101 protein-coding genes and 2 pseudogenes (1 of these 103 running past the window's edge) are annotated in these 115,343 nt (G+C 52.0%); 47 read left to right on the top strand and 56 right to left on the bottom strand.

The window, feature by feature from the left end; all coding sequences use genetic code 11:
* Positions 1-54: 54 nt before the first annotated feature.
* Positions 55-1,590, bottom strand: a complete 1,536-nt coding sequence (locus EHN07_RS03000) for a SpoVR family protein (RefSeq protein WP_124022724.1) — start codon at positions 1,588-1,590, stop codon at positions 55-57.
* Positions 1,591-1,916: 326 nt separating this feature from the next.
* Between EHN07_RS03000 and EHN07_RS03005 the strand changes: the two genes are divergently transcribed.
* Positions 1,917-3,221 (top strand): D-amino acid dehydrogenase, encoded by a 1,305-nt coding sequence (locus EHN07_RS03005; protein WP_124022883.1) that lies wholly within the window; start codon positions 1,917-1,919, stop codon positions 3,219-3,221.
* 14 nt (positions 3,222-3,235) lie between these two features.
* On the top strand, positions 3,236-4,309 hold the full coding sequence (gene dadX, locus EHN07_RS03010) for a catabolic alanine racemase DadX (RefSeq protein WP_124022725.1): 1,074 nt from the start codon (positions 3,236-3,238) through the stop codon (positions 4,307-4,309).
* 69 nt (positions 4,310-4,378) lie between these two features.
* Here dadX and EHN07_RS03015 read toward each other — a convergent pair whose 3' ends face one another.
* On the bottom strand, positions 4,379-6,112 hold the full coding sequence (locus EHN07_RS03015; protein ID WP_124022726.1) for a potassium/proton antiporter: 1,734 nt from the start codon (positions 6,110-6,112) through the stop codon (positions 4,379-4,381).
* 73 nt (positions 6,113-6,185) lie between these two features.
* Positions 6,186-7,124, bottom strand: a complete 939-nt coding sequence (gene ldcA / locus EHN07_RS03020) for a muramoyltetrapeptide carboxypeptidase (RefSeq protein ID WP_124022727.1) — start codon at positions 7,122-7,124, stop codon at positions 6,186-6,188.
* A gap of 97 nt (positions 7,125-7,221) precedes the next feature.
* Here ldcA and emtA point away from each other — a divergent pair, with 97 nt between their 5' ends.
* From emtA to EHN07_RS03050, 6 genes are all read left to right on the top strand, one after another.
* Positions 7,222-7,830, top strand: a complete 609-nt coding sequence (gene emtA / locus EHN07_RS03025) for a membrane-bound lytic murein transglycosylase EmtA (RefSeq protein WP_124022728.1) — start codon at positions 7,222-7,224, stop codon at positions 7,828-7,830.
* Between the two features lie 197 nt (positions 7,831-8,027).
* The gene (locus EHN07_RS03030) at positions 8,028-8,279 is read left to right on the top strand and encodes a GlsB/YeaQ/YmgE family stress response membrane protein (protein WP_034455252.1); all 252 of its coding nucleotides are present in this window, start codon (positions 8,028-8,030) and stop codon (positions 8,277-8,279) included.
* Between the two features lie 366 nt (positions 8,280-8,645).
* Positions 8,646-9,629, top strand: coding sequence for a transcriptional regulator EbgR (ebgR, locus tag EHN07_RS03035; RefSeq protein WP_124022729.1), 984 nt, complete (start codon positions 8,646-8,648; stop codon positions 9,627-9,629).
* A gap of 152 nt (positions 9,630-9,781) precedes the next feature.
* Positions 9,782-12,853, top strand: a complete 3,072-nt coding sequence (ebgA, locus tag EHN07_RS03040) for a beta-galactosidase subunit alpha (protein ID WP_124022730.1) — start codon at positions 9,782-9,784, stop codon at positions 12,851-12,853.
* Between the two features lie 13 nt (positions 12,854-12,866).
* Complete coding sequence (locus EHN07_RS03045) at positions 12,867-13,319, top strand: beta-galactosidase subunit beta (protein WP_124022884.1); 453 nt, start codon at positions 12,867-12,869, stop codon at positions 13,317-13,319.
* A 79-nt stretch (positions 13,320-13,398) separates the two neighbouring features.
* Positions 13,399-14,883 (top strand): amino acid permease, encoded by a 1,485-nt coding sequence (locus EHN07_RS03050; protein ID WP_124022731.1) that lies wholly within the window; start codon positions 13,399-13,401, stop codon positions 14,881-14,883.
* 42 nt (positions 14,884-14,925) lie between these two features.
* Here the strand turns inward: EHN07_RS03050 and EHN07_RS03055 are convergent, their stop codons facing one another.
* Positions 14,926-17,103 carry a TonB-dependent siderophore receptor gene (locus tag EHN07_RS03055; protein ID WP_124022732.1) on the bottom strand — a complete coding sequence of 726 codons (2,178 nt, stop codon included), beginning with the start codon at positions 17,101-17,103 and terminating at the stop codon, positions 14,926-14,928.
* Positions 17,104-17,359: 256 nt separating this feature from the next.
* Positions 17,360-19,072 (bottom strand): alpha,alpha-trehalase, encoded by a 1,713-nt coding sequence (locus EHN07_RS03060; RefSeq protein ID WP_124022733.1) that lies wholly within the window; start codon positions 19,070-19,072, stop codon positions 17,360-17,362.
* A 502-nt stretch (positions 19,073-19,574) separates the two neighbouring features.
* Between EHN07_RS03060 and EHN07_RS03065 the strand changes: the two genes are divergently transcribed.
* The 4 genes from EHN07_RS03065 (at position 19,575) to EHN07_RS03080 (ending at position 24,212) form a co-directional block, all read left to right on the top strand.
* Entirely contained in the window at positions 19,575-21,293 is a 1,719-nt protein-coding gene (locus EHN07_RS03065) for an IlvD/Edd family dehydratase (protein ID WP_124022734.1), read from the top strand.
* A 20-nt stretch (positions 21,294-21,313) separates the two neighbouring features.
* Complete coding sequence (locus EHN07_RS03070; protein WP_124022735.1) at positions 21,314-22,006, top strand: RraA family protein; 693 nt, start codon at positions 21,314-21,316, stop codon at positions 22,004-22,006.
* A 33-nt stretch (positions 22,007-22,039) separates the two neighbouring features.
* Positions 22,040-23,371, top strand: coding sequence for an MFS transporter (locus tag EHN07_RS03075; protein ID WP_124022736.1), 1,332 nt, complete (start codon positions 22,040-22,042; stop codon positions 23,369-23,371).
* A gap of 94 nt (positions 23,372-23,465) precedes the next feature.
* Positions 23,466-24,212 carry an IclR family transcriptional regulator gene (locus tag EHN07_RS03080; RefSeq protein WP_124022737.1) on the top strand — a complete coding sequence of 249 codons (747 nt, stop codon included), beginning with the start codon at positions 23,466-23,468 and terminating at the stop codon, positions 24,210-24,212.
* A 20-nt stretch (positions 24,213-24,232) separates the two neighbouring features.
* Here EHN07_RS03080 and EHN07_RS03085 read toward each other — a convergent pair whose 3' ends face one another.
* Genes EHN07_RS03085 through EHN07_RS03095 form a run of 3 tightly spaced genes read right to left on the bottom strand, consistent with a single transcriptional unit; the run spans position 24,233 to position 27,146 of the window.
* Positions 24,233-25,609 (bottom strand): serine/threonine protein kinase, encoded by a 1,377-nt coding sequence (locus EHN07_RS03085; RefSeq protein ID WP_124022738.1) that lies wholly within the window; start codon positions 25,607-25,609, stop codon positions 24,233-24,235.
* Between the two features lie 40 nt (positions 25,610-25,649).
* Positions 25,650-26,600 (bottom strand): hypothetical protein, encoded by a 951-nt coding sequence (locus EHN07_RS03090; RefSeq protein WP_124022739.1) that lies wholly within the window; start codon positions 26,598-26,600, stop codon positions 25,650-25,652.
* A 51-nt stretch (positions 26,601-26,651) separates the two neighbouring features.
* The gene (locus EHN07_RS03095; RefSeq protein ID WP_124022740.1) at positions 26,652-27,146 is read right to left on the bottom strand and encodes an SH3 domain-containing protein; all 495 of its coding nucleotides are present in this window, start codon (positions 27,144-27,146) and stop codon (positions 26,652-26,654) included.
* A gap of 293 nt (positions 27,147-27,439) precedes the next feature.
* Between EHN07_RS03095 and EHN07_RS03100 the strand changes: the two genes are divergently transcribed.
* Together EHN07_RS03100 and EHN07_RS03105 are read left to right on the top strand one after the other, a co-directional pair.
* Entirely contained in the window at positions 27,440-29,308 is a 1,869-nt protein-coding gene (locus EHN07_RS03100) for a DUF294 nucleotidyltransferase-like domain-containing protein (RefSeq protein WP_124022741.1), read from the top strand.
* Positions 29,308-30,021: an exonuclease domain-containing protein gene (locus EHN07_RS03105; RefSeq protein WP_124022742.1), complete on the top strand. Its 714-nt coding sequence runs from the start codon at positions 29,308-29,310 to the stop codon at positions 30,019-30,021. Before EHN07_RS03100 ends, EHN07_RS03105 begins: the two co-directional genes overlap by 1 nt.
* A 106-nt stretch (positions 30,022-30,127) precedes the next feature.
* Here the strand turns inward: EHN07_RS03105 and zinT are convergent, their stop codons facing one another.
* Both zinT and pdxR read right to left on the bottom strand, forming a co-directional pair.
* Positions 30,128-30,775: a metal-binding protein ZinT gene (zinT, locus tag EHN07_RS03110; protein WP_124022743.1), complete on the bottom strand. Its 648-nt coding sequence runs from the start codon at positions 30,773-30,775 to the stop codon at positions 30,128-30,130.
* A 156-nt stretch (positions 30,776-30,931) separates the two neighbouring features.
* Positions 30,932-32,401, bottom strand: a complete 1,470-nt coding sequence (gene pdxR / locus EHN07_RS03115) for a MocR-like pyridoxine biosynthesis transcription factor PdxR (protein ID WP_124022744.1) — start codon at positions 32,399-32,401, stop codon at positions 30,932-30,934.
* A 110-nt stretch (positions 32,402-32,511) separates the two neighbouring features.
* Here pdxR and puuE point away from each other — a divergent pair, with 110 nt between their 5' ends.
* From puuE to EHN07_RS03130, 3 genes are all read left to right on the top strand, one after another.
* Positions 32,512-33,777: a 4-aminobutyrate transaminase gene (gene puuE / locus EHN07_RS03120; protein ID WP_124022745.1), complete on the top strand. Its 1,266-nt coding sequence runs from the start codon at positions 32,512-32,514 to the stop codon at positions 33,775-33,777.
* A gap of 11 nt (positions 33,778-33,788) precedes the next feature.
* A complete protein-coding gene (locus EHN07_RS03125; protein ID WP_279630478.1) occupies positions 33,789-35,237 on the top strand; it encodes an NAD-dependent succinate-semialdehyde dehydrogenase in 1,449 nt (482 codons plus the stop codon).
* A gap of 242 nt (positions 35,238-35,479) precedes the next feature.
* Positions 35,480-36,961 carry an APC family permease gene (locus tag EHN07_RS03130; protein ID WP_124022747.1) on the top strand — a complete coding sequence of 494 codons (1,482 nt, stop codon included), beginning with the start codon at positions 35,480-35,482 and terminating at the stop codon, positions 36,959-36,961.
* Between the two features lie 152 nt (positions 36,962-37,113).
* Here the strand turns inward: EHN07_RS03130 and EHN07_RS03135 are convergent, their stop codons facing one another.
* Positions 37,114-37,812 (bottom strand): cache domain-containing protein, encoded by a 699-nt coding sequence (locus EHN07_RS03135; protein WP_124022748.1) that lies wholly within the window; start codon positions 37,810-37,812, stop codon positions 37,114-37,116.
* 14 nt (positions 37,813-37,826) lie between these two features.
* Complete coding sequence (locus EHN07_RS03140) at positions 37,827-38,552, bottom strand: FadR/GntR family transcriptional regulator (protein WP_124022749.1); 726 nt, start codon at positions 38,550-38,552, stop codon at positions 37,827-37,829.
* A gap of 260 nt (positions 38,553-38,812) precedes the next feature.
* On the opposite strand from EHN07_RS03140, the gene EHN07_RS03145 reads away from it, so the two are divergent.
* The 5 genes from EHN07_RS03145 (at position 38,813) to EHN07_RS03165 (ending at position 45,043) form a co-directional block, all read left to right on the top strand.
* A complete protein-coding gene (locus EHN07_RS03145) occupies positions 38,813-40,243 on the top strand; it encodes a gamma-aminobutyraldehyde dehydrogenase (protein WP_124022750.1) in 1,431 nt (476 codons plus the stop codon).
* Between the two features lie 15 nt (positions 40,244-40,258).
* Positions 40,259-40,735 (top strand): ester cyclase, encoded by a 477-nt coding sequence (locus tag EHN07_RS03150; protein WP_124022751.1) that lies wholly within the window; start codon positions 40,259-40,261, stop codon positions 40,733-40,735.
* Between the two features lie 29 nt (positions 40,736-40,764).
* The gene (locus tag EHN07_RS03155; RefSeq protein ID WP_124022752.1) at positions 40,765-42,657 is read left to right on the top strand and encodes an NAD(P)/FAD-dependent oxidoreductase; all 1,893 of its coding nucleotides are present in this window, start codon (positions 40,765-40,767) and stop codon (positions 42,655-42,657) included.
* 6 nt (positions 42,658-42,663) lie between these two features.
* The gene (locus EHN07_RS03160; RefSeq protein WP_124022753.1) at positions 42,664-43,824 is read left to right on the top strand and encodes a cytochrome c; all 1,161 of its coding nucleotides are present in this window, start codon (positions 42,664-42,666) and stop codon (positions 43,822-43,824) included.
* A gap of 205 nt (positions 43,825-44,029) precedes the next feature.
* The gene (locus EHN07_RS03165; protein WP_124022754.1) at positions 44,030-45,043 is read left to right on the top strand and encodes a transporter substrate-binding domain-containing protein; all 1,014 of its coding nucleotides are present in this window, start codon (positions 44,030-44,032) and stop codon (positions 45,041-45,043) included.
* On the opposite strand, the gene EHN07_RS03170 is transcribed toward EHN07_RS03165, so the two are convergent.
* The 15 genes from EHN07_RS03170 to EHN07_RS03240 are packed head-to-tail and all read right to left on the bottom strand — an operon-like array spanning position 45,040 to position 61,043.
* Positions 45,040-45,870, bottom strand: a complete 831-nt coding sequence (locus tag EHN07_RS03170) for a prepilin peptidase (RefSeq protein WP_124022755.1) — start codon at positions 45,868-45,870, stop codon at positions 45,040-45,042. The two genes, EHN07_RS03165 and EHN07_RS03170, sit on opposite strands and share 4 nt — an antisense overlap.
* 5 nt (positions 45,871-45,875) lie before the next feature.
* Positions 45,876-46,451 (bottom strand): general secretion pathway protein GspB, encoded by a 576-nt coding sequence (locus EHN07_RS03175; RefSeq protein WP_124022756.1) that lies wholly within the window; start codon positions 46,449-46,451, stop codon positions 45,876-45,878.
* On the bottom strand, positions 46,448-48,025 hold the full coding sequence (locus EHN07_RS03180) for an ExeA family protein (protein WP_124022757.1): 1,578 nt from the start codon (positions 48,023-48,025) through the stop codon (positions 46,448-46,450). The genes EHN07_RS03175 and EHN07_RS03180 overlap by 4 nt, the downstream gene beginning before the upstream one ends.
* Positions 48,026-48,049: 24 nt before the next feature.
* Positions 48,050-48,790, bottom strand: a complete 741-nt coding sequence (locus EHN07_RS03185; RefSeq protein WP_124022758.1) for a type II secretion system protein N — start codon at positions 48,788-48,790, stop codon at positions 48,050-48,052.
* On the bottom strand, positions 48,787-50,232 hold the full coding sequence (gene gspL, locus EHN07_RS03190; RefSeq protein ID WP_124022759.1) for a type II secretion system protein GspL: 1,446 nt from the start codon (positions 50,230-50,232) through the stop codon (positions 48,787-48,789). The genes EHN07_RS03185 and gspL overlap by 4 nt, the downstream gene beginning before the upstream one ends.
* Positions 50,229-51,212, bottom strand: coding sequence for a type II secretion system minor pseudopilin GspK (gene gspK, locus EHN07_RS03195; protein WP_124022760.1), 984 nt, complete (start codon positions 51,210-51,212; stop codon positions 50,229-50,231). The genes gspL and gspK overlap by 4 nt, the downstream gene beginning before the upstream one ends.
* On the bottom strand, positions 51,209-51,820 hold the full coding sequence (gene gspJ, locus EHN07_RS03200; RefSeq protein ID WP_124022761.1) for a type II secretion system minor pseudopilin GspJ: 612 nt from the start codon (positions 51,818-51,820) through the stop codon (positions 51,209-51,211). The genes gspK and gspJ overlap by 4 nt, the downstream gene beginning before the upstream one ends.
* Positions 51,817-52,179 (bottom strand): type II secretion system minor pseudopilin GspI, encoded by a 363-nt coding sequence (gene gspI / locus EHN07_RS03205; protein ID WP_124022762.1) that lies wholly within the window; start codon positions 52,177-52,179, stop codon positions 51,817-51,819. Before gspI ends, gspJ begins: the two co-directional genes overlap by 4 nt.
* Entirely contained in the window at positions 52,176-52,682 is a 507-nt protein-coding gene (gene gspH / locus EHN07_RS03210; RefSeq protein ID WP_124022763.1) for a type II secretion system minor pseudopilin GspH, read from the bottom strand. Before gspH ends, gspI begins: the two co-directional genes overlap by 4 nt.
* On the bottom strand, positions 52,682-53,116 hold the full coding sequence (gene gspG / locus EHN07_RS03215) for a type II secretion system major pseudopilin GspG (protein WP_124022764.1): 435 nt from the start codon (positions 53,114-53,116) through the stop codon (positions 52,682-52,684). The genes gspH and gspG overlap by 1 nt, the downstream gene beginning before the upstream one ends.
* A 12-nt stretch (positions 53,117-53,128) precedes the next feature.
* The gene (gene gspF, locus EHN07_RS03220) at positions 53,129-54,349 is read right to left on the bottom strand and encodes a type II secretion system inner membrane protein GspF (RefSeq protein WP_124022885.1); all 1,221 of its coding nucleotides are present in this window, start codon (positions 54,347-54,349) and stop codon (positions 53,129-53,131) included.
* 2 nt (positions 54,350-54,351) lie between these two features.
* Positions 54,352-55,830 carry a type II secretion system ATPase GspE gene (gene gspE / locus EHN07_RS03225; protein ID WP_124022765.1) on the bottom strand — a complete coding sequence of 493 codons (1,479 nt, stop codon included), beginning with the start codon at positions 55,828-55,830 and terminating at the stop codon, positions 54,352-54,354.
* Positions 55,823-57,787, bottom strand: coding sequence for a type II secretion system secretin GspD (gene gspD / locus EHN07_RS03230; protein ID WP_124022766.1), 1,965 nt, complete (start codon positions 57,785-57,787; stop codon positions 55,823-55,825). Before gspD ends, gspE begins: the two co-directional genes overlap by 8 nt.
* An 8-nt stretch (positions 57,788-57,795) precedes the next feature.
* Positions 57,796-58,581 (bottom strand): type II secretion system protein GspC, encoded by a 786-nt coding sequence (gspC, locus tag EHN07_RS03235; RefSeq protein WP_124022767.1) that lies wholly within the window; start codon positions 58,579-58,581, stop codon positions 57,796-57,798.
* Between the two features lie 53 nt (positions 58,582-58,634).
* Positions 58,635-61,043 carry a beta-glucosidase gene (locus tag EHN07_RS03240; protein WP_124022768.1) on the bottom strand — a complete coding sequence of 803 codons (2,409 nt, stop codon included), beginning with the start codon at positions 61,041-61,043 and terminating at the stop codon, positions 58,635-58,637.
* Positions 61,044-61,447: 404 nt separating this feature from the next.
* On the opposite strand from EHN07_RS03240, the gene EHN07_RS03245 reads away from it, so the two are divergent.
* Both EHN07_RS03245 and EHN07_RS03250 read left to right on the top strand, forming a co-directional pair.
* Positions 61,448-62,323 (top strand): helix-turn-helix transcriptional regulator, encoded by an 876-nt coding sequence (locus EHN07_RS03245; protein ID WP_167467267.1) that lies wholly within the window; start codon positions 61,448-61,450, stop codon positions 62,321-62,323.
* Positions 62,324-62,380: 57 nt separating this feature from the next.
* Entirely contained in the window at positions 62,381-62,620 is a 240-nt protein-coding gene (locus EHN07_RS03250; RefSeq protein ID WP_124022770.1) for a DUF2164 domain-containing protein, read from the top strand.
* 109 nt (positions 62,621-62,729) lie between these two features.
* Here EHN07_RS03250 and EHN07_RS03255 read toward each other — a convergent pair whose 3' ends face one another.
* Positions 62,730-62,978, bottom strand: coding sequence for a DUF883 family protein (locus EHN07_RS03255; protein ID WP_124022771.1), 249 nt, complete (start codon positions 62,976-62,978; stop codon positions 62,730-62,732).
* A 371-nt stretch (positions 62,979-63,349) separates the two neighbouring features.
* Between EHN07_RS03255 and EHN07_RS03260 the strand changes: the two genes are divergently transcribed.
* Positions 63,350-64,774 (top strand): EAL domain-containing protein, encoded by a 1,425-nt coding sequence (locus EHN07_RS03260; RefSeq protein WP_167467268.1) that lies wholly within the window; start codon positions 63,350-63,352, stop codon positions 64,772-64,774.
* A gap of 47 nt (positions 64,775-64,821) precedes the next feature.
* Here EHN07_RS03260 and EHN07_RS03265 read toward each other — a convergent pair whose 3' ends face one another.
* Positions 64,822-66,861: an EAL domain-containing protein gene (locus EHN07_RS03265; protein ID WP_124022773.1), complete on the bottom strand. Its 2,040-nt coding sequence runs from the start codon at positions 66,859-66,861 to the stop codon at positions 64,822-64,824.
* Between the two features lie 683 nt (positions 66,862-67,544).
* Between EHN07_RS03265 and EHN07_RS20590 the strand changes: the two genes are divergently transcribed.
* Positions 67,545-67,625 carry a hypothetical protein gene (locus tag EHN07_RS20590; RefSeq protein ID WP_244202345.1) on the top strand — a complete coding sequence of 27 codons (81 nt, stop codon included), beginning with the start codon at positions 67,545-67,547 and terminating at the stop codon, positions 67,623-67,625.
* Positions 67,626-67,655: 30 nt separating this feature from the next.
* On the opposite strand, the gene EHN07_RS03270 is transcribed toward EHN07_RS20590, so the two are convergent.
* Complete coding sequence (locus EHN07_RS03270) at positions 67,656-68,153, bottom strand: 2-oxo-tetronate isomerase (RefSeq protein WP_124022774.1); 498 nt, start codon at positions 68,151-68,153, stop codon at positions 67,656-67,658.
* Between the two features lie 280 nt (positions 68,154-68,433).
* Here EHN07_RS03270 and EHN07_RS03275 point away from each other — a divergent pair, with 280 nt between their 5' ends.
* The gene (locus EHN07_RS03275; RefSeq protein ID WP_124022886.1) at positions 68,434-70,398 is read left to right on the top strand and encodes a PhoX family protein; all 1,965 of its coding nucleotides are present in this window, start codon (positions 68,434-68,436) and stop codon (positions 70,396-70,398) included.
* Between the two features lie 96 nt (positions 70,399-70,494).
* Here the strand turns inward: EHN07_RS03275 and EHN07_RS03280 are convergent, their stop codons facing one another.
* The 10 genes from EHN07_RS03280 to EHN07_RS03325 all read right to left on the bottom strand — a co-directional run bounded on the left by EHN07_RS03280 (position 70,495) and on the right by EHN07_RS03325 (position 82,163).
* Complete coding sequence (locus EHN07_RS03280; protein ID WP_124022775.1) at positions 70,495-71,460, bottom strand: Csu type fimbrial protein; 966 nt, start codon at positions 71,458-71,460, stop codon at positions 70,495-70,497.
* Positions 71,461-71,492: 32 nt separating this feature from the next.
* Positions 71,493-73,763 carry a fimbria/pilus outer membrane usher protein gene (locus EHN07_RS03285; protein WP_244202346.1) on the bottom strand — a complete coding sequence of 757 codons (2,271 nt, stop codon included), beginning with the start codon at positions 73,761-73,763 and terminating at the stop codon, positions 71,493-71,495.
* A 79-nt stretch (positions 73,764-73,842) separates the two neighbouring features.
* Positions 73,843-74,562, bottom strand: a complete 720-nt coding sequence (locus EHN07_RS03290) for a fimbrial biogenesis chaperone (protein WP_124022777.1) — start codon at positions 74,560-74,562, stop codon at positions 73,843-73,845.
* A gap of 20 nt (positions 74,563-74,582) precedes the next feature.
* Entirely contained in the window at positions 74,583-75,095 is a 513-nt protein-coding gene (locus EHN07_RS03295) for a Csu type fimbrial protein (RefSeq protein WP_425267166.1), read from the bottom strand.
* A 393-nt stretch (positions 75,096-75,488) separates the two neighbouring features.
* Entirely contained in the window at positions 75,489-76,451 is a 963-nt protein-coding gene (locus tag EHN07_RS03300) for a sugar-binding transcriptional regulator (RefSeq protein ID WP_124022779.1), read from the bottom strand.
* Positions 76,452-76,574: 123 nt separating this feature from the next.
* Complete coding sequence (locus EHN07_RS03305; protein ID WP_124022780.1) at positions 76,575-77,432, bottom strand: phosphogluconate dehydrogenase C-terminal domain-containing protein; 858 nt, start codon at positions 77,430-77,432, stop codon at positions 76,575-76,577.
* On the bottom strand, positions 77,422-78,264 hold the full coding sequence (locus tag EHN07_RS03310) for a sugar phosphate isomerase/epimerase family protein (RefSeq protein ID WP_124022781.1): 843 nt from the start codon (positions 78,262-78,264) through the stop codon (positions 77,422-77,424). The genes EHN07_RS03305 and EHN07_RS03310 overlap by 11 nt, the downstream gene beginning before the upstream one ends.
* Positions 78,261-79,052 (bottom strand): triose-phosphate isomerase family protein, encoded by a 792-nt coding sequence (locus tag EHN07_RS03315; protein ID WP_124022782.1) that lies wholly within the window; start codon positions 79,050-79,052, stop codon positions 78,261-78,263. The genes EHN07_RS03310 and EHN07_RS03315 overlap by 4 nt, the downstream gene beginning before the upstream one ends.
* Positions 79,043-80,794: a dihydroxyacetone kinase family protein gene (locus EHN07_RS03320; protein ID WP_124022783.1), complete on the bottom strand. Its 1,752-nt coding sequence runs from the start codon at positions 80,792-80,794 to the stop codon at positions 79,043-79,045. The genes EHN07_RS03315 and EHN07_RS03320 overlap by 10 nt, the downstream gene beginning before the upstream one ends.
* Position 80,795: 1 nt before the next feature.
* Positions 80,796-82,163, bottom strand: coding sequence for an MFS transporter (locus EHN07_RS03325; RefSeq protein WP_124022784.1), 1,368 nt, complete (start codon positions 82,161-82,163; stop codon positions 80,796-80,798).
* A gap of 384 nt (positions 82,164-82,547) precedes the next feature.
* On the opposite strand from EHN07_RS03325, the gene rpiB reads away from it, so the two are divergent.
* From rpiB to EHN07_RS03355, 7 genes and pseudogenes are all read left to right on the top strand, one after another.
* Entirely contained in the window at positions 82,548-83,006 is a 459-nt protein-coding gene (gene rpiB / locus EHN07_RS03330; RefSeq protein WP_124022785.1) for a ribose 5-phosphate isomerase B, read from the top strand.
* Positions 83,007-83,056: 50 nt separating this feature from the next.
* A complete protein-coding gene (gene tal / locus EHN07_RS03335; RefSeq protein ID WP_124022786.1) occupies positions 83,057-84,037 on the top strand; it encodes a transaldolase in 981 nt (326 codons plus the stop codon).
* A pseudogene (locus EHN07_RS03340) lies at positions 84,024-84,224 on the top strand (transketolase); the annotation flags it as partial. The gene tal and the pseudogene EHN07_RS03340, both read left to right, overlap by 14 nt.
* Positions 84,225-84,253: 29 nt before the next feature.
* Entirely contained in the window at positions 84,254-84,433 is a 180-nt protein-coding gene (locus tag EHN07_RS20450; protein ID WP_167467266.1) for a hypothetical protein, read from the top strand.
* A gap of 159 nt (positions 84,434-84,592) precedes the next feature.
* Positions 84,593-85,903 (top strand): MFS transporter, encoded by a 1,311-nt coding sequence (locus tag EHN07_RS03345; protein WP_124022787.1) that lies wholly within the window; start codon positions 84,593-84,595, stop codon positions 85,901-85,903.
* Positions 85,904-85,912: 9 nt separating this feature from the next.
* Complete coding sequence (locus tag EHN07_RS03350) at positions 85,913-86,950, top strand: 4-hydroxythreonine-4-phosphate dehydrogenase PdxA (protein ID WP_124022788.1); 1,038 nt, start codon at positions 85,913-85,915, stop codon at positions 86,948-86,950.
* A 206-nt stretch (positions 86,951-87,156) separates the two neighbouring features.
* A complete protein-coding gene (locus EHN07_RS03355; RefSeq protein WP_124022789.1) occupies positions 87,157-87,990 on the top strand; it encodes a sugar phosphate isomerase/epimerase family protein in 834 nt (277 codons plus the stop codon).
* Between the two features lie 209 nt (positions 87,991-88,199).
* Here EHN07_RS03355 and uxuA read toward each other — a convergent pair whose 3' ends face one another.
* The 3 genes from uxuA to EHN07_RS03370 are packed head-to-tail and all read right to left on the bottom strand — an operon-like array spanning position 88,200 to position 91,548.
* Entirely contained in the window at positions 88,200-89,363 is a 1,164-nt protein-coding gene (uxuA, locus tag EHN07_RS03360) for a mannonate dehydratase (protein WP_124022790.1), read from the bottom strand.
* Positions 89,364-89,375: 12 nt separating this feature from the next.
* The gene (locus EHN07_RS03365; protein WP_124022791.1) at positions 89,376-90,692 is read right to left on the bottom strand and encodes an MFS transporter; all 1,317 of its coding nucleotides are present in this window, start codon (positions 90,690-90,692) and stop codon (positions 89,376-89,378) included.
* A 37-nt stretch (positions 90,693-90,729) separates the two neighbouring features.
* Positions 90,730-91,548, bottom strand: a complete 819-nt coding sequence (locus EHN07_RS03370; protein WP_167467269.1) for an HpcH/HpaI aldolase family protein — start codon at positions 91,546-91,548, stop codon at positions 90,730-90,732.
* Between the two features lie 62 nt (positions 91,549-91,610).
* Between EHN07_RS03370 and EHN07_RS03375 the strand changes: the two genes are divergently transcribed.
* From EHN07_RS03375 to EHN07_RS20595, 3 genes and pseudogenes are all read left to right on the top strand, one after another.
* On the top strand, positions 91,611-92,438 hold the full coding sequence (locus EHN07_RS03375; RefSeq protein ID WP_124022793.1) for an IclR family transcriptional regulator: 828 nt from the start codon (positions 91,611-91,613) through the stop codon (positions 92,436-92,438).
* Positions 92,439-92,761: 323 nt separating this feature from the next.
* Positions 92,762-93,442 carry a type A chloramphenicol O-acetyltransferase gene (gene catA, locus EHN07_RS03380; protein ID WP_124022794.1) on the top strand — a complete coding sequence of 227 codons (681 nt, stop codon included), beginning with the start codon at positions 92,762-92,764 and terminating at the stop codon, positions 93,440-93,442.
* A 12-nt stretch (positions 93,443-93,454) separates the two neighbouring features.
* A pseudogene (locus EHN07_RS20595) lies at positions 93,455-93,553 on the top strand (amino acid ABC transporter ATP-binding protein); the annotation flags it as partial.
* A gap of 152 nt (positions 93,554-93,705) precedes the next feature.
* Here EHN07_RS20595 and EHN07_RS03390 read toward each other — a convergent pair.
* From EHN07_RS03390 to ycgZ, 8 genes are all read right to left on the bottom strand, one after another.
* Positions 93,706-95,073, bottom strand: coding sequence for a dicarboxylate/amino acid:cation symporter (locus EHN07_RS03390; RefSeq protein ID WP_124022795.1), 1,368 nt, complete (start codon positions 95,071-95,073; stop codon positions 93,706-93,708).
* A gap of 76 nt (positions 95,074-95,149) precedes the next feature.
* On the bottom strand, positions 95,150-96,091 hold the full coding sequence (locus EHN07_RS03395; RefSeq protein WP_124022796.1) for a D-2-hydroxyacid dehydrogenase: 942 nt from the start codon (positions 96,089-96,091) through the stop codon (positions 95,150-95,152).
* A gap of 69 nt (positions 96,092-96,160) precedes the next feature.
* Positions 96,161-97,135: a hydroxymethylglutaryl-CoA lyase gene (locus EHN07_RS03400; protein ID WP_124022797.1), complete on the bottom strand. Its 975-nt coding sequence runs from the start codon at positions 97,133-97,135 to the stop codon at positions 96,161-96,163.
* A 10-nt stretch (positions 97,136-97,145) separates the two neighbouring features.
* Positions 97,146-98,333 carry a CaiB/BaiF CoA transferase family protein gene (locus tag EHN07_RS03405; protein ID WP_124022798.1) on the bottom strand — a complete coding sequence of 396 codons (1,188 nt, stop codon included), beginning with the start codon at positions 98,331-98,333 and terminating at the stop codon, positions 97,146-97,148.
* A gap of 221 nt (positions 98,334-98,554) precedes the next feature.
* The gene (locus tag EHN07_RS03410; RefSeq protein ID WP_124022799.1) at positions 98,555-99,454 is read right to left on the bottom strand and encodes a LysR family transcriptional regulator; all 900 of its coding nucleotides are present in this window, start codon (positions 99,452-99,454) and stop codon (positions 98,555-98,557) included.
* Positions 99,455-99,785: 331 nt separating this feature from the next.
* Positions 99,786-100,064 carry a biofilm development regulator YmgB/AriR family protein gene (locus EHN07_RS03415; RefSeq protein WP_124022800.1) on the bottom strand — a complete coding sequence of 93 codons (279 nt, stop codon included), beginning with the start codon at positions 100,062-100,064 and terminating at the stop codon, positions 99,786-99,788.
* Positions 100,065-100,104: 40 nt separating this feature from the next.
* Positions 100,105-100,428 carry a hypothetical protein gene (locus tag EHN07_RS03420; RefSeq protein ID WP_124022801.1) on the bottom strand — a complete coding sequence of 108 codons (324 nt, stop codon included), beginning with the start codon at positions 100,426-100,428 and terminating at the stop codon, positions 100,105-100,107.
* A gap of 169 nt (positions 100,429-100,597) precedes the next feature.
* On the bottom strand, positions 100,598-100,837 hold the full coding sequence (gene ycgZ / locus EHN07_RS03425; protein WP_124022802.1) for a regulatory protein YcgZ: 240 nt from the start codon (positions 100,835-100,837) through the stop codon (positions 100,598-100,600).
* Between the two features lie 344 nt (positions 100,838-101,181).
* Here ycgZ and EHN07_RS03430 point away from each other — a divergent pair, with 344 nt between their 5' ends.
* Together EHN07_RS03430 and EHN07_RS03435 are read left to right on the top strand one after the other, a co-directional pair.
* The gene (locus tag EHN07_RS03430) at positions 101,182-102,402 is read left to right on the top strand and encodes a diguanylate phosphodiesterase (protein ID WP_124022803.1); all 1,221 of its coding nucleotides are present in this window, start codon (positions 101,182-101,184) and stop codon (positions 102,400-102,402) included.
* 92 nt (positions 102,403-102,494) lie between these two features.
* Positions 102,495-103,244 carry a MerR family transcriptional regulator gene (locus tag EHN07_RS03435; protein WP_124022804.1) on the top strand — a complete coding sequence of 250 codons (750 nt, stop codon included), beginning with the start codon at positions 102,495-102,497 and terminating at the stop codon, positions 103,242-103,244.
* 45 nt (positions 103,245-103,289) lie between these two features.
* Here the strand turns inward: EHN07_RS03435 and EHN07_RS03440 are convergent, their stop codons facing one another.
* From EHN07_RS03440 to EHN07_RS03455, 4 genes are read right to left on the bottom strand one after another with little or no spacing between them, the layout of a single operon-like run.
* A complete protein-coding gene (locus tag EHN07_RS03440; protein ID WP_124022805.1) occupies positions 103,290-104,615 on the bottom strand; it encodes an MFS transporter in 1,326 nt (441 codons plus the stop codon).
* Between the two features lie 47 nt (positions 104,616-104,662).
* A complete protein-coding gene (locus tag EHN07_RS03445; protein WP_208646969.1) occupies positions 104,663-105,511 on the bottom strand; it encodes an NAD(P)-dependent oxidoreductase in 849 nt (282 codons plus the stop codon).
* A 13-nt stretch (positions 105,512-105,524) separates the two neighbouring features.
* On the bottom strand, positions 105,525-106,526 hold the full coding sequence (locus EHN07_RS03450) for a transketolase family protein (protein ID WP_124022807.1): 1,002 nt from the start codon (positions 106,524-106,526) through the stop codon (positions 105,525-105,527).
* Positions 106,523-107,392 carry a transketolase gene (locus tag EHN07_RS03455; RefSeq protein ID WP_124022808.1) on the bottom strand — a complete coding sequence of 290 codons (870 nt, stop codon included), beginning with the start codon at positions 107,390-107,392 and terminating at the stop codon, positions 106,523-106,525. Before EHN07_RS03455 ends, EHN07_RS03450 begins: the two co-directional genes overlap by 4 nt.
* A gap of 237 nt (positions 107,393-107,629) precedes the next feature.
* Here EHN07_RS03455 and EHN07_RS03460 point away from each other — a divergent pair, with 237 nt between their 5' ends.
* Positions 107,630-108,523: a LysR substrate-binding domain-containing protein gene (locus EHN07_RS03460; protein WP_124022809.1), complete on the top strand. Its 894-nt coding sequence runs from the start codon at positions 107,630-107,632 to the stop codon at positions 108,521-108,523.
* A 187-nt stretch (positions 108,524-108,710) separates the two neighbouring features.
* On the opposite strand, the gene EHN07_RS03465 is transcribed toward EHN07_RS03460, so the two are convergent.
* Positions 108,711-109,832 (bottom strand): FAD-dependent oxidoreductase, encoded by a 1,122-nt coding sequence (locus tag EHN07_RS03465; protein ID WP_124022810.1) that lies wholly within the window; start codon positions 109,830-109,832, stop codon positions 108,711-108,713.
* A gap of 189 nt (positions 109,833-110,021) precedes the next feature.
* On the opposite strand from EHN07_RS03465, the gene EHN07_RS03470 reads away from it, so the two are divergent.
* The 7 genes from EHN07_RS03470 to EHN07_RS03500 form a co-directional block, all read left to right on the top strand.
* Positions 110,022-110,921, top strand: coding sequence for a LysR family transcriptional regulator (locus EHN07_RS03470; protein WP_124022811.1), 900 nt, complete (start codon positions 110,022-110,024; stop codon positions 110,919-110,921).
* A 170-nt stretch (positions 110,922-111,091) separates the two neighbouring features.
* Entirely contained in the window at positions 111,092-112,273 is a 1,182-nt protein-coding gene (locus tag EHN07_RS03475; RefSeq protein ID WP_124022812.1) for an alpha/beta hydrolase family protein, read from the top strand.
* The gene (locus tag EHN07_RS03480) at positions 112,273-113,196 is read left to right on the top strand and encodes a VOC family protein (protein WP_124022813.1); all 924 of its coding nucleotides are present in this window, start codon (positions 112,273-112,275) and stop codon (positions 113,194-113,196) included. The genes EHN07_RS03475 and EHN07_RS03480 overlap by 1 nt, the downstream gene beginning before the upstream one ends.
* Positions 113,197-113,565, top strand: a complete 369-nt coding sequence (locus EHN07_RS03485; protein ID WP_124022814.1) for a Rieske (2Fe-2S) protein — start codon at positions 113,197-113,199, stop codon at positions 113,563-113,565.
* Positions 113,543-114,535: a fumarylacetoacetate hydrolase family protein gene (locus tag EHN07_RS03490; RefSeq protein WP_124022815.1), complete on the top strand. Its 993-nt coding sequence runs from the start codon at positions 113,543-113,545 to the stop codon at positions 114,533-114,535. The genes EHN07_RS03485 and EHN07_RS03490 overlap by 23 nt, the downstream gene beginning before the upstream one ends.
* Before the next feature lie 3 nt (positions 114,536-114,538).
* Positions 114,539-115,330 (top strand): cyclase family protein, encoded by a 792-nt coding sequence (locus EHN07_RS03495; RefSeq protein WP_244202340.1) that lies wholly within the window; start codon positions 114,539-114,541, stop codon positions 115,328-115,330.
* Positions 115,331-115,332: 2 nt separating this feature from the next.
* Positions 115,333-115,343, top strand: partial view of a CoA transferase subunit A gene (locus tag EHN07_RS03500; protein WP_124022817.1) — the beginning only. The gene runs 709 nt beyond the window's last position; the window shows 11 of its 720 coding nt (coding positions 1-11); the start codon lies at positions 115,333-115,335; its stop codon lies beyond the right edge, outside the window.

Consider the following 115,343-nt stretch of genomic DNA (forward strand, 5'->3'; position numbering starts at 1 on the left):
TTTTCCTTCTTTGTCAGCAACCTCAACGCTTCCCGAAAGAAGCGTTTTTTATAGCTACAGGCTATTGAGTCCTGGCGGGCAACGTTCAAGCAGCTCGATGCTACCATCTTCGTTTTGCTGCTCAAGGGTGACGTCAAAGCCCCACAAACGGTGCACATGCTTCAGGACTTCACGACGCCCTTTATCCAGCGGGGCGCGGTTATGCGGGATATAACGCAGCGTCAGCGAACGGTCACCGCGTAAATCGACATTCCAGACCTGAATATTCGGTTCAAGATTGCTCAGGTTATACTGCGCAGAAAGCTCCGCACGAATTTTGCGGTATCCCTCTTCGTTGTGGATCGCGGCAATTTCCAGATAGTTATTGCGATCGTCATCCAGCACCGTAAACAGGCGGAAGTCGCGCATCAGTTTTGGTGACAGAAACTGGCTAATAAAACTCTCATCTTTGAAGTCACGCATCGCAAAATGCAGCGTCTCCAGCCAGTCTTTACCGGCGATATCCGGGAACCAGTAGCGATCTTCTTCGGTGGGCGACTGGCAGATACGCTTGATGTCCTGGAACATGGCAAAACCCAGGGCATAGGGATTAATACCGCTGTACCACGGGCTGTTATACGGCGGCTGGAATACCACATTGGTGTGGCTGTGTAAGAACTCCAGCATAAAGCGGTCGGTCACTTTCCCTTCATCGTACAGGTGGTTAAGGATAGTGTAGTGCCAGAACGTTGCCCACCCCTCATTCATCACCTGGGTCTGTTTTTGCGGGTAAAAATACTGGCTGACCTTACGCACAATGCGCAAAATCTCACGCTGCCATGGCTCCAGCAATGGCGCATTCTTCTCCATAAAATAGAGCAGATTCTCTTGTGGTTCAGAAGGATAACGACGCGCTTCGGCAACCGTTTTTTCCTCTTCGCGGCGCGGCAGGGTGCGCCATAGCGTGTTCACCTGGCTTTGCAGATACTCCTCACGGCTTTTCTGCCGCGCCGTCTCCTCCTGTAAGGAGATTTTTTGCGGACGTTTATAGCGGTCAACCCCGTAGTTCATCAGCGCGTGGCAGGAATCAAGCAGACGCTCCACTTCGTCCACCCCGTAACGCTCCTCGCACTCGGTAATGTATTTACGGGCAAAGATCAGATAGTCGATAATTGAGCTGGCATCGGTCCAGCTACGGAACAGATAGTTATTCCGGAAGAAGGAGTTATGCCCATAACAGGCATGGGCAATCACCAGCGCCTGCATGGTAATGGTATTTTCTTCCATCAGATAGGCGATACACGGGTTGGAGTTGATCACTATCTCGTAGGCCAGCCCCTGTTGCCCATGTTTGTACAGACGCTCCGTTTCAATGAATTTCTTACCAAATGACCAGTGCGGGTAGTTAATCGGCATCCCGATGCTTGAATAGGCGTCCATCATCTGTTCGGAGGTAATCACTTCAATCTGATGAGGATAGGTCTCCAGCCGATAGAGTTTAGCCACGCGATCTATCTCGGCGAGATAGACCTCAAGCAGCTCGAACGTCCAGTCTGGTCCATCACTCAGACGTTGGGGATCCTTTGTGGCGGAATCGGTAACAATAGCCATCAGCGCGCCCTCATTGTTGGCGGCTCTCTCTGAATGGAAAGCCTTACTTTCAAGAATAGACAACTCCCTGAAACTTAGTTGCCGTCAGCAGAATTTTTCCACCCTATTTAGTCACTCCAGTCACCCAATTTATTCATCTTTAGCAGCATATTATGTTGTGGATAATATCTTGGTTCGCAGGAGATCCCAATTATCCTTGTGCGGCTGTATCAGGCTGGGATGTGAGAAGAGTCACTATAATAAAGTCATATGTTGAATAACATTTTCATCTGGGTTATCAATTTGTAACCAGAAGATTATTCTTTTAGCTAAAGGGTGGAATGGATATGCGAGTTGTGGTGCTGGGAAGTGGCGTGGTGGGTGTCAGCAGCGCCTGGTATTTGCGCCAGGCTGGGCATGATGTCACGGTGCTTGATCGGGAGCCGGGCCCCGCTCAGGAAACCAGCGCGGCGAATGCCGGGCAAATCTCGCCGGGTTATGCCGCCCCCTGGGCCGCCCCTGGCGTACCGCTGAAAGCGATGAAATGGATGTTCCAGCGCCATGCGCCGCTGGCAATCAGCCTTGATGGCACGCAGTTTCAGCTAAAGTGGATGCTGCAAATGTTGCGTAACTGCGATATGCGCCACTACATGGAAAACAAAGGCCGTATGGTGCGCCTTGCGGAATACAGCCGCGACTGTCTTAAAGAGCTGCGCCACGCAACCCGTATTCAGTACGAAGGGCGCCAGGGCGGCACGCTGCAACTGTTCCGCACCGCGCAGCAGTATGAGAACGCCGCAAAAGATATCGCGGTGCTTGAAGAGGCCGGGGTGCCTTATCAACTGCTGGAAGCCAGCCGTTTAGCTGAAGTTGAACCGGCTCTGGCGGACGTGGCCCATAAGCTGACGGGCGGTTTGCGTTTGCCCAATGATGAAACCGGCGACTGTCAGCTGTTTACCCAAAACCTGGCGCAGCTGGCCGCGCAGGCGGGCGTTGAGTTTCGTTTCAATACGCCGGTCGACCGTTTGCTGTATGAGGGGCAGAGTATTTATGGCGTGCTGTGTGGCAAAGAGGTGGTAAAGGCCGATGCTTACGTAGTCGCTTTTGGCTCATACTCCACCGGGCTGCTGAAAAATATCGTTGATATTCCCGTCTATCCGCTGAAAGGTTATTCCCTGACTATCCCGATTGCCGACGAGCAGGGCGCGCCGGTCTCGACGGTACTCGATGAGACATACAAAATCGCTATTACGCGCTTTGACCGGCGTATTCGCGTCGGTGGAATGGCGGAAATTGTTGGCTTTAACACCGAATTACTGCAGCCGCGCCGTGAAACTCTGGAAATGGTAGTGCGTGACCTTTATCCGCGTGGCGGGCACGTTGAGCAAGCGACGTTCTGGACCGGCCTACGTCCAATGACGCCAGACGGCACGCCCATTGTGGGGCGTACCCCGTTTAAAAATCTATGGCTGAATACCGGACACGGTACGCTCGGCTGGACGATGGCCTGTGGTTCAGGCCAGATGCTCAGCGATCTAATCTCCGGAACAACGCCTGCCATTCCTTTTGATGACCTTGCGGTTGCGCGCTACTCCCCAGGTTTCAGGCCGGCAGGTTCACAGCGTCTGCATAACGCTCATGACTCATTTTAAATAAGGAGAGGACAATGTCCCGTCCTGTGGTTGCGACGCTGAATCTCAGCGCGCTGCGTAACAATTTAAACATTGTCCGCAAGGCAGCCCCTAATTCACGCGTCTGGTCGGTAGTTAAAGCTAATGCTTACGGGCACGGGCTGGAGCGCATCTGGTCGTCACTGAGTGAGACCGACGGTTTTGCACTGCTCAATATTGAGCAGGCGATCCTGCTGCGTGAACGCGGCTGGAAGGGGCCGATTCTGATGCTGGAAGGTTTCTTCCACGCCGATGAGCTAGCGCTTTTTGACCAGTACCGCCTGACGACCAGCCTGCACAGCAACTGGCAGGTAAAAGCGCTGGCCAATGCCAGACTCAAGGCGCCGCTGGATGTCTACCTGAAAATGAACAGCGGCATGAACCGCCTGGGCTTTAGCCCCGATCGTATACATACCATCTGGCAGCAACTGAAGGGGATCGCCAACGTCGGCCAGCTCACGCTGATGGCGCACTTTGCTGATGCAGAACGCAGTGAAGGTATTGTAGAACCGATGAAACGTGTGGAACAGGCGGCGGAAGGACTGGGCTGCCCACGCTCGCTCGCTAACTCGGCCGCCACCTTATGGCACCCCGAAGCGCATTTTGACTGGGTGCGCCCGGGAATTATGCTGTACGGCGCTTCCCCTGGCGGGCAGTGGTGCGATATTGCCACCAGCGGCCTGCAGCCGGTGATGACGCTGCAAAGCGAAATTATTGGCGTACAGAATCTGAAGTCGGGTGATGTGGTGGGTTATGGCAGCCGCTATCGGGCAAATGCCGAGCATCGCATTGGGATCGTCGCCTGCGGTTATGCCGATGGTTACCCGCGTATTGCGCCGACAGGTACGCCGGTGCGCGTTGACGGTGTGTTAACCCATACCGTTGGCGCGATCTCTATGGATATGCTGGCTGTCGATCTCACGCCATGCCCCCATACGGGAATCGGCAGTCCGGTCGAATTGTGGGGCAATGAGGTAAAAGTTGATGATGTGGCGCAGTCTGCGGGAACGGTAGGATATGAATTACTGTGCGCACTGGCACCGCGCGTGCCTGTAGTGACAACATCCTGAAGTTATAACGCAACAGACATTCATTCAGCGACAGGGCGGGAGTAACGACGTTACGCCCGCCCAACCCGATTATGACTCCGTTTCTTCGCTTTCTACGCGTACGCCAATTTTGCGCACCTGATTATCTTCTTTCTCGGCTACCGTCCAGATCATGCCGGCAAATTCTACCTGGTCGCCGACCACCGGCGCACCGCCTAACATGCCGACCACAAATTCGCCCAGCGTTTGCTGGGTGCTGACGCTGTCATCGAGTTCCAGACCGTAAATGGTGGCAACATCTCCAAGCTGCGCACTGGCTTCGAGAATAAAGTCACCAAAGAAGCGCTGGTCGAGCGCGACTGGCGGCGTCTGGCTAAACATTTTACCCAGCGCGGGTAAATCACGCTCGCGGCCAATCACACACAGCACATCGCCGACTTGCAGGTGGGTGCGGTCATTCGGGTGAAGCAGCGTATTGTCACGGAACAGCGCGGCAATACGGGTATCTTTCGGCATCTTCAGGTCGCGCAACGCGGCACCAATACACCATTTATCTTCGCTAAGCTGATAAACAAACTGCTCCCACGGATTTTCCGGGTGGATATCCAGGCCGACGCGGGAAACCGGCCAGCCGACGGGCGGCACCACTACTTTGGCTTTTTTAGCCGCCCAACTGAGCGACGTGCCTTGTAATAGCAGCGACACCAGCACCACGAAGAAGGCCACATTAAAGAACAGGCGCGCGTTTTCAAGCCCCGCCATCATCGGGAATACCGCAAGAATAATCGGCACCGCGCCACGTAGCCCGACCCAGCTGATAAACACGCGCTCGCGCAGATTAAAGCTGCGGAACGGCAGCAGGCCGAGGAACACCGAAAGAGGACGCGCAAAGAAAATCATCCAGATGGATAACAGCAGCGCCGGAATGGCGATCGGCAGCAGGTCGGTGGGGTTGACCAACAGCCCCAGCACCAGGAACATGCCTATTTGTGCAAACCATGCCAGGCCATCAAAGTTTTGCAGAATGCCGAAGCGGCTGCGAATAGGGCGGTTGCCGAGCAGGAACCCGCACAGATAGACCGCGAGGATCCCGCTGCCGTTTAAGGCGGTGGTAATGCCAAAGACCATAATCCCACCGCTTAATGCCAGCAGCGGATACAAACCCTGCGGCAGCGTGATGCGGTTGATCATTTGCAGCAGCAGATAACCGCCGCCAAGGCCAAGCACGATCCCCAGACCAAACTGCTGGATGATATCCACCAGGAACATCCAGCTCAGGCCGCTTTGCCCCTGCTGAATCATCTCAATGAGCGTGATGGTGAGAAACACCGCCATGGGATCGTTGCTGCCGGATTCTATCTCAAGCGTTGAGCCGACACGCTCGTTCAGCCCTTTACCGCCCAGTAAGGAGAAAACGGCTGCCGCATCGGTGGAGCCGACGATGGCACCAATCAGCAACCCTTCGATTAAGTTGAGGTTAAACAGCCAGGCCGCGGCCATGCCGGTCAAACCCGAGGTGATAAGCACGCCGACGGTGGCCAGAGAAAGTGCCGGGCCCAGCGCGACGCGAAAAGAGCTCGCCTGGGTGCGCATTCCGCCGTCCAGCAGAATGACCGCCAGCGCCAGGTTACTGATTAAATAAGCGAAAGGATAATTATCAAACGGAATGCCGCCGATGCCGTCAACCCCTGCCAACATGCCGATGGCGAGGAAGATAACCAGAATGGGGATACCAAGACGCGAGGAAAAAGAACTCAATAAGATGCTACAAGTTACCAGTACGGAACCTAAAATAAACAGACTGACTATCGCCCCTGCGTCCAAAATTATCGTTCTCCTTTGCGCCTGTATCTATTCGTGCGGAAAATTTTAACACGGAACGCATTGATTCATCGTGCTATCTGAGGGGCTGGGCCGCTTTTTTTTGCCGGATGACCGGATGACCACTGACGGTCAGGCTGGCGGTTTGCCCGTTATGATGCAGTTCACCGAAAGCCCCTAACGGCAGGGTGACGGTCTCGGGCTGATGGCCAAACGGTAAACCGCGCAGCACCGGAATCGATAACCGTTGCTGTAGCATGCGACACATTTCATTGAAGTCATAATCACCGTCGTAGTCGCTTAACGTTGCCCCGTTGAAGCTGCCCAGAATCAGCGCTTTCTGGCGCGCTAAAATTCCGGCGTGATGCAGCTGCAATAACAGTCGCTCGACGCGAAACGGATGCTCATTAATATCTTCCACCACTAAAATACCGCCATCAATCACGTTGAGCCATGGTGAACCGATCAGCGACACCAGCATGGCGAGATTGCCTCCCCAGAGCGTTCCGGTTGCCGAACAGGCAGGCGTAGGGCTCTGCCAGTTCAGAGTAAAGCGTGGTTCGCTTATCGCCTGCCAGAAATGCTGCCAGGTAAAGTCGTTAAACTCTTGCGCGCCAAAGTTCCCGGCAAGCATCGGGCCACTGAAGGTGATGGTGCCGGTCTGGGAAAGCAGCGCAAGCTGAATGGCGGTGAAATCGCTGTGCCCGCAGATAATCGGAGGGCGTGCGCGAAACGCCCGCCCCAGGCTGGCATAGTCAATATTTTCCAGCAAACGCGAGGCGCCATAGCCGCCACGCACTGCCAGCACGATATCGCACTCATCAGCGAGTGCGGATAAATCCTGAATATCGGCCAGCCTTTGTGCGTCCGTTCCGGCAAAGCGTTGAAAGCGCCGTGGCACGACCGACTGGTTCTCTACCCGGTGGCCTAATGCTTCCAGGCGCTCGATACCGCGCGCGGCGGCGGCCTGATTAACACAGAAACCAGAAGGGGCAATCAAACGAATCGTGGACATGGCATTTCCTTGCTGAAAGTGAATTGGTTATCATGCCGTTAGAAATGGTGGTTGTCACCCGCCTGACGGCGATGAATCTGAGTTAAGGATAATACGTGTGAAGATAAGATGGCTGATGGTACTGGTTCTGATTTTGGCTGGCTGTTCCAGCCGCACCACCAAACAACCCGAGTGGGACCCGACTGCACCGGTGCAACGCGCCTTAACATGGATGCCAATAACCGATAAGGCAGCAAAAGAGTGGGGGGTGAGTCCGCGAGTGATTACCGCGATTATTGCGGTAGAGTCAGGCGGCAACCCAACGGTTGTCAGTAAATCGAATGCGGTGGGGCTGATGCAAATTAAAGCCTCAACGGCGGGCAAAGATGTCTATCGCCATCTGGGATGGGGTGGGGAACCTTCGACGAGCGAGCTGAAAGACCCGGCGCGGAATATCTCGATTGGCACTGCCTATTTAAGCATCCTGGAACGGGGCATTCTGGCCGGAATTGAAGATCCCCAGACCATGCAGTATGCGCTACTGGCCTCCTATGCTAACGGTGCCGGAGCGCTGCTCAGAACCTTTTCATCCGATCGGAAAAAAGCCATTGCGGAAATCAATGACCTGAGCCCGGATGAGTTTTACGAATATATTGCGAAAAAACACCCGGCGCCGCAGGCACCGCGCTACTTGTATAAAGTGTCTAAAGCATTAAACGCTATGTAATCATGTAACCCGGCCCGTTTTTGCACGGGCCGAATATCGCAGCGCTGAACTGAATATTCGCCGCCTTAGTTAGTGAGGTCAGTCACGTTTTTCTAACCTTTGATTATACTTAGCGTGCTGACAGACAGAACCCGCCGCCAAATCAGGGGGGATTCTGTTTTGTTATCACACACACAATAACGAAGAGGACGTTGAATATGGGTATTCTGGCCTGGATTATTTTCGGTTTGATTGCTGGTGTCATCGCAAAATTGATTATGCCTGGTAAAGACGGCGGCGGTTTTATTGTGACCTGTATTTTAGGGATCATCGGTGCGGTTGTGGGGGGATGGATTGCCACCTTTCTTCATATCGGCGGCAGCGTTACGGGCTTTAACCTGCCAAGTTTCCTGGTCGCGGTGGCCGGTGCGATTATCGTGTTGGTTATTTACCGCATGGTGCGCAGGTAATCGAACGGCGAATAATAGAGGAAAGCTGAGGAAAGCTATTGCGTTCAAACGGCCCCATTGCGGGGCCGTTTTAACGCCGGCAACAACCAGCAAAGCGGCAATCGGGGCAAGTCGCAGTAATACTTTCATATTCCCTCCTTAGCGATTAAAAGAATGCGAACGGTCATATCGCTTGCCCGTGAAGTTATGCTGGCAGCGCGCAAAAAATCATCTTAGATAATTTTTTACTAAAAAATACACTTCAGGCGCTAAAGCGATAAGTGAGTCACAACTCCAGACTGTGGCTATGCCGGTTAAACGCAGGGGTATACAGCGACTCGTGATGCCATTAATCTATCGTTTTCATCTCATGATTATTAGGATGTTATGGCTACTTTGAAGGAGATCGCGCAAGCGGCTCAGGTGTCTGTCGCTACGGTTTCACGCGTGCTTAATGACGATCCCACTCTGAGCGTGAAAAGCCAAACTCGTCAGAAAATCCTCGAAGCTGCAGAACGGCTGGAATATAAAGTCCCCAGCGCGAAGCGCCACGCCAGCCAGCGTTTGACCTTTGCCGCTCTTTACACCCACGGGCAAGAGTTGGAAATTAACGATCCTTATTACCTGGCGATGCGTTATGGGATTGAAACACAATGTGAAAAATTGGGTATCAAGCTGGTTTCCTGCTATGACTTCAAAGGTGAGCGTGCGCTGGTGGCCGCCGATGGTTTACTGATTATTGGTAAACCTCAGCCGACGACTCAGGCTCTGCTTGAACAGCAGGAGCTTCCACTGGTCTATCTCGACGGCGTTACCAGCGACCCGCGCTTTGACTGTGTCAGCGTAGATTTAGCCAAAATCAGCCAGAAAGTGATCGACTACTTTATTTCCCGTGGCTATCAGCGCATCGGTTTTATTGGCGGGCGCGATGACCTTGATTATGCCGACCAGCGTGAACAGGCATTTGTAGAGTATGGCCGCCGCAAGAAAGTGGTGCGGGCAGAAGATGTTTACTACGGTGATTTTAGCAGCCAGGCGGGTTATCAGTGCGCGATAAAAATGCTATCTCATTCAGCGGAGTACCCGCCAGCTCTATTTGTGGCGACCGACTCTATCGCCATTGGTGTGCTGCGTGCGTTACATGAACACGGCGTTAAAGTGCCGGAGCAAATGGCGCTGATAAGCGTCAATGATATTCCCACCGCGCGCTTCGTTTACCCGGCGCTGTCTACCGTGCGTATTCATTCTGAAACCATCGGTGCGCAGGGGGTTAACCTGCTGATGGAAAGGATCCGCGATGAGCGCACCATCCCGCTGACGGTATTTGTCCCAAGTTCGCTGCAGCTGCGCGATACCACTATCACCTCTTAATAAAATCAACAATTAACAGTAAATCGCCCGCTCGCTGGTGAACACCGGGCGGCGATTTATTGTGATCGCACCGCCATTTAGTAAACTTTAATTTTATATTTTAGTAAATATTTACTATTGTTTTCCCGGACACCCGTACTGAGGATGTAAGCGTGAAGAACTGGGAAAATATACAAAAACAATCTGAGAACCGGCTGCCCGCTCGCGCCTGGTTCCATAGCTATCAAAGCGTTGAACAGGCCAGAGAACTTAACCGCTGCGCAAGTCAGGGTTTTATGCTGTTAAGCGGGACCTGGACATTTCATTACTTCGACAATCCTGAAAAAGTCCCCGCCGAATTTTACCGTGAGTTAATGAACGGCTGGGGGGGAATCACCGTACCGGGAATGTGGCAGCTGGAAGGCCATGGTAAACTACAGTACACCGATGAAGGGTATCCGTTCCCCATTGATGTTCCGCACGTGCCGACCAATAACCCTACCGGGGCATATCAGCGCGAGTTCACGCTGCCAGCCGATTGGTTGCAACGCCAAATCATCATCAAATTCGACGGTGTAGAAACCTATTTTGAAGTTTATCTGAATGGCCACTATGTCGGGTTCAGCAAAGGCAGCCGTCTTAGCGCCGAGTTTGATCTCAGCCCTTATGCTCACGCAGGCATTAATTTACTGAGCGTGCGGGTCATGCAATGGGCTGACTCCACCTATATTGAAGACCAGGACATGTGGTGGATGGCGGGTATTTTCCGCGACGTTTATCTTATCGGCCAGCCGCAGGTGCATCTGCAGGACTTCACCGTGGTAACGGAATTTGATGAAAACTACGGCGATGCCGGGCTGCAGATCTCCTGCGAATTGCACAATCATACCGGAACATCGGTCGCGAATTATCAGCTTCACGCGCAGCTTTTTGATGGCGAACAGTGCATAGCAGAACAAAGCCACCCTGCGCTGACCATACCGCATGCCTCAACCTGCCAGTTTGTGATGCCGGTAAAACAACCAAAGCAGTGGAACGCGGAGCAACCGAACCTCTATTTGCTGCTGTTAACGCTGCGCGATAATTCTGGTGAGATCGTCGAAGTGGTGCCGCAGCAAGTGGGGTTCCGCGATATCAAAGTGCGCGATGGTCTGTTTTATGTCAATGGCCGCTACCTGAAACTTCACGGGGTAAACCGCCACGACCACGATCATCAGAAAGGTCGCGCCGTGGATATGGCGCGAGTTGAGCGCGACATTATTCTGATGAAGCAGCACAACATCAACGCCGTTCGCACCGCCCATTATCCAAACGACCCGCGTTTTTACGCCCTGTGTGACCAGTACGGCCTGTTTGTGATGGCTGAAACCGATCTTGAAAGCCACGGTTTTGCGAACGTCGGTAATATCAGCCGCATCACGGACGATCCTGAGTGGGAACATGCTTACGTCGAGCGTATTGAACGCCACGTTCAGGCGCAGAAAAATCATCCTTCTGTCATCATCTGGTCGTTAGGCAACGAGTCGGGCTACGGCTGTAATATTCGCGCCATGGCTGCGCGCTGCAGGCAGCTCGACCCAACGCGTCTGGTGCATTATGAAGAAGACCGGGATGCCGAAGTGGTGGATATCATCAGCACCATGTATTCACGCGTTTCCATGATGAACGCCTTTGGCGAATATCCTCATCCCAAGCCCCGTATCATCTGCGAATACGCGCATGCGATGGGTAACGGGCCGGGTGGGCTGGCCCAATATCAGGCGGTATTTAACCAACATAAATCTCTGCAGGGGCATTACATCTGGGAGTGGTGCGACCATGGCCTGCTGGTGTATGACGAACAAGGGCGCGAGCGTTACCAGTACGGTGGCGATTATGGCGATTACCCGAACAATTACAATTTCTGCATGGATGGCCTGATTTATCCCGATCAGCGGCCAGGCCCTGGTTTGCGTGAATACAAACAGGTGCTTTGTCCGGTGAACGTCCGCGAGACCGCGCAGGCTGACGTTTTACTGGTGGAAAATCGCTACTGGTACAGCTCGCTGGGCGATATTGAATTCCGCGTGGCTTATCAGGTTGATGGCAAAACCCTCGCACCACAAACGCTGGCGCTGCCACATCTGCTGCCGGGTGAGTCCGAAGCGTTAACCGTGGTTTCGCCTGAGCTGCCTGCGGGTGAAGTGTTTATTAACGTTGAAATCGTGAAGCGCAGCGCCACACCTTACAGCGCAGCGATGCATACGCTCGGCCATTTCCAGATATTGCGCCAGACTGCCGTAGAACGCGAACCGCTGCCGGTTGTAAAAGCCGCCGCACTCCATAGTGAAACCCAACAGCATCAGCAGATTATCCGTGGGCAGGATTTTTCACTCACCTTCTGCCGCCTGAGCGGTGAGCTGGTTTCATGGCTGGTCGACGGTGAGGAGATCGTTGGACGCGCACCGCATCTGACCTTCTTTAAACCGACAATTGATAACCACAAGCAGGAATTTGAAGGATTGTGGCAGCCGTATCACCTTCACCTGATGCAGCATAACTTCCGCGCAATGCGTCATTTCTCGCAGGGGGATGATGTGGTGATTGAAATCGACAGCACCATTGCGCCGCCGGTCTTTGATTTCGGTATGCGCTGTACTTATCAGTGGCGGATCGCGCCAGCAGGCCAGGTTACGCTGAATTTGTCCGGCCAACCCTATGGTAACTATCAGGCGATTATTCCAAAAATCGGTCTCGATTTTGGCCTCAGCAAACGTTTTAAGCAGGTGGAATATTATGGGCGCGGACCGGGCGAAAACTACAGCGATAGTTGCCAGAGCAACCTGATTGGCCACTATCGCCAGCCGGTGGAAAGCCTGTTTGAAAATTATCCGTTCCCGCAAGACAACGGTAATCGCCAGGATGTGCGCTGGCTGAGCGTTGAGGATGAAAAGGGCAACGGAATTTTCATTCAGCCACCCAGGCCGATTAACTTCAGCCTCTGGCCTTATAGCGCTGAAATGCTGCAACAGGCGCAGCACATCAACGAACTGGAAGCCTGTGATTACCTGACGCTCAATCTTGACCATCAAATCCTCGGCCTGGGCTCCAACTCCTGGGGTTCCGAAGTCCTGGACTCGTTCCGGGTGTATCTCAAAGCATTTGAATATGGTTTCACGATGGTGCCTTTTCGTCACCCGCAAATAGCGAAAAGTGAGCTGGCGCAATACGATCTCCAGCCGCAAACCGCATGCGCAAAATCTTGATGAGGCAAGCGCCATGATTATTTTAAATACCTTAGAAGATTTTCAGAACATTTATCGGATGGGGAAAAAATGGCAACGCTGTATCGAAGCCATTAATAACCTTGGCAATATTAAGCCCACTGTTTTTCATTCCATTGGGGATTCACTGGTTTATCGTCTTGCTGAAGGCGAAACATCCCACCCGGAATTATTTGAAGGCAACCGCCGTTATTTCGACGTGTATTATTATCTGCACGGTGAGGAAGTTATTGAAATTGCTGAGAAAAAGAAATTAACACCCGAAATTGCCTATCGCGATGAGAGCGACCGTGAATTTTTTAGCGGGCAGGGTGTGGTTTACCCTCTCAAGGCAGGCAACGTTGTCATCTGTGAAAACCATGAGGCGCACCGCTTTTCACAAAGTAAAGACGTCAGAAAAGTGATTTTAAAAGTGACGGTAGAAGAAACCTATTTCCTGAATAAATAACCTTCCCGCACCCTGAATGATGAACATCGCCGGGGTGCGATAAATAAAATAATAAAACCCTACACAATATGGAGTTCATATGGCTTCAACCAACAGAAACACCATAGGCAAGTTTGGATTATTAGCCATGACGTTTGCGGCGGTATTTAGCTTCAATAACGTGATTAACAATAATATCCAGCTTGGCATCGCCTCGGCCCCGGTTTTCCTGATAGCAACGCTGATTTACTTTATTCCATTCTGTTTAATCATTGCGGAATTTGTCTCGCTAAACCGCAATTCAGAAGCCGGCGTTTACGCATGGGTAAAAAGCGCGCTCGGAGGCCGTTGGGCGTTTATTACCGCCTACACCTACTGGTTTGTGAACCTGTTTTTCTTCACCGCGTTACTGCCAAGGGTCATTGCTTACGCATCCTATGCATTTCTCGGTTATGACTATATTTTCACGCCGTTAACCACGGCAATCATCAGTATTTGCCTGTTTGCGTTTTCGACCTGGGTTTCTAACCATGGTGCGAAACTTTTGGGCCCCATGACATCGGTAACTTCAACTTTGATGCTATTGCTGACTTTCTCCTACATTATTCTGGCAGGGGCGGCGGTCATTGGCGGGGTGGAACCGGCAGACCCGATTAACGTAGAGGCGATTACGCCGCAGTTTAGCTGGGCATTCTTAGGGATTATCGCGTGGATTTTTCAGGCTGCGGGGGGCGCGGAGTCGGTGGCGGTGTATGTCAACGACGTCAAGGGGGGCAGCAAGGCGTTTGTTAAAGTCATCATTCTTTCGGGGCTGTTTATCGGCGGCCTGTATACCGTTTCATCGTTATTGATTAACGTCTTTGTCCACAAAGCTGACCTGCACTACACCGGGGGGACGGTTCAGGTGTTTGAAGGGCTGGCGCACCATTTTGGCCTGCCTGCGGTGCTGATGAATCGCTTTGTGGGGATTGTTTCCTTTACCGCGATGTTTGGCTCGCTGCTGATGTGGACGGCAGCGCCGGTGAAAATCTTCTTTACTGAAATCCCGAAAGGTATTTTTGGCGAAAAAACCGTGCGCCTGAACCAGCATGGCGTTCCGACTCGTGCCGCCTGGATTCAGTTTCTGATCGTCATTCCTTTAATGCTTATCCCAACCGTCGGCTCCGGCAGCGTGCAGGAATTAATGAATACGCTGATTAATATGACGGCCGCGGCATCCATGTTGCCGCCGCTGTTTATCATGCTGGCTTATCTGAACCTGCGTCTGAAATATGATGAAGTCAATCGCGATTTCCGCATGGGGTCACGGATGCAGGGGATCGCTATTGTCAGCGTGCTGATTATGATTTTCACCGTTGGTTTTATTGCCTCGACCTTCCCGACAGGGGCAAGCATCATGACCATCGTCTTTTATAACGTTGGCGGCCTGGTGATTTTCCTCGGCTACGCCTGGTGGAAATACAATAAATATGAGAAGACGCTGGATAAAGCCGGGCATTATGAAGCCGATACGCCACTGGCAAAAATTGCGCTGGAACAGCAGGGGAGTCGGCACATTGCTGAGATAAGGCAGCCAGGCGTTTAAGGTTATCCAAAGAAACGGCCCCGCAATGGGGCCGATTACCGCTTAAAAATCATATCCCACGGTTGCCACCACGGAACGTTCTGCGCCCCAGTAGCAGTAACCCGTACCGTAGCAGCCTGCAACATAATCACGGCCAGTCAGGTTGGTGGCGTTAACCTGCACGAAAGCGCCTTTCAGAGCTGGCGTCCATGCGCCCATATCGGCGCGTACCATTGCATCAAGCAGCGTCACAGAGGGAACGCGCAGGGTGTTTTCGTTATCTGCCCATTGTTTGCCAATATAGCGCACGCCCGCGCCCAGGCTGATACCGAAGTCGGCTTTAAACATGCCCCACAGGCTGGCCATTTGCTCCGGTGTGACGTACGGCGTGTTGCCGTTGTTACCATCAATGGCATCCCTGAAACGCACTTTGTTATAAGTATATCCGGCAAGAGTCGAGAAGCGTGGGTTCCACTGCGAGCGGGCTTCCAGCTCAACGCCCTGTGAGTGAACTTTACCCGCAGGCTCATAGTAGCTGCCCTGAACCACACGGTTACCCACATCTTTTTGCGTCAGGTCATACAGCGCCACGGTGTACATATCCGCGGTACCGGCCGGTTGATATTTCACGCCGGCTTCATACTGCTCTGAGGTCGTCGGTTTCAGCAGTTTGCCTTCGGCGTCCGGCAGCACCTGCGGAGTAATAGCCTGGCTGTAACTGATGTATGGAGAGATGCCGTTATTGAACGCGTAGAGCAGCGATGCGCGCCCGCTGAAGTGATCATCTGTACGGTTGTCAGTCACTTCCGTGCCAATAGTCTGGGTTACGATATGGCTTTTGGTCACAATGCGATCGTAACGGCCAGACAGCGTCATATGCCACTGGTCCCACTTCATATCATCCTGTAAGTAGATCCCGCTCTGCTGATACTGGCGTTTGCCCGCTTTGGTGAGCAAGCCCTGGTTAATAGTGGAGTAGGTGGTATCGCGCGGATCGTAATAGTAAAAACCGCCAGCGCCGCCGGATTCACCGGTCCATGGGTTCAGATTGGTGGTGTAAGCGGAGTCATCCGACAGGCGATTGGTGAACTTATGGAATTCACCGCCCAGCACGACTTTGTGTTCAAGAGCGCCGGTCGCGAAATCGGCTTCCAGTTGGTTATCAATGGCATATGCGTCAAGGGATGATGTTTCACCGCTGTAATAACGAGTGAGCTCCTCGTGTGCCGCGTCGGCCCAGCCAATCTGGTAAGCCTGTTTCAGGTTAACGTTGGAGTGAGTGTAGCTGGCGTTAGAACGCAAGGCCCAGACATCATTAAAGCGGTGTGCGAACTCGTAGCTGTAGATCTGCTGGTGGCGCTTGAACTCATCGTTACCGGGTTCGACATCAGAGAAGCCGGTGCTGATTTTTCGCCCGGTGCTGGAATAGAGGCTGCCATCTGCCGGAACGGAGCCGTGGAAGCCGCCAGAGGGATCTTTTTCCAGATACGCACGCAGCAGCAGCGAGGTGTTTTCGTCAGGCTGCCACAGCAGGGACGGCGAGATGGCATAGCGTTCTTCGCGCGTTTTTTCATATTGGGTGTCGGTATTTTTGGTCATACCGATGATGCGATACGCCCATTCGTCGTTAATCGCATTGGTATAGTCAAACGTCGTGCCGTTGGTGTTGTGATTTCCGTAGATTGCGCGTACGTGGCCCTCCGCGATGAACTGCGGGCGTTTCGAGGTTTCCATTACCAGACCGCCAGGAATCGTTTGCCCGTAAAGCGCCGAAGACGGCCCTTTGATCACGTCAATACGCTCGAGGAACCACGGGTCAACCTGCACCACGTTGTAGCTGCCGCCGTCGCTCATCAGGCGCAGGCCATCAAGGAAGATGTTATTCACATCCCCGCCGTGGAAACCGCGCAGCGCCACGGTGTCGTAGCGGGTTGCGCCGCCAGCAAAGCCGGTGAATACGCCTGGCGTATAGTTAAGGGCGCTGTTAACGGATAATGCACCCTGGTCATCAATTTGTTGACGCGTCACTACGGAAACAGACTGGCCGGTGGTGATTAACGGCTCATCGGTTTTGGTTGCGCCGCGGCTAATGGTTGTTGCGTATCCCTGAGTCGGGCTGGTGGCGGTTTCAGCCGGAGCGGCGGTCACGACGACGGTATCTTCCGCCATCACGTAAGTTGGCGCGGTTAGAGCAAGCGCGCAGAGTAAAGCGGAGCGCTTTACGGTAAAGGCCAGTTTCATTGAGTTATTTTCCCGAGAAGGTCTTTTGTCATCACCCGAAGCGCCGATCTATGCCAGCAAACCAGATATCCATTCAGGTGATACCACTGCATATAGAAATACGAATTATTATCGTTATTGTTTACTTATTCAATTAAAAAAATTGACTAATCTGGGATTAAAGGCCATGAAAAGATTAATGTTTTTGATGAAGGGGACGGCTGGAAAGGGCTCTCTCCCTCCTCATAAAGCAAGGGAGAGAGCAAGGCTGGGGGGATTATTGCGCCGTTGCCGCGGCCGGTTTTGTGGATTCCGTCACCGGGCCTGGCGTTGCCGAAGGTAATTTATCCGGCGTTGAGTCGCAGGGTTTCTCTTTGCCACATAATAAGTCGAGCATCTTCAGGGTGACGCCGTTGGTCCAGCCAAAGCCGTCCTGCAGAGGATATTCACCGCCGCCACCGCCGGTACCGGTGCTGGATACGTCATACTTCTCAACCAGTTTCTGCTCGCGGTCGTAGGTATGCTGTACGTTGGTCAGGAAGCGCCAGGTGACCTCCATTGCTAAATCTTTATGCCCGTAATTTTGCAGACCTTCGGTTGCCACCCATTGCAACGGAGCCCAGCCGTTAGGCGCATCCCACTGCTGGCCCGTTTTCAGGTTCGTTGTGGCAAGCCCCCCGGCTTTCAGCAGCTGCGCACGGGTAACGGTTGCCATCTTATCCGCGCGCTCCTTTGCCGCGGCATTAACATACAGCGGGAACAGGGCTGCCGCGGTCAATTGCGAACGCACGGCGTGAGTCTTCAGATCGTAATCGGCATACCAGCCCTGTTTTGCATTCCACAAATGGCTTTCCATTGCTTTCTGACGAGCATCCGCCAGCTGCTGGTATTGCGTGGCGGCAGCGTTATCTTTTGCGACGTTGCTGGCGTGGGCCAGCGTTTTCTCCAGCTGGAATAACAGCGCGTTTAAATCCACCGGCACAATAGAGGTGGTACGAATCGAACCAAGCTGTTCCGGGTTATCCATCCAGCGCGAGCTGAAATCCCAGCCGGACGCCGCGGCGGCGCGTAGATCGCGGTAGATCTCCGTCGCCGGGCGATTCGGGTTATTCTTCGCGGTGGTGACATCGTCAAGATATGATTCGGTGCGCGGCGTATCGCGTTCGTCCCAATAGCGGTTCAGGACGGAACCATCTTTGAGTTTCACCACGCGCAAGCTCCCAGCGCCCGGCTGCAGCGTATCGCTACCCTGCATCCAGTAAGCGTACTCTTTTTTCAGCTGTGGTAAATAGGTGGCGTAAGTTGCATCGCCATTGTGGCTGGCAAGCAGCCTGACCATAAAGGCAAAGAACGGCGGCTGCGAGCGGCTCAGATAGTAGCTGCGGTTGCCGTTGGGAATATGCCCCCAGGCATCGATTTCATGGGCGAAGTTATCGACCATATCCTGTATTTTTTCCCAGTGGCCGCTTTGCGCCAGCCCAAGCATGGTGAAATAGCTATCCCAGTAATAAACCTCGCGGAAACGCCCGCCCGGAACAACGTACGGCTTAGGTAGCGGCAGCAAAGAATCCCATTTGCTTACGCTGTCCGTGGTGCGTGTGAGCACCGGCCACAGGCCGTCAATATGTTCGCGCAGCGTTTGTCCTTCAGGAGGCACATACTTTTCACTCTCTTTGGGCAGGATGAAATTCACCTTCACAAAATGGCGTAAGTCGAAGCCGGACTGAGTGCGCTGCATGCGGTAATCCGCAAGGATCATCAGCGGATCGTTTTTCGGCACCGCGTCAGCAAAGGTCTTCTGGTCGGGGAACAATTTTGCCGTCTGGACATCAGTAAACAGCGGCCCAAGCAGCACGTCCGGCGGCTGAGGCTGCGGTTGTAACCCGTCCGCTGCCGAAGCGGGCAGAGTAAAAGTGACGAACGCGCAGCCGAGAGCTATTTGAATCGCAAATAATAAAGTACGAGAACGGCGCAAAACAGGAATGGTCATTTATTTTTCTCCTTGTCAGGTTCGCGTGAAAATTTTCGCGATCAACCCAATGAAAACCTTAGACGATTTTCCGGGCAGTGAAAGGAGAGATGTCGCATCTTGCTATAAAGCAGATGATTTACCGAGATCAAAGCTACGATTTGTAAGGAAAAGCAGTCGCTGAATCTTTATCCTGACTATGTCTGTACTGATGAAATGATAACTACGTCCCAAATATCAATCATTTTAACGGAATCACAGTTTTTATATATGAAAGTTAACATAGAGTAAACCCCAGCATTACGCTGAATAATAAAACTTAATTGTAAGTTACAACAACATGTATAATGCAAGTGGTTTCACATATAAAAGTAAATTCCATAAGGTGATAAAATATCCTCGTTATGATCACGGTTTAACATTAAATACCCGGCGTTTAGATAAATTGACTCGTCATTTCTGATGAATAATATACCAATATTCAAAGCTATTTTGTGTTTAATTAAACTATTCGGTAAAGAAAATGAAAAATCGCAGAAGTCATGAATGGTTTGGTCGAAAAGATAAATCCGGTTTTATTGCCCGTAGCTGGTTAAAGAATCAGGGATTACCGAATGATGTATTTGATGGTCGGCCAGTTATTGGTATATGTAATAGCTGGTCAGAATTAACACCCTGTAATGCTCATTTAAGGGATCTTGCAGAGCATGTAAAAAAAGGGGTGTTAGAAGCAGGGGGGATTGCATTTGAATTTCCGGTGATGTCACTTGGTGAGGCATTAATGAAACCAACGACCATGCTATTCCGTAATTTAGCCAGCATGGATGTTGAAGAATCACTACGTGGAAATCCATTAGATGGCGTGGTTATTCTAGCCAACTGTGACAAAACCACTCCCGCTTGTTTGATGGGGGCTGCAAGTGTTGATATTCCTACGATTGTGGTGAGTGGTGGCCCAATGCTCAACGGTAAACATCAGGGGCAGGATATTGGGTCAGGAACAGATCTCTGGAAGTTTAGCGAAGACCTCCGCGCACAAGTGATTTCTCAGGCCGAGTTTGATGAAACTGAAAATAGTATGTCTCGCAGTCCTGGGGCTTGTAATACGATGGGAACCGCATCAACAATAGCTTGTATGGTGGAAGCACTAGGGTTGTCATTACCTGGTTCAGCTGCCATTCCTGCAGTAGATGCAAATCGCCGTCGCGTTGCCCGTTTATCCGGCAGGCGTATTGTTGAACTGGTAGAACAAGATATAAAACTGTCAGATATTCTTACGCGGCAGGCATTTGAAAATGCAATCATTGTGAATGCAGCAATCGGTGGTTCAACTAATTTTATTCTTCATCTATTAGCGATTGCAGGAAGAATTGGTGTATCGCTAACGTTGGAAGAATTTGATAATCTTAGTCAACATATTCCGTTGTTGGCAAATTTAAAACCATCAGGTAATTATTTAATGGAGGATTTTTATTATGCAGGAGGAGTGCCTGCCGTAGTTAAACAACTCATACATAAATTACATTCTGGTGTAATTCAGATTAATGGCCATACACTTGAGAATAATTATCGAGGAAGTAAGATATACAATAAATATGTCATTAGGCCGTTTAATGATCCACTTCAGGGAAATGCGGGTACTGTAGTTCTTAAGGGTAATTTATGTCCAGATGGAGCAGTGATCAAACCCTCAGCGGCAACACCTGAATTACTTAATCATAAAGCTAAAGCATATGTATTCGAAAATATTGAACAGTATAATTTAGAAATCAATGACCCCGAACTTCCTGTTGATAAAAATACAATTTTAGTTCTTAAGGGGGCAGGCCCTAAAGGTTACCCGGGAATGCCTGAGGTCGGGAACTTCGGGTTGCCAAAAGTCATATTGGATCAAGGTATTAGAGACATGATTCGTATTTCTGATGGCCGCATGTCAGGTACGGCTTTTGGCACGATTGTATTGCATGTTTGTCCTGAATCATCAGTCGGAGGCCCATTGGCCTTCGTACAAACCGGCGATGTTATCGAATTAAGCATCGAAACACGTTGCTTGACTCTCCATATTTCAGATGAGGAGCTATATCACAGAAAGAAAAACTGGACTGCTGTATTACCTTATTTTCCACGTGGCTACGTCAATATGTATATGAATACCGTTCAGCAGGCGAACCTTGGTGCCGATTTGGATTTTCTGGTCGGAAAATCAGGCTACCATATTGATCGTGAACCTCACCCTGAGTAATAAATTTTCTGGAGAAAAGTATGAGTCATTATTGGTCTGGGGATAAAGCTCTGTTTGAACTGGCGAAAGAGAAATTATTTGTTGCATTGGTTGGTGATATATTAGATACGATGGGATTACAAAAACAGTTCCTTAGCCCGAATTTAAAACCTATAGAAAGTAATATGGTTATTATTGGTAGAGCTATGCCCGTTTTAGAAGCTGATTATTTTCAAAGTGAATATTCAGGAAATCACATATTAAGCGCTAAACCTTTTGGTTTGATGTTTCATGCACTGGATGATCTTAAAGCAAATGAAGTTTACATTTGTGTAGGTGGTTCATTACGATATGCTCAATGGGGTGGGTTAATGTCAATGCGTGCTATGCAATGTGGTGCCGCAGGAGCCGTTATCCATGGTTATCATCGTGATACTAACGAAATTTTAAGGCTTGGTTTGCCGGTTGCGTCATTTGGCAGCTATGCACAAGATCAAGGCCCAAGAGGAAAGGTGGTGGATTGGCGTGTCCCTGTTGAACTTGATGGTGTAAAAGTGAAACCTGGCGATGTTATTTATGGTGACCGTGATGGTGTATTAGTTATCCCAGAACAGGCAGTAGATGATGCATTTCATGGTGCGTTTGAAAAAGCAAAAAGCGAAAGCAAAGTATTTTCCGCACTTAAAAATGGTATGAGTACAGTCGAAGCGTTTGATAAGTTCGGTATTATGTGATTCTGATATTTAAAATCATACAGGAATACTATTATGTCCATTTCTAATCATGATATTGAATTGAATATTATAAAAAAGATAAATTTTAGAATAGTGCCGATTATGGTAATGCTTTATATTATCGCCTATATCGATCGGCAAAATATAAGCTTTGCGAAACTTCACATGATAGATAGCTTAGGTTTAAGCGAAACAGCATTTGGATTGGGAGCCTCTTTGTTTTTTATTGGTTATCTGTTCTTTGAAGTTCCAAGTAATATTCTGTTACACAGGCTAGGCGCCAGAGTTTGGTTCGCCAGAATTATGGCAACTTGGGGCGTAATTACCATCATCATGGCATTCACCACCAATATTACAATGTTTTATGTCTTAAGATTTTTAATCGGTGTAGCAGAAGCCGGGTTATATCCAGGGCTGCTTTATTATATAACCAAGTGGTTCCCTTTGAGCTACCGTCCTAAAGTTGTAGGCTATCTTATTATTGCAAGTTTAGGCGCCAATTTACTTGGTGCACCACTTAACGGCATGCTGCTTAGTATCCACGGCACATTAAATTTAGAGGGTTGGCAGTGGATATTTATCGGCACTGGAATTCCTGCTGTTGTTTTTATTCTTCCTGTCTTGTTGTGGTTGCCTGAATCACCTGAAAAAGCGAAATTTTTAGCTGAAGATGAAAAATCGTGGCTGAATCATAAACTTCATTCTGAAGAGATTAAGCATCAGGACAGAAATGTAAATAGTGTACTCAAAACACTGAAAGATAGTCGGGTACTTTTGTTAGCACTGGTATTGGGTTTCATCTCTTTCGGTGCTTATGGGTTAAGTTATTGGATGCCGACAATTGTCAAAGGATTTGGTGCTACGGATATGCAGAACGGGCTGATTAATATGATTCCGTGGTCGATGGCAATTCTATTGCTCATTTGGATGACTCGTAAACCGTCACGTACTGTTGATCCGGTAAAAAACATTGCTATTCCTATGTTTACTTCCGCTATTTTTCTGGCTGGAAGTGCTGCGTTTATTACACTACCTTGGCTGAGTTTTCTGTGTATCACGGTAGTTATAATGGCTATTTTTTCGATACAACCGTGCTTCTGGACACTCACTCGTTTCCTTGGGCATTCAGCAGCAGCTGCAGGTTTGGCGGCAATAAATTCATTGGCAAACTTGGGTGGCTTCTTTGCACAAAATAGTGTGCCAGCGATCAAAGATCTCACCGGAAATAGCAGCTACCCTATGTACTATCTTGGTTTCTGTATGTGCATTGGTGGTATTGTAACATTGTTGGTTATTCGCTACTTACGCAAGCGAGAAACATTAGAGATAAATTTAAACTACTCGGATGCTACCCACCAACATTAGCTTTTAAAACCTATCGTCATTTTTTATGGTGATAGGTTTTACGATAAAAAAGATGTAATTTAATACGCAGATTGTCCAGGGGAATGGCTTTGATATGACGAATAATAAAATTGTATATAAAGCCCCTGCATTGAGTCGAGGCTTACAAGTCATTGATTTTTTGGCACAGAACGGAAAGCCAAAAAGTATGAGTGAGCTGGTATCTGAGTTACACCTTTCATTTAACCAGCTTTATAGAATCATTGCCTGTTTAAAAAATGAAGGTTATTTATATCAGGATGAAAACCGCCATTATTTTTTGACTGATAAAATTGTATTCAAACATCGTTCATTATTTATTGAAAAATTTTCTGCTTCGGAAATTTGTAAAAAGCTAATGAAGGAATTTACCTGGCAGACTAACCAATCTTGCCATTTAGCTGGCTTGCGCGACGATAATTTTTGGGTTTTCTGTCATGCTCACCCAGATTTCTCCCTTTCTATAAGCGCACGTGAAGGGTCAATTCTGAACACTGTTAAATCCAGTTCTGCGCTGCTTTTTTTAGCCTTAGCAAACGACTATGATGCATGGAAACTGATGCGTAGTTATCGTTTAACGCCAGAGCTACGGCTGTTACTCATCGAGCAAATAAATACTATTAGAGAAAAAGGTTACTCGGAGATACAACACGATCGCATTATTGGATTAACATCACTTTCTTTTCCTGTCACGGCAGTCACAGGTTATGCGTTAGCCACTATTACCTGTCCTTATTTTGATCATATCCCTGGTGATTACAGCGAGCTTAAAGAACGTTTACGCCGACTTGGACAAGATTTGAGTCAGCGCCTTAATTCCTGACTACCGCTACTGTTTCCACCTCAGCCCGGCGGGTTAATCAGCCAGGTGCCCGCTTTTTCAACCGTTAACGTCATGCTGCGTGTCTGATTGCTATTGTTCAGAGTAATCTCGTATTTCCCGACCGTTAATTGCAGGAAGCCATAGCCGTTGATGCCGGGCGTGACTTTTACCGTTTTGCCGTTGACCGCCAGGGTTTCGTCGTCGTTCATGCGCACATAAATACGCGCCATAGCTTCGTCGCTGGCAGGAACAACACTTTTCGCGGTGGAAGGCTCGGCTTTCTCTCCCGTGGTGCCTTGTTGTGCTTTCGTGGTTTCTGAAGGCGGACTTGCTGAAAAACGCCCGCCAAAAATCACGGCGCCAATCGCCATGCCGACCAGCAAACTGATGCCGGTCAGCAGCGGTAATTTATAGCGCTTTCTGAACGCAGAACGCGGCGTGACTTCCGCGTCTTCCAGCGCCACCAGCATGGTTCCGGGCTGCCTGAGCGGCGTGCTGCCACTCAGGGAAATATCAGCCAGTGCAGCAAATTCTGCGACAGATTGCGGGCGTTCTTCGGGCTTTAACGCCAGCGCCTGGTCAACCGCCTGCAGCAGGCTGTGGGAATATCCTTCCGGGCGGTTTTTTGCCAGCTTAACGCAAGGGTCCTGAAGGGTGCGGGTAACGCTTGCCGGAGGGCAGGTGCCGGTAATCAGGGTGTAGAGCATCGCGCCGAGCGCGTAGATATCCGTCCATGGGCCGAGCTGGTTTTCCAGATCGTCAGCGTACTGTTCCAGCGCGGCAAAGCCTGGATTAAGCGCCGTTTTGATCTCGTCAGCTTTTTCGCTGTCTGTTCGGCGCGGCGCACCGGCACTGAGCAATAGCGGTGCGCCATTATCCTGAATCTGAACCGTGCGCAGCGACAGGTCGCGATGAATAAATCCTTCGTCATGTAACGTCGCCAGCGCGCTGCACAGCATCGGTAGCATACGGCGTATCCAGGCTTCAGTGACGATTTCGGGCTGCTGCTGTAATTCTGCAAGCGTCATACCGCTGGCATAACGCGTCGCGACATAGGCGGTTTCGTTTTGCGTCCAGAAGCTTAAAACCTGTAACAGATTAGGGTGATTGAACTGAGCCAGCTGGCGCGCCGAGCGTAGAAAACGGTTGATACCGGTGCGGAATGCCTGGCTGTCCTGTTTGCTGCGTAACACCAGCTGCATGTTATCGCTGCGTACCGCCAGCGCTCGCGGCATAAACTCATGAATCGTCACCGGGCGTTCAAGCTGATGATCCCAGGCTTGATAAACCACGCTGGTATGGTTGGACTCAGCCACCTGCTGAATTTCAAATTCGTCAAAGCGGAAACCCGGTGGCAGAGCGTCGGGAAATTCTTGAGGGTAATCTTTATCAGTCATGATGGCCTTTCTCTGCACGAATTCGACGAATGTTCACTTGCTACTTCTGGGCGCGCCAGGCGCCTACCGCTGGATCTCGCAGTTGCGGACGCAGGGAGTCAATTAACAGCAGAGTGATCGAGGTATCCGGGGCAAGCCAGGCTCCCCAGACTTTACGCACCTGATTTAAACGTGCCTGAATGGCTGCCTCATCAACCGTCATTTCACGCGGCATTTCAACCGCCACGGTGCCGCTGGCTTGCCAGCTATTCAGCCTGGCGTTATAGGGCAAAATCATCCAGCTTTGCGGCGCGTGCGCGTTGCTGACCACCATGCGTTCGTTATTGAGGCTGGTGATAAGCAGGCTGTCGGAACTGGCGTCCACGCTTAATCCGCTCACCGGAAAACCATGGACAAAGGTCATCATGGCGCGCTTTTCACCCTCAATTCCGCTCAGAATGATTTCACTGCGGCCGTTGAGCCAGCCGCCTTTTTCACATTTGCCGTTGGGGATAAACATTGCGGAAGCGTTAGCATCGCCCTGCCAGAAGGTGCGCAGGTGGCAGCCATCCTGTAGCGTAAACTCCTGCCACGGCGTGCGGTCAGCCAGCGGCGAGCCTTCATCCGTTCGGGGGATTGCGCTGGGTTCCCCCGATACCACCGGTGCGATAATCACCGCCCAGTCGCTGTTTTTGGTGGCTGTACCGATGGCAAGTGTCCCCCCCTGTGGGTCTTCAAGCCGCCAGCTTACCAGCTGCACCGTGCTGCACTGGCTTTCCAGCAGGGCGCCAAGACGCGGCATAAAGATGTTGAGTACGGAGGGATTTTTGTCGCCGTTGGCGACGATGCGCACGGGGAGTTCGGCTGCACACCAGCTTTGCGGCGTGTTGTTCGGGACATCATCAATCCAGACATCCAGCTTTTGCGAAGGAGACTGAACGATACGGTAGTTCCCAGCCCATACGGTGGTAGAAGCCAGCAGCAGCGCCAGACCCGAAAGCCAGAGTTTCATAGAAGTCCTTGTTAAGCGAACAGTTTAATATAACAACGCGTAACGCTGAAATTAATCAATAATCCACGTGCCGCTATTGGCGTTCTGACAGGCTTTGCTGGCGTTATCTACCGCCACACAGGTGGTTTTCTTCGCCGCTTTGCGTGGACGCGGGCGATCTTTTTTCAGCGTCTGGGCGTACAGCTCGCTTTTAACCAGCGCCCGCATTGGCACATAGCCCAGCATTTCCTGTTTATCCTGCCCGGCAATCGCCAGCCAGTTATCTTCGACCTGGCCCAGCACGGTATAGCTTTGCCCATTCTCAAGGGTATTGATGACTTTGCCGCCAAAGTTCGGCCTGCTCATAATCGACCCTGGGTACAGGGCGCGATAGCTGGCGTTAACAGGGGTGAATTCAGAAGGGGCGGCTACCGCGTAACGGTGTGTCAGCGTGACGCCATTGACTTCGCTGGTCACGATAGTATCGTCCGTCATTGCAGGAGGGGGCGCTTTGCAGCCCACCACGGTAGCAACAACGGCAAGGATCAACAGGTTTCGCAATTTCATCGTAACTTTCCCTGAAAAAATGGTTCAAACCTGGTCGCTGGAAGGGGTGAAAATGGCAAAAAAGAGAGCCAGGAATCTGAAAAATTATTCACATCAATTATACATAGGCACTTCAATTTTACATCGCCTGATTCACAATTCAATGGCGATGTAACTGATTGACATCATTAAATGTTAAGCCGGTCAAGAACAGCGCATGGCATCATGGGGCCACGGCGAAATAGCCTATCTTTCCGGGTTAGCGGTAGCATATATTATAAAACGCAATTTCAACTTTAGGACTAAGCAGGACGATGGAACCGTTATTGCCCAATATCTGCGATTTTATCGCGCATGTTTCACCGCTCAATTCGCTGCCTCTGGAGGCGCAGAATGAGATCGCGCGCTCCATTCGCATCAGCTATCTGGCGGTGGGCGAGACGCTGCCTTTCGATATTGCTGCCGCGGAACGCTATCTCTATATAGTGCGTACCGGGTCGCTAGAACAGCGCTGGAGCGATGGGGTATTGCGGGCGCGTTTGGGGCCGGAAGATCTTTTTGGCTTCACTTTCCTGGAGGGCATTCCGGGCAATCCGCAAGATTGTTACAACGTCACTGCTATCGAAAATACGCTGTTGTACCAGATCCCGCACAGCGTTTTACAATCGATGCTGCAAAAGCACCCACAGTACGCGACGCACTTTTCCATTAATGCCCACGAACGCCTCAATGGTGCGATGGACATCGTCTGGAGCGACGAAGACAAAGGCATGTTTGTGCGTAAAGTTGCCGATCTGGCGGGGGGGACTATCTCGGTGGTGGATGCCGCAACCTCGGTGCAGGAAACGGCGAAACAGATGCGCTGGGTCGATCGCTGCTCAACGGCGGTGGTGATGGAAGATGACAAGATTATTGGCATCATCAGCGACCGGGATATGACGCGCCGGGTGGTCGCCGAAGGTTTTGATATCTCCCGCCCGGTCAGAGATGTGATGACGGTTGACCCGGTTACCGTTTCTTCCACCGACCTGGTGATGCATGCGGTGGCGCTAATGATGCGCCACGGCGTCAGCAGTTTGCCGGTGGTGGACTGCCAGAGGCCCGTTGGCCTGTTAACTGCCTCACATCTGGTGCAGCATCATCGCGTGCAGGCCATTTTCCTGATTGAGCGTATTAACCATTGCCAGTCGGTTGCGGAATTAGCGCTGCTGCAGGTGGAACGCCAGGCGATATTTGAGGCGCTGGTAGAGGGAAATCTGCGCAGCGGCGTGGTGGAGATGGTGATGTCGATGCTGATGGATGCCTTCACCCGTCGCTTAATTGAACTGGCGCTTGTGGAGTTTGGCGAGCCGCCGTGTGAATTCTCATGGATAGTCGCAGGCTCGCATGCGCGCAATGAAGTGCATATTCATTCCGATCAGGATAGCGCGATTATTTTACCCGATAGCGCAGGCCCGGAAGAGCAGCAATGGTTTTTGCGTTTCGCCAGTTTTGTTTGCCAGGGGCTTGATCAATGCGGTTATCCTTTATGCAGCGGTAATTTTATGGCATCCGAGAGCCGCTGGTGCCAGCCGCTATCCATCTGGCAGGCCTGTATCCGCAAATGGGTGACCAACCCGGAATATACGCAGCTGCTGAACGCGACGGTGTTCCTCGAAACGCGCGCCTTTTATGGCAACACCTGGCTGCACGATGCCTTCCAGCAGTCGCTACTCAATGATATTGCCGCACATCCTGGCTTCCTACGTTCGCTGACTCGCGATGCCGCCGGTACCTCGCCACCGCTTGGCATCTTTAACAATCTGGTGCTTGAGAAGAGCGGCAACGACAGTAAGACGCTTAATATCAAACGCTTCGCCCTGACGCTGATTATTGATTTGTCGCGTATTTACGCCCTGGCGGCCGGGTGTAGCGAAACCAGCACCGAAGCCCGTTTCCGCGCGGCTCGTGACAAAGGGTTGATGTCCGCCGGTGGCTGTACCGACATCATTGATGCTTTTCACTTTTTGACCCGCCTGCGTTTTAATCACCAGTTATCGCAGCTGCGCAAAGGGATCGCCCCCGATAACCAGATCGATCCGCGCGAGTTTGGCAGCTTTGAGCGTAAGCACCTGAAGGATGCTTTTCGCATTATCGCCCGCCAGCAGGAGCTGGCGCGCATGCTGTTTGTGAAGGGGCAATAATGGGATTTTTAGCGCGTTTTTTTCCGCCATCGCTGGAAACCCGGTTACAGAACCAGCGCGAGCAGTGGCTCCGGGTGCCGAATCTTAGCCCGGCATTGCAACAGATGCTGGCCGCTCCGTTACCGGATTTCAACGCCGCTATCACCGAGGTTCCGTGGCTGATCTTTGACTTTGAAACCAGCGGGCTGGATGCCGACAGGGATCGGATTTTGTCCATTGGCAGCATCGTGGCGCAACAGGGGCAAATAGGGCTGGCGAGCGCCCGGCACCACTATATTGCGGGTGAACACCCGGTTAATGCCCACAGTGCCGTGGTTAATCACATTACCCCGGAAATGTTACGCAATGGCATTGCCCTGGATGAGGCAATGGAGGCGTTGTTTACGGATCTTCACGCGAAAGTCGCAGTGGTGCACGGCCGAATGGTGGAGCGGGCATTTATCAATGCCTGGCTCTCTTCGCGTTACGGGCGGGAAGATCTACCGCTGCTGTGGGTTGATACGCTTGAGCTGGAGCGGCGTTACCAGCAGGCAGCGCGGCAGATGCAGAATGATTTGCGCCTCTCAAGTATTCGCCGTGATTATCAGCTTCCCGATTATCCGGCGCATCATGCGCTATGCGACGCGGTGGCGACGGCGGAGCTGCTGCTGGCGCAGCTCTATGCGCGCTCTCACGAGCAGGGGCTGCCATTGAAGGCTTTTCTTTGTGAGTGACAGGGCGTATTTCAGCGCCCTGGAAGATTTTGTTTCCGCGGGGATCAAAAATGCCGCAGGTGAACTGCGGCATCAAAGTTGCGCCTGACAGGAATAATATTCTCAATCAGTGAGCAAGCATCTCGTGAACCACCTGCTCTTTACTCAGGGAATACTGATAAAACGTCGGCCAGTTATCCATCTCTTTAAGTAACGAGGCCTGTGAGTCATTGCCCATAAAGATATGGAAATGATCGGACTTGCGTGGGGAGATAATATGGTCGCTGAACTGCACGTATTTTGGGGCCTTTGACTGGCTGTCCCGGCATTCAAACAGGTAGCGCACGCCTTTTTTCCCCGAGGTGTAAGTGAGAATTTTATAACCGGCGTAATCGTAACGGCAGGTATTCACCGTTTTGCCGCTATGGAATTCGATAACGTTATTCTCAATACCAATCATATCAATATCGGTGGCGTAGCCTTTTTTATAATACTCTTTATACTGTGCCGCGGTTTTGCTGCCGTCTTTCTGCGCTTTCTTCTCCATTACCGGATCTAAATCGCCGTTTAGCAGATAAGGATTAACCGACTGCCAGACGCCGTCCCAATCGCTTAACGCACGGTCTTTTACATTTTTATTATCAAATACCCCTTCGCTGGCTTTGCGTTCGATTTCTGTTAAGGGGGCGCCGTGGGAATGGCTGTGCGCCAGTACATTCGCGCTGCTCAGCAGAATGCTCATGCCGAGAACCATGGTGGTAACAGGTGATGTCATGCGTTTCTCCGTGTTCGTTTTTAGTTAACGGAAATGATGTTATAACATAACAATGTTGCGGTTCAAGCCTTTACTTACAGCGGCGGCAGGGAAGTCCGGGTGCTATGAGTTTTTGCGTGCGCAATCAGACCGAGAAGAAATTAGTCTCTTCGATCGCTATTGTTGCTTAATAATATTCGCCAGCCGAATAAACGAAGGCAGCATGTCGCTGTCCTTAATGCTGGCAAAGCCAACTAATAGCCCTTTCGATTTCAGCTGATTAAAGTAATAACGCGATAATGGCCTGACCAGAATGCCTGCGGCATTTGCCTGCCTGGCCATGCTGATGTCATCACTCGCCGCTGGCAATTGAATAATCAGATGCAGCCCGGCGTTGCTATTATAATATCCCAGATATTCCTCCCCCAGATGCAGCTTAATCAGCTCAACGAGCTGGTTACGACGTTTGCTATATAGCTGGCGCATTTTACGAATATGCGCCGCGTAATACCCTGCGGTGATAAATTCGGCCAGCGCCGCCTGAATCAGCTGGTGGCCGCTGCGGTAAAGTTCGTTGTGTACCTTTTTTAGCGGCGCGGCTAAAGGGGGAGGTAACACCACATAACCCAGCCGCAGGGCAGGATAGAGCGTTTTGCTGAAGGTGCCGATGTAAATAACCGGGCTCTCTTCTTCCAGGCCCTGTAAAGCAGGAATCGGCTGGCCGGAGAAGCGAAATTCGCTGTCATAATCGTCTTCGACAATCCAGCTGTGACATTTCCGCGCCTGCGCAAGCAGCTGCTGGCGGCGCGGCAGGCTCATAACGGAACCTAACGGGTATTGGTGTGAAGGGGTGACGAAGATCAGTTTCGGCCTCTCGTGAGATACGGCCTGCGGCACCAGGCCCTGATCGTCCACCGCAAGCGCAGAAATATTTACCGCGTTCATGCGCAGGATATTTTTAATTCCCCAGTAGCCCGGCTCTTCAATCCATGCGCTATCGCCCGGGTTACATAACGTGCGGGTGACTAAATCCAGCGCCTGGTGAATACCTTCGGTAATTAAAATCTGGTCGGTTGAACATTTCACCCCGCGCGCGGTGCGTAAATAATCTGACAGGGCCGACTTTAGCTCCTCCAGCCCTCCTGCGGCATCGTAGGTCAGACAGCGCGGATCCAGACGTCTTGCGATGCGGTCATAAATTTTTTTAAAAGTCCGGTGCGGAAAGCTGTTTACGTCGGGCACGCCGGGGATGAAATCCCCCCATTGCGCAGGGCTTGCGCTGGCGTTCTCCAGCAGTTCAAGAGCGCGTTCAGACAGGCTTGAGCGGTCTTCAGGCGTGGATTTTTGTGCCGCTCTTGCCGCCTGGGTATTGAGATTGTCGAGTACGCTTTCGGTGACAAAGGTGCCGCTGCTGGTGCGCGTTGAGATGTACCCTTCTGCCTGCAGCTGCTCATACACCCGCAGTACGGTATTGCGCGACAGCGTCAGTTCCGTAGCCAAATCGCGCGAAGGAGGCATGCGCGTGGCGGGCCGCAGGCTACCCTCAAGAATGCAGTTGCAGATCGCAACATAGAGTTTCTTATGCAGTTTTTCGCCAGGCGTGAGGCTAAATGCCTGCTTGATCACATCGACGGCAAGTGAACGCATTTGGATCCTAATAATAAAACGATTTGGCACTCGATTCAGGTACCAGATAGTGTCTAAATGGATTTCGTAATTCAACCTGTAAATCAGCTTTGTGTGCGAGGGATAGGAAAATGAGTAATAACGAACTCCATCAACGTCGTCTGGCCGCTACTCCGCGTGGCGTGGGGGTGATGTGCAATTTCTTTGCCCGGACGGCAGAAAACAGCACTATTACGGATGTTGAAGGTAACCAGTATATCGACTTCGCCGCAGGCATTGCGGTGCTGAATACCGGCCACCGCCATCCGCGCCTGGTGCAGGCTATTGAGCAGCAGCTGCACGCCTTTACACACACCGCTTATCAGATAGTCCCTTACGAAAGTTACCTGTCGCTGGCGGAAAAAATTAATGCGGCCGCGCCGATTTTTGGGCCGAAGAAAACGGCATTCTTCACTACCGGTGCCGAAGCGGTTGAGAATGCGGTAAAAATCGCGCGTGCGCATACCGGGCGCCCTGGGGTCATTGCCTTTAGCGGCGGTTTCCACGGCCGCACCTATATGACCATGGCGTTAACCGGCAAAGTATCCCCCTATAAAATTGGTTTTGGCCCCTTCCCGGGTTCGGTCTACCATGCGCCTTATCCTTCAGCGCTGAACGGCATCTCAACTGACGATGCGGTGCAAGCCATTGAGCGCCTGTTTAAATCCGATATTGAAGCCACGCAGGTGGCGGCGATAATCTTCGAGCCGGTACAGGGCGAGGGGGGATTTAATGTCGCGCCTCCTGAGTTTGTGGCGGCTATTCGCCAGATCTGTAATACCCACGGCATCGTGATGATTGCCGATGAAGTGCAAAGTGGTTTTGCCCGTACGGGTAAAATGTTTGCCATGAATCATTACGCCCATCAGCCGGATCTGATGACGATGGCAAAAAGCCTGGCTGGCGGTATGCCGCTGTCAGGCGTGGTAGGCAAAGCAGAGATCATGGATGCGCCAGCACCAGGCGGGCTGGGCGGGACTTACGCCGGTAACCCATTAGCGATTGCGTCAGCTCATGCGGTGCTGGAGGTGATTGCGCAGGAGAAGCTGTGCCAGCGAGCCGCAGCGCTGGGTGAACGTCTGACTCAGAGCTTGCTTGATATCAAAGAAAACTGCCGGTCTTTGGTCGAGATTCGTGGCCTGGGTTCAATGGTGGCGGCTGAGTTTTACGATGCGGCAACGGGCGAGCCTTCCGCGGCTGTCGCACAACAAGTTCAGAAACGCGCCCTGGAGCAAGGGTTGCTGTTACTGACCTGCGGGCAAAACGGCAACGTGATTCGTTTCCTTTACCCGCTTACTATCCCGGATGCTCAGTTTGACCAGGCGTTGAATATTCTCAAAAATGCGACGCGGATGTGAGGCACCAGATGATCAAATTAAACAATGCTGGCCTGCTGCTGGATAGCTGTCCTGTGGATGGCGAATGGAGCCACGCACGCTCGGGCCAAACCATGGCGGTGGTGAATGCCGCCACGGGCGAGAAAATCGCCGACGTGCCGCTAATGGGCCAGGCTGAAACCCGGCAGGCGATTGCGGCGGCAGAGGCTGCGCAACAAGAGTGGAAGCAGCAGACGGCGGCAGAACGAGCCAAAATCCTGCATCGCTGGGCCAGCCTGATGCACGACAATAGCGACGATCTTGCGCGGTTGATCACGCTTGAGGGGGGCAAACCCCTTGCTGAAGCGCGGGGTGAAATCACCTATGCCGCTTCGTTTATTAGCTGGTTTGCTGAGGAAGCTAAACGGGTGGACGGCGTGTTATTGCAGCCCACCAGCGCCGATCGACGTTTTATCGTAACAAAGCAGCCCGTTGGGGTTTGTGCCGCTATCACCCCGTGGAATTTCCCGGCGGCGATGATCACCCGCAAAGTGGCGCCTGCGCTGGCCGCGGGGTGCGCGATTATCGTGAAGCCGGCAGAGCAGACGCCGCTGACCGCGCTGGCGCTGGCGAAACTTGCCGAGTGCGCCGGGCTGCCTGCCGGGCTATTGCAGGTGCTCACCGGCGATGCCAAAGAGATTGGGGGGGAACTGTGCCGGAATGCGACGGTGCGCAAACTCAGTTTCACCGGCTCGACGCAGACGGGGCGCTTACTGATGGCGCAATGTGCACCAACGATTAAAAAGCTCTCTCTGGAGTTAGGCGGGAATGCGCCGGTCATCGTTTTTGACGATGCGGATCTCGATTTAGCGGTGCAAGGAATTATGGCATCCAAATTCCGCAATAGCGGCCAGACCTGCGTGTGCGCCAACCGGATTTATGTCCAGAGCGGAATTTATCCGGCGCTGTGCGCGGAGCTGGTGCAAGCGGTAGAGGCGCTAAAAGTGGGCAATGGCCTGGAAGAGGGGGTGACTCAGGGGCCGTTGATCAACGAGCAGGCAATAGAGAAGGTCGAGCGGCATATTCATGATGCGCTTGAGAAGGGGGCCACGCTGTTAACCGGCGGGCATAAACACCCGCTGGGCGGAAACTTCTTCTCGCCGACTGTCGTTGCGAACGTGACGCAACAGATGAGCTTCGCCCGGGAGGAGACGTTCGGGCCAGTGGCTGCGCTATTTAAATTTGAAACCGATGCGGAAGTGGTTAATTACGCCAATGACACCGAATTTGGTCTGGCCGCTTATATTTTCACCCGGGATGCAAAGCGTCAGTGGCAAATCCCTGAAGCGCTGGAATATGGCATGGTGGGGGTGAATACCGGGCTCATCTCCAGTGAAGTTGCTCCTTTTGGCGGCATGAAACAATCGGGCCTGGGCCGCGAAGGTTCGCGCTTTGGTATTGATGAATACCTGGAGATGAAATACGTCTGCGTTAACCTGTAATTAACCCCTCGCTTTATGTCTGAATAATCCGACGATAATCATGCTCGTCGGATTATCGATCTTTCCCGTCTTCCTTAATCTGCGTATCAGCACCCGCGCTGGGCCATTTGTGAACCATGCACCTTGTTGCGTCGCTGCACAGTATCTTAACAATTATGTGACATTGAACGTATACATATAACATATTATGTTTTATAAAATATACACACTGCCTGCCCCTATGCCAGATAAAGAGAACAGATATGGAACCGACGACAGACAAAGAAAACCTTCAGCATCAGCCCGTTAAAGGCGAACAATTCAACCGCTCAATAGGGCTGATGTCTAACTTCGCGCTGGGATTTACCTACCTGTCACCCCTGACTGCGGTTTATTCGCTGTTTGCGCTGGCGGTGACGCTTGCCGGGCCGCCGGCCGTCTGGTGGATACTTATCGTGGCCTGCGGCCAGCTACTGGTGGCGCTGGTGTTCGGCGAAGTCGCATCGCAATATCCGATTACCGGGGGGTTATACCCATGGGCAAGAAGGCTATGGGGGAAGAAATATGCGTGGATTGCGGCCTGGATTTATCTGTGGGCTTTAGTGGTCACCATTACCTCAATTGCTGAATATACTTCAACATTTGTCGCCTCGTTATTTCACTACGCCACCAGCGCGGGCAATATGATGATTACCTCGGTGGTGCTGCTATTGATTATGATGGGCGTGAATATGTCAGGAACGAAAAGTTTAGCCCGCGTGGCGAAAATTGGCTTCTGGTGTGAAATCGTTAGCGTCATTGCCCTGGGTATTTACCTGTTAATCTTCCACCGCTCCCAGCCGTTCTCGGTGGTATTTGATTCGATGGGCGTACTGGCTGCGGACGGTAATTACACCACCGCATTTATGTCCGCCTCGCTAATGGGTTTATTTATGTTCTTTGGCTTTGAAGCCTGCGGCAACGTGGCGGAAGAAGTAAAAAACCCGGGTAAAAAAATCCCCGTTGCCATGATTCTCAGCATCGTCTTCGGCGCGATTTCCGCCGTGATTTCGATTCTGGGCTATCTGCTCTCTTCCCCTGACCTGATAGATATTGTGAACGGGAAAATTGCCGATCCCATTCCCACCATCCTTAACCAGGCGTTGGGGGAAACCGGTGCGACCATTTTTATCGTGGTGGCGATTATTGCCATGCTCTCTTGTATCCTGTCGCTGCAGGCTGCATTAAGCCGCCTGATCTTCTCTTTCTCCCGCGATAACATGCTGCCGGGTAGCCACTGGATGGCGAAAATCTCGAAACACAGCGTGCCGGATAACGCCATGATAGTCAGCTGCCTGCTGCCGGTGATTATCTGCGTCTGGGTTTACTTCCAGCCCGATAGCCTGGCGCGTATCACAGCCTTTGCGGTTATCGGTATCTATATTTCCTTCCAGATGGTGGTGCTGGCGGCATTGCGTCAACGTCTGAAAGGGTGGAAACCCGCCGGTGAGTGGAGCGTCGGCTCCTGGGGTATGGTGGTTAATATTCTGGCGTTAGCCTACGGAACAGGCGGTATCTGGTTACTGGCGCAACCGGCTGCGGCGGAGAGTTTTGTCGACCGCTGGACCGTGCTGATAGGGCTGGCGATTGTTATTGGCGCAGGCCTGCTCTATATGTTCATCACTAAGCCGTTTGGCCGCTCAAATGCGCCAGAAAATGACGCCATTGAGTATGCGCAAAAGCTGAGTGCCGGGCACAATAGCTAAACCAAAAGCCGCAGACTGCTGCAAACAGGGAAAATCAATCAGTCGGTTTCCCTGTTTTTTATTATTGACACATAGGTTTGTTTGGCGGAAAGATGAGATTTGCCATCACCCGCAGCCGCCCATAGCGCGTGAGCGGCTTTAACAACATGCTGTTATGGTGGTGACTGGTACAAATTGAAGTCATTATTTTCATAGACCAGGCTCGCCACATCGTCACCCAGCAAATCGCCTACGCGCAATCGGGGATGGGTAGAAAAAACAATTCTACGCTCTTTATTCGTCACAAAGACCGTCTCTCTGGCTACGTAAGGTAATAGCTCTTCTTCCACCCGGCTAACCAGTAAGTCAATAGCGGCGACGCCTAAAAACTGTTGCCTGAAATAAACCGGAACGGCGGCGGTGATGGTGTACGAGGTGTTGCAAATATAATCGACATAAGGGCCGTGAATAAAGGCATTACCCACCGTCGGGGCCTGTTTAAACCATTCAAAGGTTCGGAAATCCAGACGTTGCTGGGTGGCCTGGTCTAAATCCAGATTCACCTGCTTGACGCCATCGGCCTTTTTATACCACCACTCCAGAAGCCAGAACTCTTTATTAGCGGGCGTGCTTTCAATATGGCTGGCGAACCCTGCACCAGAGCAATAAACATTACTGTTTAATCGTTTTTTAATCTGTTCCTGAATCATTTTTCTGACGGACGGTTCGAGCAGTTGCTCCAGATTAACGTTCTCAATATCTGCCAGCGAAGATTCAATATCTTTCGCCAGCGCCGCCGTGGAATCAATGGTGCAGTTAATAATGCTATCGATTTTTTCGCTAAGGATACGGAGTGATGATGTCAGTAGCATATTTATGCCTGTTGTTATTTTGCATTGTACTTCAATTTATTTTCTATCAGATAGAAAGTAAACGTGTCGATTAATTTTTGCGCGCTATTCACCGACTCGCTTTCGTTATGCGCGGCAAGCGTGTCAATTAGCGTGGTATATAACGCCACAATTTCACGATGGATAATATCTGAGCGGAACAGGATCGCCACCAGCGACGACCATTCTGACTGTAAAATTAGCTCCTGGTTGGCGAGGCGCGCAGACTGGGAGGCGGCGGCAATCGCTAACAGACAGCGCATATCGGCCTGGGTGCGCGTCTCGGGTGAGGTGGCCGAATTAAGCACCGCAACAAAATCACGCAGGCGCGTAATATCGCCCTGAGTCATGCGTCGCGATGCCAGGCGGGTGCTGTGGCTAATAATCGCACAGTGCATCTCCCCAAGATCGGAGAGGTAATCGGTACTCAGGGTTTTAAAGGGATTAAGAGTAGGGCTCAATTCCCAGGCTTGCTCGCAAACAAAGCTGCCGCCATTACGGCCCCGCACGGTGTGGATCAAATGATTGGCCCGCAGCGTGTTTAACGCTTCGCGGATGGTGATGTGCGAAACCCCCATCATTTTCGCGAGGTCCGCTTCATTAGGTAACTGTTCGTTGGCCTCAAGCAGCCCGGTAATAATGGCATTTGAAAGACGCTGCACTATCTGATCGGAACGGCTGGCCTGGCCTATTGGCGCGAATATCACCGCATGAGTAATCATAGTTTTCCCTGGTGAGATAATCCTTTCAACAATTCACTGAACATAGCACACCCCCCCTGGTTAATGAAGGTAGGCTCAGGGCTCCTGAGGGCAGGCGGCAGCGGGGCTGTTCAGCGCGGGTGGCCCTTGCTGCGCATTGCAGCCTAAAATATCACAACGAAATGGGATGTATATCATGTTGTTAGAAAAATGTTATTGAATTTAATGCGCTCAAAACATATTACATAATATAGTTTATGTATTAATCAGCGGAGAGCGCGATGAACATCCTTAAGCATTTTATCAATGGGCAATACGTAGCGGGTTCGCAGGACGCTCTCTTTGAGCTGGTCAGCCCGGTGAATGGTGAAACTTATGCATTGTCGCCGAGTGCGGGGCGTGCTGAGGTGGATCTGGCCTACCGCGCAGCGAAAAGCGCCTTTGCCGTCTGGAAGCATTCCACTCCGGCCCACAGACAGCTGGCGCTGTTAAAACTGGCCGATGCTATCGAGCGCAATGTGGACAGGCTCGTCCAGGCGCAAAGCGAGGAGACGGGGCAGCTGCGGCACTTTATCGAAAAGGAAGAGATTGCCGCCTCCTGTGACGCGCTGCGATTTTTCGCCGGTGCCGCCCGTTGCCTGGAAGGTAAAGCCTCTTACGAATACACCCCTGGTTTAACCTCCACCATCCGCCGCGAGCCGTTAGGCATTGTGGGGCAGGTCACGCCCTGGAATTACCCCTTTATGATGGCGGTGTGGAAAATCGCCCCGGCGCTGGCGGCGGGCAATACCGTGGTGCTGAAACCAAGCGACACCACGCCCGTCAGCACCCTGATTCTGGCCGAGCTTGCCGCGCCTCTTTTTCCGCAGGGCGCGTTTAACGTGCTGCTCGGCAAAGCCGAAACCGGCTCGCTGGTGGTTTCCAGCCCTGAAGCCTCGCTGGTTTCGATTACCGGTTCGGTGCGAGCCGGGCTGCAGGTCGCGGCCTCTGCGGCGGCGAACCTGACCAAAGCGCATCTTGAGCTGGGCGGTAAAGCCCCGGTTATCGTTTTTGCCGATGCGGATATGGATAAGGCCGTTGAGATCATTACTACCGCCGGTTTCTTTAACGCCGGGCAGGACTGCACCTCAGCGACGCGCATTCTGATTGAAGAGTCGATCTACGAGCCATTCCTCGAAAAGCTGGTTAATAAAACCCGCACCATCAAATTTGGTTCGCCGGAAGATAAGCAGGCATTGTATGGCGCACTTAACAGCCGCAACCAGCTGGAACAGGTGAAAGGCTTTATCAGCAGGCTGCCCGCGCACGCCAGAATTGAAACCGGCGGTAAACCGGGGGCGGGGCCGGGTTTTTATTTTGAGCCGACGATCATTTCCGGGCTGGAGCAGCACGATGAAGCCATCCAGCACGAAGTCTTTGGCCCGGTGATGACCGTGCAGAAGTTCTCCTCAGAAGCCGAAGCGCTGGATAAGGCGAACGATGTGGAATACGGCCTGGCGTCGAGTATCTGGACCGGCGATCACCGCCGCGCCCAGCGTTTCAGCATGCGTCTTGATTTTGGCACGGTCTGGATTAATAACCATATCCCGCTGTGTGCGGAGATGCCCCATGGCGGCTTTAAAAAATCCGGCTACGGCAAAGACTTGTCCTCCTACTCGCTCGATGAGTACACCCGCGTGAAACACATCATGTGCGATATCTCTGACTCCTAATAATAAGGTGATGAAATGAAAACAATAAAAGTTGCGGTATTGGCCGGTGCGCTGTTCTCCAGTCTGGCGCTGGCAGCAGCCTCGCCGCTAACCGTGGTGCAGGATTATATGGCGGCATGGAACGCCCATGATTCGGCAAAGGCCGCGCAGTATCTGGCAACGGATGTGGTCTATTACGATGCGGCAAACGGCACGCCGGTTAAGGGGAAGGATCATGCGGAAAAAGAGGTGATTGGCGCTTTTATCAAGGCCGTGCCGGATTTGAGGTGGAAAATGACCGGTAAGCCCGTTTACGACCACGATACCATCGCTTTTCGCTGGCAGTTCAGCGGCAAGAATAGTGGCGAATGGGCGGGCGCTCCGGCGACCAACAATGCGATAAAATTTGAAGGCGTCAGCTATATCACCGTTAACAACGGCAAAATCACCTGGCAGGGTGACTATTACGACGCGAAGAAACTCGATGAAGAGTTAAAACCTCAGGCCAACTAATTGAGGCCCGCTGACAAGTAAGGTTTGATATGTCCATTACCAGACGCGATTTTCTCAACGGCGTTGCCCTCACTATTGCCGCAGGGTTAACGCCCCTGGACCTTGCCAACGCTACCGGTAAGGCCCGCGCGGTTATCGGGGAGGAGTATTATCCGCCCCAGCTCACCGGTCTGCGCGGTAACCACCCCGGCTCCTTCGAAATGGCGCATGCCGTTGGTCGAGAGCATCAACAATTCAGCGCTGACCATCTCCCGATTGAGGAGGAGTACGATCTGGTGATTGTGGGCGGGGGGCTCAGCGGGCTAGCCGCTGCCAGTTTCTGGCGTGATTTGATGGGCAGCGCGAGCAAAGTGCTGGTGCTGGATAATCACGATGATTTTGGCGGCCACGCGAAACGCAATGAATTTAACGCGGCGGGGAAAAAAATTATCGGCTACGGCGGCAGTGAGGCTTTTCAGTCGCCAACCCGCAACTTTAGTCCGGTAGTCAACGAATTAATGTCAAAGGTTGGCGTTAGCGTCACGCGCATGAAGCAAAGTTTTGCGGTCAACTTCTATCCGGATTTAAACCTCAGCCGAGGGGTTTTCTTCGACAAAAAGAACTTTGGTGAAACCAAAATTGTCGGTGGCGACCCCGGGCGTGCGGTAGCGGATGACATTCCCCCGGACAGGCTCAACGGGCGCAGCCTGGAAGACTTTGTTAATGATTTTCCATTAAGCGCGGAGGAGCGCAAAGCGATTCTTGATTTGTACCTTAGCCCGCAGGATTACCTGAAGGGAATGTCGGTTGACGAGAAAACCGAATGGATGGACACCCACAGCTACCGCGATTTCCTGGCGGAAAAAGTGGGGTTAAGCAAGATGGCGATAATGTATTTCCAGCAGCGTACCAACGACTTTTTTGCCATCGGCATTGAAGGGGTGAGCTGTAGCGATGCGCGAACCTGTGCGCTTCCGGGAATGGACAACATGGGGCTACCGCCGCTTGATGAGGAGTCCCTCGCCGATCTGGAAGAGCCTTATGTCTATCACCTTCCCGACGGCAATGCGGGCCTGGCGCGGCTGATCGTCCGCCACCTGCTGCCCGCAGCCTTACCCGGCAGTACGATGGAGGATTCGGTCACCGCCCGGTTAAATTATCAACAGCTTGATAATCCGCAAAATAACACCCGCATTCGCCTGAGCAGCATGGTGATTAATGCGGCCAATCGCGACGACGGCGTGGTGGTGACCTACGTGAACGACGGCAAAGCGCACCGTGTGAAAGGGCGCAGGGCGATTATGGCGGGCTATAACATGATGATCCCGTATCTGGTGCCTGAAACGCCGGAACAGCAGAAAGCAGACCTGCGGCTGAACGTTAAAGCGCCGCTGGTTTACACCAATGTGGTGGTCAAAAACTGGCAGGCATTCGCCAAGCTCGGCATCCACGAGTTTTATTCGCCTGCGGCTCCTTACAGCCGCGTAAAGCTCGACTACCCGGTAAGCCTCGGCGATTACCACCATTCGCAAAACGTGGATCAACCCATGTGCCTGCATATGGTTTATGTGCCGACGTATCCGGGCAGCAAACTCAGCGCGCGTGAACAGTTCCGTCAGGGGCGGGCCTATTTACTCGGCACCACGTTCGACACCCATGAACGAATGATCCGCGAACAGCTTCAGGAAATGCTCGGGCAGACGGGTTTTGATCATCAACGCGATATCACGGCGATTACCGTTAACCGCTGGGCGCACGGCTACGCTTACTACGCCAGCGCGTTGTTCGATGACATGGATAAGATGCCGGACATTATTGAGAGGGCGCGCAAGCCGATTGGACGCATCGCGATTGCCAATTCTGATGCCGACTGGGATGCCTATGCGCATACGGCCATTGATCAGGCCTGGCGCGCGGTCAATGAACTCAAGGCGATGGGATGATCTGAGATGAAACAGACGCTATTAGCCATCGGCTGTTGGTTGATCGCCGGTCATGCTGCGGCCGGTTCTGCTGGAGCCTACATGGCCCGTGTTGCGGACTGCGTGGCTTGCCACACCGTTGAGGGCAGCCAACCAATGGCGGGCGGCAAAAAGTTCGCCACCCCGGTTGGCGATATTTACGCCACCAACATCACGCCGGATAAAAGTACCGGCATCGGTAATTATTCCTATGAGGATTTTGAGCGTGCCGTGCGGCGGGGAATAGCAAAAGATGGTCATGCCCTTTATCCCGCCATGCCTTATCCGTCCTATTCCCGCATGACCGATAAAGATATGCACGATCTCTACGATTACTTTATGACGGAGGTTCCCGCCGCTAAGGTGCCGAATCAAGCGCATGATATTCCGTGGCTGCTCTCGGCACGCTGGCCGCTGCATATCTGGAACTGGCTGTATGTCGAGGAGGCTCATCCCGGCAAGCAAGCGCCGGAGGCCGGGGATAAGAGCAAGGCATTGCTGGCGCGCGGCGCTTATTTAGTTGAAGGGCCGGGGCATTGTGGCGCCTGCCATACGCCACGTGGGGTATCGATGCAGGAAAAAGCCTATGACGGCTCAAGCGCGAGCTATCTTAGCGGCGCCATGATAGACGGCTGGCTTGCCCCATCCCTGAGAAACCTCTCGCTGTCAGCCGGGGAGTTAAAAGATCTGTTGCGCACGGGGAAAAGCAGGCATGACGCGTTATCAGGCCCAATGGGCGAAGTGGTTACCCAGAGCACGCAATATCTTAGTACGGCGGATTTAGACGCCATTTCCTGGTATCTGCTGAGCTTTAACCACCGCAGCCCAACGCCGGTTGCAAGCGACGGCGTCATTAACTATGCCCCGGGCGACGGGAAAACCCTTTACTCGATGTATTGCTCCACCTGCCACGGGGATGACGGCAAAGGTAAGGATTTCACCGTGCCTTCTTTAGTCAATAACTCGGTCATCACGGCCAAAGATCCGGCATCGCTGATTTCGATTATCGAGCATGGCGCGGCAACGCCGCAAACCCAGGGTAATATCTCCTTTAAAATGCCGGCCTATAAAGCGGTGATGTCAAAGGATGAGATAAATAATGTGGTTAATTACGTGCGGGGTCACTGGGGAAATAACGCCGATAAATAATCATCCAGCCCTGGTGAGAAACTGCGCTTTTTCACCAGGGCTGGATTAAATGGGATAGTGCCCGCCAGCTCTCCGCTAATTGCAAACATCATGGTAATTAAAATTTAACATGGCCAGCTCCGCATTTTAACCACTGCTAAAAAGAGTCGTGACAACTGCTGCGCACCACGTCTTATTTTTTGGATAATTCTTTAATGTCTCTGGCTTGTGTGTCATCTTCAGCGCGCATAAGATTATGCGGCTCGTCACGGGTGCTGGCGGAGTTAAATTTATTGGACATAAAGGTTATACATTGGCTGTAATGATGAACAAATATTTATCTCTGCTATTTCTTTTAGCTACTCTTCCTGTATTCGTAACCCATGCCGACGACAGCCTGGAACATATCAAACAGGCTCACAAGATAAATTTAAGCTACTCGTATAACGATTATCCTTTTTCATTTGTTGAACATGAAAAGCCGGTCGGTCTGGCAGTGGATTTGTGCCACAATATTGTCAGTAAGATTAAGAAACAATTGAATATTCCCCATCTCGATATTAACTGGGTGGGTGAAAAACAGAGTGTGACTTTTATCAAGGTCAAAGAGCAGGCTATTGATATGACCTGTTCAGCGATTACCATAACCGCTATCAGAAGCAAAAGTTATCATTTCTCGAACCCTTTTTTCATCACCACCACCGCATTACTTTCACAAAAGAGCGATGTCGTTCACCAGTCTCAGGAGCTACGGGGGAAAACCATCGGGGTTATTTCCGGTAGTTCCGCTATCGAACACCTGAATAAACTCAACCGCAAACTCGGTTTCTCACTGCTGATGGTGACGCAGACGGATTACGCATCGGCCCTGGAGAACTTCCGAACGGGTGAAGTAAAAATGTTGGCCAATGATGGCGTTTTGCTGGCGGCATTTAAAGCCAATGACCCGGAAAATTTAGCCATCAGCCAGGTCGATTTTGGCGATATGGATAGCTACGGTTTGATGATGGCAAAAGGGGCCGATGGGTTGACGGCTGCGGTTAACACAGCATTAGACGAGATTATCGCCAGCGGGGAATATGACCAGCTCTATAAAAAATGGTTCCTGTCGCCAATCCCACCAATGCAGAAAAACCTGAATATGCCGATGAGCAAGGCCTTGCTGCGTTATATAAAATCGCCGCACCGCCTCAACCCTCATATTGTTTCTGAACACCACGGTAGCCTTGCTGGATCTTAAACCGTCAGCGTTAAAAAATAGCCAGCCGAAAGAGTCAGCCACGGGCCAAAGGCCAGCGGCTGGTTTACTTTTTGGCGCCCCAGCAGATGCAGAATACCTGCTCCGAGCAAGCCGCCTGTGCCCGCAACCATCACCAGCTGCGGCAAAACTTCCCATCCTAACCACGCCCCGAGCGCGGCCAGCAACTTGGCATCGCCCCCACCGAGTGCGGCTTTCCCGCTCAATTGTGTAAAAATTGCCGACAGCAGGGCAAAGGACAGATAGCCGCAGAGGGCGCCTGCCACCGCGTCCTGCAGCGGCACAAAGCATCCGTTGAGATTGACCAGTAAACCTATCCAGAGCAGAGGCAGGGTTAATACATCGGGTAATAACAGGGTAGTGGCGTCGATAACCGCCAGGGTTAATAACGCAGAAATTAACAGCAGGCCCGCCGCAAGCTGCATTCCCGGCGGCCACAGCAGCCCCGCCAGCACAAATAACGCGCCACAGATCGATTCGACCAGCGGATAGCGCAGCGAAATGGCCTGCTGGCAGCAGCGGCTTTTGCCGCCTGACAGGCACCAGCTTACTATCGGTAACAGATCCCGGCGCATTAACGGGCGCTGGCAGGAACAGCAGGCGGAAGGCGGCCAGCACAGGTTGTAGGTTTGCCTGGCAGGAGAAGGCATATTTAACGTCAGGCGGGCTTCATCCTGCCACTTTTCGTTGAGCATCACCGGCAACCGCCATGCCACCACGTTCAAAAAACTGCCGATCAACAGCCCTGCCGTACCCAACAGGGCGTACCAGAGCGCGGGATAGCCGTAAGCCAGCTCGTTTAACATCATCAGATTCACCAGTCGGAAAGCGCCGTTACGCGGAAAGGCTGCCCTTCAAACGAGAAAATACTGTCGTCAGGCTCGATTTTCATCAGCTTCACCCCGGCGCCAATAGCCGCCCCCTCGTGGTAATCATTGCCGTTAAGATTGATAACGCTTTTACCGGTTTCGCTCGAGTAAACATGGGCGTTGTATTTGATGGCAGGCATTCGCCGCCGTGCCTCATCGGGCAACTGTTCAAGGCGCGGATAAGCCGCATCCATGGCCATTGTTTCTTCCACCCTGTCGGAGGCGGGCGGCGCGACATCCTGAAACTCCTCCTCTGTCATGGATTCGGATTCGGATTCGGGTTCGGCAGGCAAAGGCTGCGTGTTAAACACCAGCGTGTTGCTGATATTGCGCCAGGGCTGCGTTGCAGAATGCGGGACTTCAATCCTGTTAAGGCGCGGCGGGTTATGCAGACTATGCCAGCCGTAACACAAAGCGGCGCCGGAAAGGGCGGCACAGGCTAAACCGGTGCACCAGGCCAAAATCAAGTAGCCTTTGGCGGATAGCCCGGCGAGTGGTTTAAGGCTGAGTGAATCGTTCATTGTTTCTCCTGGATGGTAGCCGCGTTATCTGCCCGATCGCGAGCGGGGAGGGTGCCATCCAGAGCGGGCAGGTTCAGACCCGGCTGGTTACTCAGGCGCAGCAACGTCTGCTCCCCGGCGATGCCGTCAGCAGGCAGGCGCTGCTGTTTCTGGAAGCTAACAATCCCGGACTGAATGGCGGCACTCCGGGCGGCGACCGGCGTTTTTAGCGCGCTGGTCAGCCGTTCGGCTATCCACTGAATATCCGTGGCCGGGCTTTGAACGGTCACTTTGACTGCGCCGCTGTCAGGCACTTGCCAGAGCAGCGTGGCGTCTTGTTGAAAACGTTGCTTCAGCCAGTCGAGGGAAACCTCCCATTCCTGGTTGGCGAACAGCAGCGAAGCCTTGCCGTTATTGACGTGGCTCAACACCGCGAACCAGTGCCCCAGACTCTGATCTTTCAGGTGTATCACGGCCGGGTAATTCAGCGCGATGACCTCGCGTAGATCGCTGAAGGTGCGGTAACAGCGCAGGCCGGCGGGTGCCAGCGCCTGGCACGATAAGGCTTCATCGCCACCGTCATAACCCCATGCCGCAGTCAGCAAAGTGAAAGCATCGCTCTGGCTACGGGCATTGTTTACCGCGGCTGCAAACAACGTTTGCACCTGCGGGTCGGGTGGGACGCTGACCGGAACCTTAACGGTGCGCACTTCAGGCTGCGGCAACCAGCCCCACTGTTTCCAGCCAAACCATCCGGCAACAAACAGCATGATGCAGGCCGAGATAAAGGTGATGACACCCCTCGTACCGCCGGTATCTACCCGTCCCGTCACTTTATGCGCCGCCTCAATTGCGTGCGATGAGGTGATTTGCCAGCGGCGTGCCAGGGCGGCGTCCACCAACATTTGTTCACACAGTCGGTTGATAATACGCGGAATACCTTTGCTGATACGCGTGATCACGCTGATGGCACCCCGGGTAAAAATAGGGTGCAAGCAGCCCGCTTTTTGCAGGCGAAAGCGCACGGCGGCGTCCACCTCTTCAACCGACAGCGGGGTGAGGAAATAGCGTGCCGTCACGCGTTGTTGCAGCTGAGCCAGGTGCGGATCGTTGAGGCGAGAGTCGAGTTCGGGCTGGCCTGCCAGCACAATCGACAACAGTTTTCGATCGTCCGTTTCGATGTTGGTCAGGGCGCACAAGGCTTCCAGCTGTGATTGGGTGAGATGCTGTGCCTCATCAATTAACAGCAGCGCCTGTTTTCCCTCCCGCTGGTTATGGCGCAAAAAGGTTTCCAGCCCGGCGTCATCGGGCAGGTGAAACGCGCGGCAGATTTGCCCGATCAAGGCAGTAGCCGAGGGGCAAGGGGCTATCAGATATGCCGTTTCGACCTCGACGCCTGCATGAAGGCAGATATGGCGTGCCAGCGTGGTTTTCCCGCTGCCGGGCGAACCCAGTAACGTCATAAAACCGCCGGTTTTCATGGTGCGATGCAACAGATCCAGCGCTTCGCGATGAGCCGGGCTGAGGTAAAGGTAATCAGGGTCGGGCGAGAGGGTAAATGGGGCGGCATTAAGGGCAAAAAAATCCTGATACATGGTTGCTGTTCCTGTTGCTGGCGCTTACCAGCGCCCTGATGTTTCGAATGTATAGCGGCCCTGCGTTTCGTGACCGGTACCTTGCGCCAGCAGCATCAGCAACGCCGGGGGGAAATCTGTGCCGGGAGTGACCTCTGCCTGCAGGCGATAGCGCTGCTGCCCGTTTAACCAGAGCTGACCTTTGCTGCTCAGCTGTTCTGAGGTTTGCATGATATCGGCGAGCCACCGTTTACTGGCGCATTTGATTTGCAGATGAATATCGCCGGTATTCAGGGTTTCAGCACCGATCGTTACGCGGCCATCTTTCCAGCGCACGTCGGCCTGCGCGGTGATACAGCGCTGCGGGGTAAAACGCAGATGCGTCAGGCGAGCGTTGACCTCGCCATTGAGCTCGGCGGGAAGCGCCGTCAGGCTGGCAAAAATCGCCGCGGGAAAACGTAGCGTGGCGTTATCCACGCTCCATTCGCCGTTCCAGCCAACGTGACCGCGCCCGTGAATTTTGTGCGGATCGGCCAGCACGACCTCTGCCGCGACTTTCCCCTCCAGCAGCGCGCGGCTGCGCCACTGCCAGCTCACTGGACCAACCTGCTGGTTTTCCAGACGCAGCACCTGTGCCTGGCCTTGCCACAGTGTGCCGCCGATCCCTTCAAGGCTGATGCCAGGGGCGGTCGGTAACCAGGCAATTACAAAGCGGGCAGGCAGCAGCAAAACCAGACCCAGCAGATAGCCCAGCAGCAGGGGCAACAGCAGGTATCCTTGCTTCATAGGCGCTTACCGGATAGCACCAGACGTTCCACCGCCACATTTCCCTGGCCTTTATCCGTTAATTCGACCAGTTGCGTGACGATGCCGTGCTGAAACTCAAGGGTTTGTAGCCAGTTGACCAGCGCGCTAAAACGCTGTGGCGAGGCGTAGTTGAGTTCCAGCGTCTGGCCTTTTTGCACTATGGGGACAGGTGGTAAATGAGCTTTCTCGCGCGTGCTGGCGACAACCGCGGCAATATTGCTCTCCTGCGCCGGATCTGCTGATTGTTGTGCGGCCGCGGCCTGCATCGCGGCCAGCTGCCATTTCATTTTTTCGACATCCGACATTGCTGGCAGGCTCTCCTTCTGGCGTGGGGATTTCCGGCCGAGATAGACCGTGGCAATGCCCGATACGCCATTTTTTTCCGCAATGCGCAGGGAAAAACCAGCCGGAAGTCGTTGTTCCATTGCCCGTAATGCGACGGCGGAGGCGCCTGATAATTGGGCCTGTAACTGCTGTTCGGCGGCGGCATAGCGCAAGGATTGCACCTGTAGCGGGGCCGCAAGCAGGGAATCAAGCGCCTGCGCCAGAGGCAGAAAATGAACCTTTTGATCGTCCATTCGCTGGTTAAATGCCCGCCATGGATCGCTCACCGGCCTGTTTCCCGGATAAAGCTGGTGATAAAGCGAACTCATCTGTTTATGTAGCCGAGTTTGTTGCTGCTGCAGGCTAAGCGCCTCCAGCCCCTGGATGGTAAGCCCGATAACCAGGCCTGCGGCCAGTAAACCGATCGGCGCTCGCCATACGCCGGGGCGGGCGGTTTTCTTACTCCTGGGCTGGTACACGCCTTGCAGCAGCGTTGCCGCAGGCAGATGCGCCGCCCGCAGCGGTAAAGGCTGCGCTGGGTTTTGCCATGGTTCAGCTTTTTCAGCAGGCAAGCAGGCGATTAATTCCTCCTCCAGCACCATCCCTTGCCAGCGTGACTGGCGCATCAGATGCTGCTCGCCAAGCTTCCAGCGGCAGCCAGCGGCCATTTCCGGTAAGGCAAATACATCAGGCAGCATGCGGCTCGCCTGCAGGCCAGCGTCATGGAGCCAGCTTAACCACGCCTGCATCACGCTGTGTTCCACTGCGGCCAGGTGAACTAACGTGGCTTCATGGGCAAGCACCGCTATATGCAATTGCGCTGTCTCTTCAGCCACCTCATCTTCCAGCAGAAAGGGCAGCGCTTTGCGGGTCTTGCTGGTCAGGCGCGCGGGCAGCTTTACCGGGCGCAGTATCAAATCACAGGCGGGCACCAGCGCAATAACCTGGCTGCCGGGAGTATATTTTTGCAGGCTTGCGAGCGCTGCCGCATCGGGAAGCTGGCCGGAAAACAGCAGCCGATCGCTGGCGGAAAACAGCCACCAGTGCACGGGTTGTGATGCTTTGCTTGCCAGACGGATTAGCAGGATTTCACTCATGGTAACACTCCCATTTCACGGCTTCGCACCACAACCTTACGATCGCTGGTGCGATAAAAATGGCTGATCATTCGGCTGCGCTGCTGCTGGTTTTCGATGGCGATAGAGGCGACAAAATAATCGCTGTTCACCGTAAGCGCGCGGGCAATCTCGGGCCCGGCAACTCGCTCGTCATTATGGCTCCCGGGCACGAGCGCTAAAAATTGATCGACGCTTTGCCAGCCCTCAGGCGGGCGGCGTTCGATCAGGTCGCGGGCGGTCTGAACGGGCAGGGTATTGAGAAATAGCGCCGACAGCAGCGCGGCCTGTGGCTGCTGGAGGGTATTGATATTGACGGCCAGATCCCGTTCGGGAAGCGCACAAACAAACGGCATCAGCGTGCGATATAGCGCAGCGTCCATTCCCGCTACGGCACGTAACTCGCTGAGATGCCTGATGGGTTGATTGGCGGGCAAATAGGGTGGTTTGAGCGCCATATACTCATGGTCTTCAGCGCCCAATAGCCGCAGGTCGCGGTTGGCATCCAGCCAGTCTTCAAGGGCCGCGGCCAGCTGGCGGGCGCGCAGGTTTTCCACTTCAAGGTTGTGTAACAGAGCGACGAATACCTTTTCCCGATAGCGGGCCAGATTATCCGGGTGGTTCTCGTCATGGTTTTGCAGGCTGTTAATATTAAAGCAGGCCTGCTCGTCGCGAATTTCGGCGCGTAGTGAAACCTCATTTATCGGCCAGACATCCTGCTGCGTCGCCCAGTACTGGGCGCGGGAGGTTTTTTGCGGGCTATCCAGCAGATCCTGATACAGCACGCGGGCCGCAAATGCTTCGCCGCCGGACAGATACTCGCGCATCTGGAGCTGGGTCAGCAGCGTGTGGCTGTGCTGCCACATCTGCCGGTAGCGTACCGTCATTTGCGATGCCAGCAACGCCATAATGGAGAGTAAAAGTAAGACGACAAGCAAGGCCATACCCCTTTGTTGTTTCACCGTGAGCTCCGGCTGGTGGCCAGCAGAAAGCGCCGCGTAACGAGGCCGTAATCTGGTAAATCCAGCGTGACTTCCACCGCCTGCGGCAGCTCTCGCACCGCCGTCCACTGCGTGAGCCAGCGTCCGTTGCGGTAGTAGCGCAGCCGGAACTGGCGTACTGACTTCAGCACGGCGGTGTGGACGGGCTTGCTGCCCGGCAGGTTATCCGGATAGCGCCATGTCAGCCTTTCAAGCTGTGAATCCCGTAACTGCCACCCCAGCTTTTGCAGCTCGCTGCGACGCAGGCGGGCATCGGGGTTAAACCAGCCGCTGCGGGTAAACAGCACGCCGTCTCCCAGGCTTCCCGACATGCTGTCGGTAGCGCGAAATACCGCCTGCTCTGGCTCCCCCGCCTCGCGTACGCTGCGCGGAAAGCCGTGGACGAAATCATTCTCCAGTTGCTGCATCGCGAAACTCAGCTCTGTCAGGCGCGCGATCTTTTCTTTGGTGGCCGCGTTATTACGCAACACTCCCTGGAATACGGCCTGGGCGCTCAGGCTGAGCAGGGCGAAAATCACCAGTGCGACCAGCACTTCCAGCAGCGTAAAACCGCGTTGTTTGCGCTTCATGGCTGGTGGAAAAAATAGCTGCGCAGGCGAATGCGCGGATCGTCACCCGGGCTGCTGCGCACCTGTATTTCAACCGCACGCAGTAACGGATCGCGCGTGGGTTCGCCAAGACGTTGCCAGTACCAACTGCGTCCGGCGAGCTGTTGCTGGCCGGCGACTTTTTCAAGGGCAGGCCAGCCGCCGGCAAGACGCAAATCAACCATCTGATTTTCCGCCACCCAGCTGGCAAACAGGCTCTCTTCCATGGATTGCAGCGCTCTTGTCTGGCTGCCGAGGCTGTTGATTAGCGCCAGGCTCACTGCGGCAAAAATAACCATTGCTACCATCACTTCCAGTAATGTCATGCCGCGCTGGCTCATGGGGTGAACTCCGCGGCATTCTCCAGCCGTGCTTCACCGGTTTCGCTGACGATTAATCTCGCTACGGCCTGCTTTTGAACCACAGCGGTGAGTTCAAAAGGGGTGGTTTCACCACCGGGGAAAAACAGGATCTGCGGTTTGCCCTCCCGTTCATCTGCGGGGGATTCATCAAGCGGCAGGTCCAGCTGGGTTAGCTGTAATGTGCTATCCGCAGCCGCCAGAGCGCCCGTGCTGGAGAGGCCGCGCCAGCCGTGGGCATCCTGCACCATAAACTGATAGCCGTGCGCGGTAATGAGCAGACCGAGCAGCGCCCCCTGACTCATGGCTTCCCTGCGCTGCATCGGGACGGCATCCGCAAGCCGGGCCAGCATTTCACGCGCCTGTTTCTGGGGCGAGCTGTTCGGTAACGCCATTACCACCAGGCTTGATGCCGCAGCGACGATCGTCACTACCAGCATCATTTCGATAAGCGTAAATCCGCGGTTGCCGTTGACCCTGGTCATTACCCTTTGTCTCCGTTGATATCCCAGTTGCCAATATCGTCATCGCTACCCGCTTGCCCGTCAGGCCCGGCGGAGAAAATATCGACGGAGCCGTGTTCACCCGGGCTGACTAGCTGATAAGCGTTTTGCCACGGATCTTCTGGGAGGCGCTTGATATAGCCATTCTGCTTATAATTTTTCGCCTCCGGGGCGACTTCCGGTTTACGCAGCAGCGCAGCTAACCCCTGTTCGCTGGTGGGATAACGCCCGTTGTCAAGGCTGTACATATCCAGCGCATTTTCGAGGGCCACAATATCGGTAACCGCTTTTTGCCGGTCGGCCTGGTTTTTGTTGCCCATCAGATTTGGCACCACAATACTTGCCAGAATGCCGAGGATGACGATCACCACCATGATTTCCAGCAGGGTAAAACCCTGCTGCTGAGGCTTATGCATAACCACTCCTTTTCAATGACCAATCATATTATTGAGTTGCAAAATGGGTTCGAGGATCGCCAGCACGATAAACAGCACCACGCTTGCCATACTGACCACCAGAACGGGTTCGAACAGGCTGAGCGCGAGGGCCATCTCCTGCTGCAGGGCGTTGTCCTGATTGTCGGCCGCGCGGGATAACATGCTGTCCAGCGTGCCGCTGCGTTCGCCGGAGGCGATCATATGCAGCATCATCGGTGGAAACAGGCACGTCTGGGTTAAGGCTGCGCGCAGGGTGCTGCCTTCCCGTACCCGCAGCTGGGCAAGGGTAATGCGGCGGCGGGCTTCGGCGTTTTGCAGCACTTCGCCGCCGATCTGCATGGCCTCCAGCAGCGGCACGGCGCTGGCGTTCAGAATGCTGAGCGTGCTGGCGAATCGGGCGGTATTGGTGGCCCGGCTAAGCCTGCCGATTAGCGGCAGGCGCAGCAGCCATTGGTGGTAGCGCAGGCGGTTGGCGGGCGTGTTTAACCAGTGCCGCCAGCAGAGTGCGGCAAGCGTCGTCGCTGCCAGAAGGTAAAGGCCGAACCGCTGCAAAATCTCGCTGCACCCCATTAACAAACGGGTACTCAGCGGCAGCTGCTGCTTCATATGGACAAACTGTTCCACTACGTTTGGTACTACGGTGACCAGTAAAATGGCGATCACGCCAGCAGCGACCGCGGTCAGCACGCAGGGGTACACCATTGCCTGGCGCAGCTTGTTCTGCATCTGCTGGCGTTGTTCGGTGTAGTCCGCAAGCCGGAGCAACACCTCATCAAGATGGGAAGATTTCTCTCCGGCCGCCACCATGGCGCAGTAAAGCTCATCGAAGGCCCCCGGGCTTGCCGCCATGCTTTTGGCAAGCGTAAGCCCTTCCAGAACGCGGCTGCGAACGCCGTTAATCACGCTCTGAAGGCGTGCTTTTTCGGTCTGTTGGGCAACCACGCTTAAAGATTCCTCCAGTGGGATCCCGGAGGACAGCAGCGTGGCAAGCTGTCGGGTAAACAGCGTCAGTTCACTTGTGCGCATTCCGGGCGAGCGACGTAAGGCAAAGCGTTGCGCGGCGCGAGGAGTGGCGTCAACCAGCTTTATGCTGACCGGCAGCAGTTGCCTTGCGCGTAGCTGTTGCCTTACGTGTCGTACCGAATCCGCTTCAAGCGATCCCCGTTTTGACCTGCCGTGGCTATCGAGCGCCTGCCAGCGAAAATCAGCCATCATTATTCCTCCCGGCTCACGCGTAAGACTTCTTCGAGTGAGGTCACGCCCAGGCGAACCTTTTCCAGCCCGTCTTCTCGTAACGCAGGCGTAGCGGTGCGGATGAGTTGTTCCAGTTCATCTTCGCTGGCATCGTGATTGATCGCCTGGCGCACGGTTTCATCAACCACCACCAGCTCGTGCAGCGCGGTGCGCCCGCGATAGCCTGTATGGTTGCAACACTCGCCGCCGACCGGTTGCCATAGCTGCGTAATATCGGCGGCAAAGCCGTAACGCAGGCGCTGTTGCTCATCCAGCGGCTGAGCGGTTTTGCAGTGGGGGCAGAGCGTTCGCACCAGGCGCTGGGCCAGCACCGCCGTGAGCGAGGAGGCGAGCAAAAACGGCTCGACGCCCATATCCCGCAGGCGGGCAATCGCGCCAATGGCGCTGTTGGTGTGCAGGGTAGAAAAAACTAAATGGCCGGTGAGGGAGGCCTGCACGGCAATTTTCGCCGTCTCGGTGTCGCGGATTTCGCCAATCATCACCACATCCGGGTCCTGGCGCAGAATAGCGCGTAGCCCCCGGGCAAAAGTCATATCAACTTTGTTATTCACCTGCGTCTGGCCGATGCCGTCAAGGTCATATTCGATGGGGTCTTCTACCGTCAGAATATTGCGCTGATGACGATCGATTTCGCTCAGTGCGGCATAGAGCGTGGTGGATTTACCCGAGCCCGTCGGGCCGGTAACCAGAATAATTCCATACGGCTTACGCACCAGCTTCGCCATGGCGCGCTGTAACCCGGCAGACATTCCCAGATGGGCTAGCGCCAGGCGAACGGTGTTTTTATCCAGCAGGCGTAGCACCACTCTTTCACCGTGGCTGGAGGGGAGCGTTGAGACGCGCACATCGACCGCTCGCCCACCGATTCGCAGGCTGATGCGCCCGTCCTGCGGGAGCCTTTTTTCGGCGATATCAAGGCGCGCCATAATTTTAATCCGCGAGATAAATATTGCCGCCAGCTGGCGCTGCGGCTGGAGAATTTCCCGCAGCACGCCATCAATACGAAAGCGAATCGCAAGGCGTGACTCATAGGTTTCAATATGAATATCGGAGGCGCCCAGCTTTATCGCTTCGCCAAGCATGGCGTTGATCAGCCGGATAATCGGCGCGTCATCTTCCATATCGAGCAAATCTTCCTGCCCCGGCAGCTGCCCGGCGAGATCGTTAAAGCTCACCTCATTACCCAGATCCTCCATCAGCTGCTGTGCTTCGCGGCCGTCGCGTTGATACTCCTTAATCAACAGCTGCTCGAACTGCGCTGCGGCAACGGTGCTGACGGTAAACGGCTGGCGCAGTACGCGGCGGATTTCCAGCAATATCTGCGTTTTTAATTCACCGTGATGCACCAGTACCGGCGTGGCCGCGTGCCACTGCACCAGCACCCCATGATCGCGGGCAAAGCTAAACGGCAGCCTTTGCCATTTTTCCGACTCACTCATTGAAGAAGCCTCCGCGTGGCCGTGCGCCTGGAGTTGCAGGCAGCGTCAGGTCAGGGGTGGGCAGGGCGAGAGGGTCGCGATGCAGACGGTCAGATTTCTGTTCGTCGCGGAACTGGCGATATTTCTCACTGGAGACGCTGCCGTAGCTGGCTCCGTCACGCAGGATGACCGGGTGAATAAACACCATCAGGTTCTGTTTACTGGTGCTGGTGCTGTTGTAGCGGAACAGATAGCCAAGCAGCGGAATATCACCGAGGATCGGCACCTTGCTGACGTTTTCGGTGGTCTGGTTATTCAGCAGGCCGCCGAGCACCACCGTCTCTCCGCTGCGCACCATCACCGCATTGTTGATGGTGCGGGTGTTAAAGGTTGCGCCGAGATCGCTTCCCGCCGAAGAGGAGTCAACCGAGCTGGCGGAGGCCACGCTTGAGACTTCCTGCTCGATATTCAGTAAAACGCTTTCGCCGTCATTAACCTGCGGGATGACTTTCAGCTTTGTGCCCACGGTTTTACGTTCGACGGTGTTGTAGACGCTGCCGGTGGTGCTGGCCTGGCTGCCGGTGATCACCGGGACTTCCTGCCCGACATTAATCGCCGCCTCTTTGTTATCCAGCGTGACGATGCTTGGCGTGGCGAGAATATTGCTGCGGGAGTTATTCGCCAGCGCGGTAACCAGTCCGCCCCAGTCGCCGTTATAAAATCCGGCGGCAATACCGTTAAAACTGCTGAGCAACGCGGCGCTGCCGGAGCCATTTTTTTTGTTTTCAGCGGCGGCGACGGCGCTTATTGGTAAACCGGTGCTGGTAAACTGGCTGGCCCCTCCGTTTTGGTTAAACCACTGCACCCCGAAATTCAGCGCGTCGCCATCCTGCATCTCGACGATGACCGCCTCGATTAGCACCTGCGCCCGGCGAATATCGAGCCGGTTGATAATTTGTTCCAGCGCCTGCATGGCATCGGGCTGGGTGGTGATCACCAGTGAATTGGTTTGCTCATCGGCAACAATTGTCACCTCTTTGCCGTTAAAGGTCGTGCTGCTGGCGTCTGCGCCCGCGCTGGCCGGGGTGGTTTCACTTTTCGCTTGCTGGGATGGTGCCGTGCTGCTGCCGCTTAATACCGCCACCAGGTTTTTCGCCTGGGCATATTTGAGATAAAAGACGCGGGTATTCCCCTGGTTTTGTTCTTCGCGGTCGAGCTGACGCGCAATGGTGATTAAGCGCTGGCGTGCCTGGGTGCTTCCTGAAATAACCACGCTGTTAGTGCGCTCATCGCTTATCACATTGGGAGCAAGGCCGCTGCTTTTGCTGTTACGGTCATTTTTATTCAACCCATTAAGAATCAGCCCCATCTCGCGCGCAGAGGCATATTTTAATTTAATAATGTCAGACTGCTGATTACCGGCTGAGTCCACGCGGCGCACAATTTCTGCCAGGCGATTAACCACCGCCGCGCGCCCCGTCACCAGCAGCACGTTGGCTGATTCGTAATGCACTACGTTTCCGGCACCGGCGTTGTCGTTAAGCTGGCGCAAGAGCGGCGCGAGCTCTTTCACATCCACGTTTGCCACCGGAATGACGCGCGTCACCACTTCGTCGCCCGTTCCGGCGTGATAATCATCGGCCAGCGGAATGGCGGCAGTTTTGGCGCTGGCAGACTTCACCACTTTCAGCACGCCGTTTGCGCCGGGCACCACGGCAAAACCGTAAACATCCAGCACGCTAAGAAAGAACTGGTAATATTGCTCATCGTTGAGCGAGTCATAACTGCGCACGTTCACAATGCCGCGCACCGCAGGGTCGATGATGATGGTTTTATGCAGGTTTTTACTGACGATATTAATAAATTCCTGAATATCCGTACTCTTAAAGCTGGCGCTGTAGTTTGCCCCCCACGCGGCGGGCATCAACGCCGCCGCCAGGATGAGGCCCTGGGCAATTGGTGTTATTTTTATGGACATACCCAACCTTACTTATTTGATAAATCTACAAAAATGTTTTTTTCGGCAGCATCGCGCACCACGGTGATATCCAGCTGCGTTAACTCGCCAAGCTGGGCCATCAACTTTGCGGCTTCCTGCGGCGCACGCAGGTCAAAGCCGTTAATGGCAATCGCCAGATCGTTGGGCTGCAAGCCGCTTTGCTGGAAGAACGTCGCCTCTTTGCCGGGATTAAGACGGTAACCCTGGAGCGCTCCTTCTTTGTTCACCGGCGTGATGGCGACCAGCTCAAGTAATTTTTTCGGCTCGGCTAATAACCGATCGCGCGTGGTGGCTTGCTCATCAGGCCCGTGGGTCACGGCGTCGTCATACAGTCTGAGGATCTCGCGCTGGCCCGCGTTAAGCAGCTCCACAGCGTCGGGGTGGATGGCGACGATACTCGCCTGCGTTCCGCCGATCGTCTCATCAGGCCCGTAGCTCCTCTGTTTGCCATCTTGTTCAATAATCACCAGTGAGTTTTCCGCAGCGCTGCTGACAATCACCCCGGCCAGCCGTACTTTGAGTGAGGAGCGCGCGGCGGCGGCCTCTTCATTTTTGCGCTCGGGAAATAGCGTGTTGAACCTGATTTCAGCTGGCGCAACCTGCGGTTTATGACGCTTTACCTGAGTGCTGGCGGGGGCTTGCGGAAACAGCAGTTCCCCTGTCTGCCAGCTCAGCATGGCTAACAGATAGCCCACACCACACAGCAGCATCACCGTTACCATCCGCGCTAACAGCGGCTGGGAAAAACTCAGCCTGTACCCCGTTTTGCTCATCAATACATGCTGCCTTAAAGGCCGGAGCGAGCGCTGGCTCGCCCCGGTGTTAGTTACTGATTCACGGTGACAAAATCGGCGGCATTCACACCGGCAGGCAGCGCAAGCGCCCCCGGCGTGGTGTTGCTGACGACGATTTCTTCGCTCACGTTAAAGGTCACAGGTTCGTGGCCGGTTACGTCGGACGAGGGGGTAATCCAGGCCTGGTAGCTGCCGGGCTCAACAATCCACTGGTTTTTTTGCGGGTCAAAGCTTGCCAGCGTCTGGGCCGGAATGGTGAAGGTCAGCTTCTGGCTGGCGCCAGGCTGTAAGCTCTCCGTTTTACTGAAGGATTTAAGCTCGAGGGTCGGTTTCTGTAACTTCACTTCCGGAGCACTGATGTAGACCTGGGCGGCTTCTTTCCCGGCAACGCTACCGGTGTTGGTTACGGAAACGCTTAGCGTAATACCGCCTTTTGCGCCGTTCCCCAGGGTGTTGGTCTCGACGGTGGCACCGTCATAAGCAAAGGTGGTGTAAGAGAGTCCATAGCCGAACGGCCAGGCAACCGGCTTGTTAAAGGTGCTGTAGTAGCGATAGCCCACGTAGATGTCGTCGTTATAAGCGATTTCATCAGGCGTTCCGTCGCCATTGGTATCTTTACCCGGGAAGGTGGTGGCGGAAGGGACGTCGGCATAATATTGCGGGATGGTTTGCGCCAGTTTGCCCGCCGGATTGATATTCCCCGCTATCACGTCAGTAATGGCGTTACCTGCTTCCTGGCCCGGCAGATAGGAGAGCAGAATGGCATCCACTTTATCGGCCCATTCCGTGGTATCGACGATGGCGGAAACATCCAGCACCACGGTCACTTTTTTCCCCGCCGCGTGGAAGGCATCGGATACGGTCTGGATCAGATTCAGCTCATTTTCGGTTAACAAGTAATCGCCACGGGTGTTGGTGCGGTCGACACCTTCGCCAGCGATACGGCCAATGGTGATCAGCGCGGCGTCATTATTCTGCGCGGCGCTTTCAACGACGCTTGCATCCAGCGCCGGATCGTCACAGGTAAAATAGGTGCCGATAGAGGCAATAAACCCCGGATGCTCCACTCGGTTTTTGGCGTAGTAGTCGCGATAAAACGCTATTAACGACTCATCCACGCTGTACTGCTGCTGCAGGCCTTCGGCCAGCATCACGGTGGACTCATTATTCACCTGGCCGCTGCCCGTGCCGCCTTTGATGGTTTCAATCTGGCTGACCCCAAAGCTTGCCAGCTTCTGACGCGGTGCGATGGGCAGCGCCTGATGGTCATTTTTTAACAGCACCATGCTTTCTGCCGCCGCCTGGCGTGCCAGCGCACGATGCTGCGCAAGATCTGGCTTATTAGATGGAACATAGTTGTTATAGGAAGGAGACTGGAACACCTGCGAAAGAATATGTTCGACGTTAACGGTGACATCCGCTTCGCTAATATCGCCATTATCGTAAGAAGCTTTTAGCGCTTGCAGCTCACCACCGGGTTCAATCAGGTCGTTACCGGCTTTGAACTGTTTCCATGCGGTGAGTTCGGGAGTGCCTGCAAACCAGTCGGACATCACCAGTCCTTTAAAATCCCACTCGTTGCGCAAAATATCGGTAAGCAGATCGCGGCGTTCGTTGGTGTAGGTGCCATTAAGTTTGTTATAGGAGGACATCACGGCCCACGGCTGCGCCTCCTCAACGGCTATCTGGAAACCACGCAGATAAATTTCGCGCATCGCCCGCGGTGAGACGAGGGTATCAATGGCGTTACGGTTGGTTTCGGAGTTATTGGCAACATAGTGCTTAATCGTGGTGCCAACTTGGTTCGACTCCACCCCGTCGACCATCGCCGCCGCAATTTTCCCGCTCAGCAGCGGATCTTCAGAATAGTATTCAAAATTACGACCATTGAGCGGGTTACGCTGAATATTCATTCCCGGAGCCAGAATGAAATCGACGCCATACTCTTTGATCTCCTCGCCCATAGCTTTGCCTACCTGCGCCACTAATTTGGTATCCCAGGAGGAGGCCAGCAGGGAGCCAATAGGCCAGGCCGTGGCATAATAAGTTTCGCTACTGCCGCTGCGGGTACTATTAATGCGCAGCCCGGCCGGGCCATCTGCAAGCTTTACGGCGGCAATATCTAATTGCTCATTTTTAACGCCGTTAATATAGCCAGCAACCCCGGAAACATTATTTTTGAGATTGGTAACCTGCACCTCACCATTCCCCATATTCATTCCCGGCCCCATAATCATATTTAGTTTTTCTTCAATGCTCATTTTACCAGCGGCTTCTTTAGCCATCTTTTGATAATAAGCAGCATCTTTAACCGGTGAAGAGGAAGTTTCCTCTTGCTGGTCGTCATCATCGTCATTACAGCCCGCCAGCATACTGGCTAATGCCAGGGTAAGGCATACGGTCAGGGTATTCAATTTTGGTTTAACAGCTAAATATCTCATTGTTATTGTCCTTATATCGGTAGGGGATAACCTGGATAAACCCGGTATCTAAAAGGTAAGTAAATCAACAACAGCGGAATAATAACCAGTTAAATCACGCGCTACTTTGCAATGGAAAGCTATTTTTGTGCTCTCGGGAGCATCGCTATTTTTTGTGATTTGTATCGCAAAAAAAGGCACAGTGTTACCATACTGTAATATTACAAAAACAATATTAATACTCACCTTGTGCAAGGTTTTACATGCTTAATCGAAGCGTCTCTAATTCAATTTATAGGACAAGTCTTAATAATTTGCGTCAAAAAGGAATTGACACCGACGGCCTGTTAGGAAGTTTGGGGTTATCCCCCCATGAGATAGAGCAACCCTGGGGGCGTATTAATGAACAGCACCATTATCAATTAATGGAAAAAATAACCCTCCTGAATAAATCTCTGTACGGAAGTGCGCTGCCAGAAAGTATTTATATAAACAGCGTGGAGCTCTCCCACGCTATTTGTCCGGAGCTTATCGGCTTATGCCTGAATGAAAAAACAGCAGAGTCAGCGCTGTGGAGTTTTTCTGAGCATCGTTTTTTGCTGGGCAACTGTGACGATTTATTTATCGAAAAAGGGGCGTTTCAGACGCGTATCAGATATGAGAACCGCGCCCCGCAGTCGGCCAACAATCCTTCGGCTATATTTAACCTGGTGCTGTTGGGGGGCATTCTGAAAAGTTACTCTCCTGCCATGAATATGCAAATCGCAGTGACGGATTCAGACATTCCTCATCGGTCGCTGGTGAACGATCTGTTTAATAAAAACTGCCTCCTGCGCCAGCAGGATGATGCGATTATTCTCGACAACCGATTTCTGGAAAGTGAGAACGAGTCGTTTAACCCCTTATTAAATCGCTTACAAAAAAGCCATATCGGTGCGCTTAAAAAGCAGATTTTCAGAGAACCACCGCTGACGGCGGCGGTAAATAAACTGATTGAGCAGTGTTATCTCTCAGGGCAGGAAGCCACGGCCAGCTCTATTATGGGGCGAGTATGCCAGCAGCTGCGGATCAGCCGCTGGACGTTAAATCGCCGCCTGCAGCTGGAGTCGGCAACCTTTACCCAGCTGCTTAATCAGCAGCAGCTTTTAATCTCCATGCGCCTGCTGCGCGAATCAACGCTCTCCATTCAGGAGATCGGCGACCGTCTGGGCTTTTCTTCGCACTCGGTCTACTCGCGGTTTTTTAAAAATCACCTTCAGATTTCCCCCATGCAGTACCGGGAGCAGGGTCGTCATAGTTGAAGCCTGGCACCGAGGACGGTAGATTGGGGCAAATCCCTTGAAATATGGAACTGTGTAATGGCTGAAATTAAACTGAATCTGGGTGAAAAAGAGGCTATCCGCGACAGGCTGGTGGCCTATTGCGAGAAGAATTTCGATCTGGCGCTCGAGCAGTTTGATGCGGATTTCTTTTGCGATTTTGTGATACAGGAGCTGGGGCCGGTGCTGTTCAATGCGGGCGTGGAAGAGGCAATCAAAACCCATATTGCCTATAGCGAGCGCATTCAGGAAGAGATGGATCTGAAGAAAATTCTGTAACGCTGAGCGGGTTATTTCGGGGTGAGACGCGCTGATTTATTCGCTTCGTTAAATGCTCCCCCGGATCGTCATGATGGGCTGTAGCTAACAGCCCGCTGTATTATTAACTTTATTTACGCCCCAGCAAAAAGCCAAACGCCACGCCAACCGCGGCGGCAATCGCCAGGCCCGCCATCGGATTGCTTGACACCCGATCGCGAACGTTATCTGTCGCATCTCTCACTGCATAGCCGGCTTGCGAAGCATATTTCTGCGCGGCGCCTTTCAGGCGCTCGTCATGGCTGTGGGCATGTTTGCCGTAAAGCTCACGTGCCGTGCCTGCGGCCTGGTTGAGTTTGTCGGTTGCTTTATCAAACATATCTGGCTCCTTACAATAAAAGACACATTCAAGTGTAGCCGAGAGAACAGCATGGCATAGGGCGTGAGCGGAAATTAGGATAATGCGAAGTACCAGCCGGGTTATCAGCCTGCGATGTTATTCTGCTGCCGATTCAGAAACAGGCTATTGGGATATAGATTATTTGGAATAAACGCTATAATGCTGCAGCAAGCCAGATTTGTGTTAGCAGAATATGAAAAAATTTACCGGATATCACTATAAGAATGAATAACCCGCTCCTGAGACCAATAATCGGCAACATTTATAAACGTTTATTTATCACATTTCTGCTATTTACCGCTCTCATTGGCTCCAGCTTTACTCTGCTACACCACCAGCTCAGGCAATCGATGAGGGAAAACACGGCTGATGTCGCTCAGCAGCTGTTGATCAAAACAGAAAATATCCTTAATCATTCAGAAAGTACCTACCTCACGATGGGGGATTTTCTCGGTAAGCCGTGTAGCAAACAGATTATCGAAAATATGCAAAATGTGGTGGCTGAAGGGCTTTACTTACGTAACACCAGTTTTTTCCAGCACGGAAAAATTTATTGCTCTTCGGCACCAGAAGCCATTGGTTTAGAAATACGTTCGGCTGACAAATTTACGGCGCAGCGCATGCTGCTATTTACCGATCGCTTTGTGACCAAAGGGGTGCCGCTGTTTGCTACCAGGCTTGATAAAAATGGTCTGGGGATCGTCAGTATTATTGATGGTCGCTACTTGCAGAATATGCTGGAAATAAACAACAGCAATACGAAATTATTCTCCTATTTAAAAGTAGGGAGCAGCTGGATTGAAAATAGCGGGGAAAGCCATAATACGGCGTTACCTGAGCTTGATTTTGTGACTACCGTGCATGGCAGGACGATGCCGGTTGAGATCGTTGTCGGCGTTAAGCCGATGACCTGGTGGCAGCATTTATGGGCCGAGTACTGGCTGGGGATAAGCAGTGTGGTTCTGGCCAGTCTCATATTTTCTGCGTTTATTTATCTGCTGTTAGCACGGCCACGTTCGGTCAAAAAAGTGCTTAATCATGCGTTAAAAAGGGGCGAGTTTGTCCCCTGGCTACAGGGCATAGTCGATAAACATGGTAACCTTTGTGGTGCCGAAGTATTAATGCGCTGGCAGACCAGTAGTGGAGAAATTATAAACCCCGATATATTTATTCCGGCGGCAGAGAAAAGTGGGTTAATCGTCCCTATGACCACCTCAATGCTACCTGAACTGCAGCGTTATTTTTTACAGCAGCGCGCGCTCATACCCAGCGGTTTTGTTCTCAGTCTTAATATTTGTAAGCTTCACTTCCAGAATTTGGGGTTGGTGGATGAGTGTCGTGAGTTTCTCAAGGTATTTCCTGAGCAGAGCCTGGTGCTGTGCCTGGAAATAACGGAGCGCGAGTTGATCGAGCAAACGTCACTGACCGATTTACTGTTAAAGCAGTTAGATGAGATAGGGGTTAAAATCGCCATTGATGATTTTGGCACCGGTCATGCTTCATTTAACTATATGCGGAGTTTTAAAGTTGATTTTATTAAAATTGACCGTGCGTTTATTAATACTATTGGTAGCGCATCCATTTCTGCTTCATTAGTCGATATTATTATCGATATGGCAGCGAAGCTGGGTATGGAAGTGGTTGCCGAAGGGGTGGAGAGCGGCGCGCAGGCTGAGTATCTTATCGCGCATAACGTTGCCAAATTACAGGGTTTTTATTACCACAAGCCAGTCCCGCTGGCTTTATTCAGCGCAAAATTCAAGCATTATCAGTAACAGGCTACCCGCTTAGGCAGCCTGTTACTGATATCCATTCTGGTACGTTAAACGGTATTTGGGGAGAGGGGGTGCTGCGTAGATAAGATGCGCGATAAGCGCTCACTCGGCATTGGGTAATAGAACAGATACCCCTGGATTAAATCGATTCCTGCATTGCAGCACTCATCATACTCTTCTTTAGTTTCAACACCTTCGATCAGGATATTGCCGCAGGAGGTATGGCATAAGTTGACTACCTGCTTTAAAAAACTGACGCCGCAGGGTAATGCTAATCCTTGTACTAAGGTACGATCGATTTTTATCTTATCAAGTTTATATCTAAGCAGATAAGAGAGGGTGGAGTAACCACAGCCAAAATCATCAAGAGCAATTTTTATGCCTTTCTCGTGAATTTTACTAATAACATTCTCAAGCCTTTCTGGATGCGTGATTTTCTGTGATTCAGTTATTTCAAGTTCTAATGTCCAGCCGATCGGAAGATTTTTATTAAATAGCTTGTCAATAACCGTGAGTAGTCTTGGATCGGTAATTGTTTGTGGCGAAATATTAACCGATAAAGTCATTCCCGTGAACTGATGAAGTTTTTCATGGATATGAGTAACCGCTTGTTCCAGCACCCAAAAATCCAATTCAGGCATGATCCCTAATGTTTCATAATAGGAGAGAAAATAGGGAGGAATGATATGCCCCTTATGGTTTTTATGGCGTAACAATACTTCCACTGCAATAATTTTCTTATCAAAAGCACGGATTTGTGGTTGAAAGAAGAGAATGAAATCACCGGTTTTGTTTAATGTTTTTATCCGATCCCGGGCATCAATCATCTCATTAATGACATCGATATGCTGGTTTTTAGAGATTAAACTAATATCCAGGGTGGTTTTTTGCGGGATGTTATCGACGGTTGGAATAGTCATCGTGGCATCCGTAAGATTTAAGTTGGTCATTCTTTCCATTACACGGAAGAAAGGGTAGTAAATGACCGCACCCAAAACAACTAATAAAATCTGTAGCACCACCGATAGCATACTGCCGCCGCTTGCCACCCAGGCGTTGATGAACGGCGGTGTGGCCCAACCGACAAAAGTTTGCATCGCTGGAACAGCTCCATATGCGGTTGCGGCATAGGCCATGCTGTAATTAACCATCGGCGTCAGGATAAAAGGGATGAACATAATCGGATTCAGAATAACCGGCAACCCGAAAATGAGCGGTTCATTGATATTGAAAAAAGATAATGGCAGGGAAACGCTGAGTAGTTTTTTGTATTGGGTGCTATTTTTCATAATTAAGCACAGTAATAAGCTTAAGGTTGACCCGATCCCACCCGAGGCGCACCAGACATCGTAAAATGCCGGGCTCAGAATATTCAGTGGCGCATCGCCAGCATGCCACTGCGCGATATTATTAGCAGATTCCTCAGCAAGCTTTAATGAAATATCCTGGAATACCAGCTGCCCGTGCACACCTAAAAACCAGGTGAGACCCCGAACAACTTCATAAAGCAGGCCATGAAAATAGCCGTCGGGATAGATTAATCTCGCAATATATTCATTCGCTTCATTAAAGCTTGCTGGTAACAGCTCCGTCACGCACAGGCTAATACCCAGTACTAATAAAAGAGGGGCGGCAATGATGACGGTATAGTAAGTATATTTATTCTTTAACTCGCGGGTTACATTGGCTAATTTTTCAATAGTCAGATTGGTTAATATGGAAACGCCAATTGAGACCGGAATACTGGTATGCATGAAAAAAGTGTCTTCAGTGACCAGTATTCCTGTCGCCATCATTAATGCTGTAAGACTTACCGCGATGGAGATCACTACCGAGGTGTCTGATTTGGCGGCCCAATGAATAGAGAACAACACGTTGATAATTAATGGCATGAATGCCAGCATGCTCAACTGCATGTTATTTAGCCAGTTGAAAGCGTCGCTGTAACCGAGATAGGCCAGTAATGTTGCTATCACCACCAGGATTGCCCTGATCATGGAGAACGGCATGATAGAAATGGTACTGGCAGCGATGGTTTGCAACACCCTATTTTTTGTTAAATAAGTAAACGATCTGAAGGTATTCATTATTTGCTCACTGAATTGTTTCTTTTTTGTTATTTTACCGGGTGTGCTTTGTATATTAATGATTAACACGCTATCACTGGCCCACTATTATACCTCTATTTATCCCAGGATGCATATTACCTGCGGGTAAGAATATTTCTGATTAATCATTCAGCTGATTATCAAGCTTGAGAAAATAGCGAGGGAGTTTGCGGGGTTATTTCCTTTATATTAACCTTGCCGTTTATTTGAGAGATTATTACCGTCAATGCGCATTGAGATTATTCTTAAATCACCGACTGGTAATGATTTTTGTGAGTTAAGCGACAATAAAAAACAGCACTTTGAATAAATTTTTGGAAAAAAATGCGCGGCGAGCTAGCTTATTAATACCATAGATAAACGTGGTTTCCCTGGTAATTGTTAAATTTTGCCGTTCACCCTGAACGGCATTTCTTTTCACCCTGCGAAGATTGGTAGATTTAATCATTGGCGTTGCGATAGTTATTCATTAAGGGAGGGAATATGTCCGAACATCCAGACATCGATCGTCCTGAACCTAACGAAATCCCTGTTCCACAGGAACCAGAACGGCGATTCCCCGATGAGGTTGACCCGGTGGATCCCGATGTACCCAAAGACAAAATAGTACAGACTCCTGGCCACTCAACGGAGTAAGCCGGAGAAAACCGTCACCGGAGGCAATGATGTTATACGTTGAAAAAGACGACCCGCGTGAAGCGCCCGAATCCGGCGATAAAAAACCGGATCCGGTGAAAAAATAGTTATGCCAAAGGTCACACTCAGGTGGCCTTTTATTTGTTGCTTTGCTCAATGAGCTGCTGCACGCCAGCAAGCGCGTAGTCGGTAGCCTGGCATATTACCGCTTGCGCATCGCCGGTGAAGCACGTTGATTTAACCATGGTTTCTGCGCCTGTCATTTGCCATGCAAACCAGACCGTACCCGCTGGCGTTCCGTCTGTGCCACCTTCAGGGCCTGCATAACCGCTTACCGCCACGCTCACATCGGCCCCCGATCTCAAGCGCGCACCGGTGACCATCTCTTCCACCGCTCTGCGGCTAACGGCAGTATGCTTTTCTAAGGTCGCGGGCCGGACGCCTAAAATCGCCGTTTTTGCCTGGTCGTTAAAGGTCACAAAACCCCCCGCATAAAATAGCGGAGTATCATCTGCGGCACACAGCGTTGAGGCTATCAGGCCACCCGTACAGGACTCTGCGGTGGAAAGGGATATTTTCCTTGCAATCAATAACTGACCAAGCTGGCTGGCGATGGAGGGTGAAGGTTTAACCATTTTGCGACTCTCGAATAGGATGCGTTTAAATACTTTCAATTTTCAATCTATTACAGGAAATACCCGTCCTGCCTGGACCGGAAGTAGCTACATTGTGACCGTCCAAAACAAGGGTATTGTTGTAAAAACATTTACATGTATTTTAGACGCTGATAAGACTGCTGCCGGATTTATGGCGGCCCCCCGGCCAGCCAGATGCTGTTTGTGGTCGTTGTTATAAAATTGTAATAAAACCTTCTTATACTGCTCGCTGGTAAAATTATATCGACAGGACGCCATGATGAGCAGACCTCTTAAACCATTATTTAAACAAGAACACAGTGACGAAATCAGCAACCGCAGCGCTAACCCCGTCTTTTCCGATGTAGCCAGCGCGTTTTTGAGCCGCCGTCGTTTTTTGCAGATGGGCATGCTGGCCGGAACTGCCGTGACCTTCCCGGCGTTACTGAAATCACCGGCAGCATGGGCGGTGGAGACGGCAATCGCACGTCCTTCATCCCTTGGTTTTACCAGCATTGCTGTCTCGACTGATGATACCGTGCGCGTGCCGGAAGGGTACGTCGCGCGACCGTTTTATCGCTGGGGCGACGCTGTCGGCCTGGCAGGAAAACTGCCGGAATTTAAAACCGACGGCAGCAATACGACCGATGAGCAGGCCGCTCAGGCAGGGATGCACCATGACGGAATGGCCTGGTTTAGCCTGCCGCTGGGCGGCAACGATCCCCATCACGGCCTGCTGGCACTGAACCATGAGTACATCGACAATGGCCTGCTCTTTAAAGACGGCGTGGCGAACTGGAACCTTGAGAAAGTGCGCAAGGGGCAGAATGCGATGGGGGTTTCGGTTATCGAAGTGAAAAAAGAGGGCGATAGCTGGAGCGTGGTACGGCCCTCAGCGTTTGCGCGGCGCATTACCGTCAACACGCCGATGACCCTGACCGGCCCGGCAAAAAATCACCCATTAATGAAAACCGAGGCCGACCCGCAGGGGGAAACGGTGCTGGGGACCATGCAGAACTGTGCCAACGGCCAGACGCCGTGGGGCACCTATCTGACCTGTGAAGAGAACTGGTCAGATATTTTTGTTAAAAAGGCGGCGGTTAACGCGCTGGAAAAACGTTATGGCATCAGCGACAGCGACGAGTCATACCGCTGGAGCGAAGCCGATCCGCGTTTTAGCGTCGACGCCACGCCCAACGAACCCAACCGCTTTGGCTGGGTGGTTGAAATCGATCCTTATCACCCCTCATCGACTCCCCGTAAACACACCGCGTTAGGGCGCTTTAAGCATGAAGGCGCGGCTGTCACTCTGGCGGCAGATAAGCGCGTGGTTGCTTATATGGGCGACGATCAAAGATTTGAATACATCTATAAATTTATCTCTAAAAATAAATACGATGCGAGCCAGCGCGATGCCGCAATGGATCTGCTTTCTGAAGGCACGCTGTACGTGGCGAAGTTTCATGAAGACGGCAGTGGCAGCTGGCTGCCGCTGGTGTACGGGCAATCAGGCCTTGATGAAAGTAACGGTTTCGCAAGCCAGGGCGAGTTGCTGATTAAAACGCGTCTCGCCGCCGACGTGGTGGGGGCGACAAAAATGGACCGCCCGGAGTGGATTGCCGTTGACCCACACTCGGCCGGTAGCGTTTACTGCACCCTGACTAACAATAGCGATCGCGGCAAAGAAGGCAAAGCGCCGGTTGACGCGGCGAACCCGCGCGCCAATAACGTTTACGGGCATATTATGCACTGGACGGAAGAGGGCCACGACCCGGCAGCGACTGCTTTTAAATGGGATATCCTGGTACTGGGCGGCAAGCCTGATAGCGCGGATGAAAACAGCAAAGGCTCGATGCAGGGGGCTGAATTCGGTAGCGCGGACGGGCTGTCGTTCGACCATCGCGGCGTGCTGTGGATCCAGACGGATGTTTCATCCAGCACCATCAACAAAAAAGCGTATCAGGGAATGGGCAATAACCAGATGCTCGCCACCTTGCCCGGCAGCAATGAATACCGACGTTTTCTTACCGGCCCGCGCGGCTGTGAGATTACCGGCATTGCCTTTACTCCGGATAACCGCACCCTGTTTATTAACATCCAGCATCCGGGTGAACCCGGCGATGACATCAGCGATCCGGCAAACCCAACGGCGGTCTCCAGCTGGCCTGACGGCGATAAAAACAGCCGCCCACGCTCTTCCACCGTGGTGATTGTTAAAGCGGACGGCGGGATTATCGGTAGTTAAAAGCGGCCCATTCAGGGCATCAAGGCAAGGTGTTGATCGGCTTATCCACCTTGCCGGTGATGCCCTGAAATTTTCCCGCGGGTTATCAATCCAGCCTCAGTACGTCACATTGATGGTAACCGTATCGGCATAATTATCGGGTGCATAGTTAGCGCTGGGTACGGTTGCATAAACCGTATAGGCCGTAACGGAGCCAGATCCGGTGCCCTGAACGCTGTTGGCGCTAATGCTTCCCCATGGCACACCGCTCTGGCCTGAAGTTGAACGCAGCTGATAAGGCACGGTATCGGTATTCGTGCTGCGGCCTTTCATGGCGCCGCTGCCTGTCGTGCTGCCATTGGAAGGGCTAAGCCCGATGGAATAAGGTGTGCTGTTAGAGCAGGCAACACCAAGCGTATTATTCGCGGCGATACTGGACTGGTTCATGGTCACCGAACCCATATTGATATTATTGACGAAATTAATACTGCATTGCTTAGTGACGTTTGCCGTGACGGTAAAAGGAAAACTCGGGCCGACTCCGCTACCGCAGGTGGTGGGCGGCAAGAGGATCCCGGTATTGATGGTTACGCTGGCGGTGGCTGAGGTAAACCTGTCTACATAATTACCCGGAGCGGCAGAGGTTTGCGGGGTGGTGAGCCGGGCATAAACGGTCAGACTGCCGGTAACGGGCACCAGATCCAGCAGGTTTACCTGCGCCATTACCGGCGCGGTGCCCGCCTGATTTTGGCTTCCCCATATCTGGGTATAGCCTGAATTTTGGTAGAGCTGATAGCTCAGCGTCCCGGGAGGAGGGCCGCTAAAAGACATATTGCGCGGGTTAATTTGCCCATTACTTGATGCGCCAAGATTAAAACAGAGTGTGACGGCGCTCAGTACATCCGTCAGGGCTTTACTACAGGTATAGCTGAATGTCATGGACGTTGTGGCACCGGCTGTGCTCAGCGGGCTCACATTGCCAAAATTAACCGGCTGAACGCCACTGACGGAGCAACTAAGCGCATGGCCGACGCCGGGAAATAAACTGAGGCTGCCCATCCAAAATAACACTCTTAAACGCATGTCGGTTTCCTGTGCTTAAAATTCAGCTGTTCTCACAACGACTTTTGGCAAACAAGCGGGCCAATTTGTGGAATGCTCACGGCCTTGTCGGGGTAAGCGAACTGTACGGAGCATGGGCCTTGTGAAGAGTGGACTTGCAGCGTGTTGTACAATTCCAGCGTGTCAAAATAGACCAGCCCATCAAAACCTACGAGGGTTTGCTGGCCCCGGCTGGCATTGAGCTCAACCTGGGTGCCTGCCTCAATCAGTTCACCTTGCGCATCAACCAGGATTATCTGTGCTGCGCGAACCGGCTTAATACTAAATTTGACCAGAGAGCCTGAACGGTCAGCGGGCGTGGCGTAAGCGTTAACCTGGTCAATACGCATATTGGCGGGTAAGTTCATCGGATCGATGCTCAACAGGTTTTTTTCATAGCTTTTAAGCGAGGTTACCAGCAGCAGCCCCTGGCTATTACTGGTGCCGATAAGATTGTTTTGCAGTTTGACGGGTAAATCAGCAATGCCGTCGGTGGAGACCACCGCAAAGCCATCGTCAATGGTGCGGGTGGCAAAAATCCCACCGCCCATCATCACCAGCGCTCCGCTACCGCCGGCATAGGCAGAATGCGTATCGGAGGCGTGATTAAATCCACTGTAAATCTTGCCATAGCGCCCAAGATAGCCCAGCTCTCCCTGGCCATTTTGTTGTGAAGCCTGCTGGCTGGCCGCGAGATTCCAGCCCCAGCCGCCTTCTGAGGGCTGAGTTTGGCTGGCATTCAGCACGTAGCCTGTTTCATCATTGTTGCGCTGTACGGTGCTGCTGGCGGTCAGATTATTGTTAAGAATAAGGGTCGCCGTCAGGTAGAGGTTGCGATCCCGGCTGTCGTTAACGTTCTGATTTATCCCCGCGTTGAGGTAGATATTCTCTGTGAGGGCCTGGTACCAGCTGGCGCCAGCATAACGTTCTGCACGGTCACCAGGGTAGCGGTATTGCAGATAGCTCATGCTGAAGTTGCCATACGAGGCGGCATTGTAACCAATAACCACGTTGCTATTTAATGCGGGTGGGGGCGGGCCATAGCTGCTGGCGATATCGCGATAATCGCCGGAGGTGGCAATAGTGGCGGTGCTGAAATTGAAATTATTGCCTATCCAGCGATAGCCGAGGCTATACAGCAGCCCATCCCGGTGCGCATCGCTACTCATCGCGACGGAAGTAGAGAGGGTGCCAATATTAGCCGCTGGGATCCAGTCGATGCTCAATCCTGAGTTCACCAGTCTGCGGGTTAGCTCAGAATGAACCGCACCGGTAAAATTGTTAGCGATTCCCCGCCGCCAGGTTCCACTAAAAGAGGGCGTGCTGGCATAATCGAACGAGGAAAAACCGTAGTTTTCGCGCACGACGCCTAGTTCGGCTGACCATTCAGTCAGACCTTCACGCAGCAGCTGCCGATCCTGATAAAACGAGAAACTCTGTGTTGTGGTGCGCCCCAGCGCATCGGTCATATTGATCCGGGCATAACCCGCACCGCTGATATTGGGTTGGGAATTGATTTCAAACTGACCTGCAGGAACCTCGCCGCTGTAATACTTCATGCCGTTGATAAATAATTCCACGTTTGAAGGTACCGTTGCTGAACCTAAAAAGGAGGGCAAGGGAGTTGTGGGCATATCAGGCTGCAGGCTAAAATTGGTGCCGATCTGAATACCCGCAATGCGGGTAGGGCGTGACCAGCTCAGGCCGCTGGTGAGCGTGTCACCAAGAGTGAGGCTGAGCAGGCTTTCCGGAAAGGATGAGCGCCATTGTGTATCAAGCCGGCTAAAGCTCTGTTGGCTACCCGTACCGCTGTGTGCCGAACTGTACTGGGTCAGTTGAGATGAACTGAGTACGCCGGCAGAGTTAAAGGCTCGTAATTCACTAAAGGTATTGGCACGGGTTTCATCATTCTGAGCGCCGTAAACTTCATAATTGAGTAATAACCCCCGAGAGGTTGAGACCGTTGGCGCAGCCGACTCAGACTGATTGAGCCGGGTGGTATTTAAATTCAGGATTTTCAGGGGGGCTGTCAATGCCAGGGTTTGTTGTGAGACATTATAATTTGCCTGTAGTTGGGCGATATTATCCAGCGGTACAAGGTCAGGCATCCCCGCAGGTAATTTAAACCCCGTTTTTAACAGGGTTTCTTTGTTGCTGTATAATTTACCTGCTATCTCGCTAAAATGCTCAACGCCGATATGATTGCCATTCAGGGTGACATCAAGATATAAATCGACTACCGCGGAATGCATATTATCATCTGTGGTAGTTTGTACGGGAGTCATAATAGTATCCGCTGCCGGGGTGACTGCGGGCGCTAATCCTCCACTGAGCAAAGAAATCATTATTATCCTGATATATAAGTTAAAGTTGCTGCACCTTTTTTTGTCCATTTACAGTAATTTCTAGTTTGCTTCCGGGGGCGCTATCCGCGGCGTTAACCGGCAATATCCAGCGCATTGTTGCACCAGGCAGAACATAGCCTAATAATCCTGGCGTTATCTCTTTTCGTCTGCCTTGCCTGTTGATATACGAGGCAGCAGATAACTGCGCATGGCTATTTCCCTGGTTACTGACTTCGAGAAAGGCATCCTGGCCAATACGCTGAATACTCCACTGTAATTTTGCCGAATTATCGCTGTTGCCTTTGGGCTGAATAAATACCGGGATGGAATAATGCAGCACAAACTGTATTTTATTTTTCTCTGGTTCAGCCGGTGGCAGTTCATTAACTGACAGTCGGAAGGCTTCTTCCCGGGTGCTGGAGGATGGCCCCATTCGTATCACCCTGATTAACTGCCGCTCTCCCGCAGCCAGCTTCAGCATCGGTGGGCTTATCACCAGCGTGCGGGAAGGATTGAGTTGGTTTTCAAAACCCTGCTGGTTCCAGCTAAACACTCGAACCTGCGCATGTATCGTATTTTGTCCCTGATTTGTTAACCAGATGCCCTCGGCATTTTGCCTGTCCTGCAATGTCAAAGTGACAGGTGAAACCTGCAGGCCGCTGGCCATGACATTTTGTTCCCATACGGCTGCCGCCAGCATAAACAACAGCGCGACAGCCCGTCTAACCGATGGATTCATGATGATAATAATCCTTTATATTAATAATTTACGTTGATTGTTACGGTGTCGGCATAGCTGTCAGGGGCAAAGTTAGCGCTGGCCGCAACGGCATAGACGGTATAGGTCTGAGCCAGCCCCGTTCCGGTTGCCGCCACCCCATTTCCTGCTGCAGTGGTGGTCGCCGTGTTACCCCAGACGGGGCCGGTGCCTGATGTTTGGTGTAGTTGGTAAGGAATTTTATCGGTGTTGGTGGCACTGTTTTCGACCGAAGCCATAGAGCCTGCGCCCGTGGTATTGCCGCCGTTAATGGTCGATGGCGCAAGGCCAATGAAATAGGGGGTAGTCCTTGAACATTGTACGCTGAAGGAACTATTGCCGGTGGTGTTGGTGGCACTGCTACTCACAGAGCCCAAATTGATATTTGACCCGCTGCCCGAGTTAACAATGCACGAAGCGGTGATGTTAATCAGCACCTGAAACGTGTTAGTCGCCACAGCGGCCTGTGCGGAAGGCAGCAAGACCAACATCATGCAGGAAAAAAACATGTGCATTTTAATGAGCATATTCATATTGTTACACCCGTCCAGTTTGCCGTGGTTTGTCAATAAGGCGTATGAATGATTTTTACGCCTCTTGAAACCATAGGCTCAGGTTTATTTTTATGCCAATTTAAATGACTGTTAATTTGTAGGTTTTTTCAGGGTGTTCAATTTTAACATTCTTAAACTTCAGGTTTTTATAATCTCTAAAGGCGATAATCAACGGACTGAATTAATCGGCGTTAAATAATTTATGGTGTTTGGAGGTAAATTCATTCGTAGGCTAAAAATAATGCTGAAAGGGTAGTGGAAATATTTATTAAGGGACCATGCTTTGATCTGAAAAGCAGGAAATACGGATATTCCCTGCCGTGTTGTTATCAAGCGAAATTCACTCTGGAATAATTACTGCGATAGGCTGAGGATAGTACGGATATTTCTGGCGCTGGTCGCAATAATATCAATCGCGCCGGTGCGTAAAGCCCCCATAATGGCCATGGCCTTGGTGTTTTCAGCGGCAATAGCTATTACGCACGGGATATTTTTTAGCTCATCAACGCTCAGGCCGATCACTCTGTTATCCATCACGGTATTAACATGTTTACCCTGAGCATTAAAAAAGTCATACCCCGCAATATCGCCAATCACGCCCTGATTTAAGCTGGCATGGCTGATTTCCTGAGGTGTGAACCAGCCCAGCTTGACCATATAGCTGTCTTCATTCATATCGCCGATGCCAACGAGGGCAATATCGGCTTTGCGTGCGCGGTCGAGCGTTTCTTTAATCGTGCCATTTTGCATGAGCGCTGTTTTCAGCTCTGCATTCTCCACATAGGCGGGGGCGTAAAGAGACTCACTGGTGCCGCCAAATTTCTTGGCCAGTAGGCGGCTGATATGGTCGGCATTAATCACATCCCCGGGGCGATGGGTGCCACCAATACCACAAATAAAACGGCAGTCTTTAGGGGGGAGATTGTTGGTATATTCCGCAACGGCGGCAACGTTGCGCCCCTGGCCTACGGTCACCACCATATTGTCTTTCAGGGTGATGGCGAGATAGTTCGACACCAGCGCGGCAACCTGGCGGCGCTGTTCATCTTCATCATTATGGTCCAGCGCAATCAGGGCGCGGTTGATGGAAAAACGTTCTTTCATCTGCTTTTCAAGCTGGGTGCTGAAGACCGGATGATAGCGAACGTTAATCTCGACGATGCCTTCTTCTTTGGCGCGTTTTAGCAGGCGGCCAATCTTAATGCGCGAAAAGCCGAATTTGTTGGCAATCTCTTCCTGGGTAATCTCATCACAATAATAAGCGATGGCGATCTCTGTCAGTAATTCATAATCCTGAGAGTGGCTGGACTTATCCATGCTGAACCTGATCTCCAGTGCGTTAAGGGGTAAGGGAAAGTATGGCAGGCTGCCAATGATATCAGAAAAAGCGCGGTGCACTGAGCAGAAAGCTCCGCCAGCATGCTGGCGGAGGGGGGCCATTTAGCGTTTCAGCTGGTCTATTTTAAGCATCCTGGCAATAACGGTATCGAGCTCTTTCTGCTGGTAGATAACTTTCCAGTCGGGCTTAATAATTTTCTCGCGCCCGTATTCCATCGCAATCATGCAGGCGTCGGAGAAGGGATTGGTCGCCCGGAAGGCAACGGCCAGCGCAATCTGAATATGGCCATAGAGCATGGCTTCGGCGGCTTCTTTCGGCACGCCGCAGTGCTTAACGGTTTCATCCAGCGCTTCTTTCATAAATGCGCCAACCATGCAGGCAACCGTTTCAACCAGCGTCGGTTCCAGATAGGCAAGCTGTTTTACCGTCACCCAGTGAACCTGTTCTACCGGGCCGTACATGCAGCTGATAACTTTGCCGAGCGCCGCTTTTTGTTTCTCATCACCGTGTTCAAAAGAGGCGGCGACATGCTGCGGGGCGGCGACTCCGCCAAAAGCATCGGCATGCTCTTCTTTGGTATAGCGCTGCAGGAAGACCGAAGGGTGGCAAGGATGCGCCACGGCGTATTCAATGCCCTCCTTAATAGCAATTAAGCCTGCATAGGCGGCTGCCGGGTCAAGCGTCAGCAGGATGGCGCCCGGTTTCATCATCGGGACGATCGCTTCTGAGACTTGGCCCAGCACGATATCAGGCACGGCGAGGATCACCACATCGCTCAACGGGACAACCGAATCAGCAGAAGAGAGTTCACGGCCCTGCGCGCTGACCTGTTGCTGTGCCTGCGGTGAGTTTTCGCAATAGAAAACTTGGTAATGGCTTTTCTGGAAATTAGCCGAGATGCGCATTCCCATTTTCCCGCCTGCGCCAATGACGGTAATTGTTTTCAGTTCAGCAGACATGATGTGACTCCTTAGGGAAGGAAGAGGTAAGGGAGAGGTTTTTTTGTTGTAGATAAAGCATGTTCTGACGAGTCCAGATCGTTTCCGTTTCACAGGTTGTGGCACTGTCACCCAGCCAGGGGAGCCAGTGCTCAATAATTTGGTTTATCTGGCGCTCGCGCGGCTGGAGGCGCTGCCAGATGGCATCGTAGTTAAGGAGCCCTTCGCCTAATGGGCAGCCGGCAAGGGTGAAGCCCACCCAGCCGTCGCGTCTTGAGAAAGCAAAATCTTTGACGTGCCAGTTCAGTACGTAATCAGCCGTTTGCCCGACCACGCTATCAGGCAGCTCGAGAGCCGCGACGCAGTTTGCCGGGTCAAGACAGATGCCGACATAACGGGAATTGAGTGCTTTGACCAGGGCAACATTCTCGTGCGTGGGAACCTGCTCGTAAGTTTCAAAACACAGCGACAGGTGCTGTTTTTCAAGCTGGGGCAACACGCTTTCCACGCAACGCTGTGCTTCAGCAAGCGTAGGGCGGTGATCCGGGCTGTTAATCATGCTGCGCAGCACCCGGCAATCTAATTTTTCCGCAAGCTTCAGGTAACGACGTAAGTGTTCAATCGCCACCCCTTTGGTTCCCAGCTCAAGCGAGATATTTAAGGCTTCTGCCTGCTGCCGGAGCCGGGTTAATTCGCTATCAGACCAGCCGGCAATCTGCGGATAGTCACAAATCTGAAACACCTCTGCGCCAATTTCAGCAGCGTCATTGAGCGCGTCAAACAACGTCAGCGGAACGGGGGCTTTATCCGATAAGCGCCAGAAGTAAGCCCAGGTGCTGAGTCCGATTTTCATATCGTCTCCTTCTGAGAAGAGTGATGAGAAAGGGCAAACGCTTCATCCAGAATGCTTTTAAAGGCGTCCGGGCTGTGAGCAAAACGCCCGAGGAACAGGCCGTCGACGTCAGGCCATAGTTGTGTGAGCAGCCCGGGGCCTGCGCTGCCCCCATAAATCACGCGAGCTTGCCGCGGCCATGCCGCCGCCAGATGATGGCGCAGGCCTGAACATACGGTGCGAATGTATTCAGCAGATGCGGGTTGTGACGCGCCGATTGCCCATTGCGGCTCCCAGGCGAAAATTATCTCACCCTGCAACCTTTTGTTTTTCAGAGCGTTGATAATGGTGTTGGCTTGCTCAATGGCAAATACCCTGGCATGGCCTGCCGCCATGCGGGTGGTTTCACCGATACAAACTACCGGCGTTAGCTGGTGCTGCAGGGCCAGACAAACTTTCTGGCAAATCTGCGCGTCATCTTCATGAAAATGGGTCCGGCGTTCGGCATGACCAAGCTCGACAAAGCGGCAGCCCATCTCTTGCAGCATGCGGGCACTGGTCTCTCCGGTCCAGGCTCCCTGCGGCTCAGAAGACATATTTTGCGCCCCTACGGACATGGGCGCTGCTGCAAATGCCGTAAGCGCCGTTTCGATAGCGGGCTGCGAGGGAAAGGTAAAGAGCGTGACATCGTTGTGCTTGAGTAGCGGGTGATTACGCGTAATTTCAGCCACCTGCTGGCACCATTCACGCGTTTGCTGGTAGCCGAAGTACATTTTGAGGCTGACGCCCAGCGTCAGGTTTACAGGCATAGCGTGTCTCCCTGAGGGTGCACTGCCGGGAATGTTTCACCAACCGCGTTCAGGATCAGAGATAGTGAAACCGCACCGGCATCCGGGGAGCCAAGGCTGCGTGCGGCGAGGGGGCGAGCGCGGCCAATTTTCGGTACCAGCTGAGCCGTAGCCCGGGCGCAAAGCTCCGCTTTTCTGGCAGCGAGCTGCCACGCCGCGGCCAGATCGTGCCCCTGTTCGATCTGTAGCGTGAGTTCTTCACTAAATGGCAGCAGCACATCGACCAGGGTTTTATCACCCGGCTTAGCCTTGCCAAAATGCATCACGCCGTGGCTTGCCTGGCTGAAAGCCTGAGCAATCGCGTTTGCCGTGGGCTTTTCCTGATTGCCGATAGCCGTTCCCAGGGTATTGAGGATCACGCCCCAGATCGCGCCAGATGTGCCGCCGGCTTGATCGGCCCAGGCATCAGCCGCGTGCTGTAATACCGTGCCGGCACCGGCGCCTTGCTGAAATGCGCGTTGGGCTCGGTCGCGAGCGGCGCGCGCGCCACGCTCCATACCAATCCCATGGTCGCCATCCCCGGCGATGGCATCAATTCGTCCCAGCTCGTCGGCATTTTTAATCACCGCCTCAGCAAGGCGTTCAATCATAATGACGATTTGCCCGGCAACGGCCTGTGATTCTGGGGTGGCAGCTGCCACGCTCTCTTCTGCGGGTGCTTCGATGTCTTCTGTTGCCAGCAGGGGGGCTTTAATCACCGATCCCACTTTAAATGCCGGGCTGTAGGCTGGAGCGAACCAGAGTGCCTCAAGCTGTTGGTTACACCAGAACAGCGTCAGAGAAAGTCCTGCCATATCAAAGCTGGTGACAAACTCACCAACCTGCGAATCCACCAGCGTGATGCCATGCTCCTGCAGGCGGCGTGCAACGCCATGCCAGACGACAAATAATTCCTCGTACTTAACGGAACCCAAACCGTTAAGAATGGCGCCTGCGCGTGCTCCTTTTGCCCGGGAGATTCCTGCCGGTAGCTCTGCCAGCAGTTTATCTACCAGCATTGCGGCCAGCTCATCGGCCGTAGGAATCGCCAGTTCTCTGATGCCCGGTTCGCCATGAATCCCCATACCAAATTCCATCCGTCCCTGAGGCACGTTGAAAAGAGGGTGGTCAGCGCCCGGCAAAGTACAGCCTGAGAAGGCAACGCCGATGGTTCGGGTGCGCTGGTTTGCCATTTGGGCAACGGCCAGGACTTCGGCAAGCGTTGCCCCTTGTTCTGCGGCGGCGGCCGCCGTTTTGAACACCACCAAATCACCCGCAACGCCACGGCGCTTGTGAATTTCATCAGCGGATGCGCTGGAAATATCGTCCGTTATGGCGATCAGTTCGCACGGGATCCCTTCAGAGATAAGCCGCTCGCGAGCCAGGCCAAAATGCAGAACATCCCCTGCGTAATTACCGAAAGCCAGTAATACGCCCGCGCCTTGATTGACCGTTTTGGCTACAGAGCAGATTTGCTGCGCCGAAGGCGAGGCGAATAAATTCCCCATTGCCGCACCGTGGGCTAACCCCTGGCCGACCAGCCCTGCAAACGCGGGATAGTGCCCGGAGCCGCCGCCAATAACGATGGCCACCGTATCGGGTTTACTTGCGGTATTGCGTACCACACCGCCTGAAACCTGCCGTACCATACTGGCGTTGGCGCTGACAAAGCCGGAAATCATCTCTTTGGCAAATTCTGAAGGATTATTGAAAAGCCACGTCATGTTAATTCCCTCCTGCTTGTTTCAAATTTTCTTCATGTCCGTTTAATAGGTTGGTTTGTTGTCCAGGATGCGAAAAACGGCTCAGGAACAGCATCAGTAACGCTGACAGCAACATAAAGGCGCCGACCACCATCATCGGCACCAGGTAATCACCCGTTTTGTCATGCAGGATGCCGGTGATGTACCCGGCGGAAAAACCGGCCACGTTGCCTAATGTATTGATTAAGGCCACGGCCGCGGCCGCTGCGGCACCGCTGAGGAATTGAGTCGGCAGCGTCCAGAAATTCGGCAGCGCGGCGAAAATGGCGCTGGCGGTGATTGAAATCACCAGCATTGTGGAGAGCGGGGAGTCCATAAACAGGGCTACAGGGACGCTCACGGCGCCGACTAACGCCGGGATGGCGATATGCCACGGCTTACAGCCACGGCGCGTCACGTCACGTGACCAGAAGATCATCACCACCGTTGCGACCAGGTAAGGGGCGCCGGTGATCAGCCCTTTCTCCATGACGCTGAACGTCACATTAAACTGGCTCTGGAATCCGCCGATGATGGTGGGTAAGAAAAAGGCCAGAGCGTAGAGCCCATAGATGAAACCAAAGTAAATCAGGCACAGCACCCAGACGCGGCCATTTGCCAGCGCGGCACCCAGGTTATGGTTAGCCGTATGGGATTTTCGGGCATCTTCATGCTCAAGTTCAGCCGTTAGCCAGGCTTTTTCTTCAGCCGTCAGCCATTTTGCATCTTTTGGTTTATCAATCAGATAGAACCAGGCAATCAGGCCGACAACAATGGCCGGAATGGAGACGCCGAGGAACATGACTCGCCAGCCTGACAGGCCAAACAACCCGTGCTGATTGATAAACCATGCGGCAAGAGGGGCGCCAAACACCACGGTTAAGGGTTGGGCAATATAAAACAGTGACAGAATTTTACTGCGGTAACGCCCGGGAACCCATGCGCTCAGAAAGAAGATGGCGCCCGGGAAGAAACCGGCCTCGGCGATACCCAGCAACAGGCGCAGGATATATAAGCCTTCGACGTTACTCACCCAGGTGAACAGCAGCGACACAATTCCCCATGACACCATGATGCGCGCCAGCCAGCGGCGTGCGCCATAGCGATGCAAAGCCAGATTGCTGGGCACTTCCAGCAGGATATACCCAATAAAAAAGATCCCGGAAGCCAGGCCGAATTGCACTACATGTAGCCCAAGCTCTTCCGTCATGCCGTTCGGTCCGGCGAAAGAGATAGCCGTGCGGTCAAGGAAGTTAATGAAGAACATCAGCGCCACAAAGGGCACCAGACGAAGACAGATTTTACGAATCGCTGACCGCTCAACGGCGCTCGCTTCATGGTTCGGATTCACTGTTTCACTCCTTCCAGGTAAATAAATTACCTGCGGGGAAAAGGGCTGAGTACGGCATAACCCGTGTCGACTGCTTTAGGTTAACCAGATTTTTGTTTACAAACTCATTACATGACAAATGAACATTATCAGCTCATAAGATAGGAGCATATGAGCAGATGATGAAAATGTGATTGCCTTCAAATTGCCCATAACAGGAAGTTTATTGCATATAAGAGCAATTTTTGCGCATATTTACCGGAGTGTGCGCCTGTTCACATGAAATATAGTTGAACTTATGCTCAATTGATCTTACATTTTTCGCACGGAATAGATTGATCATATGATTTCTTGTTGTTCATATGAGCGGTTTTTGATGCGGTTGATACGAGAGAGATAAGCGATATGTTAACAATTGCGATTGGCGCTGATGACGCGGCCACTGAAATGAAAAACATGGTTAAAGCGTACCTGCAAGGCAAAGGAATTGAAGTTATCGACTACAGCCATGATGGAGAAAACAACGCTCTGATTTACCCGGATATCGCTTACAACCTGGCAACGGCCATCAGCGAGGGGCAGTATTCGCGCGGTATTTTGCTATGCGGTACGGGGATTGGCATGGCGATTGTGGCCAATAAAGTGCCGGGCGTGCGGGCCGCACAGTGTCACGATACCTATTCCGCAGAACGCGCTCGCAAGAGTAATGATGCTCAGGTGATGACTATGGGCGCTCGTGTCATTGGGCCGGAGCTGGCAAAAAATATCATTGATGTCTGGCTGGCGGCGGAGTTCGAAGGGGGGCGTTCGGCACCCAAAGTTGAAAAAATCAGCTACTACGAAAAGTTACCCCGTCCGGTATAAGGCCGGAGGGGGCATTCGCACCCTGTTGCAGGGTAAGGAGGAGCAACATCATGAACCAACTGGAGCAGCTAAAACAGTTCACCACGGTGGTGGCGGACAGCGGGGATATTGAGGCCATTGCGCATTTCAAACCGCAAGATGCCACCACTAATCCTTCTTTAATTTTAAAAGCGGCAGCCCTTCCTCAATATCAGCCATTAATTGACGATGCGCTGCAATATGCACTCAGGCAGGGGGGCTCGCAGGAAGCCTGCCTGAGTAATGCAGGTGATAAGCTGGCAGTCAATATCGGCGTTGAACTATTAAAGAAAGTCCCCGGGCGTGTCTCAACCGAAGTGGATGCCAGGCTCTCTTTCGATCGCGGGCTCTGCGTGGCAAAAGCGCGCAAGCTGATACGGCTCTATCAGCAACAGGGTATCGATAAATCACGTATTCTTATCAAACTTGCGGCAACCTGGCAGGGGATTAAAGCCGCAGAAGTCCTTGAAAAAGAGGGCATCAACTGTAACCTGACGCTGCTTTTTTCATTTGCTCAGGCTCGGGCGTGCGCTGAGGCCGGGGTGTTTTTGATTTCACCTTTTGTCGGCCGTATTGATGACTGGTATCAGGCTCATAACCCCCAGCGCAACGAGGATGTTGACAGCGATCCTGGCGTCGCATCGGTTCGCAAAATCTACTTTTATTACAAAACGCATCGCTATCCCACCGTTATCATGGGGGCCAGCTTCCGCCGGGTTGAACAAGTGCTGGCATTAGCAGGCTGTGACCGGCTGACCATTTCCCCGCCTTTACTCAAAGAGCTTAGCGAACAGCAGGGCACCGTCGTGCGCCGTCTGGAACCGGGTAACAGCGTGGAGAACCGCCCGCAGCCTCTGACGGAGTCCGAATTTTACTGGCAGCACCACCAGGACCCCATGGCCGTTGATAAGCTGGCGGAGGGGATTCGCCTGTTTGCCAGGGATCAGGAAAAGCTTGAGGCGATGCTTGTGGAGATGTTACGCAACAGGGAGGCTGCCAATGCTACCGCGTAAAACATTAAGTAATACCCTGCGCGCGCTTGCAATGGACGCAGTACAAAAAGCCAAATCCGGTCACCCGGGCGCCCCTATGAGGATGGCCGACATTGCCGAAGTCCTGTGGCGCGATTTCCTGAACCATAACCCGAACAACCCAGCGTGGGCTGACCGCGACCATTTCGTGCTGTCTAACGGTCACGGCCTTCCTGATGTTCGTGGAGTTTGCCCGTAATGCGTACTGCCGAAAGCCGTGGCGGCGCGTGGTGCCATCGAAGCCAGCATCGCTGGCTACTGGTACAAATAGGCGCCACCTTCGGCGAGTCGGCTCCTGTTGAGCAGCTGTTTGAAGAGTTTGGCTTCACCGTTGAGAATGTTGTCGCAAAAGCGAAAGAATTGTTCTGTGCCAGATAATGCCGTTCACCCTCGTTTAGTAAGAAAGAGAAAAGTACGGCCCTCTACAATCAAATGAACACGGAGCGTTATTTGATAAATAACAATCGCGAGTTTCACTTCAGTCTGGCTGACGAAGTGTAGTGAGAGATCGCAATAATAATATTGCAGGATAGACTCATGAACGTGATGAAAAATAAAAGCACGCAGATCCTTGCGTTATTTTGTGCTCTTTCTTTTCTGATGTATGTGGACAGGGTTAACCTATCCGCTTCAGCTGCGTTGATTAAAGAGGATATCGGCCTCGATAATACCGAACTGGGCGTTATCTTCTCAGCATTTGCTTATACCTACCTGGTTTTCCAGATTATCGGAGGCTGGTTTTGTGACCGCTTCGGTGCCAAACGTACCATTATTATCTGCGGTAGTATTTGGGTCGTCGCGACCGTTTGTACCGGCTTTGTCGGTGGCTTCGCCTCATTATTCCTTAGCCGGCTTTTATTGGGTATTGGCGAAGGTGCAGCACTGCCATCACAAGCACGCGCCATTAGCTTCTGGTTTAAAAAGGAAAAACGCGGATTCGTTCAGGGGCTGACGCATTCATTCTCTCGTTTTGGTAATGCCGTCACTCCCTCGTTGGTCGCTATTCTGGTACTGGCCCACTCCTGGCGCTTTTCATTTGTCGCGCTTGGCGTGCTAACCGCCGTCTGGCTGATGATGTGGATCGCGTGGTTTCGCGATTCGCCACATCAGTTTTCGCAATTAAGCAAAGAAGAATTAGCGCAATACCCGCAAGCCGATCCTCAAATAACGGAAAAGGTTAAAGAACCGACTCCATGGGGGGCGCTGTTAAAACGTATGGGGCCCACTATGGGCGTATATTTTTGCTATGGCTGGACAGGCTGGCTGTTTTTTACCTGGCTCCCGACCTTTTTCATGAATGGCCGTGGTATGGATATTAAAGCATCAGCCTTATTTACTTCCGGCGTATTTCTTTCCGGTGTGGTGGGAAATACCGTAGGCGGCATTCTGAGTGATTATATTTACAAGCGTAGCGGAAACGTTGTTGCGGCTCGTCGCAATGTCATTATATTTAGTTTTCTTAGCGCTCTGCTATTGCTGATCCCGGTTATTCTTTCATCCTCAATGACCGTTGTTACGCTATGTCTGGCCGTCGCGTTTTTTTGCCTTGAATTAACTATCGGTCCTATTTGGGCGGTGCCTATGGATATCACGCCCAAACATGTTGGCATTGCCAGCGGCCTGATGAATGCCGGTTCAGCCGTTGCCGGTATCATTTCCCCGATTCTGTTCGGCATCATTATCGACAAAACCGGCGACTGGAGTTTGCCATTCTATGGTTCTGTGATCCTGTTGATGGTGGGCATCATCCTGACTTTCTTTATGCGTCCGGACATCCCATTACAGGAATTAAAGCGCAATACCAACGCGCACTTACACGATAAGTCATCCGTAACGTCTGCAAATTGAGGAAATATTATGTCTCTACCTGTCATCGCTATGGTACTCGGTGACCCTGCCGGCGTAGGTCCCGAACTGGTAGCCAAGGTGCTGTCTGATAAATCATTACTTCAGCAGGCACATTTCATCATCATCGCCGATCGTGACGAAATGAAAAAAGGAATGGCGATTGCCGGTTGTGAATTCCCGTGGCGCGAAGTCACCGCGCCAACGAAGTCGGATCTCACCGTCGGTGAGGCGCTCTTGATGCATCATCGTTGTAGCCATCCTGCGCCGTTTGAGTATGGGAAAGCGACGGAGCAAAGCGGCGTTTATATTCTGGAAACGCTTAAAAAAGCGCTGGAGCTGACGCAGTCCGGTTTTGCGCACTCCATTTGCTTTGCGCCATTAAACAAACAAGCCATGCATATGGGGGGCTTAACGTTCAGAGATGAACTGCACTGGTTCGCCGCGCAGTTGAACTGGACGTCATTTTGCTGTGAAGTCAATGTTGTTGACGATCTCTGGGCAGGGCGTGCGACCTCGCACATTCCCTTCCGCGATATTGTGAGCAACCTCTCCATCGACGGCGTGCTGGATACCATTATCCTGATGAACAATACCCTGCGCCAGGCCGGATTTGCCACTCCCCGAATTGCGGTGCAGGCGCTTAATCCACATGGAGGAGAGAATGGACTCTTTGGTGACGAAGAGCAGACCATTATTTGCCCTGCCATGGAGAAGGCTCGCCAGCAGGGGATCGCCGTTTTTGGCCCTTATCCTGCGGACACGACCTGGAAGGCGATGCAAAGCGAGAAGCTGGATGCCGTCGTTTCGATGTATCACGACCAGTTTGCTACCGCCTTAAAAATGCTGGGTTTTGAACGTGGCGTGACCGTGCAGGGGGGGCTTCCTGTCCCGATCGCTACAGCGAATCACGGGACGGCCTATAACCTGTATGGACAAAATGTGGCCATACCGTCGGCCTTTGAACAAGCGGTGCTATTAGCTATTCGTATGGCTAAAGGAAGTCAACCGGCCTTACAGGTAACCGAACAAGCGTTAAATAACGCCTGATAAACTCCGGCGTGCGAGCGCTGCTTTGTCGCTGGCGCGTCGGGCTGGTTTCGGGAGCATTTACTCGCACTCAACAAAAAGGTGATCCCATGCCTGAAACTATCCATGCGGCTAAAGTGAGATGGAAAATCTTTTCCATCATCTTATCGACCGTGCCTCGTTATCTGTCATGTGGATCATCCGCTCGCTAACAGAGGAGGAAGGCAATGAGTCTACTCATAGGGGTTAATACCGCGATGTTTGATGGTCTGGATACCGACACGGCCTTTGCAACGATTGCACAGGCGGGGTTTCAATACGTTGAACTGGCGTATAACCAGGGGTATGTCGGCCACCTGAGCCCTAAGTTGTTCAGTACGCGCCATGCCGAATATATTCTTTCACTGCTGGAGAAACACCGCCTGGAAACCAGGACTCTCGGTGCCACGATGAATCTTGCCGTTGATGATGCAATCAAAGCCTTTACTCAGAGGATTTACTTCGCGGCGATGATCGGAGCTAAACGGCTTACCGTCTGTCCGGGGCGCAGCGCCGACCGCCAGCTGATTATCGAGCGGCTGAAGGTCTTGTCCGATATCGCCGCGGAGCATCAATGCACTATTTGTATTGAGAATGGCGGCGATCCTTGCTACGACGTCTTCGCACTAGCCGAAGAGGGGTTTGCTTTATTAGCCGCCGTTAACAGCCCGGCACTCGCTTTTAATATTGATGCGGGCAATATAGTGTCGCTACGCCCGGAAGCTGATGCCATTGCACAAGCGATGGCGATGATTCCAGCCGCCGCGCATTGCCATATTAAAGACGTCAGCGTCCGCAATGGCGAGTACTACTTTCCCGCCATTGGCGAAGGCGACCTCGCTTATCCGCCGCTGTTTGATGCATTAGCGGAAAACAGAATACCGTGCAGTCTTGAAATCCCGTTACGTATGCACCGCCGTGCTGACAGCTATCCCGAACGCGCGTCAAGCCCTGTTCCTGCAGCAACAAGCCTGGCCGTCCTGCAGCGCTCGCGTCTTGCCTTGCAGCCCTGGCTTGTTTAATAGAGTAGGGGATGGGCTCACTTTAGCCGATAGTGCCAGAGGTAGAATTCTCCACATGATCTTCACCTGCAATAATACCGGCCAGGGTTAATTTTCAGGATCTCGGGGCGCTCGGTATCTTCAGTAAATGATGAGAATTTTTTGACTTATATATCGAAAGGAGTGAGGGGCAAGGCGAATAATATATTCACTCACTCCTGATGTTGTGCTTAATGAGATATTTTATGCAAAGTGAATTCTATGCCTCTTAGTTCAGCCAGGCCTTTCAATCGGCCAATTGCAGAATAGCCAGGGTTGGTTTTTTTAGTTAAATCATCCAGCATTTGATGCCCGTGGTCTGGCCGCATAGGGATTTGATATCCAAGCTTACTTTCCTGCCGGAGGACGGCAGAAATAATGCTGACCATATCAATATCGCCCTCTAAGTGAGGTGCCTCATAAAAATTCATGGGACAGGCCTCTCTTTTCGTTGAGCGGAGATGAAGAAAATGAATTCTGTCCCCAAATGTATCAATAGCCTTTACGATATCATTTTCACTTCTAACGCCGTAGGACCCCGTACAAAGGGTAAATCCATTGCTGGTGCTATTAATGATTTCTGAAATCCATTGCATATCATCAAAATTACTGAAAATACGATGCAAGCCGAAAATATTAAAAGGTGGATCATCGGGATGCATACCCATTTTTACGCCAACAGACTCGGCAACGGGGATGATTTGATGCAGAAAGTATTTGAGATTTTCCCGATACTCCTGCTTTCCAATCTTCGCGTATCGTTTCAGGTGTTGCCTGAAATCATCAATGGTATAGCTCTCCTCAGACCCTGGAAGACCGGCAAGAATGATTTTTGTCAGCTCATCAATGCGCTCTGGCGAACAGTGCTTGAAGTAATCTTTCGCCGCCTCAATTTGTTCCGGAGAATAATCAGAATAAGCGCCGTCTCTTTTTAGTACGAAAAGATCAAATGCAATTATCGCGGTATAGTCGAATCTTAAAGCTTTCGCACCGTTAGGTAATAAATAGTCTAGATCGGTTCTTACCCAATCCAGCACCGGGAGGAAATTATAGCAAATAGTGTAGATACCACATGCTGCCAGATTTTTTATGGTTTGCTTATAGTTATCAATGTATTTTTGATATTCACCTTCCCGCGTTTTGATTGTTTCATGAAGCGGAACGCTTTCGACTACGCTCCAGGTCATACCCTTTTCAGAAACGAGTTTCTTTCTTTGTTGAATTTCATCAATACTCCAGATGTCACCATTACTAATATGATGTAAGGCAGTAACAATATCTGTCGCACCGGCTTGTCTGGCTGCTTCAAGAGTCACCGGATCATCTGGTCCGAACCAACGCCATGAATGTAACATAAAGCCTCCTCACTATTGTTTAACAAAACTCTGGTGTACCGATGAAGCATTTTCATCGGGTTCAATCGGTTTAATATCTTTCAGTCCAAACAGATAGACCATGGCGCCAATAAAACATGCCACGCCCGATATGATTAATGCAGGAATAAATGAACCGGAAATAGTGATGATATAACCGGTTACAATTGGCCCTAAAATACCACCACAGTTTGAAATTGCATTCTGCATACCTCCTAATACAGATGTCATATTTCTTGGTGCGATATCGCCAGGGAGTGTCCATACAGCAGTACCAGCACAGGCAAGGCCAGCATATGAGATACATAACAATAAAAGCATTATCGGTGTGGATTCTACAAGACCGGCAAAGGCAATGCTGGTGGCAAGGCCCATACCCGCAACGAGATTGACTTTGCGTGCGATATCCAGTTTTTGAGTTTTGGTATACAAATAATCAGTAAGCCAACCCCCAAAATATTGACCAATAATGCCACATATGGGAGGCAGCATGGCTGCAAAGCCCATTTCACTTAAAGACATACCTCTGGAGTTCATAAGATATGATGGGAACCAGGTAATAAAAAAGAACACAGCATAATTTAACATGAAAAAACCGACGCACATCGCAAGGACGTTGCGGTATTTAAATAATTTATACCATGCCATGGGCCGTACATTATCGATGCCTTCTTTTTTAACCTGGCCGCTTCTAATATAATTTAGCTCGACTTTGCTTATTCTGGGGTGCTTTTCTGGATCATGATATACCATTAACCACCAAAGGGTCCAAATAAAGCCCAGGGCACCGCATATATAGAAAGAAGCCTGCCATCCCCAACGGGCTATAATCCATACAACAAATGGCATGGCAAATGCTGTGCCAAATTTAGAACCGCTATCAAATATAGCAGATACTTTTCCACGTTCTTTATCTGGAAACCATTTTGCGGTTACGCCAGCATTTGATGGGTAGGCACCAGCTTCACCAATTCCCATTACCCCACGGGCTGCAATAAATGCGAGGGGGGTTTTAGCTAAACCTGTTAAAATTGTAGCAATAGACCACCACAATACCGAGCCGGCTAAAATTTTCCTTTGTCCGAATTTATCAGCTAAGAAGCCTGCGGGTATTTGAAAAAGAGCATAGGTAAAAAAGAATGCCGACATTATATAGCCCATTTCTGATGCGGAAAGCGCAAGCTCTTTCTGGATGACAGGGGCTGCGGCAGACATAACGGTGCGATCTAAATAATTTATAATAACTGAAAACAACATTAAAATAGCAATGTGGTATCTTACTCTTGATGTAGGTTGGGCAGAGTGATTCATAATAAACACCTTAAAATTAGACGATGTTTTTAATTTATTATTCCTGTTTGATAATGTTTTGTAAAAAATCAAAATAGCACGCAACATCACTTCCAACAGAAATTAACGAGAAACCATCCTCAAATAACTCCTCGGCGGTTTTTGTATCGCGTGGAACCGTGCCTAACGGGATATCATATTTTTTAGCTATATTGATAACCTGATTGATTAACCGGGTTACCCCCTCACTTCCGGTGTTTCCTAATTCATTGATGCTTCCGGCTAGATCTGAAGGCCCAACAAATACCAGGTCGATACCAGCCACACTTAATATTTCTGCTGCGTTGTTCACTCCTTCTTTAGTTTCTATTTGGATCATTATCATTAATTTATCTGATGCATGCTGGTGATAATCTTGTACAAATCCGTAATAGGAAGATCTGGTTACATGAGCGGCATCCCCTCGTTTTCCCAGGGGAGGGAAGCGGCAGGCTTCAACAATTGCAGCAGCCTGATCGGCTGTTTCAACCATCGGTACAAGAATGGCTTCAATCCCAGCTTCAATCAGTCGTTTAATATAAATAATGTCTATCCCGGGACATCTCACCACCGCAGTTGTTTTTGAAAAAGCAGCGGCTCGCGCCATGTCAATTACAGTTTGAAGATCTCCAGGCCCATGCTCTTGATCAATTATGAAAAAATCAAGGGCGGAGAATCCAATCATTTCAGCGAAGGTAGAATTTCCACTTTGTAACCAGGTACCGACAACTCGCTGACCCTCTATTATTTTTTGCTTAAGGTAGTTAGGTGATAACTTATTAACCGCGTTATCATGTCTATTCATTGTTAAGGTAGCCGTTTTTTTGTATGCGCTCATGGTTTGTTCCAACATGCGGACGTTATGTTCGTATGCTGGATATTAAGTTTGAGGAATAAGAAATGCAATCCAAAAGCAACCCTGGTGAACAGGTAAAAGCTCAGAAATTAGACAAGCGGCAAAGTTCTGCTGATAAAACTCTTGAACTTCTCATCGCAATTGGTGATCTGGGTTGTGAAAATAATGGCCAGGTCAGATTGATGGAGCTGGTCAGGCATACGGGGCATCCAAGACCAACGGTTCATCGATTGCTTGGTGAGCTAAAGCGCTTTAATTTAGTTAGCCAGGATGAAGAGACCAATTGTTATTCATTAGGGCATCGGCTACTCGTCTTGAGTGCCCAGTGCCTCGGCGAGTTAGATATACGACAAATTGCACAAGCAGAATTACGCCGTTTTGTTGATAAGATTGGGCAGACGGCTCATCTGGGTATCAGAGATGAACAGTGGGTTGTATATATTGATAAAGTAGAACCTCGCTCTGGTATACAACTTTCTTCTCAAATAGGGATTAGACGTCCGATTACGACAACTTCTTTGGGAAAGTCTATTCTTGCATATTCTGCAGATGAAATTGTAAGCGAAATAATTGCAAAAGGGCTTTCTGCCCGCACTATTTATAGTATTACTGACCCAATTAAATTTCGGGAAGAGTTATCTGTAATAGCTAAACGTGGTTTTGCGCTTGATCTTGAGGAGTGTGATCTCGGTATAGTTTGCGCTTCAGCACCGCTTTTTAATTACAAAAATGAGCCCATAGCCGCTATAAGTATAACTATGATTAAATCGCAAGTGAACTCTGAGCAGCTTATTGAAATTGGCAGTTCGCTTCGAGTAATCGCCGATATTATTAGTGAAAAAATTAAATTAAGCAGAAAGAAAGGCATATAACTGACTGGTTTATACCCTATGAGGTTAGTGGTGATGCACTAAATTAAAGGGCGGAAAAGGCACCGCCCATTAATTTATGATTAAATCACGGCCTCTTAGTTATCATTTCTCTACGTTATGTTTTTAGTATTACGCTCATGTGGTATCAACGCAATGTCTATGTTGGCTTGAATTATCAGAAAAGAAACACAAATGGCATGGTTATGTGAGGAGTATCATATGTACCCGTTTAAGTCACAGCTATCCAGCAATCCGACTTGATTAACGGCCACCCGATCACTAGATTAGCCACGGCAGTTTATTCAGGAGCTAAGGGGGTAAAAATGGAAAAAAGGATTACCGGGTATACGACCGTTGACGTATCCCGCTGGCAAAGAAAAGAGCATTTTGAGGTATTTCAGTCCATTGGTCAGTGCACATTTAGCCAGACAGTCCAACTGGATATTACGGCGTTATTAAAGTGTGCCAGGAAGCAGGGATGGAAGTTTTACCCAACCATGATTCACCTCATCGCCCGGCTGCTGAACAAGCATGCAGAGTTTCGCATGGCGATGAAAGAAGGGGAGCTGGTGACGTGGGATGTTATTCATCCGAGCTATACCCTGTTCCATAAGCAAACCGAAACGTTTTCCTCTTTGTGGAGCGACTACCATGAAGATCTCCACCATTTTCTGAAAACCTATTCGGAGGACGTGGCGCGCTACCGCGATAATCTCGCCTATTTCCCCAGGGAAGAGTTTATTGAAAACCTGTTTTTCGTGTCGGCGAATCCATGGGTGAGTTTTACCAGCTTTGATTTCAACGTGGCCAATATCAACAACTTCTTCGCCCCGATGTTTACTATTGGTAAATATTATCCCCAGGGTGACAAGGTGTTAATGCCCCTTGCAGTCCAGGTGCATCATGCCGTTTGCGATGGTTTCCATGTTGGGCGATTAATCAACGAGCTACAAACCTGTTGTTATGACTGCGAAGGCCTGGCGGTGGTCGGCACAATCGGTTAACACGTAAGCCCGATTAATCAGGTGCAAAAATTTTACGGCCAGAACCAGGTGCTCAAAGGTGTTAATCCGGGTATCGACAGTGGCGAAGTAATGTCAGTCATTGGGCGCAGTAGTCCAGAGTGAATGTGAATATTAACATGTTGAATTAAATGATTTTTATTTGTTCACTGTCGAAAATAAACTGCCCGATGCGTGCACCGGGCAGATGAGGGAAAAATCAGTCAGCAAAAAAGAGCTGCCAGATCTTTTGGTTCTTTGCGGGGTCAGGCAATCTCATTTTTATTGGGCAGCGATTTATTCACGGCTTTTGCCATCGCATAGCTTTCTGCCAGCGGCATCTTTTTTACGCCTCGATTCAGTTCTTCATGCAGCTGCTCCATATCGAGAGAACCGTTCCAGCGAGCGATAACCAGCGTTGCCACGCCATTACCGATAACGTTAATCAACGCGCCGCCTTCTGAAATAAAGCGGTAAACACCCAACACCAGCACCAGGCCAGCGGCAGGGATACTATTAGTGGAACCCAGCGTGGCTGCGAGGGTAATAAAGGCTCCGCCGCTGACGCTGGCCGCACCTTTAGAGGTCAGCAGCAGAATGAGCAGTAAAACGACCTGGTGTTGAAAGGTCAGGTCGATATCAAGCGCCTGAGCGATAAAAATCGCCAGTACCGTCATATTGATGCAGCTACCATCCAGGTTAAAGCAGTAACCAGAAGGAATGACTAAACCGACGACAGACTTCTCGCAGCCGAGTTTTTCAAGCTTGGTCATCATACGCGGTAGCGCCGATTCAGAAGAAGATGTCCCGAGCACCAGGGCAAGCTCTTCACGGATGTAACGCAAAAAGCTCATCAGGCTAAATCCTGCCATTCTGGCGATAAGATTCAGGATGACAAAGACAAAGATTAAGCCCGTCACGTAGTAACAAATCAGCAGGTTGCCATAAGCGGAGAGGGAGGCTACGCCATACTTAGCGATGGTATAAGCCATGCCGCCAAAGGCCCCTAATGGCGCGACGTACATAACGATTTTCAGCATGCGGAAGAAAACGTGGGAGATCATTTCGATGGTTGCAAGCAGGGCCTTTCCCGTTGCGCCCAACAGTTGCAAACCGAAGGCAAACAGCACCGAAATAAACAGGACTTGCAGAATATTCCCGTCAGTAAATGCACCGAATACGGTATCAGGAATGATGTGTGTTAAAAAGCCGCTAACGCTTTGTTCATGTGCCGACCGGGTATAACCTGCAACGGCGCTCGCGTCCAGTGAGGCGGGGTCAACATGCATTCCTACGCCGGGTTTCATAATATTGACGCTGACCAAACCGATGATTAATGCAATGGTGGTCAGAAGTTCAAAATAAATAAGTGACTTAGCGCCAATTTTACCAATGCTTTTTAGGCTTTTCATACTCGCTATACCGGTAACCACGGTGCAGAAAATAATCGGTGCGATCAGCATTCGGATCACTTTGATAAAAGTATCGCCTAATGGTTTCATTGCTTCGCCGGTTTGTGGAAAATAATGGCCGACGGCAATCCCAATGATGATGGCTAATATAACCTGAACGTATAAATGCTTATACCAGGCTGGTTTATTGATTTTATTCGAGGTTGCGATGCTCGGAGACATAAGAGTTTCCTCGGGTAATAATCGATTAAGGTAAGATGTAGGGTGGTTGCGCAGCTATATTGCTGAGCTTTGTTATTTAAACGACTCTATTTTTTATCTGACCGGAATAATATCCTGTCAGGTTATATTCCACGGCTTTAATAAGGTTAGTGACGCCGCTGTGGCTTGCCCAGGCGATATGTGGCGTGACAAGGAGGTTTTTCAGCGTCGGGTCCAGAAGAGGGTGAGAAGCCGCGGGCGGTTCGGTCGCCAGTACATCCAGCGCGGCACCACTGATGATCCCCGTTCTTAATGCATTCGCCAAATCTGCTTCGTTGATCAGCAGGCCGCGCGCGGTGTTAATCAGTAGCGCCCCCGGTTTCATTTGTTTAAGAGCTGCCATGTCAATCATCTCCCGCGTGCTTTCACTTAAAGGACAGTGGAGAGTAATAATATCGCTGCGGGAAATCACCTCTTCAAATGGGGCATAACCCGAACGTATATCATGTGCTCCTTTATGCTCGGCAAACACAACATTCATGCCGATAGCTTTTGCCAGGCGAGCAACATGAGAGCCAATATCGCCACGGCCAACGATGCCTAAGGTCGCGTCTCTGACATCACTAATGGGCGCGTGATGTAGACAGAAATGTTGTGAATCCGGCCACTCATCGTTTGCAGCATGAAGGTAATCTTTCAGATGACGGCGAAGGGCGAAGATAAAGGCGATGACTCCTTCAGCCACGCTATTGGCGGAATAGCCCGGCACGTTGCTCACAACAATGCCGCGCCTGCGGCAATACTCGATATCAATGCAGTCAAAGCCTGTCGCTGCCACACAAATAAACCGTAATTCGGGCAGATCTCGTAACAAATTCTCGCGCAGCTCGACTTTATTGGTAATGACGATTTCAGCCTTGTTAAGTGCGGCAGCTACCTCATTTTTGCTGGTCGAACCCCGGTAATCCCACTCTTTACACCAGCAGGGTTTATTCAATGGTTGTGGTAAGGTATCGCCATCTAAAGTCACTATTTTCATGCACTTGTACTCAGTAGTTTAATTAATCATGTGAGAATTCAGGCAAACAGTAATATTCCAGAGGGAAAATTAAGGTGCTTCCTGAATCGCATGGCATTTATTGACCAATCCTTGTTCAAATGATTGAGGGACAGGATGAAGGTCGTCGGTTTTTCCGGCTCGCGTCACACTTGAGCGAATATGATGGCCAATGAGGGCCGGAAGCGTTTTCGCCACGCCAATAATGGCGTCAAGATCGACCCCGGTGCGATACCCCATAAGATGCAACATATGAACCATATCTTCGGTGCTGACGTTACCACTGGCACCCGGTGCATAGGGGCAGCCGCCCAGCCCACCTAATGAGGCATCAAAACGGTCGATTCCAGCTGATAAAGCCGCCAGCGTATTGGCGAGCGCCATTCCCCGCGTATCATGGAAATGCAATGTGAACTGCAACTGAGGAAAATGGCTGCGTACCAGGCGGCAGATCTCCTCAACCTGCGAGGGATACGCCATGCCGGTGGTATCGCACAGCGTAATGCCGCGAACTTCTTTTTGCGCGAAGGTTTCAATAAGCCGTAATAGGGTGTTTTTCTCGACTTGCCCTTCCATCGGGCAACCAAAGGCAGTCGACAGGGAAAGATTAATCGCCACTCTGCTTCCGGCAAAAACCTTAATGACCTCGCTGAGTTGCAGCACTGAATCCTGGCGACGCATACGCAGATTGGTCATGTTATGAGTTTCGCTGGCAGACATGACTAGGTTGGCCTCATCAATGCCGCAATACAGTGCCCGCTCGGCGCCACGAAGGTTAGGGACCAATACGGTATATTCCACACCGGGTTGGCGCTTAATCCGTTTCATCACCTCTTCGGCATCCTTTAATGCTGGAATCGCTTTTGGAGAAGTGAACGATGTCGCTTCAATTTTGGCGAATCCGCACAGGCTTAGGGCATCAATAAATGCCGCTTTGTCATCCGTTTGGACAAATTGCGCCTCATTTTGCAAACCGTCGCGTGGAGCCACTTCCTGAATATAGATTTTTTTAGCTGATGTCATCATGTGACTCCCCTTAAATAATTCCGCGGCCGCGCAGGTCGCGCCGTATCGCATCGTCAAAGCCCAGTTCGGCTAACACTTCGTCAGTGTGTGCGCCTAGCTGTGGCGCTCTGGTTCGAACGTTTCCGGGCGTTGAGCTCAGTTTGGGGACAATACCCGGTAGCGTGACGGGGGTTCCGTCATCAAGGGTATCGGCGAGCAGCATATCTCGTGCCTGATAGTGAGGATCGCTGGCAATGTCGCTGGCATCATAAATTTTGCCGGCAGGAATTCCCCTTTCGTGCAGTGAAGCGAGTACCTCCGTCAACGTGAATTTCTCAGCCCATTGTGAGATCGCGGCATCTAACATACCGGCGTGTCTTGCTCGCCCATCGTTATGCGCAAAAGTGGGGTCTGCGGCGAGATCGGGACGATGAATAATTTCCATTAATCGCAAAAAAATAGAGTCGCCGTTGCCAGCAATCAGGGCGTACTTGCCATCTTTACAGCGATAGGCATTCGTTGGGGCAATACCTGGTAAGCTGCTGCCCGCAGGTTGGCGAATGGCACCGAAGACGGAATACTCCGGCAGCAGGCTCTCCATCATATTAAACACCGACTCGTAGAGCGCGACATCAACCTGTTGCCCGTTACCGCTGCGATCGCGGTGGCGTAAGGCCAGCAGAATACCAATGACGCCATGTAAGGCAGACAGAGAATCGCCAATCGAAATGCCTACCCGTACTGGCGTGCGGCCCGGTTCGCCAGATAAAAAACGCAAGCCTCCCATCGCTTCGCCAATCACCCCAAATCCTGGGCGATCGCGATAAGGGCCTGTTTGTCCGTATCCCGAGACGCTAAGAACGATAAGCCCGGGGTTGAGGGTATGCAGCGTTTCCCAACTCATACCCCATTTAGCGAGCGTGCCAGGGCGAAAGTTCTCAATCAGGATGTCTGCTTCTTTTAACAGAGATAACGCAACTTCCTGCCCCTCGGGCTGGCGTAAATCAAGCGTAACCGAGCGTTTGTTTCGCGACTGTACAGCCCACCAAACGGACGTTTCATTGTGAAGCATGCGCCATTTGCGCAGCGGATCGCCTTTTTCAGGCGGCTCTATTTTGATGACATCGGCACCAAACTCTGCCAGCATGCGTCCTGCCATCGGCCCGGCTATCAGCTGGCCCATTTCAATAACGCGTAATCCCTCTAAAGGTAATGACATATTTCCCCCTCAACCACATTTGCAACATGTAGTTAACATTAACGCAGGGGAGATAAATGAAAATTTCCTTTTATTCACCAACCCTTTCCCGTCAGGAAAGGGTTGGTGAATTTTGATTTCGGTAAATTATTATTATTTGCTGATAAATATAGTTTTTATTAAAGTCAGGATAATTCAGGCTTTCTCAATGGGTGATGGGAATCACAAAATGGCGCTGCCATTTATTTGACGGGACGCAAAAAATTAAGCAGTTTTTCCGCTTCTGGCTGAAGAGGGTTGACGGCATTGATGCCGATTTTAAGCGTTCTCTGGGCCCAGGGATCGGTCAGGGGGATAGCCACCAATTTCTGCCCATGCAGCGTATGGCTGATGGCGCCGGAGGGTAAAATACCTATACCTAGCTCGGCTTGAATCATGCGGCACAGGGCATCAAAGCTGGTGACTTGCATCGTGACTTTGAGAATTTTGCCCGCGCTAATAGCGGCATCCGATATCCGCCGCAGAAGAGAGCTTCCCTGATTGAGGCCAACATAGTCATAGCCCAGGGTTTCAGCAAAACTGATTGAGGGGAGGGTGGCGAGTGGATGCCTCGCAGGCACCAGAAGCACTAACCGATCCTGTCGATAAGGAAAGGTGCGGATGCCTGACGCGGCTACATTGTCAGCGAAGATACCAATATCCACGCTACCTGAATCAACCTGTTCAACAATATTTTCGCTTAACGCTTCCTCTAACAGAATACGCAATCTGGGATATTGACGATGAAAATTCGCCAGGTCTTGCGGCAGGAACTGGATCACCGCAGAAACGTTAGCCGCAACCCGAATATGCCCTAAAACCCCGGTTGAATAATCGCTAACCTCGCTTGCCATCTGATTGACGTTATCGAGAACTTTGCGAGCATGCCGGACCATGCCCTGGCCTGCGGCGGTGAGTTGCAGGCCGCGAGGTTGGCGAATAAACAGGCGGCAGTCAAAGTTCTTTTCCAGCTCTGCAATGCGCTTACTGGCGGCAGATAAGGTGATGTTGAACTGGCTGGCGGCTTTAGTCAGGCTGCCAGACTCAGCCGCCAGAAGAAAAAGCCGTAATGATTGAAGATCAAAATTACCAGGGTTCACCATTAGTTAAACCTTTTAATCTCGGACAGCTATGGATGGCAGCAAAGAGCTGGCTATGTATAGAAGAATTGCTCAACGCTGCGAACTTTAAGTGATATTCAGTAATTCAGCCTGTTATTGCAACACTTGCAGAGCGCTGGTCGGTCAGTGATGTGAGGATTTGGCGATTGAAGAGATGCGAGCTCACCACTGAGTTGCTTCAGGGGGGAGGTATTTGGTGTGGATATTTAATGGATATTTAACACACAGATAAAATAAACTAGCGCCCCGTTTCTATACGGCGCGCTATCTCAACGCTCAAGCTAATAAATTAACGTTATACCCCAGGGCTGCGTTAAATATCATCCGTGGTATGGTCAACGACAATTTCAAGCGTCTTACGAACGATGTCTATGGTGACGACATCAGTCGTGGATTCAATGGCCTCAATCAACCGCTGAATAATGGCTTTATTAGTAACATGTCCGTCAGTCGCAAGAATGCTGCGTATTACTGCTCCGAGTAATACGGCCTCATCAGCCAGCATATCGCCAGCGTTACGAAAATATGCGGTCAGTGCAGTGTTTGGCAGAGTGGCATAAATTTCTGATTTATGAAGCGTTATCTGGGTCATTTACTCTCACCATTATTGGGTTATGGGTTAATTGAGGCAGTCAGTGCTTTTTACTGCTGCCGCGCGCAAGGCTAGCGTCGAATAACGGATAAACATTATTATCTTGCTCAGTCCGACTCTCCCTGTTCCATCCCTTTTGCGCAGCAGTCAAATTACGGCGCGAGATGCCCAACCGCTGATTACGAATATCTGCAATCACGTCTGCGATAACCTCTCGCCGCTGCGCTGCGCTTTCTGTGGCTTCCATTATTTGCAGTCTTTCAATCAGGGACCGGGTGCTGATGGCCCCGTTATCGTAAAGGATTGATAAAACTGCTTCTCCAATCAGTTGATCGATTAATTGCTCTTTTTTACTTCGGTTCATAACTGCGTCTCTGCTTGCCAGTATGTTTCATCATCGAAACGTGGCATTAATTCAGCCCTCTCGTGTTGGAGGTGACTGAAGGTTGTCAGGCTTTCCTGTAGAGCCTGAAAGAATACTCCCGCCAATATTTTTTAATAAGTAGTCAATTGTGCTCACTGAACCGTGGAGCTTAACGGTCAAAAAGCAGGCCAATTAAAGTATGGTAATGGCGCTCTTCTTCCGCATCGGAGGCTTCCTCTACCCGACGCAGCAATTTGGTGCAGATGGCTTTGCGGTTCAGGCTGCGTCCATCGCTCAGGATTTCAACCACAATTTGCCCCAGCGTCTCCTGCTGTGAAGGCAGAACAGCTCTGGAAAAATAGCGTGTGATGGCATTGGCTGTATCGGGAACATAGTTGTTCTGTCGCATCAGTCACTCCTGTAAACATGCAGTCATCAGTAAATGTACAAATAAAGTTATACAATGATTAAAAACTTGTACATACAAAAATGAACAGAATTATCTTAAATCTTAAACAATAAATGCTATTCATTTAATTTCAGTTACTTATTCATTGATCCTGAGCGAGTTAGTGAAATTTATTGTACAGGTTTTGCTTTTGTTACCTTACGCATGGCCACAAAGTTGTTTGTACAGGTGTATAGGTATGCATTTATTGTTAATAACTTATTAATTTTAATCGCCTTGAAAGGTGGGGTTTGGTTACTCATCTGCTACTGTATATGCTTACATAGCCCTCTGGTGGAACCAGCATGCTCACAACCATCATTTACCGCAGCCATATTTGTCATAACGTACCGTTTCAGTCGGTTACGGCCATGGTGGCAGATGCAAAAGTTAAAAATAACCAGGCCGACGTCACGGGAATTCTGCTGTTTAACGGCACGCACTTTTTTCAGCTGATTGAAGGTCCGCAAGAGAGTGTTGAGACGCTGTACCAGCATATTTGCCAGGATAAGCGCCACTACAACATTGTTGAACTGCTCTGTGACTATGCTCCCGCGCGGCGCTTTGGCAAGACAGGAATGGAACTCTTTGATTTAAGAGAATATAGCGGAAACGAGGTGCTGCAGGCCGTGCTCGACAAAGGGACAAGCAAGTACCGGCTCATTTATAACGATCGCGCGTTAAAGTTTTTGCGTACCTTTGTTGAAGCAACGGAAAAAGAAAACTATTTTGAAATTCCGCCCGCGGATTCCTGGGTCTTTATTGCCGATGGCAAGGGGACTCAGAGCGCTGCGGCTGTTCCTGATAACGCCCCCGATTGTTGTTTCGCATTCCAGCCGATGGTTGACCCCTTTGCGCAGAAAATTTTGTCTACCGAGGCGTTGTTGCGCACTCCGGGCGGGGATTCAACCGCGGCCTATTTTGCGGGCTTAACCGGTAACGCGCTTTATGAGGCGGACCTCAATAGCAAAAAAGTGGCCTTTGCGATGGCAAGCGCGCTCGGACTCGGCGAACGATCTGTTTCGGTAAATCTGTTCCCCATGACGTTGGTCATCATCCCTGATGCGGTTGATATTTTGCTCAGAGAAATTGAAAGCCATGGCCTGGTACCGGAACAGGTCACCGTAGAGTTTACGGAAAGCGAGGTTATTTCACGCATAGATGAATTTACCGGGGCCATCAGGCAACTGAAGGCGGCGGGGATTAGCGTGGCGATAGACCACTTTGGCGCCGGTTTTGGTGGGCTGTTGTTGCTGACTCAATTTCAGCCGGACAGCATTAAAATCAACCGTGAGCTGATTAAAGACGTTCACAAAAGCGGCCCGCGACAGGCTATTATCCAGGCCATTATCAAATGTTGTGCCTCGCTGCACATCTCCATTTCAGCGGTGGGAGTGGAAAAGGCCGAGGAGTGGATGTGGCTGGAGTCCGCCGGAATCACGCAGTTTCAGGGCAACTTATTTGCCCGCGCCCAGCTCAGCGGCATTGCCCCCGTGGCCTGGCCTGAAAGGAGAGGCGATCTCTGATCCAGGTTGTACAATATGAAAAAATAAGTTGTACAACCTGCGCGGAGTCGTTAGTTTCGGGATGGATGTTTAAAACTGACTACGGGCAATGAATGACTTTATACAGTATCGGTGAAGTTGCCGAACGATGCGCAATTAACCCCGTTACGTTACGGGCATGGCAGCGTCGCTACGGATTACTCAAACCTCAGCGCAGCGAGGGCGGGCATCGACAGTTTGATGACGAAGATATCCTGCGTATCGAAGAGATTAAGCGCCTGATAAAAAGCGGAGTGTCCGTAGGTAAAGTCAAAGCATTGCTGGAAGCGAGCCAGCTGGCAACGGATGGCAATGAACCCTGGCGCTCGCAGCAAGAGGAGGTGATGACCGTTCTGCGTCTTGTACAACCGGCTAAACTGCGCGCAAAAATTGCCTCTTTAGGGCGTGAGATCCCGGTTGATACCCTGATTGATGATATTTTTATCCCGGTACGTCAGTGCCTTAGCCTGGATAAAAATACCTCGCTGGCAATGATAAGCCTGCTTGATGGTTTGCTGATTGACTATGCTGTCCAGTGCCTGGTGATTGCACGCAACACGCCGCAGGGCAATGAAGAGAAAGAGACTTTACTGATTGGCTGGGAAAGCGATGACAGAGCCCGCCTGTGGCTGGAAGCGTGGCGCCTTTCACAACAGGGCTGGCGTCCTGTGGTGCTGGCCGATCCTCTGGACTTACCTCGTCCGGAGTTATTTCCCGGCCAGCATATCTTTATATGGACAGGTAAGGCGTTAACTTTGCGCCAGCAAGAGCAGCTGGAACACTGGCGCAAGCAAGGTTTTGCCGTTAAGTTTCATGCGGGTTAGCGGCGAGAATAGCTTTCCTGTGATGAATGTGTGGTGTTTCAAACCTCAGAGAAGGGTTCCTTTAGCAACATCATTCGGAAGCCGCCTTGAGTGACGGGATAGCGCAGGGGCTGTTTCAGGGGTGCGAATCGCGCACCATGTTGAAATGACCCCTAACGCCGAGAACAAAAGCGCCGGGCCAATCCAGCCAATCACCCCATACATTCCCGTTGCGATAAAGGGAAGCAACCCCGCCAGGACTGAAGCGCCGTTATAACCCAACGAAATACCCGAGGAACGAAGGTGGGCGGGAAATTGCTCAGAGAACCAGCTTGCCTCAACGGCGAAGATAGGATCATGGCTGAAGAGTAAAGAGAGGCTTACCGCAACAATCACCATCATCACGGCGCCGGTGTTAATCAGCATAAACAGCGGAATGCCGAACAAAATAGTAAAGATGGCGCCCATCAGGAAGATATTACGGCGGCCAAATTTATCACTCAGCGCGCCATAAATCAGGTGGCTTCCTAAGCCGATGGCTGACCCCACCAGCGTGCCCCACAGCACATGGCGAGTGTCCGTTATTTCGGCAAGAACCACGTAAGAAAGCATAAAGCTGGTGGTGATATAGTAGCCTCCCGTTTCTGCCAGACGTAGCCCCATAATTCTGAGTATCATGCGCCAGTCGCTACGAATCACCTCGAGAGCCGGTTGCTTAACAATTTGGTTTTGTTGTTTGGCTTTTTCAAACTCAGGCGACTCCGCAACGCTCATTCGAATGAAGATTCCGATAGCCACCATGATAAAGGAGAGCAGAAATGGCACTCTCCATACCCAGTTGCCTTCAAACAGGGCATCCGACAGGAGAAACGCACCGTTAGCCAACAATAATCCAAGCGGGATCCCCAGCTGCGGTATTGCGCCGTACAAGCCACGCTTATGTTTTGGCGCATGCTCAAACGCCATTAACACCGCGCCGCCCCATTCAGCACCAAAGCCAATTCCCTGGATCATGCGTAAAAGTATCAGCATGATGGGTGCCCATACGCCCGCTTGTTCAAATGTGGGCAACGCGCCAATTAATACGGTTGCGGCCCCCATCGCGATCAGCGACCAAAACAGTACCGCTTTGCGTCCATAGCGATCGCCAAAGTGGCCGGCCAGATACCCGCCAAAAGGGCGCATAAGAAAGCCAACCGCCAGGGTGGCGAAGGCGGCAAGGATACCGATAATCGGTTCTTCCGTATGAAAAAAGATCTTGCCAAACCAGGCGGCAGCGGCGGTGCCGTAAATAAAAAAATCATAGCTTTCGACGGCGGAGCCGATCATCGAGGCAATCGAAACTTTCACCGGATTATTTCCAGCATTTGTCGGTACAGAAGGCGTAGTCATGTCTTACCCCGTTGTTATGTTTTTGGGTTGCACAAGTTTAAGCGTGATTATTGTTGCCAGGTTTCTATCACCCTGCTGTCATCACGCAGGCCTAACCCCGCTTGTGCTGCAGCAAGAAAACGAGCATGTGCGACCTGTAAGAGCGGTACCTCTGCGTGGTGTGCGGCCGCAGCTTCTGAGACCAACCCGCTGTCTTTCACAAAAATATTGATGGCGCTGGAAACCTCAACATCGGTTGCCTGTAGCATACGTGGCCCACGGTCTGAGAGCATCCAGGAGCCGGCGGCACCGGCTTTAATCAATGGCAGTACCTGGGCCGGATCGAGCCCCAGTGTGGCCGCAAGATTTAAGGCTTCGGCTGCCGCCACAATATGCACGGAACACAGATGCTGATTAATCACTTTAATACTTTGGCCTGCGCCAACCTGGTTACTGATGACGCTGATGGTTCCCATCGCGTTCAGTACCGATTCAACGTGGCTGATAGCCTGCGCATCGCCGGCGGCAAAAATAACCAGCTCTCCGGTGCTGGCCCGAGCGGTCCCGCCGGTCACTGGCGCATCAATGACCGTGGCGCCTGCCTGCTGCAAACGGGTGTGGGCAAGTTTTACCGCTTCAGGACCTACCGTGGACATAATCACCCAATACTGCCCTGAAACCTGTGGTAATGCTTCACTGACTAACGTCTCCAGCTGATTGGGCGTGGCAACCATAACAATAACTACCTCGGCAGCCACGGTTTGCGAGAACTGCTCGACCGCTTCAATACCCTGTTGCAGCGCCCGCTGCCGTGAGGCCTGTGCGATATCAACACCTAAAACCCGGTGTCCCGCTTGATGAATCTGAACTGCCATCGGTAAACCAATCGCACCGAGACCGACAAAAATAACATTCATATAATTTCTCCGGTTATCCCAGCCAGTGTTTGATGGCGTTAACCATCGCCAGCGTGGAGATGCCATAACGATCGTGCAAAGTGGGCAGGGCGCCTGCGGCAAGAAACTCGTCGGGCAACCCAATATGTCGAAAAGCTGGCATGACCTGCGCATGCATCAGCGAGGTGGCTACTGCTTCTCCCAACCCGCCAATCACGCTGTGATTTTCCACTACCACCACCAGACGTCCGGCTTGCCGGCACTCTTCAATAATGGTGGCGTAATCAAGGGGTTTGATGGTCGCGACGTGCAACACTGCGGCATGAATATTCTCTTTTGCGAGTTCTTTGGCCGTCTCCAGCGCACGCATGGTCATAATGCCGCTGGATATCAGCAGTACATCAGCGCCGTCCTGCAGCAGTTTGGCTTTACCCAGCTCAAACTGATAATCATATTCATCCAGCACCAGCGGCACTTTGCCGCGCAGTAAACGCATATACACCGGACCATGATGCGCGGCGATGGCGGCCACGGCTTGTTCGGTATCCAGCGCATCGCAAGGATCGACAACCGTCATATTCGGGATGCTGCGCATCAAAGCCAGATCCTCCGTGGCCTGGTGACTCGGCCCGTAACCCGTGGTGAGGCCGGGCAATGCTGCGCAAATTTTGACGTTGAGATTTTCTTCCGCAATCACCTGATGAATAAAGTCGTAGGCGCGACGCGTGGCGAAGACCGCATAAGTTGTGGCGAAAGGAACCATCCCTTCTTTTGCCATACCGCCTGCTGCCGCCATTAATAATTGCTCTGCCATACCCATCTGAAAGAAACGATCGGGGAAGGCCTGGGAAAAAATATGCAGATCCGTGTATTTGGATAAGTCGGCGGTTAATCCCATAATCTGAGGCTGATGCCGTGCGGCATTAACCAGAGCATGGCCAAAGGGGGCCGGGAGAGTTTTCTGCCCTTCAGCAGCAATGGAAGCAATCATCGCTGATGTGGTTAAACGTGGTTTTTTATCAACGGTCTGGCTCATTTCCCTTCCTCCTGATAGCTATCCAGAATCCTGATGGCCTGCTGCCATTCGTCGGGCTCAACGCGAATAAAATGGTTTTTTTCACGCGCTTCCAGGAACGGAACGCCTTTCCCCATTAAGGTATCAAGCAGGATCACGCGTGGTTTGGGTTCAGCCAGCGTGCGGGCCAGGTCAAAGGCATTTTTCACCGCTGCGATGTCGTTGCCATCCACCCGCTGTACATGCCAGCCAAAAGCCTGCCATTTGTCAGCTAAGGGTTCGAAGCCAAGGATTTTTTGCGCAGGGCCGTCCGCCTGCTGCTGGTTGATATCCACAAGCGTAATCAGGTTGCCCAGCTGATGATGCGCCGCCCCCATTGCGGCCTCCCAGGTTGAGCCTTCATCAAGCTCACCATCCGACATGGAGTTGTAGACAAAGGCATCGTTATTCTTGTGGCGCAATGCCAGCGCCATGCCAACCGCAATGGCAAGCCCCTGGCCGAGTGAACCGCCGGAAATCTCCATGGCAGGGGTGTAGGTTGCCATACCCGACATCGGCAAACGGCTGTCATCCGCACCATAAGTTTCCAGCTCGCTTTCGGGGATAATCCCGGCCTCAATCAGCGCTGCATAGAGTGCGATAGCGTAATGGCCGTGCGAGAGCAAAAAACGATCGCGGCCTTCCCATTCCGGTGATCCCGGGCGATAGCGCAGCGCATAGCACCAGGCAACGGCCAGCATATCGGCCAGACCCAGAGCCTGCCCGATATAGCCCTGACCCTGGACTTCCCCCATACGTAACGCAAAGCGACGAATACGGTAAGCGTGGTGCGCCAGCTTTGCCTGCTCCTTTTCAACAGCCCACTCTGGCTGTGTACATAGACTCATTGCTCTGTTCCTCTCAGGTTAAAAAAGATGGCAGAGGTCATCACGAAATGTTGTTTCGCCATAGCGGGTGATGCCATATTCGTTCGTATCATTCATCTCAATAGATATGAGCAACGTTGGTTACTGGCTATCGTTATTCAGGAGATGCCGTTTTCTGCCGGTTCCATATAAGTTAGGCAGTGAAAGTGATGAGCGACAAAAGCATTTCTCACAACAACTGTTGAACAGGATTCACTAATGTCATTGTTGAAAAGAGCACCTTTAACACTGCTGCGTGCATTTGAAGCCGCAGGGCGAACCGGCGCATTTGCGGCGGCTGCCAGGGAGCTGGATTTGTCACCCAGCGCGATTAGCCATGCCATTCGTAAATTAGAGGAGATACTTGAGACGCGTCTGTTTCAGCGCAGCACGCGCGAAATTGTCTTAACCAAAGAAGGGCTGATTTTACTGGAGCATATCCAGCGTGGCTTTGAGGAGATGCAGCGCGGGCTCGCGCTGGTGACGGCCGATGAATCCCGCCCACTGCGGTTACATACGGCACCGAGTTTTGCGCATCAGTGGCTATTACCGCGGCTGGGCAACTTCATTAAGACCCATCCACAGATTGATTTACGCCTTTCAGCGAGTACGGAATATGCGCACTTTGAACAGGATGATTACGATCTCGACATTGTGTATGGCGAACCGCGCCATTCGCCTTATGAAAAAATACCTTTAGCTGTCGAAGAGTTAACGCCGCTGTGTTCCCCGGCCCTGGCTGAGAACATCCGCAAGCCTGAAGATCTTTATCAACAGATGCTTATTCAATGTGATGTGCAGCTGTATCAATGGAAGGGCTGGTTTGAGGCCAATGATTTAACACCCCCGAAAAACTACGGGCTGCGTTTTGATCGTAGCTTCATGGCGATTGCTGCGGCAGTCGATGGGCTTGGCGTGGTGCTGGAATCAAAACTGCTGGCGGAACGCGAACTGGCCTGCGGCAAGCTGGTTTGCCCGTTAAAAGAGACCACCAGGGAAATTCATTACATCGGCCATTACCTGGTCTTTCCACGGCATCAGCACAAACATGTTGCGCTGGATATATTTAAAGACTGGTTACTGGGGCAGCTTAACCTGGCGCAGTTACGTTGAACAGCGTCACATTTTCCGGCTGTTTCCGCTAACCAACGCGCGCAGGGGAAAGCTATTTGATGCGATGCGTTTCACAGAATATTTTAACGCTGGTGACAGAAAAGCCTTCACTCAGGGGGCTGTGGCGAGGCCCGCCACAGCAGGGAGATAACCATCGGCCAGGCGGCGTTGGCCGGAGGTTAATTCACTAAACGGGTTGAGCGGTGAAAGCTATCATGTCACGTATCACGGCCTGACGGTCAAATTGAGGATCCGGATGGATCTCGCTTTCACCCACGCGCAGCGAATCTTGCCAGATCCTGTGGCAGCGATCGCGGCGGCGCAGATAAAATCGCTCCAGCGCCTGCGTCACCTGTTCACCGTGCTGCAACTCTTCCGCCAGCACTAAGGCATCTTCAATCGCCATGCCCGCGCCCTGGCCCAGGTGGGGCGTGGTGGCGTGTACCGCATCGCCAATCAACACCACCCGGTTGTCATACCAGGGGGCGTCGACAAATAACTCTTCCAGCGGTTTATAAACCACCTCGTCGTTATGGGTGATTTGCGCGCGTAATTCCCCAATCAGCCCCTCGCGGTTTGGCATGCGCTGCTGCATTTGCTGCGCCAGTTGATGATGAGCAATATGGGGATTACCAGGCTCGCTGGAAGTGACGAACAGATACATCAGATTTTCTGCCAGCGGAACCAGACCACAATTAAAGTCCTGATCCACAAAGCACATCAGATGGTCGACCAGCGGCAGTCTGGGGAAGTTATAGCGCCAGACGCCTTGTCCGGTGAAGCGCGGCTGGTAGCGGTCACCATAGATAAACTGGCGCATCTTTGAGTAAATACCATCCGCGCCGATAAGCAGATCGTATTCGCCGCATGTGCCGTCGCTAAGCGTGACCTGTACGCTGGTTTCATCCTGCGTAAGCGAGACGACGGTTTTCCCGGTGCTAATCTGTGCCCCCAGCTCTTTGGCCGTGTCGCACAGAACCTGATGTAACGCCAGACGCGAAATGCCCACATTCGCGGGGAATTTTTCACCCGCAAGGCGCTGGCCCGGGAATTTAGCGAGCTGTTTTCCATCAGGCGTGTGAATGGAAACACTGTCAAATGGCCAGGCGGCATCCAGGTAGCGCTCCAGCACGCCAAGACGCTGCATTTCGCGTACTACGTTGTTTTGTTGAATAATGCCGACGCCGTACACCCGCCAGCTTGCCTGGATCTCTACCAGATCCACCTCAATACCGGCTCGCCTGAGCGCGATAGCGGAGCACAATCCACCAATCCCACCCCCCACAATAAGTACTTTTCTGCTGGCCATGCTTTTTTCTCTTTTAAGTGCACAAGTAGCAGTGAGCGTAGAGAGGTTTGTTCAGCGAAACTAATCACGAAGTAAGATGATCGTTATCGCAAAAAAAGATATTGGTTGCTCAGTGGTGAATTAAAGGTTGCGTGAATGTTAATTTATCGATCTAGGATAGGGGCATGATTATCACCAGGGCTGCCAAAAATGCGTTATCAGCACCTCGATCTTAATTTATTAGTCGCACTTGATGTTTTACTGGACGAGCAAAATATTACCCGTGCCGCAGGGCGGTTGCATATGACCCAGTCCGCAACCAGCGGGGTGCTCAACCGCTTGCGCAACTATTTTGATGACGATCTCCTGACCCAGGTGGGCAGGAAAATGATGCCAACCCCGTTAGCCAGAGAGCTACAGGATCCCGTTCGTGAGATCCTGTTCAAAATTCAGACCTCTATCGCCCGTCGCCCGATGGATGAGCCCGCGACCAGCAAGCGCCACTTTCGCATTATGGCTTCCGATTATGTGATAAACGTCATGCTTAAAGATGTACTACGCGGGGTGCATCAGCATGCCCCGCATATCACCTTTGAGTTCTTTGCCCCTGACCATCAGGCCTCCGGCATGCTTAACCGCGGGGAGCTGGATATTATGATCGCCCCGGAGCGATTTATGGTGGCCGATCAGCCTGCCGAACTGCTGTTTGAAGAGCAGTTTGTCTGCGTGGTATGGGACGAAAATCCTGAAATAGGGCATACCCTGACCATCGAGGACTGGAAACGCCTCGGGCACGTTGCGGTTGTTTTTGGCCGTGAAAGGTACCCCGGACTTGAGCAAAATCTGTTTTCCGAGGCCGGGCTAAGCCGTCGCCTGGAAGTGGTGGCGCACAGCTATCACTCTTTACCGCTGCTGCTGCTGGGGACCTGCCGAATCGCCACGATGCACCGCAGACTTGCCGCACAGTACGCCATGCTGCTGCCGCTGCGTATTTACCCTGTTCCGGTGGACTTACCCGTCATGCGCGAATTTATCGGCTGGCATCGTAGCTTAAATAGCGACCCGATTTTTAGCTGGCTGAAAGAAAAAATTATCGTCGGCGCCCTCTGATTTCCCCATGCCCCGGCTTGCGGGCCTGCCAGCTATCATCTTCCCCGATACCTGGCATCCTGACACGTGATTAGTCGCTGCTTTCTCCTTATGTGAGAGTGGCTGTGGTACAGAACGACCTGTCTGGCGTCGTTTCTGATGCAGGCGACTGACCGTTAAAGGATAAAAATATGTTTCGCTATTTCCCTAATAATTACGTCTGGAATCTTTCGGTGGACTTGTCCATTGAAATGGGCGCGCGCCTCGGTGAAATTGAGGAAATGTGCGCCCCTTTACTGGCGGCTTCTGAAGCTTCCGATGGGCAGGGCACCCGCGCCTTTCGGGAAAGCTGGTCGAAAATGGCCGATAAACTTTGTGCGCTGGCGCAGGAAGATGAAACGCGAGGGCATCTTTTTTCTGCCGGTGAAAAGTATCTGAGGGCTGCTAATTACTACCTCACCTGCGAACGTCTTCAGGCGCATGGCGCAGCGGGTCGCGAGGCGTTATACCAGCGTTTTCTTGAGGTGTTTTCACTTGGCTGCCGGTACAGCGCAGCCAATTGTGAACGCGTTGAAATCCCCTATGAAGGCAAGTTGCTCTCAGCGTTGTACGTTCGCGCGCAGGGCGCGGCTGCCCGTGCCCCTTTGCTGGTGCAGGTGAATGGGCTGGACTCAACAAAAGAGCTTAAATACCTCATCGGCCTGCCGCAGTGGCTGGCAAAGCGTGGCGTCTCATCGCTGATTGTCGATCAGCCCGGCACGGGGGAAGCACTGCGTTTGCACGCGATGAAAGCGCGTTATGACAGCGAGCACTGGGCTTCACGTATCGTTGATTGGCTGGAGCAGCACCCGGAAGTCGATCCGCAGCGTATCGGTATGGAAGGCGTTTCATTAGGTGGATATTACTGCCCCCGGGCGGTGGCGTTCGAGCCGCGTTTTGCCTGCGGCGTGGTCTGGGGAGCTAACCATGACTGGCGAGATGTCCAGCAGCGCCGCCGGGACAAAGAGGGCAGCTTCCCGGTGCCGCATTACTGGGAACATGTGCGCTGGGTCTGGGGAGGGGAAGATATAGACGACTTTATGCGTATTGCGCAAAACGTACATCTCGACGGCATCCTGGACCGCATCACGGTGCCATTCCTTGTGACTCATGGGGAAAAGGATGCGCAAATTCCGCTGAAATGGGCGCACAGAACCTATGAACAGCTGGTAAACAGCCCGCGGCGTGAGCTGAAAATTTTCACCCAAAGGGAAGGCGGCGTTCAGCACTCAAGTTTTGATAACTCCATTAATGCGGGTCATTACATTGCCGATTGGGTCGCAGAGATCCTCGGGGGGCAACTGGCTCCAAACGATCAACTCAGGAGTAAATAATGAAGATTATTGGCCCGGATTATCTGGTGTTTGGCGTTGATGATGTAGAAGGTTGCCGCCGTTTTTTACTGGACTACGGCTTGCTGGAAGGTAAAGAACATTATTATTCGGCGCTGGACGGCACGGGAATTGTCCTGCGGGAACGCAACGATCCGTCGTTGCCTGCCGCGCTTGAAAGCGGCAGCCAGCTACGCGAAACGGTCTACGGCGTGGCGGATGAAGCAACGCTTGAAGCTATTGCCGCAGAACTGCGTAAAGACCGTGATGTCAGTTTTGATGATGACGGCGTATTACGCTGCTTTGATGATATGGGATTTGCCCTTGGGTTTCGCGTCACGCAACGCAAAACCATCGCGCTTGCCGCCGAAAAGGTTAATGCCCCCGGGGATGAAGAACGTCGGGCGATAAACCATACCGGCGCCAGTGAAGAGATGAATGCGCAACCGCGCTCTTTATCCCACGTGGTCTATTTTGTTCCTGACTCCGCCCGGGCAGAGGCATTTTATAGCCGGTTAGGGTTTATCTGTACCGACCGTTTTACCCACGTGGGGCCATTTTTACGCCCGGCTGGCACCCTCGACCATCACACGCTATTCCTGATTCAGGCGCCAGCTTTTATGACGGGGATTGAACATTTTACCTTCCATCTTGGCGGCCCGACCGAGCTGATGATGGCGGGGTCGCGCTTTGTCCAGAAAGGCTATCAAAGTTTCTGGGGGCCGGGCCGCCACCGGCTGGGATCAAACTGGTTCTGGTATTTCAACAGCCCATTCGGCTGCCACATTGAGTATGACGCCGACATGGATCTCCACGATAACGACTGGCAACCCCGTGAAGCCATGCCCGGCGCGGATAACTCGCAGTACTTCCTGCTAGCCCCGCGTGAAAAATGGGCGCCAGGCCCTGACGATGCACGCGCATAAATGAGTCAATCCATTCCGTTATGCCTTGCTGACAGCTTACGGGAAGGGCAGGCGCGTGGTTTTGACCCAGATAACAGCGGGCAGGCGACAGTGATTGCGCTGCGCTACAGAGGGGAGATCTTTCTGTGGCGCAACGTTTGCCCGCATCTTGGAACCCCAATGAACTGGCGGCGAGATGCGTTTATGGATCCTGCTGGCGAAAAGCTGGTGTGCTTTGCCCACGGTGCCATTTTTGAGCCGGACAGCGGCTTATGCATTCAGGGCGCCTGCCTGGGGCAACGCCTGACGGAACTCAACGGCTATATCGACGCCCGGGGATGGCTGATGCTGACAGAGAGTGACAAGTATGAAACTGGCAACGCGAAATAATGGCGAGCGGGATGGCCTGCTGGTTGTGGTCTCCCGGAATTTACAGCACATTGCTGATGCTGACGACATCGTGGGCACGCTGCAACAGGCGATTGAAAACTGGGATAGCGTCAGCCCCGAGTTAAACGAGAGGTACCAGGCGCTGAATGATAACCGCTGGCCTGCGGTACAGCCTTTTGATGCCAGAAAACTCTTAGCGCCGCTGCCCCGGGCATGGCAGTGGCTCGATGGTTCCGCTTTTCTGCGTCATGGCGAGCGCATGCAACAGGCGTTTAATTTACCCCCTATTGAGGGTGCCGAGCGTACTCCGTTGATGTATCAGGGGAGCGGTGACGACTTTTTGGCTCCCCATGACGATATTCCCTGGCGTAATGCTGCCGACGGCCTCGATTTTGAAGGTGAATTTGCCGTGCTGGTTGATGATGTGCCACAAGGGTGCGGCGCGCAGCAGGCGCTGGCGCATATCCGGCTTATTTTGCAGCTTAACGATATTAGCCTGCGCGCATTCGCGCCACGGGAAATGAAAACCGGCTTTGGGTTTATTCAGGCCAAGCCCTCTTCCTCTTTTGCCCCGGTGGCGGTGACGCCTGATGAGCTGGGCGACGCCTGGCGGGCAGGGCGCGTGCATTTACCGCTGAATATTGAGCGTAACGGCGTGCGCGTCGGGCGCCAGGAGGGGGGCGAGATGTACTTCCACTTTGGCGAGCTGATCGCTCATGCCGCGATGACCCGTCGCCTGCGTAGCGGAACGCTGGTGGGTTCCGGTACGGTGGCCGGTGCCGATACAGCCGCCGGGGCCAGCTGCATTGCCGAAATGCGCGCGCTGGAAATGCTGGCCCACGGTGAACCCCGCACTCCTTTTTTACAGCCAGGAGAATGGGTTCGAATGGAAGCCTGCACGCGGCAGGGGCTACCTCTGTTTGGCGCTATCGAACAGCAGGTCGTTAAGTCAGATAAATTTGAGGAGTAGCTGATGAATCTTTTGCAAGGCCGTCGTCTTATCGATCTCTCCGTTACGCTGGACAATAACCCCTGGACCGACCCGCCGCCGCTGCTGCCCAAAATCGAATACACCGATCACCAACAGGGCTGGCCGGAAATGGCGGCGATGTTTCCGGGGCTTGAAAAACACCAGATGCCGGGTCAGGAAGCCTGGGCTTCCGAGCGGCTACAGGTCACACCGCATAACGGTACGCATATGGATGCCCCCTGGCACTACAGTTCGACAACCAACGGTGGCGAACCCGCTTTTGGCATTGATGAATTGCCCCTTGAGTGGTGTATGCGGCCCGGGGTGAAGCTTGATTTTCGCGCTGTGCCAGATGGTCAAATCCTTCAGCCGGCTGACCTGCAAAATGCGCTGCTACGAATAGGCTATACCCTGGCTCCGCTGGATATTGTGTTAATCAACACCGCAGCCGGGGCGCGCTACGGCCAGCAAGATTATCTTCAGCGCGGATGCGGCATCGGGCGCGAGGCGACACTCTGGCTGCTTGACCAGGGGGTGAGAGTCGTGGGAACGGACGCCTGGAGCTGGGATGCGCCATTTAGTTTTACGCGGGAGCGTTTTCGCGAAAGCGGTGACGCATCGCTTATCTGGGAAGGACACAAAGCGGGCCGCGATATCGCCTATGGCCAAATGGAAAAGCTCAGTAACCTTGAACTGCTGCCCGATTATGGATTCTGGATCAGCTGCTTCCCTTACAAAATACGCCGGGCTTCCGCAGGTTTTATCCGCGCTGTCGCCATCGTTGAGGAGGCTTAGCCATGGCCGGGCT

Origin of the sequence: Buttiauxella warmboldiae (assembly GCF_003818135.1) — a bacterium.
GTDB classification, from domain to species: domain Bacteria; phylum Pseudomonadota; class Gammaproteobacteria; order Enterobacterales; family Enterobacteriaceae; genus Buttiauxella; species Buttiauxella warmboldiae.

Coding starts and splice junctions, on each gene's coding strand:
- EHN07_RS03000 (WP_124022724.1), bottom strand. CDS start 1,590: ATGGCTATTGTTACCGATTCCGCCACAAAGGATCCCCAACGTCTGAGT.
- EHN07_RS03005 (WP_124022883.1), top strand. CDS start 1,917: ATGCGAGTTGTGGTGCTGGGAAGTGGCGTGGTGGGTGTCAGCAGCGCC.
- dadX (WP_124022725.1), top strand. CDS start 3,236: ATGTCCCGTCCTGTGGTTGCGACGCTGAATCTCAGCGCGCTGCGTAAC.
- ldcA (WP_124022727.1), bottom strand. CDS start 7,124: ATGTCCACGATTCGTTTGATTGCCCCTTCTGGTTTCTGTGTTAATCAG.
- EHN07_RS03030 (WP_034455252.1), top strand. CDS start 8,028: ATGGGTATTCTGGCCTGGATTATTTTCGGTTTGATTGCTGGTGTCATC.
- ebgR (WP_124022729.1), top strand. CDS start 8,646: ATGGCTACTTTGAAGGAGATCGCGCAAGCGGCTCAGGTGTCTGTCGCT.
- EHN07_RS03045 (WP_124022884.1), top strand. CDS start 12,867: ATGATTATTTTAAATACCTTAGAAGATTTTCAGAACATTTATCGGATG.
- EHN07_RS03050 (WP_124022731.1), top strand. CDS start 13,399: ATGGCTTCAACCAACAGAAACACCATAGGCAAGTTTGGATTATTAGCC.
- EHN07_RS03055 (WP_124022732.1), bottom strand. CDS start 17,103: ATGAAACTGGCCTTTACCGTAAAGCGCTCCGCTTTACTCTGCGCGCTT.
- EHN07_RS03060 (WP_124022733.1), bottom strand. CDS start 19,072: ATGACCATTCCTGTTTTGCGCCGTTCTCGTACTTTATTATTTGCGATT.
- EHN07_RS03065 (WP_124022734.1), top strand. CDS start 19,575: ATGAAAAATCGCAGAAGTCATGAATGGTTTGGTCGAAAAGATAAATCC.
- EHN07_RS03070 (WP_124022735.1), top strand. CDS start 21,314: ATGAGTCATTATTGGTCTGGGGATAAAGCTCTGTTTGAACTGGCGAAA.
- EHN07_RS03075 (WP_124022736.1), top strand. CDS start 22,040: ATGTCCATTTCTAATCATGATATTGAATTGAATATTATAAAAAAGATA.
- EHN07_RS03080 (WP_124022737.1), top strand. CDS start 23,466: ATGACGAATAATAAAATTGTATATAAAGCCCCTGCATTGAGTCGAGGC.
- EHN07_RS03085 (WP_124022738.1), bottom strand. CDS start 25,609: ATGACTGATAAAGATTACCCTCAAGAATTTCCCGACGCTCTGCCACCG.
- EHN07_RS03090 (WP_124022739.1), bottom strand. CDS start 26,600: ATGAAACTCTGGCTTTCGGGTCTGGCGCTGCTGCTGGCTTCTACCACC.
- EHN07_RS03095 (WP_124022740.1), bottom strand. CDS start 27,146: ATGAAATTGCGAAACCTGTTGATCCTTGCCGTTGTTGCTACCGTGGTG.
- EHN07_RS03100 (WP_124022741.1), top strand. CDS start 27,440: ATGGAACCGTTATTGCCCAATATCTGCGATTTTATCGCGCATGTTTCA.
- EHN07_RS03105 (WP_124022742.1), top strand. CDS start 29,308: ATGGGATTTTTAGCGCGTTTTTTTCCGCCATCGCTGGAAACCCGGTTA.
- zinT (WP_124022743.1), bottom strand. CDS start 30,775: ATGACATCACCTGTTACCACCATGGTTCTCGGCATGAGCATTCTGCTG.
- pdxR (WP_124022744.1), bottom strand. CDS start 32,401: ATGCGTTCACTTGCCGTCGATGTGATCAAGCAGGCATTTAGCCTCACG.
- puuE (WP_124022745.1), top strand. CDS start 32,512: ATGAGTAATAACGAACTCCATCAACGTCGTCTGGCCGCTACTCCGCGT.
- EHN07_RS03130 (WP_124022747.1), top strand. CDS start 35,480: ATGGAACCGACGACAGACAAAGAAAACCTTCAGCATCAGCCCGTTAAA.
- EHN07_RS03135 (WP_124022748.1), bottom strand. CDS start 37,812: ATGCTACTGACATCATCACTCCGTATCCTTAGCGAAAAAATCGATAGC.
- EHN07_RS03140 (WP_124022749.1), bottom strand. CDS start 38,552: ATGATTACTCATGCGGTGATATTCGCGCCAATAGGCCAGGCCAGCCGT.
- EHN07_RS03145 (WP_124022750.1), top strand. CDS start 38,813: ATGAACATCCTTAAGCATTTTATCAATGGGCAATACGTAGCGGGTTCG.
- EHN07_RS03150 (WP_124022751.1), top strand. CDS start 40,259: ATGAAAACAATAAAAGTTGCGGTATTGGCCGGTGCGCTGTTCTCCAGT.
- EHN07_RS03155 (WP_124022752.1), top strand. CDS start 40,765: ATGTCCATTACCAGACGCGATTTTCTCAACGGCGTTGCCCTCACTATT.
- EHN07_RS03160 (WP_124022753.1), top strand. CDS start 42,664: ATGAAACAGACGCTATTAGCCATCGGCTGTTGGTTGATCGCCGGTCAT.
- EHN07_RS03170 (WP_124022755.1), bottom strand. CDS start 45,870: ATGATGTTAAACGAGCTGGCTTACGGCTATCCCGCGCTCTGGTACGCC.
- EHN07_RS03175 (WP_124022756.1), bottom strand. CDS start 46,451: ATGAACGATTCACTCAGCCTTAAACCACTCGCCGGGCTATCCGCCAAA.
- EHN07_RS03180 (WP_124022757.1), bottom strand. CDS start 48,025: ATGTATCAGGATTTTTTTGCCCTTAATGCCGCCCCATTTACCCTCTCG.
- EHN07_RS03185 (WP_124022758.1), bottom strand. CDS start 48,790: ATGAAGCAAGGATACCTGCTGTTGCCCCTGCTGCTGGGCTATCTGCTG.
- gspL (WP_124022759.1), bottom strand. CDS start 50,232: ATGAGTGAAATCCTGCTAATCCGTCTGGCAAGCAAAGCATCACAACCC.
- gspJ (WP_124022761.1), bottom strand. CDS start 51,820: ATGAAGCGCAAACAACGCGGTTTTACGCTGCTGGAAGTGCTGGTCGCA.
- gspI (WP_124022762.1), bottom strand. CDS start 52,179: ATGAGCCAGCGCGGCATGACATTACTGGAAGTGATGGTAGCAATGGTT.
- gspH (WP_124022763.1), bottom strand. CDS start 52,682: ATGACCAGGGTCAACGGCAACCGCGGATTTACGCTTATCGAAATGATG.
- gspG (WP_124022764.1), bottom strand. CDS start 53,116: ATGCATAAGCCTCAGCAGCAGGGTTTTACCCTGCTGGAAATCATGGTG.
- gspF (WP_124022885.1), bottom strand. CDS start 54,349: ATGGCTGATTTTCGCTGGCAGGCGCTCGATAGCCACGGCAGGTCAAAA.
- gspE (WP_124022765.1), bottom strand. CDS start 55,830: ATGAGTGAGTCGGAAAAATGGCAAAGGCTGCCGTTTAGCTTTGCCCGC.
- gspD (WP_124022766.1), bottom strand. CDS start 57,787: ATGTCCATAAAAATAACACCAATTGCCCAGGGCCTCATCCTGGCGGCG.
- gspC (WP_124022767.1), bottom strand. CDS start 58,581: ATGAGCAAAACGGGGTACAGGCTGAGTTTTTCCCAGCCGCTGTTAGCG.
- EHN07_RS03240 (WP_124022768.1), bottom strand. CDS start 61,043: ATGAGATATTTAGCTGTTAAACCAAAATTGAATACCCTGACCGTATGC.
- EHN07_RS03245 (WP_167467267.1), top strand. CDS start 61,448: ATGGAAAAAATAACCCTCCTGAATAAATCTCTGTACGGAAGTGCGCTG.
- EHN07_RS03250 (WP_124022770.1), top strand. CDS start 62,381: ATGGCTGAAATTAAACTGAATCTGGGTGAAAAAGAGGCTATCCGCGAC.
- EHN07_RS03255 (WP_124022771.1), bottom strand. CDS start 62,978: ATGTTTGATAAAGCAACCGACAAACTCAACCAGGCCGCAGGCACGGCA.
- EHN07_RS03260 (WP_167467268.1), top strand. CDS start 63,350: ATGAGGGAAAACACGGCTGATGTCGCTCAGCAGCTGTTGATCAAAACA.
- EHN07_RS03265 (WP_124022773.1), bottom strand. CDS start 66,861: ATGAATACCTTCAGATCGTTTACTTATTTAACAAAAAATAGGGTGTTG.
- EHN07_RS20590 (WP_244202345.1), top strand. CDS start 67,545: ATGATGTTATACGTTGAAAAAGACGACCCGCGTGAAGCGCCCGAATCC.
- EHN07_RS03270 (WP_124022774.1), bottom strand. CDS start 68,153: ATGGTTAAACCTTCACCCTCCATCGCCAGCCAGCTTGGTCAGTTATTG.
- EHN07_RS03275 (WP_124022886.1), top strand. CDS start 68,434: ATGAGCAGACCTCTTAAACCATTATTTAAACAAGAACACAGTGACGAA.
- EHN07_RS03280 (WP_124022775.1), bottom strand. CDS start 71,460: ATGCGTTTAAGAGTGTTATTTTGGATGGGCAGCCTCAGTTTATTTCCC.
- EHN07_RS03285 (WP_244202346.1), bottom strand. CDS start 73,763: ATGACTCCCGTACAAACTACCACAGATGATAATATGCATTCCGCGGTA.
- EHN07_RS03290 (WP_124022777.1), bottom strand. CDS start 74,562: ATGAATCCATCGGTTAGACGGGCTGTCGCGCTGTTGTTTATGCTGGCG.
- EHN07_RS03295 (WP_425267166.1), bottom strand. CDS start 75,095: ATGCACATGTTTTTTTCCTGCATGATGTTGGTCTTGCTGCCTTCCGCA.
- EHN07_RS03300 (WP_124022779.1), bottom strand. CDS start 76,451: ATGGATAAGTCCAGCCACTCTCAGGATTATGAATTACTGACAGAGATC.
- EHN07_RS03305 (WP_124022780.1), bottom strand. CDS start 77,432: ATGTCTGCTGAACTGAAAACAATTACCGTCATTGGCGCAGGCGGGAAA.
- EHN07_RS03310 (WP_124022781.1), bottom strand. CDS start 78,264: ATGAAAATCGGACTCAGCACCTGGGCTTACTTCTGGCGCTTATCGGAT.
- EHN07_RS03315 (WP_124022782.1), bottom strand. CDS start 79,052: ATGCCTGTAAACCTGACGCTGGGCGTCAGCCTCAAAATGTACTTCGGC.
- EHN07_RS03320 (WP_124022783.1), bottom strand. CDS start 80,794: ATGACGTGGCTTTTCAATAATCCTTCAGAATTTGCCAAAGAGATGATT.
- rpiB (WP_124022785.1), top strand. CDS start 82,548: ATGTTAACAATTGCGATTGGCGCTGATGACGCGGCCACTGAAATGAAA.
- tal (WP_124022786.1), top strand. CDS start 83,057: ATGAACCAACTGGAGCAGCTAAAACAGTTCACCACGGTGGTGGCGGAC.
- EHN07_RS20450 (WP_167467266.1), top strand. CDS start 84,254: ATGCGTACTGCCGAAAGCCGTGGCGGCGCGTGGTGCCATCGAAGCCAG.
- EHN07_RS03345 (WP_124022787.1), top strand. CDS start 84,593: ATGAACGTGATGAAAAATAAAAGCACGCAGATCCTTGCGTTATTTTGT.
- EHN07_RS03350 (WP_124022788.1), top strand. CDS start 85,913: ATGTCTCTACCTGTCATCGCTATGGTACTCGGTGACCCTGCCGGCGTA.
- EHN07_RS03355 (WP_124022789.1), top strand. CDS start 87,157: ATGAGTCTACTCATAGGGGTTAATACCGCGATGTTTGATGGTCTGGAT.
- uxuA (WP_124022790.1), bottom strand. CDS start 89,363: ATGTTACATTCATGGCGTTGGTTCGGACCAGATGATCCGGTGACTCTT.
- EHN07_RS03365 (WP_124022791.1), bottom strand. CDS start 90,692: ATGAATCACTCTGCCCAACCTACATCAAGAGTAAGATACCACATTGCT.
- EHN07_RS03370 (WP_167467269.1), bottom strand. CDS start 91,548: ATGAGCGCATACAAAAAAACGGCTACCTTAACAATGAATAGACATGAT.
- EHN07_RS03375 (WP_124022793.1), top strand. CDS start 91,611: ATGCAATCCAAAAGCAACCCTGGTGAACAGGTAAAAGCTCAGAAATTA.
- catA (WP_124022794.1), top strand. CDS start 92,762: ATGGAAAAAAGGATTACCGGGTATACGACCGTTGACGTATCCCGCTGG.
- EHN07_RS03390 (WP_124022795.1), bottom strand. CDS start 95,073: ATGTCTCCGAGCATCGCAACCTCGAATAAAATCAATAAACCAGCCTGG.
- EHN07_RS03395 (WP_124022796.1), bottom strand. CDS start 96,091: ATGAAAATAGTGACTTTAGATGGCGATACCTTACCACAACCATTGAAT.
- EHN07_RS03400 (WP_124022797.1), bottom strand. CDS start 97,135: ATGATGACATCAGCTAAAAAAATCTATATTCAGGAAGTGGCTCCACGC.
- EHN07_RS03405 (WP_124022798.1), bottom strand. CDS start 98,333: ATGTCATTACCTTTAGAGGGATTACGCGTTATTGAAATGGGCCAGCTG.
- EHN07_RS03410 (WP_124022799.1), bottom strand. CDS start 99,454: ATGGTGAACCCTGGTAATTTTGATCTTCAATCATTACGGCTTTTTCTT.
- EHN07_RS03415 (WP_124022800.1), bottom strand. CDS start 100,064: ATGACCCAGATAACGCTTCATAAATCAGAAATTTATGCCACTCTGCCA.
- EHN07_RS03420 (WP_124022801.1), bottom strand. CDS start 100,428: ATGAACCGAAGTAAAAAAGAGCAATTAATCGATCAACTGATTGGAGAA.
- ycgZ (WP_124022802.1), bottom strand. CDS start 100,837: ATGCGACAGAACAACTATGTTCCCGATACAGCCAATGCCATCACACGC.
- EHN07_RS03430 (WP_124022803.1), top strand. CDS start 101,182: ATGCTCACAACCATCATTTACCGCAGCCATATTTGTCATAACGTACCG.
- EHN07_RS03435 (WP_124022804.1), top strand. CDS start 102,495: ATGACTTTATACAGTATCGGTGAAGTTGCCGAACGATGCGCAATTAAC.
- EHN07_RS03440 (WP_124022805.1), bottom strand. CDS start 104,615: ATGACTACGCCTTCTGTACCGACAAATGCTGGAAATAATCCGGTGAAA.
- EHN07_RS03445 (WP_208646969.1), bottom strand. CDS start 105,511: ATGAATGTTATTTTTGTCGGTCTCGGTGCGATTGGTTTACCGATGGCA.
- EHN07_RS03450 (WP_124022807.1), bottom strand. CDS start 106,526: ATGAGCCAGACCGTTGATAAAAAACCACGTTTAACCACATCAGCGATG.
- EHN07_RS03455 (WP_124022808.1), bottom strand. CDS start 107,392: ATGAGTCTATGTACACAGCCAGAGTGGGCTGTTGAAAAGGAGCAGGCA.
- EHN07_RS03460 (WP_124022809.1), top strand. CDS start 107,630: ATGTCATTGTTGAAAAGAGCACCTTTAACACTGCTGCGTGCATTTGAA.
- EHN07_RS03465 (WP_124022810.1), bottom strand. CDS start 109,832: ATGGCCAGCAGAAAAGTACTTATTGTGGGGGGTGGGATTGGTGGATTG.
- EHN07_RS03470 (WP_124022811.1), top strand. CDS start 110,022: ATGCGTTATCAGCACCTCGATCTTAATTTATTAGTCGCACTTGATGTT.
- EHN07_RS03475 (WP_124022812.1), top strand. CDS start 111,092: ATGTTTCGCTATTTCCCTAATAATTACGTCTGGAATCTTTCGGTGGAC.
- EHN07_RS03480 (WP_124022813.1), top strand. CDS start 112,273: ATGAAGATTATTGGCCCGGATTATCTGGTGTTTGGCGTTGATGATGTA.
- EHN07_RS03485 (WP_124022814.1), top strand. CDS start 113,197: ATGAGTCAATCCATTCCGTTATGCCTTGCTGACAGCTTACGGGAAGGG.
- EHN07_RS03490 (WP_124022815.1), top strand. CDS start 113,543: ATGAAACTGGCAACGCGAAATAATGGCGAGCGGGATGGCCTGCTGGTT.
- EHN07_RS03495 (WP_244202340.1), top strand. CDS start 114,539: ATGAATCTTTTGCAAGGCCGTCGTCTTATCGATCTCTCCGTTACGCTG.